Source organism: Mycobacterium saskatchewanense, assembly GCF_010729105.1.
Classification (GTDB): domain Bacteria; phylum Actinomycetota; class Actinomycetes; order Mycobacteriales; family Mycobacteriaceae; genus Mycobacterium; species Mycobacterium saskatchewanense.
In genome coordinates this window covers 225,668-341,010 of record NZ_AP022573.1, presented here as the reverse complement: position 1 = coordinate 341,010, position 115,343 = coordinate 225,668, and the positions used below count along the sequence as shown (strand labels likewise).

Annotated in this window: 95 protein-coding genes, 4 pseudogenes and 1 riboswitch (2 of these 100 running past the window's edge); of the genes and pseudogenes, 35 read left to right on the top strand and 64 right to left on the bottom strand. The window is 67.5% G+C overall.

The annotated features are described in order from the left end of the window. The 3 genes from G6N56_RS01605 to G6N56_RS01595 all read right to left on the bottom strand — a co-directional run. Positions 1-489, bottom strand: partial view of a lysophospholipid acyltransferase gene (locus tag G6N56_RS01605; RefSeq protein WP_085253719.1) — the start only. 1,404 nt of this gene lie to the left of the window's left edge; the window shows 489 of its 1,893 coding nt (coding positions 1-489); the start codon lies at positions 487-489; the stop codon falls past the left edge of the window. Then, positions 486-2,312 carry a fatty acid--CoA ligase FadD11 gene (fadD11, locus tag G6N56_RS01600; RefSeq protein WP_085253718.1) on the bottom strand — a complete coding sequence of 609 codons (1,827 nt, stop codon included), beginning with the start codon at positions 2,310-2,312 and terminating at the stop codon, positions 486-488. The genes G6N56_RS01605 and fadD11 overlap by 4 nt, the downstream gene beginning before the upstream one ends. Positions 2,313-2,387: 75 nt before the next feature. Then, positions 2,388-2,771, bottom strand: a complete 384-nt coding sequence (locus G6N56_RS01595; protein ID WP_085253717.1) for a MerR family transcriptional regulator — start codon at positions 2,769-2,771, stop codon at positions 2,388-2,390. A 60-nt stretch (positions 2,772-2,831) separates the two neighbouring features. On the opposite strand from G6N56_RS01595, the gene G6N56_RS01590 reads away from it, so the two are divergent. Together G6N56_RS01590 and G6N56_RS01585 are read left to right on the top strand one after the other, a co-directional pair. Continuing rightward, positions 2,832-3,275: a PPOX class F420-dependent oxidoreductase gene (locus G6N56_RS01590; protein ID WP_085253716.1), complete on the top strand. Its 444-nt coding sequence runs from the start codon at positions 2,832-2,834 to the stop codon at positions 3,273-3,275. After that, positions 3,275-4,258, top strand: coding sequence for an MBL fold metallo-hydrolase (locus G6N56_RS01585; RefSeq protein WP_085253715.1), 984 nt, complete (start codon positions 3,275-3,277; stop codon positions 4,256-4,258). The genes G6N56_RS01590 and G6N56_RS01585 overlap by 1 nt, the downstream gene beginning before the upstream one ends. On the opposite strand, the gene G6N56_RS01580 is transcribed toward G6N56_RS01585, so the two are convergent. Next, entirely contained in the window at positions 4,222-4,830 is a 609-nt protein-coding gene (locus tag G6N56_RS01580; protein ID WP_332103329.1) for an MAP_0585 family protein, read from the bottom strand. The genes G6N56_RS01585 and G6N56_RS01580 overlap by 37 nt on opposite strands. A gap of 134 nt (positions 4,831-4,964) precedes the next feature. Here G6N56_RS01580 and G6N56_RS01575 point away from each other — a divergent pair, with 134 nt between their 5' ends. Next, the gene (locus tag G6N56_RS01575; protein ID WP_163645075.1) at positions 4,965-5,228 is read left to right on the top strand and encodes a hypothetical protein; all 264 of its coding nucleotides are present in this window, start codon (positions 4,965-4,967) and stop codon (positions 5,226-5,228) included. Between the two features lie 209 nt (positions 5,229-5,437). Here G6N56_RS01575 and G6N56_RS01570 read toward each other — a convergent pair whose 3' ends face one another. The 3 genes from G6N56_RS01570 to dnaE all read right to left on the bottom strand — a co-directional run bounded on the left by G6N56_RS01570 (position 5,438) and on the right by dnaE (position 10,229). Beyond that, on the bottom strand, positions 5,438-5,899 hold the full coding sequence (locus tag G6N56_RS01570; RefSeq protein ID WP_085253713.1) for a lipoprotein LpqH: 462 nt from the start codon (positions 5,897-5,899) through the stop codon (positions 5,438-5,440). 58 nt (positions 5,900-5,957) lie between these two features. After that, positions 5,958-6,407 (bottom strand): hypothetical protein, encoded by a 450-nt coding sequence (locus tag G6N56_RS01565; protein ID WP_142280399.1) that lies wholly within the window; start codon positions 6,405-6,407, stop codon positions 5,958-5,960. Between the two features lie 288 nt (positions 6,408-6,695). After that, the gene (dnaE, locus tag G6N56_RS01560; RefSeq protein WP_085253711.1) at positions 6,696-10,229 is read right to left on the bottom strand and encodes a DNA polymerase III subunit alpha; all 3,534 of its coding nucleotides are present in this window, start codon (positions 10,227-10,229) and stop codon (positions 6,696-6,698) included. 101 nt (positions 10,230-10,330) lie between these two features. Between dnaE and G6N56_RS01555 the strand changes: the two genes are divergently transcribed. The 3 genes from G6N56_RS01555 to G6N56_RS01545 all read left to right on the top strand — a co-directional run bounded on the left by G6N56_RS01555 (position 10,331) and on the right by G6N56_RS01545 (position 14,545). Continuing rightward, on the top strand, positions 10,331-10,927 hold the full coding sequence (locus G6N56_RS01555) for a TetR/AcrR family transcriptional regulator (RefSeq protein WP_085253814.1): 597 nt from the start codon (positions 10,331-10,333) through the stop codon (positions 10,925-10,927). A gap of 274 nt (positions 10,928-11,201) precedes the next feature. Then, positions 11,202-11,648, top strand: coding sequence for an MmpS family protein (locus tag G6N56_RS01550; RefSeq protein ID WP_264020565.1), 447 nt, complete (start codon positions 11,202-11,204; stop codon positions 11,646-11,648). Then, the gene (locus G6N56_RS01545) at positions 11,645-14,545 is read left to right on the top strand and encodes an MMPL/RND family transporter (protein WP_085253709.1); all 2,901 of its coding nucleotides are present in this window, start codon (positions 11,645-11,647) and stop codon (positions 14,543-14,545) included. The genes G6N56_RS01550 and G6N56_RS01545 overlap by 4 nt, the downstream gene beginning before the upstream one ends. A gap of 5 nt (positions 14,546-14,550) precedes the next feature. Here the strand turns inward: G6N56_RS01545 and G6N56_RS01540 are convergent, their stop codons facing one another. The 3 genes from G6N56_RS01540 to G6N56_RS01530 all read right to left on the bottom strand — a co-directional run bounded on the left by G6N56_RS01540 (position 14,551) and on the right by G6N56_RS01530 (position 17,012). Continuing rightward, entirely contained in the window at positions 14,551-14,982 is a 432-nt protein-coding gene (locus G6N56_RS01540) for a type II toxin-antitoxin system Rv0910 family toxin (protein ID WP_085253708.1), read from the bottom strand. A gap of 151 nt (positions 14,983-15,133) precedes the next feature. Continuing rightward, entirely contained in the window at positions 15,134-15,937 is an 804-nt protein-coding gene (locus G6N56_RS01535) for an SDR family NAD(P)-dependent oxidoreductase (protein ID WP_085253707.1), read from the bottom strand. 22 nt (positions 15,938-15,959) lie between these two features. Further along, positions 15,960-17,012, bottom strand: a complete 1,053-nt coding sequence (locus G6N56_RS01530; protein ID WP_085253706.1) for an SDR family NAD(P)-dependent oxidoreductase — start codon at positions 17,010-17,012, stop codon at positions 15,960-15,962. A 281-nt stretch (positions 17,013-17,293) separates the two neighbouring features. Between G6N56_RS01530 and G6N56_RS01525 the strand changes: the two genes are divergently transcribed. The 3 genes from G6N56_RS01525 to G6N56_RS01515 all read left to right on the top strand — a co-directional run bounded on the left by G6N56_RS01525 (position 17,294) and on the right by G6N56_RS01515 (position 19,339). Beyond that, positions 17,294-17,698 carry a group I truncated hemoglobin gene (locus tag G6N56_RS01525; RefSeq protein ID WP_085253705.1) on the top strand — a complete coding sequence of 135 codons (405 nt, stop codon included), beginning with the start codon at positions 17,294-17,296 and terminating at the stop codon, positions 17,696-17,698. Positions 17,699-17,942: 244 nt separating this feature from the next. Continuing rightward, positions 17,943-18,584, top strand: coding sequence for an MliC family protein (locus G6N56_RS01520; protein ID WP_085253704.1), 642 nt, complete (start codon positions 17,943-17,945; stop codon positions 18,582-18,584). Continuing rightward, entirely contained in the window at positions 18,581-19,339 is a 759-nt protein-coding gene (locus G6N56_RS01515; RefSeq protein ID WP_085253703.1) for a class I SAM-dependent methyltransferase, read from the top strand. The genes G6N56_RS01520 and G6N56_RS01515 overlap by 4 nt, the downstream gene beginning before the upstream one ends. Here the strand turns inward: G6N56_RS01515 and G6N56_RS01510 are convergent, their stop codons facing one another. Both G6N56_RS01510 and lspA read right to left on the bottom strand, forming a co-directional pair. Continuing rightward, a complete protein-coding gene (locus tag G6N56_RS01510; protein WP_085253702.1) occupies positions 19,340-20,266 on the bottom strand; it encodes an RluA family pseudouridine synthase in 927 nt (308 codons plus the stop codon). Beyond that, positions 20,263-20,850, bottom strand: a complete 588-nt coding sequence (gene lspA / locus G6N56_RS01505) for a signal peptidase II (protein ID WP_085253701.1) — start codon at positions 20,848-20,850, stop codon at positions 20,263-20,265. Before lspA ends, G6N56_RS01510 begins: the two co-directional genes overlap by 4 nt. Positions 20,851-20,921: 71 nt before the next feature. Between lspA and G6N56_RS01500 the strand changes: the two genes are divergently transcribed. Next, positions 20,922-21,860: an asparaginase gene (locus tag G6N56_RS01500; RefSeq protein WP_085253700.1), complete on the top strand. Its 939-nt coding sequence runs from the start codon at positions 20,922-20,924 to the stop codon at positions 21,858-21,860. Here the strand turns inward: G6N56_RS01500 and G6N56_RS01495 are convergent. Further along, positions 21,825-23,225 carry a DNA polymerase IV gene (locus tag G6N56_RS01495; RefSeq protein WP_085253699.1) on the bottom strand — a complete coding sequence of 467 codons (1,401 nt, stop codon included), beginning with the start codon at positions 23,223-23,225 and terminating at the stop codon, positions 21,825-21,827. The two genes, G6N56_RS01500 and G6N56_RS01495, sit on opposite strands and share 36 nt — an antisense overlap. 160 nt (positions 23,226-23,385) lie before the next feature. On the opposite strand from G6N56_RS01495, the gene G6N56_RS01490 reads away from it, so the two are divergent. Then, a complete protein-coding gene (locus G6N56_RS01490; RefSeq protein ID WP_085253698.1) occupies positions 23,386-24,213 on the top strand; it encodes a class I SAM-dependent methyltransferase in 828 nt (275 codons plus the stop codon). Between the two features lie 7 nt (positions 24,214-24,220). On the opposite strand, the gene ileS is transcribed toward G6N56_RS01490, so the two are convergent. The 5 genes from ileS to G6N56_RS01465 form a co-directional block, all read right to left on the bottom strand. Beyond that, positions 24,221-27,358, bottom strand: coding sequence for an isoleucine--tRNA ligase (ileS, locus tag G6N56_RS01485; RefSeq protein ID WP_085253813.1), 3,138 nt, complete (start codon positions 27,356-27,358; stop codon positions 24,221-24,223). A gap of 328 nt (positions 27,359-27,686) precedes the next feature. Further along, positions 27,687-27,917, bottom strand: coding sequence for an Rv1535 family protein (locus tag G6N56_RS01480; protein WP_085253697.1), 231 nt, complete (start codon positions 27,915-27,917; stop codon positions 27,687-27,689). Positions 27,918-28,192: 275 nt separating this feature from the next. Next, positions 28,193-28,362, bottom strand: a riboswitch (M-box (ykoK) riboswitch). Positions 28,363-28,706: 344 nt separating this feature from the next. Beyond that, the gene (locus tag G6N56_RS01475) at positions 28,707-29,351 is read right to left on the bottom strand and encodes a TetR/AcrR family transcriptional regulator (RefSeq protein ID WP_085253696.1); all 645 of its coding nucleotides are present in this window, start codon (positions 29,349-29,351) and stop codon (positions 28,707-28,709) included. Then, entirely contained in the window at positions 29,348-30,472 is a 1,125-nt protein-coding gene (locus G6N56_RS01470; RefSeq protein WP_085253695.1) for an NAD(P)H-dependent flavin oxidoreductase, read from the bottom strand. The genes G6N56_RS01475 and G6N56_RS01470 overlap by 4 nt, the downstream gene beginning before the upstream one ends. 114 nt (positions 30,473-30,586) lie before the next feature. Continuing rightward, a complete protein-coding gene (locus G6N56_RS01465) occupies positions 30,587-31,159 on the bottom strand; it encodes a carboxymuconolactone decarboxylase family protein (protein WP_085253694.1) in 573 nt (190 codons plus the stop codon). A 905-nt stretch (positions 31,160-32,064) separates the two neighbouring features. On the opposite strand from G6N56_RS01465, the gene pks2 reads away from it, so the two are divergent. The 4 genes from pks2 to G6N56_RS01445 all read left to right on the top strand — a co-directional run bounded on the left by pks2 (position 32,065) and on the right by G6N56_RS01445 (position 44,795). Further along, positions 32,065-38,337, top strand: a complete 6,273-nt coding sequence (gene pks2 / locus G6N56_RS01460; RefSeq protein ID WP_085253693.1) for a sulfolipid-1 biosynthesis phthioceranic/hydroxyphthioceranic acid synthase — start codon at positions 32,065-32,067, stop codon at positions 38,335-38,337. A gap of 58 nt (positions 38,338-38,395) precedes the next feature. Continuing rightward, complete coding sequence (locus G6N56_RS01455; RefSeq protein WP_085253692.1) at positions 38,396-39,838, top strand: condensation domain-containing protein; 1,443 nt, start codon at positions 38,396-38,398, stop codon at positions 39,836-39,838. A 55-nt stretch (positions 39,839-39,893) separates the two neighbouring features. After that, entirely contained in the window at positions 39,894-41,168 is a 1,275-nt protein-coding gene (locus G6N56_RS01450; protein WP_085253812.1) for a glycosyltransferase, read from the top strand. Positions 41,169-41,288: 120 nt separating this feature from the next. Then, positions 41,289-44,795, top strand: coding sequence for an MMPL/RND family transporter (locus G6N56_RS01445; RefSeq protein ID WP_085253691.1), 3,507 nt, complete (start codon positions 41,289-41,291; stop codon positions 44,793-44,795). A 103-nt stretch (positions 44,796-44,898) separates the two neighbouring features. On the opposite strand, the gene G6N56_RS01440 is transcribed toward G6N56_RS01445, so the two are convergent. Continuing rightward, positions 44,899-46,200 (bottom strand): AMP-binding protein, encoded by a 1,302-nt coding sequence (locus G6N56_RS01440; protein WP_264020568.1) that lies wholly within the window; start codon positions 46,198-46,200, stop codon positions 44,899-44,901. A gap of 380 nt (positions 46,201-46,580) precedes the next feature. Here G6N56_RS01440 and G6N56_RS01435 point away from each other — a divergent pair, with 380 nt between their 5' ends. The 3 genes from G6N56_RS01435 to G6N56_RS01425 are packed head-to-tail and all read left to right on the top strand — an operon-like array spanning position 46,581 to position 49,053. Next, entirely contained in the window at positions 46,581-47,525 is a 945-nt protein-coding gene (locus tag G6N56_RS01435; protein WP_085253689.1) for an ATP-binding cassette domain-containing protein, read from the top strand. Then, positions 47,522-48,265: an ABC transporter permease gene (locus G6N56_RS01430; RefSeq protein WP_085253688.1), complete on the top strand. Its 744-nt coding sequence runs from the start codon at positions 47,522-47,524 to the stop codon at positions 48,263-48,265. The genes G6N56_RS01435 and G6N56_RS01430 overlap by 4 nt, the downstream gene beginning before the upstream one ends. Next, complete coding sequence (locus G6N56_RS01425; RefSeq protein WP_085253687.1) at positions 48,262-49,053, top strand: ABC transporter permease; 792 nt, start codon at positions 48,262-48,264, stop codon at positions 49,051-49,053. The genes G6N56_RS01430 and G6N56_RS01425 overlap by 4 nt, the downstream gene beginning before the upstream one ends. Before the next feature lie 16 nt (positions 49,054-49,069). Here G6N56_RS01425 and G6N56_RS01420 read toward each other — a convergent pair whose 3' ends face one another. The 5 genes from G6N56_RS01420 to G6N56_RS01400 form a co-directional block, all read right to left on the bottom strand. After that, positions 49,070-49,873: a glycosyltransferase family protein gene (locus tag G6N56_RS01420; RefSeq protein ID WP_324616535.1), complete on the bottom strand. Its 804-nt coding sequence runs from the start codon at positions 49,871-49,873 to the stop codon at positions 49,070-49,072. A gap of 45 nt (positions 49,874-49,918) precedes the next feature. After that, positions 49,919-50,905 (bottom strand): rhamnan synthesis F family protein, encoded by a 987-nt coding sequence (locus G6N56_RS01415; RefSeq protein ID WP_085253686.1) that lies wholly within the window; start codon positions 50,903-50,905, stop codon positions 49,919-49,921. A gap of 26 nt (positions 50,906-50,931) precedes the next feature. After that, positions 50,932-51,723 (bottom strand): methyltransferase domain-containing protein, encoded by a 792-nt coding sequence (locus tag G6N56_RS01410; RefSeq protein ID WP_158090657.1) that lies wholly within the window; start codon positions 51,721-51,723, stop codon positions 50,932-50,934. A 648-nt stretch (positions 51,724-52,371) separates the two neighbouring features. Beyond that, positions 52,372-52,776 carry a hypothetical protein gene (locus G6N56_RS01405; RefSeq protein WP_085253684.1) on the bottom strand — a complete coding sequence of 135 codons (405 nt, stop codon included), beginning with the start codon at positions 52,774-52,776 and terminating at the stop codon, positions 52,372-52,374. Positions 52,777-52,859: 83 nt separating this feature from the next. Further along, positions 52,860-53,714 (bottom strand): class I SAM-dependent methyltransferase, encoded by an 855-nt coding sequence (locus G6N56_RS01400; RefSeq protein ID WP_232069186.1) that lies wholly within the window; start codon positions 53,712-53,714, stop codon positions 52,860-52,862. A 773-nt stretch (positions 53,715-54,487) separates the two neighbouring features. Here G6N56_RS01400 and G6N56_RS01395 point away from each other — a divergent pair. From G6N56_RS01395 to G6N56_RS28690, 3 genes and pseudogenes are all read left to right on the top strand, one after another. Then, positions 54,488-55,414 (top strand): annotated as a pseudogene (locus G6N56_RS01395) (glycosyltransferase family 2 protein); the annotation flags it as partial. Between the two features lie 198 nt (positions 55,415-55,612). Then, positions 55,613-57,280, top strand: coding sequence for a hypothetical protein (locus G6N56_RS01390; protein WP_232069185.1), 1,668 nt, complete (start codon positions 55,613-55,615; stop codon positions 57,278-57,280). Next, positions 57,249-57,521: a hypothetical protein gene (locus G6N56_RS28690; RefSeq protein WP_232069184.1), complete on the top strand. Its 273-nt coding sequence runs from the start codon at positions 57,249-57,251 to the stop codon at positions 57,519-57,521. Before G6N56_RS01390 ends, G6N56_RS28690 begins: the two co-directional genes overlap by 32 nt. 28 nt (positions 57,522-57,549) lie before the next feature. On the opposite strand, the gene G6N56_RS01385 is transcribed toward G6N56_RS28690, so the two are convergent. The 5 genes from G6N56_RS01385 to G6N56_RS01365 form a co-directional block, all read right to left on the bottom strand. Continuing rightward, positions 57,550-59,175, bottom strand: a complete 1,626-nt coding sequence (locus G6N56_RS01385) for a hypothetical protein (protein WP_211287369.1) — start codon at positions 59,173-59,175, stop codon at positions 57,550-57,552. A gap of 197 nt (positions 59,176-59,372) precedes the next feature. Next, entirely contained in the window at positions 59,373-60,851 is a 1,479-nt protein-coding gene (locus G6N56_RS01380; RefSeq protein WP_085253681.1) for a glycosyltransferase, read from the bottom strand. Between the two features lie 29 nt (positions 60,852-60,880). Continuing rightward, positions 60,881-61,900 carry an NAD-dependent epimerase/dehydratase family protein gene (locus tag G6N56_RS01375; RefSeq protein WP_085253680.1) on the bottom strand — a complete coding sequence of 340 codons (1,020 nt, stop codon included), beginning with the start codon at positions 61,898-61,900 and terminating at the stop codon, positions 60,881-60,883. Continuing rightward, on the bottom strand, positions 61,897-63,156 hold the full coding sequence (locus G6N56_RS01370; RefSeq protein ID WP_085253679.1) for a nucleotide sugar dehydrogenase: 1,260 nt from the start codon (positions 63,154-63,156) through the stop codon (positions 61,897-61,899). The genes G6N56_RS01375 and G6N56_RS01370 overlap by 4 nt, the downstream gene beginning before the upstream one ends. A 175-nt stretch (positions 63,157-63,331) precedes the next feature. Next, positions 63,332-64,018: a class I SAM-dependent methyltransferase gene (locus tag G6N56_RS01365; RefSeq protein WP_085253678.1), complete on the bottom strand. Its 687-nt coding sequence runs from the start codon at positions 64,016-64,018 to the stop codon at positions 63,332-63,334. 527 nt (positions 64,019-64,545) lie between these two features. On the opposite strand from G6N56_RS01365, the gene G6N56_RS01360 reads away from it, so the two are divergent. Further along, the gene (locus G6N56_RS01360; RefSeq protein WP_085258169.1) at positions 64,546-65,040 is read left to right on the top strand and encodes a GtrA domain-containing protein; all 495 of its coding nucleotides are present in this window, start codon (positions 64,546-64,548) and stop codon (positions 65,038-65,040) included. Between the two features lie 9 nt (positions 65,041-65,049). Here G6N56_RS01360 and G6N56_RS01355 read toward each other — a convergent pair whose 3' ends face one another. Further along, on the bottom strand, positions 65,050-65,445 hold the full coding sequence (locus tag G6N56_RS01355) for a hypothetical protein (protein ID WP_085258168.1): 396 nt from the start codon (positions 65,443-65,445) through the stop codon (positions 65,050-65,052). 201 nt (positions 65,446-65,646) lie between these two features. On the opposite strand from G6N56_RS01355, the pseudogene G6N56_RS01350 reads away from it, so the two are divergent. Together G6N56_RS01350 and G6N56_RS01345 are read left to right on the top strand one after the other, a co-directional pair. Further along, positions 65,647-66,931, top strand: a pseudogene (locus G6N56_RS01350) (IS3 family transposase). Positions 66,932-68,301: 1,370 nt separating this feature from the next. Beyond that, on the top strand, positions 68,302-69,288 hold the full coding sequence (locus tag G6N56_RS01345) for a sulfotransferase family protein (protein WP_142280711.1): 987 nt from the start codon (positions 68,302-68,304) through the stop codon (positions 69,286-69,288). Here the strand turns inward: G6N56_RS01345 and lipL are convergent. From lipL to mutA, 4 genes are all read right to left on the bottom strand, one after another. Further along, positions 69,285-70,571, bottom strand: coding sequence for an esterase/beta-lactamase LipL (gene lipL, locus G6N56_RS01340; protein WP_085256933.1), 1,287 nt, complete (start codon positions 70,569-70,571; stop codon positions 69,285-69,287). The two genes, G6N56_RS01345 and lipL, sit on opposite strands and share 4 nt — an antisense overlap. A gap of 63 nt (positions 70,572-70,634) precedes the next feature. Next, positions 70,635-71,624, bottom strand: coding sequence for a methylmalonyl Co-A mutase-associated GTPase MeaB (gene meaB, locus G6N56_RS01335; protein WP_085256934.1), 990 nt, complete (start codon positions 71,622-71,624; stop codon positions 70,635-70,637). 74 nt (positions 71,625-71,698) lie between these two features. Next, positions 71,699-73,951, bottom strand: a complete 2,253-nt coding sequence (scpA, locus tag G6N56_RS01330) for a methylmalonyl-CoA mutase (protein ID WP_085256948.1) — start codon at positions 73,949-73,951, stop codon at positions 71,699-71,701. 5 nt (positions 73,952-73,956) lie between these two features. Further along, entirely contained in the window at positions 73,957-75,780 is a 1,824-nt protein-coding gene (gene mutA / locus G6N56_RS01325; RefSeq protein WP_085256935.1) for a methylmalonyl-CoA mutase small subunit, read from the bottom strand. A gap of 180 nt (positions 75,781-75,960) precedes the next feature. Here mutA and G6N56_RS01320 point away from each other — a divergent pair, with 180 nt between their 5' ends. The 3 genes from G6N56_RS01320 (at position 75,961) to G6N56_RS01310 (ending at position 77,613) form a co-directional block, all read left to right on the top strand. Beyond that, positions 75,961-76,734, top strand: a complete 774-nt coding sequence (locus tag G6N56_RS01320; protein WP_085256936.1) for a TVP38/TMEM64 family protein — start codon at positions 75,961-75,963, stop codon at positions 76,732-76,734. 219 nt (positions 76,735-76,953) lie between these two features. After that, positions 76,954-77,331: a hypothetical protein gene (locus G6N56_RS01315; RefSeq protein WP_180150457.1), complete on the top strand. Its 378-nt coding sequence runs from the start codon at positions 76,954-76,956 to the stop codon at positions 77,329-77,331. Positions 77,332-77,358: 27 nt separating this feature from the next. After that, on the top strand, positions 77,359-77,613 hold the full coding sequence (locus tag G6N56_RS01310; RefSeq protein WP_085256937.1) for a hypothetical protein: 255 nt from the start codon (positions 77,359-77,361) through the stop codon (positions 77,611-77,613). Here the strand turns inward: G6N56_RS01310 and G6N56_RS01305 are convergent. Then, positions 77,610-79,091 (bottom strand): sensor histidine kinase, encoded by a 1,482-nt coding sequence (locus G6N56_RS01305; protein WP_085256938.1) that lies wholly within the window; start codon positions 79,089-79,091, stop codon positions 77,610-77,612. The genes G6N56_RS01310 and G6N56_RS01305 overlap by 4 nt on opposite strands. Further along, entirely contained in the window at positions 79,088-79,777 is a 690-nt protein-coding gene (locus G6N56_RS01300; RefSeq protein ID WP_085256939.1) for a response regulator transcription factor, read from the bottom strand. The genes G6N56_RS01305 and G6N56_RS01300 overlap by 4 nt, the downstream gene beginning before the upstream one ends. Positions 79,778-79,897: 120 nt before the next feature. Between G6N56_RS01300 and G6N56_RS01295 the strand changes: the two genes are divergently transcribed. Further along, on the top strand, positions 79,898-80,152 hold the full coding sequence (locus G6N56_RS01295; RefSeq protein ID WP_085256940.1) for a hypothetical protein: 255 nt from the start codon (positions 79,898-79,900) through the stop codon (positions 80,150-80,152). 42 nt (positions 80,153-80,194) lie between these two features. Here G6N56_RS01295 and G6N56_RS01290 read toward each other — a convergent pair whose 3' ends face one another. The 13 genes and pseudogenes from G6N56_RS01290 to G6N56_RS01230 form a co-directional block, all read right to left on the bottom strand. After that, positions 80,195-81,559 carry an MFS transporter gene (locus G6N56_RS01290; RefSeq protein ID WP_085256941.1) on the bottom strand — a complete coding sequence of 455 codons (1,365 nt, stop codon included), beginning with the start codon at positions 81,557-81,559 and terminating at the stop codon, positions 80,195-80,197. Positions 81,560-82,058: 499 nt separating this feature from the next. Further along, on the bottom strand, positions 82,059-82,661 hold the full coding sequence (locus G6N56_RS01285) for an HAD family hydrolase (RefSeq protein WP_232069183.1): 603 nt from the start codon (positions 82,659-82,661) through the stop codon (positions 82,059-82,061). 20 nt (positions 82,662-82,681) lie between these two features. Further along, positions 82,682-83,194: a CinA family protein gene (locus G6N56_RS01280; protein ID WP_085256943.1), complete on the bottom strand. Its 513-nt coding sequence runs from the start codon at positions 83,192-83,194 to the stop codon at positions 82,682-82,684. Then, the gene (locus G6N56_RS01275; RefSeq protein WP_085256944.1) at positions 83,191-83,961 is read right to left on the bottom strand and encodes a beta/alpha barrel domain-containing protein; all 771 of its coding nucleotides are present in this window, start codon (positions 83,959-83,961) and stop codon (positions 83,191-83,193) included. Before G6N56_RS01275 ends, G6N56_RS01280 begins: the two co-directional genes overlap by 4 nt. 105 nt (positions 83,962-84,066) lie before the next feature. Continuing rightward, the gene (locus G6N56_RS01270) at positions 84,067-85,554 is read right to left on the bottom strand and encodes a nicotinate phosphoribosyltransferase (RefSeq protein WP_085256945.1); all 1,488 of its coding nucleotides are present in this window, start codon (positions 85,552-85,554) and stop codon (positions 84,067-84,069) included. A gap of 1,077 nt (positions 85,555-86,631) precedes the next feature. Beyond that, complete coding sequence (locus G6N56_RS01265) at positions 86,632-87,144, bottom strand: CinA family protein (protein WP_085256946.1); 513 nt, start codon at positions 87,142-87,144, stop codon at positions 86,632-86,634. Then, positions 87,141-87,911 carry an orotidine 5'-phosphate decarboxylase / HUMPS family protein gene (locus G6N56_RS01260; protein ID WP_085256950.1) on the bottom strand — a complete coding sequence of 257 codons (771 nt, stop codon included), beginning with the start codon at positions 87,909-87,911 and terminating at the stop codon, positions 87,141-87,143. The genes G6N56_RS01265 and G6N56_RS01260 overlap by 4 nt, the downstream gene beginning before the upstream one ends. A gap of 8 nt (positions 87,912-87,919) precedes the next feature. Continuing rightward, positions 87,920-88,459, bottom strand: coding sequence for a nicotinamide phosphoribosyltransferase domain-containing protein (locus G6N56_RS01255; RefSeq protein ID WP_142280713.1), 540 nt, complete (start codon positions 88,457-88,459; stop codon positions 87,920-87,922). A gap of 216 nt (positions 88,460-88,675) precedes the next feature. After that, a complete protein-coding gene (locus G6N56_RS29690; protein ID WP_264020924.1) occupies positions 88,676-89,053 on the bottom strand; it encodes a GntR family transcriptional regulator in 378 nt (125 codons plus the stop codon). 88 nt (positions 89,054-89,141) lie between these two features. Next, positions 89,142-90,204, bottom strand: a pseudogene (locus G6N56_RS01245) (IS110 family RNA-guided transposase). A gap of 845 nt (positions 90,205-91,049) precedes the next feature. Further along, positions 91,050-91,406: a DoxX family protein gene (locus tag G6N56_RS01240; RefSeq protein WP_085257090.1), complete on the bottom strand. Its 357-nt coding sequence runs from the start codon at positions 91,404-91,406 to the stop codon at positions 91,050-91,052. 18 nt (positions 91,407-91,424) lie between these two features. Further along, positions 91,425-92,567, bottom strand: coding sequence for an SPFH domain-containing protein (locus G6N56_RS01235; protein WP_085257089.1), 1,143 nt, complete (start codon positions 92,565-92,567; stop codon positions 91,425-91,427). 36 nt (positions 92,568-92,603) lie between these two features. Beyond that, positions 92,604-93,041 (bottom strand): NfeD family protein, encoded by a 438-nt coding sequence (locus G6N56_RS01230; protein ID WP_085257088.1) that lies wholly within the window; start codon positions 93,039-93,041, stop codon positions 92,604-92,606. 59 nt (positions 93,042-93,100) lie between these two features. On the opposite strand from G6N56_RS01230, the gene G6N56_RS01225 reads away from it, so the two are divergent. After that, positions 93,101-94,012, top strand: a complete 912-nt coding sequence (locus G6N56_RS01225) for an Rv1486c family protein (RefSeq protein WP_085257087.1) — start codon at positions 93,101-93,103, stop codon at positions 94,010-94,012. Positions 94,013-94,015: 3 nt separating this feature from the next. Here the strand turns inward: G6N56_RS01225 and G6N56_RS01220 are convergent, their stop codons facing one another. Genes G6N56_RS01220 through fabG1 form a run of 3 tightly spaced genes read right to left on the bottom strand, consistent with a single transcriptional unit; the run spans position 94,016 to position 96,683 of the window. Further along, positions 94,016-95,035, bottom strand: coding sequence for a ferrochelatase (locus tag G6N56_RS01220; RefSeq protein ID WP_085257086.1), 1,020 nt, complete (start codon positions 95,033-95,035; stop codon positions 94,016-94,018). Between the two features lie 7 nt (positions 95,036-95,042). Further along, positions 95,043-95,852 carry an NADH-dependent enoyl-ACP reductase InhA gene (gene inhA / locus G6N56_RS01215; RefSeq protein ID WP_085257085.1) on the bottom strand — a complete coding sequence of 270 codons (810 nt, stop codon included), beginning with the start codon at positions 95,850-95,852 and terminating at the stop codon, positions 95,043-95,045. A 51-nt stretch (positions 95,853-95,903) separates the two neighbouring features. Continuing rightward, positions 95,904-96,683, bottom strand: coding sequence for a 3-oxoacyl-ACP reductase FabG1 (gene fabG1, locus G6N56_RS01210; RefSeq protein ID WP_085257084.1), 780 nt, complete (start codon positions 96,681-96,683; stop codon positions 95,904-95,906). A 147-nt stretch (positions 96,684-96,830) separates the two neighbouring features. Here fabG1 and G6N56_RS01205 point away from each other — a divergent pair, with 147 nt between their 5' ends. Next, entirely contained in the window at positions 96,831-97,673 is an 843-nt protein-coding gene (locus G6N56_RS01205; protein WP_085257083.1) for a type IV toxin-antitoxin system AbiEi family antitoxin, read from the top strand. 72 nt (positions 97,674-97,745) lie between these two features. Here the strand turns inward: G6N56_RS01205 and G6N56_RS01200 are convergent, their stop codons facing one another. The 6 genes from G6N56_RS01200 to G6N56_RS01175 all read right to left on the bottom strand — a co-directional run bounded on the left by G6N56_RS01200 (position 97,746) and on the right by G6N56_RS01175 (position 103,993). Continuing rightward, positions 97,746-98,753 carry a VWA domain-containing protein gene (locus tag G6N56_RS01200; RefSeq protein WP_085257082.1) on the bottom strand — a complete coding sequence of 336 codons (1,008 nt, stop codon included), beginning with the start codon at positions 98,751-98,753 and terminating at the stop codon, positions 97,746-97,748. Further along, entirely contained in the window at positions 98,750-99,661 is a 912-nt protein-coding gene (locus tag G6N56_RS01195) for a DUF58 domain-containing protein (protein ID WP_408632723.1), read from the bottom strand. Before G6N56_RS01195 ends, G6N56_RS01200 begins: the two co-directional genes overlap by 4 nt. 35 nt (positions 99,662-99,696) lie before the next feature. Beyond that, positions 99,697-100,830, bottom strand: coding sequence for a chaperone MoxR1 (gene moxR1, locus G6N56_RS01190; RefSeq protein ID WP_085257080.1), 1,134 nt, complete (start codon positions 100,828-100,830; stop codon positions 99,697-99,699). A gap of 166 nt (positions 100,831-100,996) precedes the next feature. Then, positions 100,997-101,731, bottom strand: a complete 735-nt coding sequence (gene ripB, locus G6N56_RS01185) for an NlpC/P60 family peptidoglycan endopeptidase RipB (RefSeq protein WP_085257079.1) — start codon at positions 101,729-101,731, stop codon at positions 100,997-100,999. A 25-nt stretch (positions 101,732-101,756) separates the two neighbouring features. Beyond that, a complete protein-coding gene (gene ripA, locus G6N56_RS01180; protein ID WP_085257078.1) occupies positions 101,757-103,205 on the bottom strand; it encodes an NlpC/P60 family peptidoglycan endopeptidase RipA in 1,449 nt (482 codons plus the stop codon). A 239-nt stretch (positions 103,206-103,444) separates the two neighbouring features. Beyond that, positions 103,445-103,993: an Rv1476 family membrane protein gene (locus G6N56_RS01175; RefSeq protein WP_085257077.1), complete on the bottom strand. Its 549-nt coding sequence runs from the start codon at positions 103,991-103,993 to the stop codon at positions 103,445-103,447. Between the two features lie 366 nt (positions 103,994-104,359). Here G6N56_RS01175 and G6N56_RS01170 point away from each other — a divergent pair, with 366 nt between their 5' ends. Further along, a complete protein-coding gene (locus G6N56_RS01170; protein ID WP_142280726.1) occupies positions 104,360-107,185 on the top strand; it encodes an aconitate hydratase in 2,826 nt (941 codons plus the stop codon). Positions 107,186-107,195: 10 nt separating this feature from the next. After that, complete coding sequence (locus tag G6N56_RS01165; RefSeq protein ID WP_085257076.1) at positions 107,196-107,801, top strand: TetR/AcrR family transcriptional regulator; 606 nt, start codon at positions 107,196-107,198, stop codon at positions 107,799-107,801. 29 nt (positions 107,802-107,830) lie between these two features. Here the strand turns inward: G6N56_RS01165 and G6N56_RS01160 are convergent, their stop codons facing one another. The 4 genes and pseudogenes from G6N56_RS01160 to trxA all read right to left on the bottom strand — a co-directional run bounded on the left by G6N56_RS01160 (position 107,831) and on the right by trxA (position 110,958). Next, entirely contained in the window at positions 107,831-108,022 is a 192-nt protein-coding gene (locus tag G6N56_RS01160) for a helix-turn-helix domain-containing protein (RefSeq protein WP_085257075.1), read from the bottom strand. A 91-nt stretch (positions 108,023-108,113) separates the two neighbouring features. After that, complete coding sequence (locus G6N56_RS01155; RefSeq protein ID WP_085257074.1) at positions 108,114-109,742, bottom strand: ABC-F family ATP-binding cassette domain-containing protein; 1,629 nt, start codon at positions 109,740-109,742, stop codon at positions 108,114-108,116. 19 nt (positions 109,743-109,761) lie between these two features. Next, positions 109,762-110,589 (bottom strand): annotated as a pseudogene (locus G6N56_RS01150) (enoyl-CoA hydratase); the annotation flags it as partial. A 9-nt stretch (positions 110,590-110,598) separates the two neighbouring features. Beyond that, entirely contained in the window at positions 110,599-110,958 is a 360-nt protein-coding gene (trxA, locus tag G6N56_RS01145; protein WP_085257072.1) for a thioredoxin, read from the bottom strand. 444 nt (positions 110,959-111,402) lie between these two features. On the opposite strand from trxA, the gene G6N56_RS01140 reads away from it, so the two are divergent. The 3 genes from G6N56_RS01140 to G6N56_RS01130 all read left to right on the top strand — a co-directional run bounded on the left by G6N56_RS01140 (position 111,403) and on the right by G6N56_RS01130 (position 114,773). Continuing rightward, positions 111,403-113,232 (top strand): acyl-CoA dehydrogenase, encoded by a 1,830-nt coding sequence (locus G6N56_RS01140; protein WP_085257071.1) that lies wholly within the window; start codon positions 111,403-111,405, stop codon positions 113,230-113,232. 69 nt (positions 113,233-113,301) lie between these two features. Beyond that, entirely contained in the window at positions 113,302-114,060 is a 759-nt protein-coding gene (locus G6N56_RS01135; protein WP_180150455.1) for a DUF5666 domain-containing protein, read from the top strand. Further along, the gene (locus tag G6N56_RS01130) at positions 114,036-114,773 is read left to right on the top strand and encodes a hypothetical protein (protein ID WP_085257069.1); all 738 of its coding nucleotides are present in this window, start codon (positions 114,036-114,038) and stop codon (positions 114,771-114,773) included. Before G6N56_RS01135 ends, G6N56_RS01130 begins: the two co-directional genes overlap by 25 nt. An 11-nt stretch (positions 114,774-114,784) precedes the next feature. Here the strand turns inward: G6N56_RS01130 and G6N56_RS01125 are convergent, their stop codons facing one another. Together G6N56_RS01125 and sufU are read right to left on the bottom strand one after the other, a co-directional pair. After that, entirely contained in the window at positions 114,785-115,132 is a 348-nt protein-coding gene (locus G6N56_RS01125; protein ID WP_085257068.1) for a metal-sulfur cluster assembly factor, read from the bottom strand. Beyond that, positions 115,107-115,343, bottom strand: the final stretch of a protein-coding gene (gene sufU / locus G6N56_RS01120) for a Fe-S cluster assembly sulfur transfer protein SufU (protein WP_085257067.1). The gene runs 282 nt beyond the window's last position; the window shows 237 of its 519 coding nt (coding positions 283-519); its start codon lies off the right edge, out of view; the stop codon is at positions 115,107-115,109. Before sufU ends, G6N56_RS01125 begins: the two co-directional genes overlap by 26 nt.

Genomic DNA, 115,343 nt, shown 5'->3' with positions numbered 1-115,343 from the left:
CATGGGGAAGAAGTTCAGGTTCGCGCCGCCGAACGTCAGCGCCGGCGAGAGCCGGTTGGCCGCGATCACCTCGGGCAGCAGCATGCCGTCCAGGTACGACCGGTGCGAAAACGCAAAGGCCAGCGTGGCTTTGCGGTCCAACCTGCGGAGCTGCGCGATCTGGTCCTCGTCGACCAGCACGTCGTAGGCCCGCATCAGCCAGCGACTGAAACCGCGCCAGGCCTCCACCGCCCGCTCGTCCAGCGACGTCGCCATCTCCCGCAGGTACCCGGCCGCCTCGGCCCGGACGCCGTCCAGGTCCCGCCCGAGGTCGTCAGCCAGCTTGCGCAACCGCTCCACGTACCACGGCGTGGTCAGCAATTCGACGACCTCGGGCGGGTCCGTCGACAACGGTGCGACCGACTCACCGATGATCCCGGTGCGCTGCAGCACCTTTCGTACGCCGACGCGCCCCATCTCGCGGGCGGTGGCCGCCGCTCCGCCGCTCATGCCGGTTGCACCGTCGCGGCGTCGGACGGTTCGTGTACGTGCGGATGCGGGTCGGCCGAATACAATTCCTCGATCTCTGGCGCGTATTTGGCGTGGATCGGCTTGCGCTTGAGTTTCATCGTCAGCGTGATCTCGTCACCGCCGGGCTCCCACAACGTCGACAAGACGCGGAACCGCTTGATCTGTTCGACCCGCGAGAGTTTGGCGTTGCCCTCGGCGACCCCCGCGGCGATCTTGGCAATCACCTCGGGGTGGGAGGCCAGCGCCGCGGGCGACGCGTCGGGCAGGCCGTGCTGGGCGGCATAGGGCCCGACGGAGTCGGCGTCGAAGACCATGAGCGCGGTGTTGTAGGGCCGCCCGTCGCCGATGGTGATCATGACGCCGACCATCGGGCACGCGGCCACGATGGTGTTCTCGATGTTGGCCGGCGACATGTTCTTTCCGGCGGCATTGATGATCAGCTCCTTCTTGCGGTCGACCACCCGCAGGTAGCCCTCCGGGTCGACCTCGAAGATGTCGCCGGTGTGCAGCCACCCGTCGGCGTCGATCGCCTCCGCGGTCTTGGCGGGGTCCTTGCGGTAGCCCTTCATCACCAGCGGGCCGCGGACCAGGAACTCGCCGTCCTCGGCGATCCTGCCCTCCAGCCCCGGAAGCAGCTTGCCGACGGTGCCCAGCCGGGCGTCGCGGGGGTGGCTCACGGTGGCGACGCAGCTCAGCTCCGACATCCCCCAGACCTCGGCGATGGGGATGCCGATTCCCGCGAAGAAGGCCAGCGTCTCCCTGGGGATCGGGGCCGCACCCGACATGGCCCACCGGAGTTCGGCGAAGCCGAGCCGCTCCCGCAGCCTGGACAACACCAATTCGTCGGCCCGGGCCCATTCCGCCGCGACCTCGTCGGGCATCGGTTCGCCGGAGAGCAGCGCCCCGGCCCGCTTCGCGGCAACCCCGAGCGCCCACTGCAACGCCTGCCGCTTCACGTCGTCGGGCTCGTGACCGGCCATGAATTCGATTCCGGCTTTGAGCTTTTCCCACACCCGCGGCACGGCCCCCCAAATGGTGGGCCGCACGTCGGGCAGCGCGGCGACGATCGCGCGACCGTCGGACACGACGGTGACCTGCGTGCCGAACAGCTCCTGCGAGTACAGGCCGGTCATGCGGTCGGCAATGTGCGCGGACGGCAGGAACGATGTGACGCGGTCGCCGAACTCGATGCCGAGCACCGACTCCAGCGCGTAGCCCTCGAACAGCAGGTTCGCGTGGGTCATCTCCACGCCCTTGGGGTTTCCGGTCGTCCCGGACGTGTAGATGAGGGTGACGATGTCGTCGGATTGCACCGCGCGCCAAGCGGACTCGAAGTCAAAGTCGGCGGGTGCGGCGGCGTAGAGCTCGTCGACCGACAGGGTGCCGTCCGGCGATCCGTCGATGCAGACGATGTGCTCGATGGCTGCGCCGCTGGCGCGGATGCGCTCGACGTATTGTTCCTCGCAGATCACCACCTTGGTCCCGGCATTGTCGAACAGGTAGGTCAGCTGCTCGGCGGGCAGCGTGTTGTAGACCGAAAACGATGTGGCCCCAACGTGTTGGGCCCCGACTTCCAATGGGTAGAACTCGATCCGGTTGGCCATCATCAGCGACACGGTGTCGCCCCGCCGAACTCCCAGGCCCGCGAGGCCGGCGGCGACCTTGCGGACCTGCGCCGCATACTCCCGCCACGTCAACGTCTGGGTGGCGCCCGGCGTCCGCAGCGCCACGGCGTCGGGATCGATCGACGCGGTCCGCTGAAAAGCCTCACACATCGTGGCCGGACGCTCGGTTGTGGTCATCTATGCTCTCCTTCGCGTTCGCCGTACAACGGAGTGAGCGTACGTCCGCGACGAGTGGCGGGGAACACATTCTCCCTAGGTGGCCGGCACCCCGGTGTGAATGCCACAGGTGCATGCGTCGATTGACGGACAGGTGCAGCGCATTCCCCATTCGATGACGGCCCGGGCTCGGGCCAGCGACTCCATTCGGGCATCGATCTCGGCGAGCTTGTCCTCGGCCAGCTTGCGGCTGACGGGCCGCCCCGGCGCGTCGTCGGCGAACAGCAGCTGGACCTCGTCCAACGTGAATCCTGCCGACTTGCACAGCCCGATCACCTCGAGCCGGGCGAGCACCGAATCGTCGTAGCGGCGCTGCCCGCCCTGCCGGGAGGGGGCCGGCACCAGCCCGATCTGCTCGTAGTAGCGCAGTGTGGTGGGTGCGACGCCGGACGCGCGCGCCACCGCCCCGATCGTCAGCACCGTGGGCCTCTCCTCGTTCGAGCTTGACTTCGAGTTAACTCGAAGCCTTTGACTGTACCCATGGACGAAAAAGCACTGGCCGAGCTGGGCCGCGGCCGCTACTCCCTGCTCCGGACTTTCCGCCGAGACGGCACACCCGTCGACACGCCGGTCTGGTTCGGGCTGGACGGCGATGCGTTGCTGTTCCGGACCAAGGTCGGCCCGAAGACCAAGCGGCTCAACGCCACCCGAAGAGTCGAACTCACCGCCTGCGACTACCGGGGTCGCGTCTTTCCCGGCGCGACCACCGTGGCCGGCCACGCGACGGTCCTGTCCGGCGCCGAGGCCGAGCGGGCCAACCGCCTGCTCCGCGAGCGCTACGGCTGGCAGTGGAACATCGTGCCACTGGTGAAGGTGCCGGGCGTACCCAACGTGCACCAAGACCTGTGCGTCCGCGAAAAGCTCCGACGCGTGCGTCAGCGCGGGGTATGGCCCGACAGCGTCATCGTCCGGGTGAAGCTCTGATGGCACGGCCGGCCAAGGACCCGGTCCGCTCCCCCTCCGCCCTGCAATGCTGCGCCGCCGCAGTGGGACTCCTGCGGGGCATGGTGCGGCCGAGGCGGCTCGACCAGCGGTTCATCCGCAGCATCGTCGACGCCGGATTGCCGCAACCCCGCCGCACCGTCACGGTGACCGCGCTGCCCCAGCTGCCGCGCCCGGTGCCGACGGCCGCGATCGTCGAGGGCGTGTTCAGGCCTGCGCGCGTGGAGAACTCGCTGACGTCATTCGTCGTCAGGCATCCTGAAGCCACGTTCATCGTCGATCCCGCCGTGTGCACCGATGTCGGGCAACGAGTGATCGCCCAGCTGCCCGCGGTGCTACGCGTCGCGGTCCTCCCGCCCGCCGCCACGGTGCCGACGATCACGGCGTTGAACCGGCTGCCCACAACGCCCCGGCTTGACTTCGCGGTGCCGACCCACGCGCACTGGGATCACGTGTCGGGCCTGCTGGACCTGCCGGGCCTTCCGGCGCACCTGCACCGGCCGGAACGGGAGTGGATCAGTGCGGGGGCCGTAGCCCCCGTGGGCGGCGTCCGCGCTTCGCTGCGCGGCCGGCCCGTCGTCGAATACGACCTGGACGGCCCGCCGGTGTCGACCTTCGCCCGGAGCCGTGACCTGTTCGGTGACGGCTCGGTGATCCTGGTTGACCTGGCCGGGCATACCCCGGGCAGCGTCGGGGTGCTCGTCCACGCCGGCCGGGGGTGGACGCTGATCGCCGGTGACGCCGCGTGGCACACGCTTCAGGTCGAGAAGGTACGCCAAAAATCAAGCTACCCGGGCGCTTTGGTGGACGAGGATCGCGACGAAGCCTTCAGGACGCTGCATCGACTGCACCTGGCGCGGCACCGGGTGGCGATCATCCCGACCCACGACCACCGGGCGGTCGCTGACGGGTTAGGGCCCGAGGCCCCTCAGTACAGCGGGATCCAAAGCCCCTCGAACCAATAACCCCAACCGCCGTACTGCCAGTTGAAAACCGGCAGGGCGGTGTAGGTGTTGTAGGTGAACGGTGCGAAATAGCGCTGGCCGTAGCTCGCGTCGACCGGCGGTCCGGTCCAGGGGCGGTTCCAACCACCGGGAGGGGGCGGCCCGTTCCAGCCGCCGGTAGGCGGTGGGCCCTCCCAGTTCGGCGGGGGCGAGCCGGGAGGCGGGCCGTCGTTCCAGCCATAGCCGCTTGGCCGGGGCGGGGGCGGTGCACCCTGGCCCGGGAGGTAGTACCCGTTCTGCAGGTCGACGGGGCCGCCGTACTGGGGAGTGCCACGCAGGATCGGGCCGCGCGGCGGATAGTACGGCGGGTGTTCGGGCTGCCGCTCCGGCGCGTGCAGAACCGGGGACGGGTAGGCGCCGCCCTGGCCCGGCGTCGGCTGAGGCGCACCACCCCACTGCCCACTCGGCGGCGGCTGCGAACCCCCACCCCACTGCCCACTCGGCGGCGGCTGCGAACCCCCACCCCACTGCCCACTCGGCGGCGGCTGCGAACCCCACCCCACTGCCCACTCGGCGGCGGCTGCGAACCCCACCCCACTGCCCACTCGGCGGCGGCTGCGAACCCCCACCCCACTGCCCACTCGGCGGCGGCTGCGAACCGCCACCCCACTGCCCACTCGGCGGCGGCTGCGAACCGCCGTAACCGGGGCCGGGGTTGGGAGCGGGAGTGCACGTCTTGTACCAGCTGGGGCACTCCACCGGGAACGAGGTTGTCGGCGTCGGACCACTCCACTGCGAGGTCGTCGGCCCCGGCGTGCTCCGCGGCATCGTCGTCGTCGGCGTCGGACCGCTCCACTGCGAGGTCGTCGGTGGCGGGGTGCTCCGCGGCGCCGAGGTCGTCTGCTTGGGCGGGACGCTTGTCGTCGGCGGCGGGGTGCTGGGCTTGGGAACAGTCGATCCCGGGGGAGGCAGGGTCCCGGTGCCCCCGTAACCGGGGCCGGGATTGGTGGTCGTGCCGCCGCCGTTGCAGGCCTTGTCCCAGTTCGGGCAGGGGTCCGAGCTGGCCAAACCCCCGCTGAAGACCGTTGCGGACATGCCCAGGCCCGTCGCAACTGCCGCCGCCGCGGCGAGATGTTTGATTGACATTCGTTGCGTCCCTTCTCGGGCCTCGGCCCCGACGATCGACCGGCGCTCGTCTTTTTAAGGGCAGGTAACGTCCAACTCGAAAGACTTGGTTACCTGCTTCGGCTCCTGCGGATTGCTCATGTCGGGACCGACCGCGGTGCCCCTGATCTGCAAAGAGTTGCCGCTGGCCGCGGCTCCGGCGTTTCCGGCCTGGCCTGGTGCGGCGTCCGCGTAACCGAGCGTGATGCCATCAACATTGCCCAACCCGACCGCGTGAACGATTGGCGGGTTGTCCTTGCTGACCACCGCACCGACGCCGTTGGCGGGGTCGCCGATGCCGATGGTGACGTTGTTGCCGGCCGGGGTACAGGTGACCGGACCGCTGACGTTCAGGTTCTTGCCGTCCACGATCACCTGCGGTGGGGCCGGCGCCGGCGTGTTCGACGCTCCCGTGTTCGACTTATTGCTGGAGCAGCCGGCGCACCCCGCGACGAGGAGTGCCACGCCGGCCACGCCGACGACGATCCCATGCTTCATCGCTGCTCTCCTTCGTCAGTCATCGCTGTGCCCGCCGACGTTCCGACCGCTCGCGGGCCTACTGCGCGGGGCCGGGGATCTGGTAAGCGCACCTGCCGGTCGTGTGTTCGGTGAGCGGGACGGGGTGGCCGTCCACCTCAATGGCGCAGTCGTGGGGACCGCCGTTTTTGTCGGTGTAGTTCAACGCCAGGTAAGGACTCCCGCTCACCTGGACGGTCTGCGACCACGGCACCGAAACCCAGGTCGTGGTGCTCGCCGGGTACACCGGCGTACCGGGGTCGGGAATGACGGAAAACACGTCGCCGCCGCCGAGGATCCGATACACGACGGTGTGTTGCCCCGGACTCGCCTGGGCGGGGGGCAGCATAGCCGGCGGCGCTCCGCTCACGGCGATGGCAACGGCCGCGAACAGACCGATCGCGACGCTCGGCGGCGGGACCGCGGCCACTGCGCGCCACGGGCTCGAGCCTGCACGCACGAGCTGACCCGCAGGCGGATTCGTTGACATGGCGTTCCTTTCGAGACGCGACTGCATGCAGCCGTGCCGTATGTCTCTTCGTCGTCGAATGACTGTTTGTCGACGGCAATTGCCGCCCGTGCGGTGCTTTCAGCCAACGCCCGGCACCCTCACCAATCAATTAGGGATTTCCCTACAGTTTTCGACGGCGGGGCTTCATAGCCCCGCGAGCGTGCGTGTCGGCACACACGCCGGTTGCCGCGTACTTTCGCGCACGCTCGCGACGGTGGCGAAGCCGCAAAAGGCGGCAGGAGGCCCAGCAGGCCGTGAGGGGCGGCGCTAGCCGCCCAGGCAGCCCGGGCCGAGCAATGCCTTGAGATCGCCCATCAGCGCCGGTGACGGGGTCACCCGCAGCGACGCGTCCAGCTCCAGCGTGGTGATGCGCTCGCCACTGATCAGCCGCAGGTGCACCTGCGACGTGCCCGGATGGCGGGCCAGGACCTGTTTGAGCGCGGTCACCTTGTCGATGGTGCACTGCCGGGTGGGCAGGCTGACCGCGATCGGGCGATCAGCCTGGGCGGACGAGAAGTCCGGCACCACAAGCTCGTTGGCGATCAGCGCGATCCGGTCGTCGCGGATCGCCACCTTGGCGCTGACCAGCACGACGGCGTCGTCGGCGATGTCTGCCCCGAAGGCGGAGTACGCCTGCGGGAAGAAGAGCACCTCGATGCCGCCGGTGAGATCCTCCAATTGGGCCGACGCCCAAGGCATCCCGTTTTTGTTCACCCGCCGGTTCACCGACGCCAGGATGCCGCCGACCCGCACCTGTGTCTCGTTGGGCACATCGCCGTCGAGGATGGCCGGGATCTGGGTGTCGACCTGGGCGGCCAACAGGTGCGCCACCTTGTTCAGCGGATGCCCGGACACGTACAGGCCCAGCATCTCCCGCTCCAGGGCCAGCTTGTGCTTGTCCTCCCACTCGTCGTCGGGGACCTTGATGGTGAACACCGCCTCGGTGCAGCCGTCATCCCCGCCGAACAGGTCGAATTGCCCCATCGCCTCGGCCTTCTTGGTGCCGAGCACCGAGTCGACGGCGTCGGTGTGCACCAGGAACAGGCCCTTGCGGGCATGGTTCAGCGAGTCGAACGCGCCCGCCTTGATCAGCGACTCGGTGACCTTCTTATTGCAGGCCGAGATGTCGATCTTGTTCAGGTAGTCCGAGAAGTCGGTGAATTTCCCCTTCTCGTTGCGGGTCTTGATCAACGACCCGACGACGTTGGCTCCGACGTTGCGCACCGCGCCCAGCCCGAACCGGATGTCCTTGCCGACCGACGCGAAGTTCACCAGCGACTCGTTGACGTCGGGCGGCAGCACGGTGATGCCGAGCTTGCGGCAGTCGGCCAGGTACACCGCGGCCTTGTCCTTGTCGTCGCCCACCGAGGTCAACAGACCCGCCATGTATTCGGCCGGGTAGTTCGCCTTCAGGTACGCGGTCCAATAGGACACCAGGCCGTAGCCGGCGGCGTGCGACTTGTTGAACGCATAACCGGCAAAGGGAAGGATGGTGTCCCACAAGGCCTTCACCGCTTTTTCGGAGAATCCGTTGGCGGTCATGCCCTCGTAGAAGCCCTTGTACTCGGCCTCGAGCACCTCGAGCTTCTTCTTGCCCATGGCCTTGCGTAGCGCGTCGGCCTTGCCCATCGTGTAGGAGGCGACCTTCTGGGCGATGAACATGATCTGCTCTTGGTAGACGATCAGGCCGTAGGTCTCGGACAAGATCTCGCGCAGCGGCTCCTCGAGCTCCGGGTGGATCGGCTTGATCGCCTGCCGGTTGTTCTTGCGGTCGGCGTAGTCGTTGTGGGCGTTCATGCCCATCGGGCCGGGACGGTAGAGCGCCAGCACGGCGACGATGTCGTTGAACTCGGTGGGCTGCATGCGGCGCAGCAGGTCGCGCATCGGGCCGCCGTCGAGCTGGAACACGCCCAGGGTGTCGCCCCGACCGAGCAGCTCGTAGGTGGGCTTGTCGTCCAGCGGCACCGACTCGAGGTCGAGGTCGATGCCCCGGTTGGCTTTGATGTTCTCCAGCGCGTCGCCGATGATCGTCAGGTTGCGCAGGCCCAGGAAGTCCATCTTCAGCAGGCCGATGGCCTCGCACGACGGATAGTCCCAGCCGGTGATGATCGCGCCGTCCTGCGGACGCTTCCACAGCGGGATGGCCTCGGTGAGCGGCTCGCTACTCATGATCACCGCGCAGGCGTGCACGCCCGCGTTACGGATCAGGCCCTCCAGGCCGCGCGCCGTCTGGTAGATGGTGCGGACGTCGGGGTCGGTCTCGATGAGGCCCCGGACCTCGGCGGCCTCCTTGTAGCGTTCGTGGCCCGGATCGGTGATACCCGAGAGCGGGATGTCCTTGGCCATGATCGGCGGCGGCAGCGCCTTGGTGATCCGGTCGGCGATGGCGAAGCCGGGCTGGCCGTAGTGGATGCGGGCCGAATCCTTCAGCGCCGCCTTGGTTTTGATCGTGCCGAAGGTGATGACCTGGGCAACCCGGTCCTGACCCCACTTGTCGGCGGCGTAGCGCACCATCTCGCCGCGACGGCGATCGTCGAAGTCGATATCGATGTCGGGGGCCGACGGCCGTTCGGGATTGAGGAAGCGCTCGAACAGCAGCCCGTGCGGGATCGGGTCGATGTTGGTGATGCCCAGCGCGTAGGCCACCAGCGAGCCCGCCGCCGAGCCGCGCCCCGGACCCACGCGGATGTCGACGGATCGCGCGTAGTTGATCAGGTCGGCGACGATCAGGAAGTACGCGGGAAAGCCCTTGTCGCAAATGACCTTGATCTCGTACTCGGCCCGGTCGATGTAGTCCTGGCCGACACCGGACGGGAAGCGCCGCCGCAGCCCGGCCATCACCTCGTGGTGCAGCCAGCTCGCCTGGTCGTGCCCCTCGGGCACCGGGAAGACGGGCATGCGGTCCCGCGGGGCCCACACCTCGTCGTACGGCTGCACCCGCTCGGCGATGAGCAACGTCGAGTCACAGGCGCCGGGCACCGCGTCGTCCCAGATCGCGCGCATGTCGGCGGCGGACTTCAGGTAGTAGCCGTCACCGTCGAACTTGAACCGGTTGGGATCCGACAGCGTCTTGCCGGTCTGCACACACAGCAGCGCCTCGTGGTTGTGCGCGGCGTCGCGGGTGACGTAATGGCAGTCATTGGTCGCCAGCGGCGGGATGCCGAGCTTGCGGCCGATCTCGAGCAGGCCTTGGCGGACCCGCTGCTCGATGGACAGCCCGTGGTCCATCAGCTCCAAGAAGTAGTTGTCGGCGCCGAAGATCTCGCGCCACTTGGCGGCCGACTCCAGCGCCTCGCGGTCGTGCCCCAGGCGGAGACGGGTCTGCACCTCACCCGAGGGGCAGCCGGTGGTGGCGATGATGCCTTCGGCGTGTTCGGCGATGAGCTCGGCGTCCATCCGCGACCACTTGCCCAGCTGCCCCTCGAAGGAGGCCAGCGACGACAGCTTGAACAGGTTGCGCAGTCCGGTGGCGTTCTCCGCCACCATCGTCAGGTGCGTGTAGGAGCCGCTGCCCGAGACGTCGTCAGACTTCTGGCCGGGGTCACCCCACAGGATGCGCCGGGTATCGAAGCGGGAAGCGGGAGCGATGTACGCCTCGACCCCGATGATCGGCTTGATCCCGGCCTTGCTCGCCGCGTTGTAGAACTCGCTGGCCCCGAACATGTTTCCGTGGTCGGTCATCCCGACCGCGGGCATCCCCAGTCGCTCCACCTCGGCGAGCATCGGCGTGATCTTCGCGGCACCGTCCAGCATCGAGTACTCGGTGTGGTTATGCAGGTGCACGAAGGACGACTGACTCATAGGGACGTCAGTCTATGACCGACCTCCGACACGTTTCGGGCGTGTCGCCAAGTGTGTCTGAAAACTCGGCCCGCCGACGTGCCGGATCTATTGTGGGCGTCATGACGCAGACCGCCGACCGTGCCGCGGAGTCGTCCCCGTGGTCGCCGCGGGAGTCGGAGCTGCTTGCGGCGACGCTGCGACTGCTGCAGGAGCACGGCTACGAGCGGTTGACGGTGGACGCGGTTGCCGGCGCCGCCCACGCGAGCAAGGCCACGGTGTACCGGCGCTGGCCGTCGAAGGCCGAGCTGGTGCTGGCCGCCTTCACCGAGGGCATCCGCCAGGTCGCGGTCGCCCCCCAGACCGGCACCCTGCGGGGTGACCTGCTGCAGATCGGCGAGACCTGCGCCGAGCAGGGCCGCCAGCACGCCAGCACCATCCGTGCGGTGCTCGTCGAGGTGTCGCGCCACCCCGCCCTCAATGAGGCCATGCAGCGCGAGTTCCTGGTTCAGCGCAAGGCCCTGCTCGACCATGTGCTGCGCCAAGCCGTCGAGCGCGGCGAGATCGCCGAGGCCGTCATCACCGACGAGCTCTGGGACCTGCTGCCCGGCTATCTGATCTTCCGCTGCATCATCCCCGGCCGGCCGCCCACCCGGCGCACCGTGCAGGCCCTCGTCGACGACTTCATCCTCCCCGGCCTGATCCGGCCCGTCGGGTAGGCCCAGTGTCGAGTTGTTGCGGCCGAACCCGCGATTCCGGCACAACAACTCCACGTTGGACGCACGCGGCCGTCGCGGCCGTCGCGGCCGTCACGGCCGTCGCGGCCGTCGCGGCCGTCACGGCCGTCGCGGCCGTCGCGGCCGTCGCGGCCGTCGCGGCCATCATCGCAACGAGTGTACGGTCACGTCTCTTGTGGAGTACGGTTCAGTACCGTACCGTGTATCCAACGACGGCGAGAGTTGCCGCGTCGCCCGAGCATCGAAAGGCCAACGGGTGAAACGGATTCCGGTTGGGCGCTTCGTGAAACGAGGGTGGATGGTGCTCGTCGCCATGCTGGTCGTCAGCCTGACCGGGTTCGCGATTTTTCGGCTGCACGGGATCTTCGGCACGAACGACAACACCTCGGCCAACAGCGGGCTCGCCAACGAGATCGTGCCCTTCAACCCCAAACAGGTGGTCCTCGAGGTCTTCGGCGCGCCCGGGGCCGTGGCGACCATCAACTACCTCGATGTGAACGCCCAGCCACAGGAGGTCAAGAACGCCCCGCTGCCCTGGTCGTTCACGATCACCACGACGGAGCCCGCCGTTCTGGGCAACGTCGTGGCCCAGGGCAACGGCGACACCCTCGGGTGCCGCATCACCGTCAATGGCGAGGTCAAGGACGAGCGCACCGTCAACGAAGCCGACGCCTACACCTTCTGCCTGGACAAGTCGGGATGAACGACGAAGACCAACCGCGGCCCCGCGTGCCCCACACCATCCGGCGGCTCGCGCTGCCGATCCTGCTGTTCTGGGTGGCGCTGGCCGCCCTGACGAACATCGCGGTACCGCAGCTCGAGGACGTCGGCAAGACCCACAACGTCGCGCTGAACTCGCCCGACGCGCCGTCGCTCAAGGCGATCAAGCGGATCGGCCAGGCGTTCAAGGAGTTCGACACCGACAGCTCCGCGATGATCGTCCTCGAGGGCGACAAGCCGCTCGGCGCGGATGCCCACCGGTTCTACGACACGATGATCCACAAGCTCGAGGAGGACAAGAAGCACGTCGAACACGTCCAGGACTTCTGGGGGGACACCCTGACGGCGGCCGGTTCGCAGAGCACCGACGGCAAGGCGGCGTACGTCCAGGTCTTCCTCGCCGGCAATCAGGGCTCGGCGTTGGCCAACGAATCCGTCGGCGCGGTCCGCGACATCGTCGACCGCACGCCGCCGCCGCCGGGCGTCAAGGCCTACGTCACCGGCGCGGCGCCGCTCATCTCCGACCAGTTCGACGTCGGCAGCAAGGGCACCGCAAAGGTCACCGCGATCACTATCGGCGTCATCGCGGTGATGCTGTTCTTCGTCTACCGGTCCGTACTCACGACGCTGCTGGTGCTCATCACGGTGCTCATCGAGATGTCGGCCGCCCGAGGAATCGTCGCGTTCCTCGGCAATGCCGGCATCATCGGGCTCTCGACCTACGCGACGAACCTGCTCACGCTGCTGGTGATCGCCGCCGGAACCGATTACGCGATCTTCGTGGTCGGCCGCTACCAGGAGGCGCGCGGCGCCGGCGAGGACCGAGGACGCGCTTTCTACACCATGTTCCACGGCACGGCGCACATCGTGTTGGGGTCCGGCCTCACCGTTGCCGGCGCGGTGGCGTGTCTGAGCTTCACCCGGTTGCCGTATTTCCAGAGCCTCGGCGTCCCCGCCGCCATCGGCATCGTCGTCGCGCTGATCGCCTCGCTCACCCTGGGCCCGGCCATGCTCACCCTGGGCGCGCTGGTCGGCATCTTCGACCCGAAACGCGCGATGCGCACCCGCGGATGGCGGCGGATCGGCACGGCCATCGTCCGCTGGCCCGCCCCGGTCCTGACCGCGGCCTGCGCGCTGGCGCTCGTCGGCCTGATCGCGTTACCCGGGTACAAGACGAGCTACGACACCCGCCCCTACATGCCCGCCGACGCGCCCGCCAACATCGGCTACACCGCGGCCGAACGGCACTTCTCCCGGGCCCGCCTCGAGCCCGAACTCCTGATGGTCGAGTCGGATCATGACATGCGCAACCCGGCCGACATGCTCATCCTGGACCGGGTGGCCAAGGCGGTCTTCCACGTGCCCGGCATCGCCCAGGTGCAGGCCATCACCCGGCCGCTGGGCACTCCCCTCGACCACAGCTCGCTCGCGTTCGTCGTGAGCAATCAGAGCGCCGCCCAGCAGGAAAACCTGACCTATCAACGGGATCGCGCGGACGACCTGCTCAAGCAGGCCGGCGAACTCTCCAAGACGATCAACATCCTGAAACAGCAGTACGCGCTGCAGCAACAGCTCGCCGCCGCCACCCACAGCGAAACCGAGAGCTTTCACGACACGGTCGCCACGATTCAGGACCTGCGCGACAAGATCGCGAACTTCGACGACTTCTTCCGGCCGATCCGCAGCTACTTCTACTGGGAGAGGCACTGCTACGACATTCCGGCCTGCTGGGCGATCCGGTCGGTCCTGGACGCGCTCGACGGCGTCGACCAGCTGACCGAGAAATTCGAGAACCTCACGGCCACCCTGGACAAGCTCGACGCGCTGCAGCCGAAACTGGTGGCGCTCATCCCGCCCCAGATCGACAGCCAGGAGACCAATCGCGAGCTGGCGCTGGCGAGCCACGCCACCCAGGCCGGCATCAACGCCCAGACGCAGGACGCGATCGACAACGCGACCGCGCTGGGTCGCGCGTTCGACGCCGCGAAGAACGACGACAGCTTCTACCTGCCCCCCGAGGTGTTCAACAACCCCGACTTCAAGCGCGGGCTGAAGCTATTCCTCTCGCCCGACGGCAGGGCGGCCCGCCTGATCGTCACCCATGAGGGCGATCCCGCTACCCCGCAAGGTATTTCGCACATCGACCCGATCGCCCGGGCCGCGCACGAGGCGCTGAAGGGCACGCCGATGGCCGACGCCCAGATCTACATCGGCGGCACCGCGGCGACGTACAAGGACATCCAGGACGGCGCCAAATACGATCTGATGATCGTCGCGCTCGCCGCCCTCGCCCTCATCCTGCTGATCATGATGATCATCACGAGGAGCCTGATCGCCGCGCTGGTCATCGTCGGCACGGTGGCGCTTTCGCTGGGCGCCTCGTTCGGCTTGTCGGTGTTGGTCTGGCAGTACATCTTCGGCATCCAGCTGTACTGGGTGGTGTTGGCGCTGGCCGTCATCCTGCTGCTGGCGGTGGGCTCCGACTACAACCTGCTGCTGATCTCCCGTTTCAAGGAGGAGATCCACGCCGGGCTCAAGACCGGCATCGTCCGGGCGATGGCCGGGTCGGGATCGGTGGTCACCTCCGCCGGCCTGGTCTTCGCGGTCACCATGTGCGCGTTCGTGTTCAGCGGTTTCCAGGTCCTCGGTCAGATCGGGACCACCATCGGGCTCGGCTTGCTGTTCGACACGCTGATCGTGCGCTCGTTCATGACGCCTTCGGTCGCAACGCTTCTCGGGCGCTGGTTCTGGTGGCCGCAACGGGTGCGCCCGCGTCCGGCGAGCTCGATGCTGCGGCCCTACGGGACCCGCGCCGCGGTGCGCCAGCTGCTGCTGTGGGAGGACGGCGACACGGCGGTGATGCCCGCCAAGCCGAGCTGAACCCGTCAGCCGTACAGCTGGACGAATTGCCGCAGCGACTTCTGCACGTCCCCTTTGACGGCCCGGGCCGCCGCCGAACCGACCGGCCCGAACAACGGGCGTCCGCCCAGCTCCAGGCGCACGCCCAGGGTGGACCCGTCGTCGGTGGCGCGCACGGTGAGGCTCACGGCGTACTTAGCCCCGCCCTTGCCGGAGCCCGAGAGCGCGACCTGGTGCGGCGGGTCCCACTCGGTCACCGTCCACGTGACCCGGTTGCGAAAACCCTTGGCGCGCGCGACTCCGACGACCTGGGTGCCGACCGCGAGCTCGTCGGGCAGCTCGCTGCGCCACCCCTCGTGCATGACCAGCCAGTCGCCCAGGTCCGACAGGTCGGACACGCGGTCCCACATGTCCTGCGGGCTCATGGGCACATCGGCGGTCAGATCTACAGCGGCCATCGTTCACCCCGAATCCCCGCGCTGCGTCCGCGAGACATAAACCACCGCGACGATTTCCGGCGTGTCGTCGCAACCAGTGCTGTGTCGCGGCGCCCCTGGTCGGGCTTCGGGACCGCCGCGTCTCCGCCGGAGGCCGCCGCCACGACCGCCATCAGCGGTCGGGCCCGCCGCGAAGTCGCTGCCCGATCCGCAGCGCGGGGAGGAGCAGGCTCCGGGGGGCGTACCTGCCGCCGGCGCTGGCCACCTTCGGCACCATGCCCGGCACCACGCTGCGCCTGCCGGCGAGCATTCCCCCGATCGCCGCCTCGGCGACGTCGCAGGGCGACACCTGGGCGGCGGGGATGCTGAATCGCTCGGCGTTGGCGATCTCGGCCCACTCGGTGGGCACGGGGCCCGGGCACAGCGCGGTCACCGACACCCCGGTTCCGTGCAACTCCTCGTGCACCGCCTCCGAAAACGTCTGCACGAAGGCCTTACTCGCCGAATACACCGCCATGTAGGGAAGCGGTTGGAAGCCCGCGATCGACGCGATGTTCAGCACCGCGCCCGCGCCACGCTCGACCATGCCGGGCAGCGCCGCGTGGGTGAGTTCCATCAACGCGAGCGCGTTGAGGGTGACCTGCTCGCTCTCCCGCTCGACCGGCAGCGTGTAGAACAGTCCGCTGGTGCCGAAGCCGGCGCTGTTGCACAGTCCGGCGATCGGCTCGGTGCGCAGCCGGTCCCCCAGCTTCGCGCGGCCTTCACCGTCGCTGAGGTCCAGCGGCAGCACCTCGACCGCGACCGAGTTCTCCTGGCCGACTTCGTTCGCGAGCTCGTCGAGGCGGTCCCGGCGGCGCGCCACCAGCAGCAGCGGGAAGCCGCGGCGAGCCAGGCCGCGGGCCAGTTCGGCACCGATGCCCGAGGAGGCGCCGGTGATGACGACGGTGGTGTGAGTGTCGGGTCTAGGAAGGCTCATGGTGTCGCCAATCTGTCCCGTATCACCAATGTATTCCGCGGGTCGCGCGCACGAATGCTTCACTCCTTTTGTCGAATTCCTTGGCCTCGGAAGACGTTTCGCCGCCCTTGGCGGCATCCGAGTCCTCGAACATCGCGAAGGCGCGGTTGCGCACCCGATCCATCACCGCGGGGTTCACGGCGTCGGCCACGGCGGCGAACTGCCCGAACGGCGAGCTGGCCCGTCGGGGTCGGTGCACGATCGCGTCGGCGATCACCCCGGCCGCCTGGTCGGGCGTCAGCGCCGGGAACTTGTCGTACAACGTGGTCGGGCTGATCATCGGGGTGCGCACCAACGCCATGTGCACGGTGGTGAATTTGACGTTGTCATTGACGGTTTCGGCCTGCAGCGCGTCACAGAGGCTGTCCAGTGCCGCCTTGCTGGCGATGTAGGCGCCGAAGCGGGGCGCGCGGGTCTGCACTCCGACCGAGGAGACGTTGACGATCTGCCCGTAGCCGCGCTCCCGCATCCCGGGGATGAACTTGAGGATGAGCTGCACGGCGCCGAGGTAGTTCAGCTGCATGGTCCGCTGGTAGTCGTGAATCCTGTCGTAGGACAGCGCCAACGAGCGTCTGATGGACCGTCCCGCGTTGTTGACCAGGATGTCGACTCCCCCGAGGTCGGCAAGGACCCGGTCCGCCATCTCGGCGATCGCGTCGGTGTCGGCCAGGTCGCACGGGTACACGTGGGCGGTCCCGCCGCTGCCCCGGATCTCGTCGGCGACCTTCTCCAGGTTTTCCAGGGTCCGGGCGACGAGCACCACCTGTCCCCCCGCCTCCGCGATCTTCTTCGCGGCGGCCTCCCCGATTCCGGACGAGCCCCCGGTGATGAGGGCCGTCCTGCCCTGCACCGCGTCCTCGAGCGTGCGGCCCTGCACCGCGTCCAGCAGGTTCCTCAGGTAGAAAGGCCGATACCGGCCGGCGGAGTTGGGCGTGTTGATGATGTTCGACACCGCCGCGAGCGGCTTTTCCACCAACGCACTGGACACCGCCGCGATCGGCTTTTCCACCAGATTCGTCAAGTCGCCGAGGTTCATCGGTTTTCGCTCCTGAGGCCGGCCCCCCGACCGCGAGCAGCCCGGCCTTCGGCCGGGGCCACCCAGTGGGGCAGTGTGGGTGATGTGACGTCTGTCATAAGGCCAACCTAGGACATCGCCCCCCTGCCGGATGCAGATTGCCGTCATGTAAACGCCGACGATGGTCTCACAGCAGGACGGCCGGGGCGGCCACTTGCGAGCAATGCCGTTGTTACACAGGGTAATCGGCGGGTGATCGCGGACTTACTGGCGGGCAACGCCGAGATGTTCCAATCGCTGTTATGAAAATTCTGGCGCACTTCCGCAAACCCGAGCCAGCGACCATCTACGACCGCATCGGCGGGCACGAGGCCCTCGAGGTGGTGGTCGAGGACTTCTATGCCCGCGTGCTCGCCGACGAACAGCTGTCCGGCTTCTTCACCGGGACCAACATGAACCGCCTCAAAGGCAAGCAGGTCGAGTTCTTCGCCGCGGCCCTCGGCGGCCCCGAGCCCTACACCGGCGCGCCGATGAAGCAGGTTCATCAGGGTCGCGGAATCACCATGCTGCACTTCAATCTGGTGGCCGGGCACCTGGCCGACGCGTTGAGCGCGGCCGGGGTGCCGTCCGCAACCGTGACCGAGATCCTCGGCGCGATAGCACCGCTGGCACCGGAGATCGCCACCAGCGACGCCGCGAAGGTCTGAGCGCCTCCGCCAGCCTTTCGCCGAGATCGCCACGAGGGCTGCGCTCCGGCCCCCAACCACGACCATGGCGGCCACCTCGCCGAGAGACCCGGCCGACCACCACGCCGGCCCTTTCGCCGCCGTGGCGACCAGGGCTGCCATCAAGCGCCCGCCACCACCGCAGCGGCAATTTCGCCGACAAGAAGTGCCCACACCTCTGGCGTGTCGCGCACGCGATGCGCCGTGCAGCCGGTAGTCAGCTCGTATGAGACTGGTCGTCGCGTTCGTCGCGGGGTTGCTGCTGTGCGCCTGCGGCTCGAAAACCCCTCCTCCGCCATCCAATTCCGGCACCCAGGCCACCAGCACACCGGCCACCAGCACACCGGTGGCCGCCGCCGGCACCTTCGACTGCGCCAAGCCCGCGAACCCCGCCCAGCAGGTGGTCTGCAACGATCCGCAACTGACCGGGCTCGACCACCGGGTGCAGACCGCCTACCAGCAGGCGCTGGCGCGTCCCGGCGCCGACGCGGCCGCGCTCAACGCCGCGCAGGCCGCGTGGGCGACAACCCGCGACGGCTGCGGCGGTTCCGCCGACGCGCGGCCCTGCCTCGAGGAGGCCTACCAGACGCGCTTGGTGCAGTTGGCCATCGCCGACCCGGCCACCGCGGCGCCGCCCGTGGTGACGTACAACTGCCCCGCCGGCTCCGGGCCGCTGACCGCGCAGTTCTACAACCAGTTCGACCCGCAGACGGCGGTGCTGAACTGGAAGGGGAGCCAGGAGATCCTGTTCATCAGGCCGGCCGCCAGCGGCGCCCACTACGGCAACCGCGGCGCCGACTTCTGGGAGCACCAGGGCGACGTCAACGTCGAGCTGGGCGGCACCAAGTTCGTCTGCCACACGCAATGAGTCGCACCTTCGACGACCTGGTTGCGGAGGCCGAGGAGGCGCCCGTCGACGGCTGGGATTTCTCCTGGCTGGACGGCCGGGCAACCGAGGAGCGCCCGTCGTGGGGCTACCAGCGGCTGATGAGCGAGCGGCTGGCCGCCGTCTCCGCGGCGCTCGACATCGACACCGGCGGCGGCGAGGTGCTCGCCGGCGCCGCGCGATTCCCGCCCACGATGGCCGCAATCGAGTCGTGGCCGCCCAACGCGGCGTTGGCCACCAAGCTCCTGCATCCCCGCGGCGTGGTGGTGGTCGCCACGGGCGACGAACCCGGGTTGCCGTTCGCCGACGAGGCGTTCGACCTGGTGACCAGCCGGCACCCGATCGACGTGCGGTGGGCCGAAATCGCCCGGGTGCTGCGGCCGGGCGGCCGCTACCTCGCCCAACAGATCGGGCCGGCGACGATGGCCGAGCTGGTCGAATACTTCATCGGGCCGCAGCCGGAGAAATGGGCCGAGTTACATCCCGACACCCAGCGCGCGCGGGCGGAGGCCGCCGGGTTCCGGGTCGTCGACCTCCGCATGGAGCGGATGCGGGCCACGTTCTTCGACGTCGGCGCCGTCATCTACTTCCTGCGCAAGGTGGTCTGGACGGTTCCCGACTTCACGGTGCGGCGCTACCGCGACCGGTTGCTTGAACTCCACCAGCGCATCGAGGCGGGCGGCCCGTTCGTCGCCCACTCCACCCGAGTCCTCGTCGAGGCCTGCAAGCCCGGGTGATCACGCCTCGTAGCGCAGGACGTCCAGCGCGTGCTGCAGGTCGGCCGGGTAGGGGCTGACGAACTCCACCCGCCTGCCGTCGGCCGGATGGGCGAACGCCAGCGATCGCGCGTGCAGCCATTGGCGTTCCAGCCCAAGCCGTTTCGCCAGTTTGGGATCGGCTCCGTAGACCAGGTCACCGCAGCACGGATGATGCAGCGCCGAGAAGTGCACCCGGATCTGGTGCGTGCGGCCGGTCTCGAGGTGCACGTCCAGCAGGCTGGCGGCGACGAACGCCTCGAGGGTGTCGTAGTGGGTGAGGCTGTGGCGGCCGTCGGTGGTCACGGCGAACTTCCACTCCCCGCCGCGGTGGCGGCCGATCGGCGCGTCGATGGTCCCGCTGGACGGGTCGGGGTGCCCCTGCACCAGCGCGTGGTAGCGCTTCTCGACGGTGCGCTGCTTGAATGCCCGCTTGAGCACCGTGTACGCCCGCTCGGACAGCGCCACCACCATGACACCGGAGGTGCCGACGTCGAGCCGGTGCACGATGCCCTGCCGCTCGGGCACGCCCGAGGTGGTGATCCGGTAGCCGGCGGCGGCCAGGCCGCCGAGGACGGTCGGCCCGGTCCAGCCGACCGAGGCGTGCGCGGCCACCGCGGCAGGCTTGTCGACCACGACGATGTCGTCGTCGGAATAGAGGATCGTCATGCCCTCGATGTCGACGGGCGTGTTCTGCGGCGGGGCCGGCGCCTCCGGCAGCCGGACCTGCAGCCATGCCCCGCCGGTGAGGCGATCGGACTTGCCGGCCTGCACACCATCGAGCTCCACGCCACCGTCTTCGGCGATGGCCGCGGCGGCGCTGCGGGACACCCCCAGCAGGCGCGCCAGTCCCGCGTCGACGCGCATGCCCGTCAACCCTTCCGGAACGGGCATCGATCGGTCGGTCAACGTTGGTCGGCCTTGTCTGCGTCGACGACCCTGCGCCTACCCACCGCGTCGAAGTCGTAGCCGAAGACCGACAGCACCACCAGCAGGATCGCGCCGCCGACGACCGCCGGGTCCGCGACGTTGAACACCGGCCACCAGCCGACCGACAGGAAGTCCACGACGTGGCCGCGGAGCGGGCCGGGGGCGCGGAAGAACCGGTCGACCAGGTTGCCCGTGGCGCCCCCGAGGATCATCCCCAGGCCCACCGCCCACCAAGGCGAGACCAACCGCCGGCCCATCCAGAAGATGCCGGCCACCACGCCGGTCGCGATCAGCGTCAGCAGCCAGGTATAGCCGGTCGCCATCGAGAAGGCGGCCCCGGAATTGCGCACCAGCGTCCAGGTGACGGTGTCACCGATGATCGACACGGGCTGGCCGGGCGGCAGCAGCCTGACCGCCAGCACCTTGGTGATGACGTCCAAAGTCAGCACGACGGCCGCTACCGACAGCAGCAGCCGCAGCCGCCTCGGCGGCCGCGGCGCCGGAGCCTCCGACTCCTTCCCAGCCTTCGAGGTCACCGGCTCGGTCGATCGTTCCTCAGGCACCCTCTCATCATCCCCTAATCCGGCCGCGGGCCAGCCGATGTTCGCCAGCGGCGTGCGCGATGATCTCTACTATGGCCCGCCTGACCGTCATCGCCACCGGGGGCACGATATCGACGAGCACCGGTACCGACGGCGTGCGCAGGCCGACTCGCAGCGGGGCGGACCTGACGGCGGCCGTCGATGCGGCGCACGACGTCGACGTCGTCGACTTGTTGGCCGTCGACAGCTCGGAGCTGACGCTCGCCGACTGGGACCGGATCGGGGCCGCGGTCCGATCCGCCGTCGACGGGGGTGCCGACGGCGTCGTCGTCACCCACGGCACCGACACCCTCGAGGAGACCGCGCTGTGGCTCGACCTCACGTATGCCGGGTCGGCGCCGGTGGTCCTGACCGGCGCCATGCGCAGCGCAGACGCTCCCGACGCCGACGGCCCGGCCAACCTGCGCGACGCGCTGGCGCTCGCGGCCAGCCCGGCCGCCCGTGACCTCGGCGTGCTGGTCTGTTTCGCCGGTCGGGTGCTGCAGCCGCTGGGCATGTCCAAGGTCGCGACGCAGGACCTCAGCGGCTTCACCGGCGCCCTGCTCGGCACGGTCGACGGCGTCGCGTCGCTGACCGGCGCGAAGACGCGACCGCTCGTGGGAGAGCTCGGCGCCGCCACGGCGCCGCGGGTCGACATCGTCGCGGCCTACCTGGGCAGTGACGGGGTGGCGCTGGAGGCGTGTGTGGCCGCCGGCGCCCGGGCCGTGGTGTTGGAAGCGCTGGGTTCGGGCAACGCGGGGCCCGCCGTGGTCGACGCGGTGCGCCGGCAGTGCGCCGACGGGGTGATTGTCGCGGTGTCCACGCGGGTCCCGGGCGGGCGGGTCGGCGCCAGCTACGGCCCCGGACACGCCATGGCTACGGCCGGCGCGCTGATGGTGCCGCGACTGCGGCCCCCGCAGGCCCGGGTGCTGCTGATCGCCGCGTTGGCCGCGAAGCTACCGGTCACCGACGTCATCGCCCGGTGGGGTTGATTCGGGGTTCGCCTGCAGGGCGCCCACGTAATCCGGCCAGTCCAGGGAGTCGACGGGGTTGGCCCTGACGAGTTCGCCGGTGCCGGCGGGGAACGTCCGGGCCTGTCCCGGGCCGGAACCGCGGGTCTCGAAGCGCACGGTGACCACGCCGTGGCCCGCGCCCTGCACCCAGCCGTGGCCGAATTCGCGGTGCGTGACGTCGTCACCCACCCGCCACCCCGCATCGGGGGGCGCCGGGGCGAACATCGCCTCGGTCGCGGTCTCGACGGCTGGCCCCTCCGACGGGTCGCCCGCGAGATCCAGATCCGGGAACAGCGACTCCTGCCGCACGTCGCTCAGCCCCGAAAATCCCACGCCGAGGAGGCGAATCGGCCCGATATCGCGCGGGTCGAGCAGCAGGCGGCGGGCGACGGCGGCGAGCGCGCCAGGTTCGGTCGTCGCATACGGCAGCGTCGCCGAACGGGTCAGCGTGCTCATGTCGGACTTCTTCAGTTTCACCGTGACGGTCCGCGCGCCGCGCCCGTCGCGCAGCAGGCGTTGGTGCGCGTGTTCGGCGATGGGACCGATCGCCTCGTGCAGCTGCTCCAGGCTGGTGAGGTCGGCCGCGAAGGTGGACTCGGAGCTGATCTGCTTGGCCTCGGCCCGCTCGGCGACGGGCCGGTCGTCGATGCCGCGGGCCAGGCGGTGCAGCGCCGGACCGATCGTCGCGCCCAGGATATTGGCCGCCTCGGCGTCGGTCAGGGCCGCCAACTGCCCGATCGTTTCGATGCCGAGCCGGTGCAACTTCTCCTCGGCGACCGGGCCGATCCCCCACAGGCGCCGGACGGGCAGCCCGCCCAGCAGCAGCCGTTCCTCGGCACGCCGGACCACGCGGATGCCGTCGGGCTTTGCCAGTCCCGACGCGATCTTGGCGATCTGCTTGCCCGAGCCCGCGCCGACGGATGCGGTCAGGCCCGTCTCCTCGCGAACCCGGCCCCGCAACTTTTCGCAGAACGCCTCGACGTCCTCGGCCGATGCCCCGGCGAGCTGCGGCGGTTCGGCGAAGCCCTCGTCGAACGACAGCTGCTCGACGACGGGAACCATGCCGCGCACCGTCTCGAAGACCCGCCGGCTGGCCAGCCCGTAGACCACACCGCGCGGCGGCAACACCACGGCGCTCACGCCGATCAGCCGGCGGGCCTGGTGCATCGGCATGGCCGACCGCGCCCCGTACACGCGCGCCTCGTAGCTGGCGCCGGCCACGACGCCGCGTCCGCCCAGCCCGCCGACCAGCACCGGCCGCCCCCGCAGGGTCGGTCGGGTCAGTTGCTCGACGGACGCGAAGAACGCATCCATGTCCAGGTGCAGCACCCAGCGGGACTCCACACTGGGGAATGCTAGGCGCGGCCCACCGCCAACCGTGGCGTGCCGCGTCCCGCCCGCCGGGCCATCCGCGGAAATCGTTTGCTGGAAAACGCATTTCGTAATGTGGAGGGTGCGTCCGGCGCATCTTGGCCGGACCAGGCCGTAGGACGGAGTGCAAGCAATGACGACTGAACCCTCTTCTTCGCTGGAGCTGCACCGGCTCCGGGACGTGGCGGAGTCCTTCGGGGTGGACGCCGCGCGGTATGACCGGGCGCGCCCGCGCTACCCCGACGAGCTGATCCAGCGCGTCGTCGCCGCCAGCCCCGGGGTCGAGTTCCTCGACGTCGGCTGCGGCACGGGCATCGGGGCGAGGCAGTACCGCGCCGCCGGTCGCAGGGTGCTGGGCGTCGACGTGGACGCGCGGATGGGGGACTTCGCCCGGAGCACCGGGATCGAGGTGGAGATCGGCAAGTTCGAGGAGTGGGACGCAGCGGGCCGTTCTTTCGACGCCGTCGTCGCCGGGCAGGCCTGGCACTGGGTCGACCCGGTGCGGGGCGCCGAAAAGGCCGCGCAGGTGCTGCGGCCGCGCGGCCTGCTGGCGGTGTACTGGCATGTCTTCGATCCGCCGCGCGAGGTCGCCGACGCCTTCGACGAGGCCCTGCACCGGGTGGCGCCCGACGCGCCCCTGCAGAACCGGCCGACCGACGGCAGCCAGGTGGGTAACCCGGCCTTCGACCTGCAGGAGGGCAATCTCCTGCGCGCCGTCGAGGGCGTCCGGGCGACCGGCGCGTTCGGCGAACCCGAGCAGTGGCGGTTCGAATGGGAGCGGCATTACAGCCGCGACGAGTGGCTGGACCACCTGCCGACCATGGGCACGCTCACCCAGCTCGCCCCGGACAAGGTCGCGACCGTGCTGGGGGCCGTGGGAGCCGCGCTCGACTCGATCGGCGGCGGCTTCACCATGCACTACGTCACGCTGGCCGCCGCCGCGACCCGAAACGGCGGCTGACCACCCGTCACGCCTTGGCGATACTCACCCGCACGCCGTCGCCGATCTCGGCCCCGTCCGCCGGCTCTCCGAACACGAAACCGGTGGCGAGGATCTCCCCCGCGATCAGGTCGCGGTGGGTCTGCGCCCAGCCCAGGCGCCCGGCGGGCACCGACATCACCACGGAGATCCGGTCGGACACGTCCAGCCCGGTCGACTTGCGCAGCTCCTGCAGCTCGCGGATGCGGTCCTTGGCCCAGCCCTCGGCCTCCAGCTCGGGGGTGACGGTGCCGTCGAGCACGACCAGGCCCGCCCCGTCGGCCAGCGCCGCGGTGTACTCGGGGTCGGCGGCCACCAGGCGTGAGCTGTACTCCTCGGGCCGCAGCACCGCCGGGCCCGCGGTCAGGGTGCCGTCGGCGTTGACGACGCCCTCGCCGGCCTTGACCGCCTTGATCGCGGCCTGCACGTCCTTGCCCAGGCGCGGCCCGGCCACGCGGGCGTTGACGGTCAGCTCGAAACGGCCGTAGGTGTCGATGGCATCGGTCAGCTCGACGGACTTGACGTTCAGCTCGTCGGCGATCAAATCCACGAACGGCTCCAACCGCTGCGGATCATCAACCGCCACAGTCAGTTTCGGCAGCGGCAGGCGGACGCGCAGCTTCTTGGCCTTGCGCAGCGACGATGCGGCGGAGCACACCTCGCGGACCTGATCCATCGCGGCGACCAGCTCGGCATCGGCGGGCACGACGCCTTCCCCCGGCCAGTCGGTGAGGTGGACCGAGCGCCCGCCGGTCAGGCCACGCCAGACGATCTCGGTGACCGACGGCAGCAGCGGGGCGGCCAGCCGCGCCGTCACCTCCAACACGGTGTGCAGCGTGTCGATGGCCCCGGCGTCTTCCTCCCAGAAGCGCGAACGCGACCGGCGGACATACCAATTGGTCAGCGCCTCGGTGAACAGGCGCAGGTGTTCGCAGGCCCGGGAGATGTCGCAGGCCTCCATCTCGGCGGTCAGGTCGTCCCGCAGGTCGGCCAGCTTGGCCAGGATGTAGCGGTCCAGCACGTGCGTCGAATCGGTGCGCCAGGCGCCGGCCTTGGGCGCGTAGAGGGCCAGGAAGCTGTACGCGTTCCACAGCGGCAGCTGCACCTGCCGCACGCCCTCGCGGATCCCTTGCTCGGTGACGATGAGGTTGCCGCCGCGCAGGATCGGCGAGGCCATCAGGAACCAGCGCATGGCGTCGGAGCCGTCGCGGTCGAACACCTCGCTGACGTCGGGGTAGTTGCGCAACGACTTACTCATCTTCTGCCCGTCGGAGCCCAGCACGATGCCATGTGCCACACAGGTTTTGAACGCCGGACGGTCGAACAGCGCGGTAGCCAGCACGTGCAGGGTGTAGAACCAGCCTCGGGTCTGGCCGATGTACTCGACGATGAAGTCCCCCGGATAGTGGGTGTCGAACCACTTTTCGTTCTCGAACGGAAAGTGCACCTGGGCGTACGGCATCGAACCAGAGTCGAACCAGACGTCGAGCACGTCGGGGATGCGCCGCATCCTGCTGCGTCCGGTCGGGTCGTCCGGGTTCGGGCGGGTGAGCTCGTCGATGTAGGGCCGGTGCAGATTGGTCGGGCGCACACCGAAGTCGCGCTCGAGTTCGGCCAGGCTGCCGTACACGTCGATGCGCGGGTAGGCCGGGTCGTCGGACTTCCACACCGGAATGGGGGTGCCCCAGTAGCGGTTTCGCGAGATCGACCAGTCGCGGGCGCCCTGCAGCCACTTGCCGAACTGGCCGTCCTTGACGTGGTCGGGATGCCAGGTGATCTGTTGGTTGAGTTCGACCATGCGGTCGCGGAATTCCGTGACGGCAACGAACCACGACGACACCGCCCGGTAGATCAGCGGGTTGCGGCAGCGCCAGCAGTGCGGATAGGGGTGCTCGTAGGTCTCGTGGCGCACCAGGACCGCGCCGTTGGCGGCGGCCGGGCCGCTGCCGTCTTTCAGGTCACGGATGATCTGAGCGTTGGCCGCGAAGACGTGCTGCCCCTGGTAATCCGGGACTTCCGCGTCGAAGCGGCCCCGCGCATCCACCGGCGTGACCGGCGCGATGCCGGCCTTGTCGGTGGTGGCCATGTCGTCCTCGCCGTACGCGGGCGCCATGTGCACGATGCCGGTGCCGTCCTCGGTGGTCACGAAGTCGCCGGGCAGGACCTGGAAAGCGTTGGCGGTGTCCGCGAAATACGGAAACGGCGGCAGGTACCGCGTGCCCAGCAGTTCCGCGCCCCGGTAGCTGCCCAAAACCTCGGGCTCATCGCCGAATTCGCGCGCATAGGCGGCCAGGCGCGGCTGCGCCAGCACGAAGCGACGGTCGCCGGCCCTGATCTCGACGTAGGTGACTTCGGGGTTGACTGCGACCGCCAGGTTCGACGGCAGCGTCCATGGGGTGGTGGTCCACACCAGTAGGTGAGCCCCGTCCAGCTCGCCGCCAATCACCTTGAAGCCCACCGTGATTGCAGGGTCCTGGCGGCTCTGGTAGACGTCGTCGTCCATGCGCAGTTCGTGATTGGACAGCGGGGTCTCGTCGCGCCAGCAGTAGGGCAGCACGCGGTAACCCTCGTAGGCCAGGCCCTGGTCCCACAGCTGCTTGAACGCCCAGATCACCGACTCCATGTAGGGCAGGTCGAGGGTCTTGTAGTCGTTGTCGAAGTCGACCCACCGCGCCTGACGCGTCACGTACGCCTGCCATTCGTCGGTATAGCGCAACACCGAGGCCCGGCAGGCGTCGTTGAATGCGGCAATCCCCATGTCGTCGATCTGCGACTTGTCGGTGATGCCGAGTTGGCGCTCGACCTCGAGTTCGGCGGGCAGGCCGTGGGTGTCCCAGCCGAAGCGGCGATCGACCTTGTAGCCGCGCATGGTGCGGTAGCGCGGGACGATGTCCTTCACGTAACCCGTGAGCAGGTGCCCGTAGTGCGGCAACCCGTTGGCGAACGGCGGCCCATCGTAGAACACGTACTCCGGCGCGCCGTCGCGGCGGGCGATGCTGGCCCGGAAGGTGTCGTCGGACGCCCAGTAGTCGAGCACCTCGAGCTCGAGCGCCGGGAAGTCCGGCGCCCCGCCGGCCAGTTTGGGATAGACCCTGACGGAGTCCCCGAGGTCAACGTTGTCGGTCACCACGATTGCGTCCTTTGCGCCCCAATGCCGTTGGCCGGGGACGACGACGCGCGATGTGCGCGAGCGCCGCGGTACCACCCCGCTTGCCCCGCTTGCGCGGGGCCGCTCGATTCGGGCTGTGACGGGCCCACCCGTCCGGTTCTACTGAGCCGTGCCGGCCGTTCTTCCGAAGGCTCCCCGGTGATGGCCGGATCGACGCCGCTGGACCGATTCTAGTGAACGCCGCAAATCGGTGAACGCTCGCTCCAAGGGGCCGCCTGACCTCAGGCGGCCCTGCGGTCAGGTGGCCCCTTGGAGCCTCGATTGCCCACTGCTCATCGACGCCTCCTCAGGCCTGGACTTCGAGCACACCAACCCGCCACAGGGCCGCGTACAGGTGGCGCAGCGGGATGCTCAGCAGGCGGGTCGCGCCCTCCACCAGCGGGTCGCCGGGAGCCTTGTCGACCCGGCGGGTCGCCTTCTTGGGCGCCTGGGCGGGGATCGTGTCGGTGTCGCGCACCACCGTCAGCACGGGGGCGGGCGCTACGGTTACCACTTCGTCGTACAGAACTGCGGTCATGATGACCTCCTAGACGGATTTCCGTTGGGGACTAACAGGACTGACGCGTCCCGTCCCTTGGCGGTTCCGACCCCGGACCGCTTGGCTCGCAAGCGGATCGACGACTCAGAGCAGATCGTCGTACCGGAGACCGGATCGGGACGAGACGCAGCTCGGACTTCGGTCCGGACTATCGCTGGAACTCATATGTCCCTCACCTCCTCACGGTCACGGCGCATGCGGTTGTCCGCACACGGTGTATACGCAGGAGAACGAAACCCGACGACTGCCGGAGGTCCGCACCCCTCTCGTCAGAGCTTTGGCACTACACGACGTGTCCGGTAATCCGGAAGCCACCTGGGCTCAACCCTTAAGCCGGGAGGAGCTGTCCTGACCCGGGGCGTCTTTCGACGTTCGGGGTCAGTGGCCTGTATTCGTGTAGACGCCTCACCTAACGAGGTGCATACCCGACCGATAATGCACGACGGGTCTGGTGAGGTCAAACTCCTGCCGGGCGTGTTCCACGATCTTTACCTGGCTGTAAGCATGCACACAGGGGGCGGCCAGGTGCGGGCCCTCGGCGCGCGATCCCCGCCCGCGACACATAACTGGCTGCGAAGACACGCCGAAGAACGCCTCAGCGGATTATGTCTCGCGGCGTGCGACGAGCGAGGTCCATCGCCGACGGGCTGGGTTCAAGCGTCCGGCCCTCGGCCACGACCACATAAACCTTCGCGACGACATGCCAGTCGGGCTCGCAGAGGATTATGTCTCGCGGGCTCTGGTCGTCCCACCGGTCACGTGCCTAGCTCACTCGCGGCGCGGGCGCAGGCCGTCGAGAACCAGCGCGACGACGAAGTCGGTGACCTGCGCCGCGGTGACGTCGTCGTCGGTGCTCAGCCGCCGGTGCGCCAGCTGCCCGACGAGCGCGGCCAGCGTGTACGCCACCATCCGGGGCGGCGCGGCCACCACCTCGCCGCGCTCCTGGGCGGTGACGACGAAGGTTTCCAGGTCGTCGATGAACCGCTCGTAGATCCCGCCCAGGTGCCGTTCGAATCGCTCTCCCAGCGCATAGGGGTCGCGGAGCAGGAGCTTCGCGGTGGCCTTGTCGGCCTCGAAGAACTCCAGTGTCGCAAGCACGGAGCGTTCCAGCAGGGCACGCAGCGTGGCCTCGCGCCCGTTGGTTCCGGCGAGTCCGGCCAGCGCCGAGGCGATGTGGTCGCGCAGGGCGGTCTCCTCGACAGCCATCAACGCGTGGAACAACTCGTCCTTCGACTCGAAGTACCAGTAGACCGAGCCGTAGGCCAGGCCCGCCTGCTTGGCAATGTCGGCGATCGTCGTGTCATGAAAACCCTTGCGCGCGAACACATCTTTGGCCGCCGCCATGATCTGGTCGCGCCGCTGCGACTTGTCCTCCTCGCTCACCGCGCGGCGCCGCCGGACGCCGGCGCTCATCTCTCGACCAGGCTGTCGAGCTTCCCGATGGTGTCGATGAACTCCTCGACCATGTCGAGCACGACCGCGCGAGTGGGCCGGACGCGGTCGAGGGACCCGACCACCTGCCCGACGAAGTAGGTGGCCAGGTCGCGGGCCTTGGCCTCCGGGTGGCCGGCGGCCTGGTTGATGCGCACCTGGGGCTCGTTGACCAGGGCGCTTTGCAGCGGCATGCCCAACGGGGCGGGGGTATCGGGCCGCTCCCACTCCTCCGTCCAAGCCGTGCGCAACATCCGCGCGGGCTTCCCCGTCATCGACCGCGACCGCACGGTGTCGGACGAGCTGGCGGCCAGGAACTTCTCCTTGACCACGGGGGTCGTCTCGGCCTCTTCGGTGGTCAGCCAGACCGACCCGCACCACACGCCCTCCGCCCCCAGCGCCAGGGCCGCGGCGACCTGGCGGCCGCGGGCGATTCCGCCCGCGGCAACCACCGGAACGGGCGCGACGGCATCGACCACCTCGGGAACCAGGACCATGGTCGACACCTCGCCGGTGTGGCCGCCGGCCTCGGTCCCCTGCGCGACGATCAGGTCCACCCCGGCCGCCGCGTGCCGCTGGGCGTGACGCGTGGTCCCGGCCAGGGCCGCCACCAGCACGTCACGGTCGTGGGCGCGCTCGACGAGGTCGGCCGGCGGCGGCCCGAGCGCGCTGGCGATCAGCCGGATGTCGTGCGCGAAGGCCACCTCGAGCAGCGGTTCGTACCCCTTGGGTGAGATGTTGAGCCCACCGGACGACGCGCGCCGTTCGTCGGCGGGCGCCGCGACCCCGTACCGGTCCAACAGGTCGTCCACGAAGGCGCGGTGCTCCTCGGGCAGCAGCTCGCGCGCCTGTTTGCCGTCGATCCCGCCCCGTTCGGCGCCAACATACTTGGGTGGCAGCAGCAGGTCGACCCCATAAGGCTTACCGCCCGTCTGCTCCTCGATCCAGGCCAGCTCGCTCTCCAGCCGCTTGGGGCTGTGGGCGACGGCGCCGAGGATTCCGAAGCCGCCCGCGTTGGTCACGGCGGCGACGACGTCGCGGCAGTGGCTGAAGGCGCAGATCGGGAACTCGACACCAAGCATTTCGGCGACTCGGGTACGCATTCGCACGACGCTAGGAGTTACTGATTGATAAGTCAATCACCGCTGCGGGCGCCATCGGCACGCGCGGCGCACCCGGCCGCGCCGCGGATGCTTTCGCGACCCATCCACGCTCCGTCAGTCCACGTTCGGCGCGCGGCCGTCCGGCGGCCAACTCGACACCCCCTCCTCCAGGGGGACCCGAAGGCTACGCAACAGCGAGGCCACCATGCGCCACGCCCCGATGGCGGTGACGAGCTCGAGGAGAACCGTGCTCTCACCTAGCAATTCACGTTCACAGGCGGCCCAGCTGCGCTCGCTCACCACGCCGTCGAGTACCACGTCGTCGGTGGCCGCCAGCACCGCCCGTTCGGCCGCCCCGAATCCGTCATGGGACGGCCAGTCGCGCACACCCAGCAGATCGTCGGGCGTCACGCCCAACCGCGACGCGACGCGCCAGTGCTGCGTCCACTCGTAGTCGCATCCGGTGAGCCAGCCGATCCGCATGATCGCCAGCTCCCGCAGCCGGGGGTCGAGCGAGCCGTGCCACAGCATGGTGGCGAGCAGGTCGTTGATGGCACGCGCCAGCGGCGGATGGTTCAGCAGCACCTGGAAGATGCTGAGCTCGGCCATATAGTCGGGTACGGCGGCCTCGTCAGCGGCGGCCTTGGCCTCGTCGAGCGGCAACGGTGGTACTCGCGGTGTTGTCATGCCTCGAGCATTCCGCGTACCAACGCCCTCGGGAAGCCACAACTGTCGGGCGGTGCACGCCATCACCGGACGCCAGGCCAAACGCCGTGGGCCGCAATGCGAAAGCCCACCCCGAAGGCGGCAGCAGGAATCTGTGGCGCGAAAGCGATTGGCTGCTAGGCGCTTACCCTCGCGACCGACCGACCCGCCGGACTCCCGACGGCCGGGCGCACGCACCACACTCTGACGTCCCGTGCGCCCGTGGGATGCCGCTTAACTTGCGATCGCAAAGATTTCATCGATTCCCGCACGGGGATTCGCACAAAGCTCTAACATGACGTCATTAGGCATCTCTGACGCAGTGTTTACACGCGTGTCTAATTACTGCTGCCTAGCCCTTTTCGGCCCTTCCCGGGCCGTCGGTTAGCAAACCTAGGCACTCGCAGCGCCGTGACGTCGTTTCATGACGGACGGGGGTGTTCTGCGTCACATCGCCGCTCCGCCGATATCCCGCCCGGTACCCTCCGGCGAGCAAAAGTTAACGCGGGACGCTGACAACGCGGACGCCCTTGCGGCACAACGGCTCTAAGCTGCGACTATAACGCGAGTGTAACGCGAAGGTAGCGGTTGGGAGGCGGTGATCAAGCAACCAAATATGGGCTCTGAGCTGCCCGCCGGTCGTCGGCAGCTTGTTAAATTTTTGTACGTCCGCCCGATTTTTCCACACGTGCCGAGCTAAGCCGCTACGCTGCTGATCGCGCCAGCTTCTTACGGTCCGGTTCGATAGGGGGGTCGGTGAGTTTTTCCCGCGACGTCGCGGCACTTCGCAGGTGTGACAAAAAAACTCGGCGATATTTTCCGAAGCCCTGATAAGAGCTGGCAGCAGTGATAGGAACTTGGGGATAGGCAAGGAGAGGTGAAGGAAAGTGGATAGGGCGGGAGTGACTCCGGTAGCTGTCATTGGGATGGCATGCCGGCTGCCGGGGGGCATCAACTCCCCTGACCTCTTTTGGGAAGCGTTGCTGCGTGGGGACGACTTTGTCAAGGAGATCCCCGCAGATCGCTGGGACGTTGATTACTACTACGACCCGGAACCGGGCGTTCCCGGTCGATCGGTATGCAAGTGGGGCGCGTTCCTCGACGCCGTGGGCGACTTCGACCCCGAATTCTTCGGCATCACCGAAAAAGAAGCCACGGCGATGGACCCGCAGCACCGGCTGCTGATGGAGACCGCCTGGGAGGCCATGGAGCACGCCGGCCTCACCAAGGACACGATCGCCGACGCCACCGGCGTCTTCGTCGGATTGAACTACGGCGACTACCAATTCGTGCACGCGGCAACCGATGCCTTCGACGGACCCTATGGAAACCCCGGAACGATCTCCTGCATGGCGTCCGGGCGCGTCGCCTACGCGCTCGGAGTGCACGGTCCGGCGTCCACGGTGGATACCGCGTGCTCTTCGGGCCTCTTCGCGATCCATCAGGCGTGCCGCAGCCTCAACGACGGTGAGAGCGAGCTCGCGTTCGCGGGCGGCGTCAACGTCATGATGGAGCCACGCAGGTCCGTCTCCGCGTCCGCGGGCGGCATGCTGTCGGGCACCGGGCACTGCCACGCGTTCGACGTCAAGGCCGACGGCTTCGTCTCCGGCGAAGGTTGCGTCATGCTGCTGCTCAAGCGCCTGCCCGACGCCCAGCGCGACGGCGACCGGATCCTGGGCGTCATCCGCTCGACCGCGGCCAACCAGGACGGCCACACCCCGAACATCGCCATGCCCTCGGGCGAGGCGCAGGCCGCGGTGTATCGCGCGGCGCTGGCCGCGGCCGGCGTCGACGCCGGCACCGTCGGCATGGTCGAGGCGCACGGGACCGGCACCCCCGTCGGCGACCCGATCGAGTACGCGAGCACCGCCGAGGTGTACGGCAAGGACAACCCCTGCGTCCTGGGCGCCTCCAAGACCAACTTCGGCCACACCCAGGCCGCCGCCGGCGCGCTCGGCACGATGAAGGCCGTCCTGTGCGTCCAGCACGGCGTGGTGCCCAAGAACCTGCACTTCGAGGCCCTGCCCGACGAGATGGCCCGGCTCGAGACCGGACTGTTCGTGCCGCAGGAGACCACGCAGTGGCCCCTTGAGGGTGCTCAGCCGCGGCGGGCCGCCGTGTCGGCGTACGGCATCTCCGGCACCAACGTGCACGCCATCATCGAACAGGCCCCCGAGCCGCTCGTCCGCAACGGCGCGGCCATCCGCCCGAGCAGTGACGCGATGCTCTTCCCGCTGTCGTCCTCGTCCGCCGAGGGGCTGCAGGAGACCGCCGCGAAGCTCGCGGACTGGGTCGAGGCGCAGGCGCGGAGCCTGGCGACGCCGGACCTGGCGTACACCCTCGCCCGCAAGCGCGGGCACCGGTCGGTGCGCACGGCCGTGCTGGCCCGCGACAACGCGGAGCTGCTCGGTGCGCTGCGCGAAGTTGCCAACGGCGATGCGATCTACTCCGAGGTGGTCGGGCAGGAGGAGCGCGGCCCGGTCTGGGTGTTCTCCGGCCAGGGCTCGCAGTGGGCCGCGATGGGCGCGGACCTGCTGGCCAACGAGCCGACGTTCGCGGCGACCATCGCCGAGATCGAGCCGCTGATCGCGGGCGAGTCCGGTTTCTCGGTGACCGAGGCGCTCACCGCGCCCGAGAAGGTCACCGGCATCGACCGCGTGCAGCCGACCATCTTCGCCATGCAGGTCGCCCTGGCGGCCACGATGAAGACCTACGGCGTCCAGCCCGGCGCGGTCATCGGCCACTCGATGGGTGAGTCGGCCGCCGCCGTCGTCGCGGGCGCGCTCTCGCTCGAGGACGGCGTGCGGGTCATCTGCCGCCGGTCGCGCCTGATGACGAAGATCGCCGGCTCCGGCGCGATGGCATCGGTCGAACTGCCCGCTCAGCAGGTGCTCTCGGAGCTGATGGCCCGCGGCGTCAACGACGCCGTGGTGGCGGTTGTCGCCTCCCCGCAGTCCACCGTGATCGGCGGCGCGACCGACACGGTCCGTGAGCTGGTGGCGGCCTGGGAGGCGCGCGAGGTGATGGCCCGCGAGGTCGCCGTCGACGTGGCGTCCCACTCGCCGCAGGTCGACCCGATCCTCGACGAGCTCTACGACGTGCTGGCCGAGATCGAGCCGCAGACCCCCGAGGTGCCGTACTACTCGGCCACGTCGTTCGACCCGCGCGAGGAGCCGTACTGCGACGCCAACTACTGGGTCGACAACCTGCGCCACACGGTTCGGTTTTCCGCGGCGGTGCAGGCGGCGCTGGAAGACGGCTTCCGCGTGTTCGGTGAGCTGTCGCCGCACCCGCTGCTGACCCACGCCGTCGACCAGACCGCCCGCAGCCTTGACATGACGGTGGCGGCCCTGGCCGCCATGCGGCGGGAACAGCCGCTCCCCAACGGCCTGCGGGGCCTGGTGGGCGACCTCTTCGCGACCGGCGCCTCGGTTGACTTCTCGGTGCTCTACCCCAGCGGGCACCTGGTCGACGCCCCCTTGGCGGCTTGGACGCACCGGACGCTGCTGCTGAGCCGTGAGGGCCACAGCTCCCGCGCGCTGCGATCCAGCGTCGCGGTGCACCCGCTGATGGGTCAGCACGTGCGCCTTCCGGAGGAGCCGGAACGCCACGTCTGGCAGGCCGACATCGGGACCGGGACGCTGCCTTGGCTGGGCGACCACCAGGTCCACGGCACCGCCACCCTGCCCGGCGCCGCGTACTGCGAAATGGCGCTGGCGGCGGCCCGCACCGTCTTCGGCGAGGCGTCCGCGGTCCGCGACGTCCGCTTCGAGCAGATGCTGATGCTCGACGAGGAGACCCAGGTCAGCCTCACCGCCACCGCCGAGGTGCCGGGCGCGCTGAACTTCGTGGTGGAGACCAACGAGGACGGGGTGCAGGCACGTCGCGCCTCCGCGGTGCTGCAGTCCGTCGTGGACGAGGAGATCCCCGCCGCGCAGGACATCGAGTCGCTGCTGGCCGCCCACCCGAGCCGCTTGGAGGGCAACGACCTCCGGGACGCGATGGACTTGGCCGGCATTCAGTACGGCCCCGCCTTCGCGGGCCTGGCCGCCGCGCTCACCGCCGAGGGGACCGGAACCACGGTGCTGGCCGAGATCGGCCTGCCCAGCGTGATCCGCACGCAGCAGACGAGCTACGGCGTCCACCCCGCGCTGCTCGACGCGTGCTTCCAGTCGGTGGCCGCTCACCCCAGCGTGGCGAGCGCCAGCCTGGGCGGCCTGCTGCTCCCGCTGGGCGTCCGCGAGCTGCGGACCTACGGTCCGGTGCACGCGGCCCGCTACTGCTACTCGCGGGTGACCGCGGCGACGGGCGGAGCGATCGAGGCCGACCTCGACATCCTGGACAAGCACGGCGCCGTGCTGCTGACCGTCCGCGGCTTGCAGATGGGCACCGGCGTCTCGCCGAGCGGCGAGCGCGCCCGGGTGATGAGCGAGCGGCTGCTGACCGTCGAATGGCAGCAGCGGCAACTGCCCGAGGTGGCGACCGCCGAGCCCGGCTCGTGGCTGCTGGTCAGCACCTCCGACGCCGCGGACCTGGTGGCGGCGGCATACACCGACGCGCTCAAGGTGCACGACGCGGAGTGCGCGACGGTGTCGTGGCCGCAGGACGCCGACCACGCGGTGACGGCCGGCCGGCTTCGCGACCAGATCGCCCGCGGCGGGTTCACCGGTATAGTCCTGCTGACGTCGCCCAAGAACGGCGACCTCGACGAGGACTCGCCCGTTCGGGCCGGTGAGTACGTTCGCCACCTGGTGCGCATCACGCGAGAACTGCCGGAGATCCAGGGTGAGGCGCCGCGGCTGGTCGTCATCACCCGGAACGCCCAGACGGTGCTGCCGGAGGACGTTCCCAACCTCGACCAGGGCGGCCTGCGCGGCCTGCTGCGGGTGATCGGTGCCGAGCACCCGCACCTGCACACCACCCACATCGACGTCGACGAGGTGACCGGCGCCGACCAGGTGGTTCGCCAGCTGCTGCTGGTCGGTCCGGACGAGGACGAGACCGCCTGGCGCAACGACGAGTGGTACACGGCGCGCCTGTGCCCCTCTCCCCTGCGTCCCGAGGAGCGGCAGACCACCATCGCGACCCACGAGAACGACGGCATGCGCATGCAGATCCGGATGCCGGGTGACCTGCAGACGATGGAGTTCGCCGCGTTCGACCGGGTCCCCCCGGGCCCCGGCGAGATCGAGGTCGCGGTGACGGCGTCGAGCATCAACTTCGCCGACGTCCTCAACGCCTTCGGCCGCTACCAGAGCCTCGACGGGATCCTGCCGAAGCTGGGCACCGACTTCGCGGGTGTCGTCTCGGCCGTCGGGCCGGACGTCACCAACCACAAGGTCGGCGACCACGTCGGTGGCATGTCGCCCAACGGCTGCTGGGCCACGTTCGTCACGTGCGACGCGCGGCTGGCCACGAAGCTGCCCGAGGGGTTGACCGACGCGCAGGCCGCGGCGGTGACCACCGCGCACGCCACCGCCTGGTACGGGCTGAACGATCTCGCCCGCATCAAGGCCGGCGACAAGGTCCTGATCCACTCCGGCACTGGTGGTGTCGGGCAGGCGGCGATCGCGATCGCCCGCGCCGCGGGTGCCGAGATCTTCGCCACGGCCGGCAGCGAGGGACGCCGACAGCTGTTGCGGGACATGGGCATCGAACACGTCTACGACTCGCGCAGCATCGAGTTCGCCGACCAGATCCGTCGGGACACCGACGGTTACGGCGTCGACATCGTGTTGAACTCCGTGACGGGTGCCGCACAGCTGGCCGGGCTGAAACTGCTCGCGCTGGGTGGGCGGTTCGTCGAGATCGGCAAGCGGGACATCTACGGGGACACCAAGCTGGGGCTCTTCCCCTTCCGTCGCAACCTCGCGTTCTGGGGTGTCGACCTCGGGTTGATGTCCGTCAGCCACCCGGCGGAGACCAGCGAGATCCTGAGCACGGTGTACCGGCTGACCGCCGAGGGGAAGCTGCCGATGCCGGAGAGCACCCACTACCCGCTGGCCGAGGCGGCCACGGCGATCCGAGTGATGAGCGCGGCCGAGCACACCGGCAAGCTCATCCTCGACATCCCGCAGGCCGGCCGCAGCAGCGTGGTCCTGCCGCCCGAACAGGCCCCGGTGTTCCGCCGCGACGGGTCGTACATCATCACGGGTGGTCTGGGCGGCCTGGGCCTGTTCCTGGCCGAGAAGATGGCCGCCGCGGGAGCCGGACGGATCGTCCTCACCTCGCGGTCGGAGCCCACGCAGAAGGCGCTTGAAACGATCGAGCTCGTCCGAGCGATAGGTTCTGACGTGATCGTTGAATGCGGCGACATCGCCCAGGCCGACGTCGCGCAGCGACTCGTGGCCACGGCGACCGCGACCGGCCTGCCGCTGCGGGGCGTGCTGCACGCCGCCGCGGTGGTCGAGGACGCGACGCTGACCAACATCACCGACGAGTTGGTTGACCGGGACTGGGCACCGAAGGTGTACGGCGCGTGGAACCTGCACGAGGCGACCGCTTCGGCGGACCTGGACTGGTTCTGCTCGTTCTCCTCGGCGGCCGCCCTGCTGGGTTCGCCCGGGCAAGGTGCGTACGCCGCGGCCAACAGCTGGCTGGACGCGTTCACCCACTGGCGGCGCGCCCAGGGCCTGCCGGCCACGGCGATCGCCTGGGGGGCGTGGGGCGAGATCGGCCGGGGTGCCGGCTTCGCCGAGGGCACCGGCGCGGCGATCACCCCCGACGAGGGCGCCTACGCGTTCGAGTCGCTGCTGCGCCACGACCGCGCGTACACGGGCTACACCCCGCTCATCGGGACGCCGTGGATCTCGTCCTTCGCGGAACGCAGCAAGTTCCTCGAAATGTTCAAGTCCGCGGGCGAGAAGCGCTCGGGTTCCGGCAAGCTGCGCGCCGAACTGGCGGAGCTGCCCCTCGACGAGTGGCCGAGCCGCCTGCGGCGTCTACTCGCCGAGCAGATCGGTCTGATCCTGCGCCGCAATATCGATCCCGACCATCCGTTGTCGGAATACGGTCTCGACTCGCTGGGTAACCTCGAATTACGCACACACATCGAGTCCCAGACGGGGGTCCGCATCACTTCGGCCGACATCACCACGGTCCGGGGGCTGGCAGACCACCTGTTCGAGAAGCTGGCACCAAAAGAGGGCGCGCCCGCGTGACGAACTTCGTGACGGCAACGTGGCCTGCACTGCAGCGGCTGGAAAATAGGGAGGAAACGTGTTCATAGGCGGAGGTTCCGAGCACGACAGCCTGCGGGTTGGTAACGCTTACGACTGGGATCCGGGGGCGGGCTCGATCGTGACGTGGCAGCCGACGCCCGGTTGTGTCGCGAAAGCCGAGCAGGCGCCGGTGAGTTCGGTTCCGCCGAGCTCGATGCAGGCCGGCCACCTCCGGGGGTTCGTCGAGTTCCGCGACAAAGGACTCGACTACTCGCGGGCCGTCATGGGTTCCTGGAACGTGCCGGGCAAGTGCGACATTCGCGCGATGACGTACGTCATCAACGCGCACCTGCGGCGCCACGCGACGTACCACAGCTGGTTCGAGTTCGACGGTGACAACATCGTCCGTCACACGATGACAAACCCGCGCGACATCCAGTTCGTCGCAAAGCAGTACGGCGCGATGACGCAGCAGGAGTGGCAGGACCATGTCCTTGCGACCCCCGATCCGCTGCAGTGGGATTGCTTCCGGTTCGGCATCATTCAGTACGCCGACTGCTTCGCGCTGTACGCGGTGGTCGACCATCTGCACTGCGACCCGATGCTGATCGCGGGGCTCTACGTTGAGATCCTGATGAACTACACCTCGATCCTCGAGGGCAAGGCCCCCGTCTCGCTGCCGCCGGCGGCGAGCTACGACGAGTTCTGCCTGCGGGAGCAGCGAACGGTGGCGTCCATGACCCTGGAATCGCCGGAGGTGCGCACGTGGGTCGAGTTCGCCGAGGCCAACGGCGGCACGCTGCCCGATTTCCCTCTGCCGCTTGGGGATCAGTCGATACCGTGCGGCGGTGACGTCCACGTCGAGCAGCTGCTCGGGCCGGACCAGACCGCTCAGTTCGAGGCATTGTGCCAGCGGGCCGGTGCCCGGTTCAGCGGTGGGCTGTTCGCCTGCTCGGCGCTGGCCAACTACGAATTGTCCGGTGCGGAAACGTATTACGGCCTCACCCCGACCGACAAGCGCAAGAGTCCCGCGGACTTCATGACGGTGGGTTGGTTCACCGGCGTGGTGCCGTTCACGGTTCCCGTCGACCCCAACTCCTTCGAGGAGACCGCGCGCGCCGCGCAGGCCTCCTTCGACGCGAACATGCACTGCGCCAACGTGCCGTTCGACCGCGTGCTGGAGCTGGCGCCCTGGCTGAAGAAGTATGGTCCGCAGTTCACCATGATGAGCTACATGGACGCGGGGCTTCCGCCGCTGTCGGCGATCGTCGCGACCGCGCTGGACGGTGTGAGCGCCACGGCCTTCACCGACGGCCGCAGCCCGGCCTACATGTACTCGACGGTGTTCCGCCTGTTCGACGAGGTCTCCATCATGGTGTCCTACCCGAACAACCCGATCGCCCGGGAGTCCGTGATGCGGTTCACGGCGCAGCTGAAGGCAGTGTTCAACCGGGTGGTCGCGGGCAGCTTGGCGGGGGTTCCGGTCCGCGTCGCCAGGTGACGTTCGTCGGATCGCCCCTGATCGCGCACGGAAAGCAACGAGCCCTATGCCGGCAATGAAGGCCGTCTTGGCGGTTCACGGCACCCGCGGCGACATCGAGCCCTGCGCGGCGATCGGCGTGGAACTGCAGCGCCGGGGGCACGAGGTACGGATGGCGGTGCCGCCCAACCTGATTCGTTTCGTCGAATCGGTCGGGCTCACCGCGGTCCCGTATGGTCCCGACTCGCACGCCCAGCTGGACGAGGAGATCTTCCGGAGCTTCTGGCGGGTCCAGAACCCGCTCGGGATCCTGCGCCCGGGCGCCGAGTACCTCACCCGGGGCTGGTCGGACATGAGCACCACCCTGGTGTCGCTGGCGAAGGACGCCGACATCATCGTGTCGGGCCAGACGTACCAGGGCGTCGTCGCCAACATCGCCGAGTACTACGGCCTCCCCATGGTCGCCATGCACCACTTCCCGCACCGGGTGAACGGCCATCTGGTGCCGTACGTGCCCCCGCCGCTGACCCGGTCGGCGATGAGGTTCCTGTACGGGTTCTATTGGTGGATGACCAAGGCCGCCGAGGACGAGCAACGCCGCGCGCTGGGTCTGCCGAGGACCAGGGTGTCGTCCGCCCGGCGGATCATCGAGGCCCGGGCGCTGGAGCTGCAGGCGTACGACGCGGTGTACTTCCCGGGTCTGAAGGACGAGTGGAACGACGACAGGCGACCGTTCATCGGCACGCTCACACTGGAGTTGCCGACGGCCACCGACGCGGAGGTGGCGGCGTGGATCGCCGCGGGCACCCCGCCCATCTACTTCGGCTTCGGCAGCATGCGGGTGCAGTCCCCGGCCGAGACGGTCGCCATGATCAGCGACGTGTGCGCAGAGCTTGGCGAGCGCGCCCTCATTTGCGGCGGCATCAGCGATTTCGACGATGCGCCCCGCCGCGACAACGTCATGGTCGTCCGCGAGGCGAACCACGCGGCCGTCTTCCCCGCCTGCCGGGCGGTGGTGCACCACGGAGGTGCGGGCACCACGGCCGCCGGCATGAAGGCCGGGGTCCCAACCCTGGTCCTCTGGATCAGCGCCGAACAACCGGCCTGGGCGGCCCAGGTCTCGACGCTCAAGGTCGGCAAGTCGCGGCGCTTCGCGGGCGTCACCAAGAAATCGCTGCTCAAGGACCTGCGCAGGATCCTGGCGCCCGAATATGTGACCCGCGCGCGCGAGATGGCCGCGCGCATGACACCCACCAGTGTCAGCGTGGGTACCGCCGCCGACCTGCTGGAGAATGAAGTCTTTCGGCGGTCCCTCGCCGCCTCCGCGGACGGCGCCGGAAAGGCCCCCTGAGCAGGCGCGTTCATCCGGCGGCCGCCCCAGCGCGCGGCAACCACGTCACGCTACGGTCACGATTGAATTCGAATCGTGATTACGCGGCGAGAGCCGGAACCGTTTTGTAGGGTTGGACGGGTGTCAAGCCGTGCTGGTTCGGGCGAGGCGGCGAAACCCGGGGGGATTTACGACCGCATCGGCGATTTCGTCGTGCGCTGGCCGCTTGTCGTCATCGCGGCTTGGATCGCCCTAGCCGCCGCCCTGTTCCTGCTGTTTCCGCCGCTACAGGTCCAGGCCGGCAAGCACCCGCCAAGCCCCTTCCCGGAAGACGCGCCGACCGCCGTCATCGGCAAGGAGATGGCCAAGGCGTGGAGCGTGAACCCGGACGGCAAGAAGGACGAGAAGGCGGAGGCGCCGGCGGCGGCGTCGGCGACCTCCCTCCTCATGGTCCTGCTGACCAATGAGAAGGGCCTGACGCCGAGCGACTACACCGTCTACCAAAAGCTGATCGACAAGCTGAACGACGACAAGCAGGACAAGTTGTCGGTCCAGAACGCCATGAACGACCCGGAGATGAAAAATCTGCTGGTCGCCAAGGACGGCAAGGCCCTCATCCTGCCTCTCAACGTTCCCGGCGACCAGTCCGATCCGGGAACGATCGCGGCGTACAAACGGATCGCCGCCATCGTCAAACAGACGGTCGCGGGGACAACGCTGACCGCCAACCTCAGCGGACCGCTGGCGACCGTCGTCGACCTGACCGACATCGGCCAGGAGGACATCCACTTCATCGAGATCGCCACCGTGGTCAGCGTGTTGATCATCCTGATCATCATCTACCGCAACGTGGTGACGATGTTCGTGCCGCTGGCGACGATCGGTATCTCCGTGGGCACCGCCCAGGGCGTGCTGTCCGGGGCGGCCGAACTGGGGCTGGCGACCAACCTGCAGGTCATCGTGTTCATGACCGCGGTGATGATGGGCGCGGGGACGGACTATGCCGTCTTCCTGATCAGCCGCTACCACGACTACCTGCGGCAGGGCGACGAGTCCGACGTGGCGGTCAAGAAGGCGCTGATGTCGATCGGCAAGGTGATCGCGGCGTCGGCCGCCACCGTGGCGGTCACCTTCCTGGCGATGATCTTCACCAAGCTGGAGGTGTTCTCGGCGGTCGGCCCCGCGATCTCGATCTCGATCGTGATCTCGCTGCTGGCGGCGGTGACCTTCCTGCCCGCCGTCCTGGTGCTCACCGGCCGGCGTGGCTGGATCAATCCGCGGCGCGACCTGACGACGCGGATGTGGCGGCTCTCCGGCATCCGCATCGTGCGCCGGCCCAAGATCCACCTGATCGCGAGCCTGATCGTGCTCATCGCCCTGGCCGCCTGCGTGAGCGTGGTGCGGTTCAACTACGACGACCTCAAGTCGCTGCCGGACGACGTCGACAGCTCCAAGGGATACGACGCGATGACCCGCCATTTCCCACTGAACGGACTGACGCCCATGGTCCTGTTCATCCAGTCGTCCCGCGACCTGCGCACGCCCCAGGCCCTCGCCGACCTGGAGCAGGTCGCGGCTCGCGTGAGTCAGCTGCCGAACATCACCATGGTGCGCGGCCTGACCAGACCCAACGGGGACCCGCTGGAGCAGATGAAGGTGTCCTGGCAGGCCGGCGAGGTCGGCGGCAAGCTCGACGAGGCGTCCAGCCAGATCGCCAACCACGGCGACGACCTGGACAAGCTGGTCAACGGCTCCAACCAGCTGGCCGACGCCCTCGCCCAGCTGCGGGACCAGGTCACCCAGTCGGTGAGCAACCTCAGCGGGGTGGTCTCGGCGCTGACCGCGATGGAGCAACTGCTCGGCGGCGACCGGACCATCGCCGCGCTCGACCAGGGCGCCTCCTTCACGGGGCAGATGAAGTCGCTCGGCCAAAACCTCGGCTCGTCCACGGCGAACGCGCAGAACATCGCCCAGTGGGGCGGCCCGATGCTGACGGCCCTGAACAACAGCCCGGACTGCAACGCCGACCCGAGCTGCGTCAGTTCGCGTGCCAGTCTGGCCGCCATCGTCGGGGCCAACAACGACGGGACCCTCAACTCCCTGAAGATCATGTCCCGCAACCTGCAGGCGGCCGGGCAGGCGGCGACCATCGCCCAGACCCTCGACAAGGTCCAGCAGACGCTGACCCAGGCCTCCGACGCGATGAAGACGATCAAGAACCTGCAGGCCACCATGGCCGCGGCGCAGCAGGGTTCCAACATGCTGGCCGACGGCAGCCGGGCGATCGCCGGCGGCGTGAAGGAGCTGGTGGACCAGACCAGGAGGCTGGGCGCCGGGCTCAACGAGGCGTCGTCGTTCCTGCTGAACATGAAGCACGACGCGAGCCAAGCGAACATGTCGGGCTTCAACCTCCCACCGGAGATCACCACCCGCGACGAGTACAAAAAGGGTGCCCAGATCTTCATCTCGCCCGACGGGCACGCGGCGCGCTACTTCATCCAGAGCGGGCTCAGCCCCTTCACGACCGACGCCATGGACCAGGTCAGCGCGATCGAGCGGGCGGCGCGGTCGGCGACGGCGAACACGGAGCTGACGGACGCCAAGATCGCGGTCGCGGGGGTTCCGACGGGACTTCGGGACACACGTGACTATTACAACAGCGACATCGGCTTCATCATCGTCGCGACGATCGTCATCGTGTTCCTGATCCTGGTGATCCTGTTGCGGGCCATCATCGCGCCGCTGTACCTGATCGCGTCGGTGCTGCTTTCGTACCTGTCGGCGGTGGGCATCGGGGTCCTCGTGTTCCAGTTCCTCATGGGCAAGGAACTGCACTGGAGCCTGCCAGGGCTGTCGTTCATCCTGCTCGTCGCCGTCGGCGCCGATTACAACATGCTGCTCATCTCACGAATACGTGACGAGTCACCGCACGGCGTGCGCGTCGGCGTCATCCGCACGGTGGGCACGACGGGCGGCGTAATTACCTCGGCCGGTTTGATTTTCGCGGCGTCGATGTTCGGCCTGCTGTTCGCCAGCATCAGCACCATGGCCGAGGCCGGCTTCATCATCGGCATCGGGATCGTCGTCGACACCTTCCTGGTTCGCACGATCACGGTGCCGGCCCTGGCGGCCATGATCGGCCAGAAGAACTGGTGGCCGTCGAACCTCGGCAAGAGCCCGTCCCAGGTGTACGCCGCCTACCAGGCGAAGCAGCGTCAGCTGGAGCAGATCTCAGGGCAATTGGTCCGGCTGAAGGTCATCCCGAGTCCCAAGACCCAGGTCCTGCCGGCCGCGGGGCCGGCGGCCGACTCGAAGAAGCCGACGAAGGGCTCCGTCGACCTCAACCGCGACCACCCGCTCCCCCTGTTCGACCTCAGCGGCGTATCACACCTGACGGACCTCAAGGAGGCCCAGGCGCCGACCCGCCCCAACGGCAACACCAGGCATAAGCCCGACCGGTTCCTGGGCCACTCCCTGCCGCTGTTCGGCCACAACGTGCTGGCGAGTCGCCCAATCCTGTTGGTAGCCAACGGGAATGGCCACAAGAACGGCAAGACCAACGGGCATGCCAACGACAACTCGTCGCCAGAGGAGGACGCGAGCCAGCCGCTGCCGGTGTTCGGCGGCGACGAACGCTCTGTCGACTAGAGCTTGCTTGTCGCTTGACGCCGAGATAGCCCCAGCGGTCGCGATCACCCGAGCAAACGCGACCTACCGCAATCGCGGCGGCTGGCGGCCCAGGGCTAACCCCTTAGGCGTCCAAGCGGGTGAACTCGTCCTGCCGATAGAGGTCGACGCACTGCGACCGCCTGATCTTGCCGCTGGTGGTGATGGGGATCGAGCCCGGCGACACCAGCACCAGATCCGAGACGCTGAGCCCGTGTGACTTCGAAATGGCCGACGTGACTTCGCGTTTGACGACCCGCAGCCGGTCGGCCGCCTCCTCTTCGGAGTCGCCCCGCTTCTTGAGCTCGATGATCGCGACGAGCTTCTCGATGCCCTTGTCGGGGACCGCAATCGCCGCGCAGCGGCCCGCGGTGACCTCCTGGATGGTCGCCTCGATGTCGTCGGGAGAGTGGTTGCGCCCGTACACGATCAGGAGGTCCTTGATGCGCCCGATGATGAAGAGCTCGCCGTCGGAGTAGAAGCCCGAGTCCCCCGTCCGCAGCCACGGACCCTCCGGCGTGCCCTCCGACGGCTCGACGATCGTTGCGCCGAACGCTGTTGCGGATTCGTCCGTCTTCTGCCAATAGCCCAGGGCGATATTGTCGCCGTTCACCCAGATCTCGCCGACCGTCCCGTCCGGGCACTCCCGGCACGTGTCGGGATCGACGATGCGGACCAGTTGCAGCTTCGGCGCGCCGTAACTCACCAACGGGGTGCCGGTTCCGGGTTCGCACCGATCCGCTTGGCCCGCAGGCAGTTTGTCGGCGTCGAAGTGTCCGATCTCGGGCGGATCACCGACCTGTCGGGTCGCGATGTAAACCGTCGCTTCGGCCATGCCGTACGACGGCCGCAGCGCCTCGGGTTTGAAGTTGAACGGCGCGAACCGGTCGGCGAACCGCTGCAGCGTCTTGGGCTGCACCCGCTCGCTGCCGTTGAGGATGCTGTGCACGCTCCCGAGGTCGAGCCCGGCCATGTCCGCGTCGGACGTCTTGCGGACCACCACTTCGAAGGCGAAGTTGGGACCCGCCGACAGCGTGGGCTCCTCGCGGGCCAGCAGCTGCATCCAGCGGGCCGGCCGCTGCAGGAATCCCACCGGACTGGTCAGCACGGTTGTTACGCCGGCCAGTATCGGCATGATGATGCCCAGCAGCAGGCCCATGTCGTGATGCAGCACGAAGCTGAGGACGACGTGGTCAAAGGCGTTGTCCTCGAACGGGATTGATTTGCCATCGAACACGCTGAAGTCGATCGGGATGGTGCGCGCGTCGTGCACGTCGATGCCGGTCGCCGTCGCGCCGTGCATCTCCGCCAAGAACTGGCACAGGTGCCCCGTCTCGCACCCCACGTCGAGAACCGTGTCGCCTTGCTTGATGTGGTCGCCCAGCATGGCGGCCTGGCTTTCCAGCCGCTTTCCGAGCACCCGGGGCGACCAGGGTATGAGCGTGGCCTGCGCCCGCCGCCACGCGCGCCGCCAGCCGGCGCGGCGGTCGGCTCGCGCGCGATCGGCGCTGGAAGAGCGTGATACGGCGGTCATCTCGGTCCATTCGATCAGCTGAAAAGCGACGCCAGATTATCAGCAGGCGGGTTGGCCGCAGGCCCGATTTCGGGGAATGCATCCGGGCGGCCCCGGACTGCGTACCGTTGACCAGGCCTGTTGCGCCGCGCCCGCTGGGAGAGTCCTGACGCTTGCCTGTCCGCCCGGCCGAAATCTTGGGCGATTGTCTCAATAATCCAGCAGGCGCCGGGCCTCCATGAAATACTCCGTCCGTGGGCCAATTTGCGGTTGAGGTCGATGGCCTCACGAAGACATTTGGGGGAACGCCCGCGCTGCGTGGGGTGAACTTCTCGGTTCCGGCCGGGACGGTGTGCGCCGTCCTCGGGCACAACGGCGCCGGCAAGACGACGACGATCAACATCCTGTCCACGCTGATCAGGCCCACCGCGGGCCGCGCGTTGGTGGCCGGATACGACGTCGTCCGTCAGCCGGCGCAGGTACGCGCGAGCATAGGGATAACAGGGCAGTTCACCGCGATGGACCCGCTGCTCACGGGCCGGGAGAACCTGGTGCTGTTCGGGCGGATGCGGGGGCTCAGTCGCCACCGGGCGAAGGCCCGCGCCGACGAGCTGATCGGCCAGTTCGACCTGGTCGCGGCCGCCGACCGGCGGGTTTCGACGTATTCCGGCGGCATGTGGCGGCGCGTGGACCTTGCGAGCGCGCTGGTGGTGACACCCAAGGTGCTCTTCCTCGACGAGCCGACGACCGGGCTGGACCCGCGGAGCCGCCGCGACGTGTGGGCCCTGGTCAACTCGCTGCGGGAGCAGCACGTGACAGTGCTGCTCACCACGCAGTACCTCGAAGAGGCCGACGTGCTGAGCGACTCGATCGTCGTCATCGACCACGGCCAGGTGATCGCCAGCGGCACGGCGGCGGAGCTCAAGCGGAAGGCGGGCGCCAGCTACTGCGAGGTGACCCCCGCCGACCCGGCTCATCTGCCGCAGGTCTTGGAGGTGCTCGCCGGGCTCGACGGCATCGACCTCGACGCCGACACCAACTCGATCTCCGTGCTCGCCCAGGACGGGGTGACGACGCTGGGTGAGGTGTTCCGTCGGCTCGACGCGGCCGGCATCGAGCTGGCCGACATCTCGCTGCGAAAGCCCTCGCTCGACGAGGCGTTCCTGCACCTCACGAAGCAACCCGTCGCCCGGTCATGACCGCGCTGGCCGCCCTTACCGAACGATCGCTGCTGTACACGCTGCGCGACGGCGCGATCGTCTTCGAGGTGCTCGTACCCGTGGCGAGCCTGGTCGGGCTGACTGTGGCGACCCATGGCCTCATCGACACCGGCCGGATGACCTACCCGCAATATCTGTTGCCCGCCGTGGTCGTCCAGTCGATGGTCATGGCCGCGGCGCTCACGGCCGACCGCGCGGGCCGCGACCGCATCTACGGCCTGGGCGTGCGCCTGCGGACTTTGCCGATCGCCGCCATAGTGCCGGTCAGCGCCCGGATCACGGCCACCCTGGTCCGGGCCGGCATCGCGCTGGCGGCGGCCATGACGGCCGGGGTCGTGTTCGGCTTCCGGATGACCGGTGGGCTCGGTTACGGGCTGGCTTTCGTCGCTCTCGCGCTGCTGCTGTGCCTCGCGGTGGCGCTCGGCGCCGACGCGCTGGGGTCCAGCAAGGGCAGCCTCGAGGGCACCAGCCAGGTGCTGCTGGTCCCCCAGTTGGTGCTGATCCTGCTGTCGACGGGAGTCGCACCGGAGAAGACTTTTCCTGAGTGGTTGCGCCCGTTCGTGCGCAACCAGCCCGTATCGCAGACCGCCGAGACGCTGCGCGGTCTGTCGACCGGGCAAGTATCGTTCGATCATTTGGCGGCCGGCTTGGGGTGGTGTGTGGGGATGTTGCTTGTGTTCGGCGGGATAACGCTGCGGATGCAGAGGCGCGGCCGATGACCGCGCATCCGGGTATCGAGGGCTCGCTTCTCACGCAGAGCCTGGTTCACGCTGGCCGGATCGTGACCCGGTGGCGCCGGGAACCGGCGGCGCTGATCAGCTCGGTGGCGTTCCCCGTGGTCCTGCTGGTGGTCTACAAGGCCGTGCTGGGTGCGCAGGTCTACAAGGCCACCGGCATCGACAGCATCTACGGCCTGGTCCCCATGTGCGCGGTGCTGGCGGGCATGTTCGGCGCCCTGGGGAGCGCCGTCGGCATCCCGATGGAGCGCGCGTCCGGGCTGCTCAGCCGGATGTGGGTGCTGCCGATCCACCGGGCCAGCGCGATCGCGGGCCGGCTCATCGCCGAGGCCGCCCGCGCGCTAGTGGGCACGATCCTGGTGACCGCCGTCGGAACGACCATGGGCCTGCGCTTCGCGCACGGCTGGATCACGGCCCTGGCCTACATCCTCGTCCCGCCGCTCGTGGTGGTCGGGTTCACCGCGCTGGTCATGACGCTGGCGATCCGCGCCAACGGCCGCGCCATCGTGACCTACCTGGCCGCCGGGGCCACTTCGCTGGTCTTCGTCAGTTCCGGCGCGACCCCGGTGGCCCTCTTCCCGGACTGGGCGCGGCCGTTCGTCCGGCTGCAGCCCATGTCGCCGCCCATCGAGGTGATGCGCGCCCTGGCCCACGACGGCCCGCTGCTGCTGCCGCTGGCGCTGACGTTCCTGTGGGTGGTCGCGCTGATCGCGGTGTTCCTTCCACTCGCCGTGCGCGGGTATCGGGTCGCCGCGCAGTCCTGCGCCTGACCGTCTGGCCTTTGTCTCAGCGGCGAGCGGGGTCGTCCTGCAGCCGGTGCGTGGTGTAGTCGCGCGGAACCTGCTTATGCCACCTGTCTTCGCGGCGCAGGACGCGCTCCATCGCCCACGTCGCGCGCCAACCGTGCAGCTTGATTAGGCCGCGCAGCATGGCGAGCCTGCCGCCCCACGCGTAGCGTGAGCTCCCGAACAGGGTGTTGGCGGTCTTGCCGCCAAAGTGGTTGATGTAGGCCATCTCCGTGATGTACACGCCGAATCCGGCCTTGCGGGCACGCAGGGCCAGGTCGAGGTCGAGCCCCCAGCCGTAGCGTCCGAAGGTCTGCAGGTCCATTCCGCCGACGGCGTCCCAGCATTCGCGCGACATCATCAGGGCCGTGCCCTCGACCGCGGCCACTGTCCGGTACAGGGGTCGAGGCAAGTAGTCTGCGGCGTCGGGCTTTTCGTCGGTGACCGCGCAGGCGAAACCCTCGTCGGTCAACGGGCCCACGATGCCGGCGTCGGCGGGCAGGCGGGGGTCGAGCAGGCCGGTGACGAAGCCCTTGGACAGGCGGGTGTCGTTGTTGAGCGTCATCGCGTGGGAGTGGCCCTCCGAGAACGCGGTCCGAAGCCCGAGCTCGCTTCCGCCCGCCCAGCCGAGGTTCTTGCCGGGTGTGGTGACACGCTCGTTGCCGATCCGCGGATAGTCGCCCCGGTTGTCGACGATCAGGTACTCGGCGCCCTCGCGCTCCAGATCACGGACGAGCGCGTGGGTGTATTCGTGCTGGCCGTACACCGGCACGGCGATCAATAACGACACGAGCCAACGGTACATTGGCCGTCCGGGCCCCGAATGCCATTCGGACAAGCCGGATCCAGGTCACTGGGTGTTTTCGGTGGCCGGCTTGGTCCATGACGATGGCCCGCAGCCGAGCCGGCCCACGTTCGATTCGATGAGTGCGTACGGGTAGTCGGTGTGCCGCTCGATGAAGTCCCGCAAGTGCGGCATGGAATCGTGCCAGGGCTCGTTGGAGCGCGGCAGGATCGTCTTGAGGAAGGGGAACCTCAGGTGCTCGATCAGGCCGTCCCAGAAGTAGAGCGTGTTGTTGGCCGGCGGCCCGGAGAACCTGCTCACCCACTGGTGCTCCGGCGATCGGCCGTATGCCGCCTGGATGGCGGCGGCGGAGACGAACGGCTTGATGGTCAGCCCCGCGCGACGGGCCCGTTCGGACAGGCCCAGTTCGTAGCGCTGGATCAGCTTGTACTTGTCAACGATGTATTGAAAGCGCCGCCAGAAGTCGTTGAGCATAGGCCGAGTGCGCGAATTCAGGTCCCACGCAAGGAAGAAGGACTGAAGGTGCGGCGCCTGCTCCAGGCTTTCGATCGCCCCGTACATGTCCGCACCGCGGAATGAGCTCCACATTTCCTCGATGGGAAAGAGCGGGCCGTACACGCTGTCGTTGGCAACGGCGAAGCGGTCGAACTGGTCAAGCGACCATCCGTGTTGTTGCAGGATGCACCAACCGAGGTGCCAGGAGCCGAAATCGAGCGAGAGCGTGTGGCGGGTATAAATGCCCGCACACAGCGGTCGGATGGGAGCCACCGACTCCGGGGTGAGGGTCGGTGAGCCGGAGACGAAAAGGATTGCCGCCCCGAGGCTGTGGAGCGCCTTCAGGTAGTAGACGACGTACGGGTCGACGATGCCCTGCGGATCGAAATGCGCGAACAGCACGAGAGTGCCAGCGCCGGCCGGTGGCCGGGGCGGAAGCTCCAGATGGGTTTCGGAGATGAAACGAAGGGCGTTGCGGCGCAGACGGTAGCGCAGTGCGGCCAGATGGGAGGGCTGCTGGCCGCGATGGATCCTCATTACTTCAGATGGCTTTCAACGGCCGCTTATCCGGTCCCGGGGCCGACGCTCGAGTTCTTTCTTGCCAGCGCGAAGAAGTCGGATGACGTAGGCGTGACGTTCAGCATGTCGAAACCCACGTAACTCAACGCATCTTTGATCAACTCGACGTCAAACACATGGTGATGGAGTGTTCGGTTCTCGACGTTTCGCAAGCTTCGTTCTCTGAAGTGCTCGAGGTCACCTGCAGGTGGATCTCTTTGCAGGTCATGCAGCGCCAATATCTCATCTAGGTGCGTGAGGTCGTCTTCGCCGATATCGTTGGTGAAGTCTTCCAACAAATGCGCGAACTTCGTCGTCGGGCGTCGATGGTCGAAGTTGCTGACCTTATTAGGCAGCACCAGCACCAGCCCACCGCCCGGCTTGATTACCCGCTTCCATTCCACCAACGCCTTGATGGGGTTCGCGACGTGCTCCAAGCAGTTCGATGACAAAAGAAAATCGTATTGCTCGGTTGCTATTTCTCTCAAGTCGGTCGCCTCCGAGATGTATTGGCGACCCGACTTGCCATCACAGTAGTGGAAATTCTGCCCAGCCGTGATGGTTCCCTCCCACACGGTATCGTTGGAGAAGTTGACCCCGTCGAGGTCTCGGATGTAGCGGTAGAGCGGCAACACCGTCTTGAAAAGCGCGCTCGGCCCACCGACTTCGATCCCGTATTGGTCTGCCACCACCGACCGATACTTGTGGCGATGAAACATCCGCAAGCGAACGTAATTGAATTGGTTGATAGCATCGGCGGCCGACTGCGCGAATAGATCCTTCATCTGCTGACGCATGACCTTCCTAGTCCGTCCAGGGTTCGAGCCGGGCCGCATTCCACGTGCAGCTTGGTGCGGGCACCGGCATGGCTATGGGATCGCGGGCTACTTTACGGACTTCACAGGTGCGACCGCCCCAGGCAGCCTGGTCGGGTCGCCCAGACTTAAGCTATTCCCGGCGCACAGCCTAATCTGCTGCGGGCGTTCGTTGAGAGTTTTCAAAGTTTCAGCTTTCTACCCAGGTTTCCGTGATTATGCTGGCGCGCGACGTAAGCGACGAAGCCCGCCACCGACCGAGGGGCAAGCCGACTGCATCCTGATCGCGGACGCAGAGTTCTCGCCGTCTAACCGCTGACAGTACCGGTGTACAACAACAGCAGAACGATCGACCGTTGCCTGCGAAGCATCTTCGCAGGAAGGCATCGCCTTCGAAATCCTGGTGGTGGATGATGATTCATCGATGTTTTGGAAGCGCCGCCAGAAGTCGTTGAGCACGGGCCCAGGTACGTGAATTCAGGTCCCAGGCAAGGAAGTAGGACTGGAGGTGAGGCGCCTGCCCCAGGCTTTCGGTCGGCCCGTACATGTCCACACCGCGAAATGAGCTCCACATTTCCTCGATGGGAGCTCGCGCTCAATTTCGACTCCTGGCAACTCGGCTGGTGCGTCCTACGTCAACGCGGATGGTCGCTTGACCAGTTCGACCGCTTCGTCGTCGCCAACGACAGCGTGTATGGCCCGCTCATTCGTATGGCGCGTATAGATGCCCGCGCACAACGGTCGGTTGCGAGCCACCGAATTCGGGGTGAGGGTCGGCGAGCCGGAGACGAAAGGGATTGCCGCCCCGGGGGCTGTGGACGCCTTCAGGTAGTAGACGATGTGCGGGTCGACGGTGCCCTGCGGATCAAAAATGTGCGAACACGCGAGAGTGCCGGCGCCGGCGGGCGGCTGCGGCGGAATCTCTTGGTGGGTTTCGCAGATGAAACGAAGGACGTTGCCGCGCAACCGATAGCGCAGGGCGGCCAGGTAAAGCGCACGTTGATGCTTGTTGGGAAGTATGGTCGTCAGACCCACGGTAGCCTCATCAGGCCAGACTTCGGCTTACTGCCACGTACACATACCCTCGAGGCATTTTCAGGCGCCGCGGACCATACTACTTACCGCGCCGGAACCGGGGGGACTCCAAGATATGGTCGACGGCATGCCTTGCCTCGTCTATCGCGAAACGATGCCGGCAACAAGAGTTGCATTCGTCTCTGCAGAGTCAATGGAAGGGGGTTTTCGATAATCAGTACGCTCGCGCCGGCGATCTCCTGGACCCCGCAATTGAGCTGGTCACCGTGTCCGATCACCCAGTCGGTCAACGCCTCACGTAGCACCTGTGCCGCGTCGGCATTCCATGCGCCATAGAATTTCTGCTCGGACAGACATACCGGTATCAGACCGTCGTTAGCTACGGCTTCCCAGACGGCGGCCGCTACCCCCGGGGTATGCAGGGCGCGGAAGTCGTCCATTACGACCACGCCAGTGTCTTTCAACAACGTACGAGTGTTGGCGATATCCATGCGAACGATGCCATACAGATGGCTGCCGTCGATATGCGCAAAACGCAGAGAGCCAGGGGCGATTCTTCCGACGATATGCTCGGACAATTCAGCGATGACAACGGGCGGCCGATCCACCCATCGCGAGTAAATTTCTTCAAACTTTTCTCGATTGAGCCCCGAGTACGACTCATCATTTTCCGCGACATTGGTGTCTTCGCCCGCGGCCTCATCGAAGACGTCGCAGACGATCACCTGCTCGTCGGGCCGCGCGCGGCACCCAAGCACGATGGCGCTCTTGCCGTAAAGCGCTCCGATCTCGAGCAAATCACCCCCAACACCGTTATCGATCTGCATTGTCAGAACCGCGTCGAACAACAAAAAATCTACATCCCAGAAAGCACCGATTACTTGGCCACGCTGGCGCCAGTACTTTCGAAGGGGCTGAGAAACAATCGGATTCCTCATCGTCACAGCACTAACCCGACCGGAATGGCGCCAGCACGCTGGGCATCTTCTGGTTGGTGCCGGATTTGGGTGTGCTGTGATGATGACTGGGTGGGACCACCTCGGCGACGCACCGCCACGAGAGTCGGTCGGTCAGTCCGACGTCTGCCCACATTGATCCGGATCGACCGGAAGTGTGCCGCCCGGACATTGCGATCGCTCACGTGTGACTGCCCCCCACTTCTAACTCGGCTGCATCGGAGCGCTTCCGGCGATGAGCCTAGACGTCAACTAGCTCCGTCAAGGCATTTTGGTGAAGTCCGCCCCTGTGAGCCTCTGGCCCGAGCCCTGACAACAGCTTCGATTCTGCTGGCCCACTACCATCCGCCTGGGCAGCCAATCACGTTGGACGGAAAGAACACGAGGACCGAATCCCGAAAACGCGGGGGTGCGCAATCCCTCCGATGGTTAGGCTAACGGCGAGAAGGTGGGCGCTGACCGTGCCACGGCAACTGCGTAGGCGTAGGGAGGGCACAGCGGGACATGCTGGTAGCAACTCCTGCGCGAGCCGCGATCAATGTTGCGCCCAGCGAAGAGCTATGCGCCACCAGTGATCGCACCGACGACACCCGTGGTGCACTCTTCAGTTTCACCTCGGCTGATACCTTGTGTCCCGCTATCCCTTCCAGAGACCTCTCGCGCCGACGACGTCTGTGGGAAGTCATGCCACCCATGACACACGGAGGTTCGCAAGATGGTCCTTCGGCGTGGGCAATGAGACCCCTCGTGTGCCGATGAGCCGACCGCTTGCCGATTCCAGGAGCGCCCCGACCGTCACGGTGTGCGTCCCGATGTACAACAACGGCGCCACGATCGAGCGTTGCCTGCGCAGCATCCTCGAGCAGGACGGCGTCGACTTCGAGATCGTGGTGGTGGACGACGACTCGTCCGACGACAGCACCGCGATCGCCGCAACCATGCTCAGACCGGGCGACCGATTGCTTCACAACATGCCCCGCCTCGGCCTCAACGGAAACCACAACAGGTGCTTGGAACTCGCGCGTGGAGACTACATCCAGTTCGTCCACGGCGACGACTGGTTACTTCCTGGCGCTTTGAAGACGCTCGCGGGGTGCTTCGTTGATCCAACCGTCGGGCTGGCTTTCGCGCCCCGACGTGTCGACAGCAACGACCCTGAATGGGCACACCGATTCGGTACGCTCCATCGGCACTTCCGGAAACTTCACGAATACAATCACGGATCCTCCCTGGTCACGGAGATGGTCATCCGCGGCAGAGGATTCGACAACTGGGTCGGTGAACCAACCTGCGTCATGTTTCGGTGCCGGCTCGCGGTGGATGCGGGCGGCTTCCGCACCGATGTCTATCAGCTGGTCGACTTGGACCTGTGGTTGCGCTTGATGCTTCGATCGGCGGTGCGTTTCATCCCACAGGAATTGTCGGTGCGCAGCCACTCGGCGGCGTCGGCCACCAGACAGATCGTGTCGACTCGGCGATGGTGGCTTGACCAGCTACGCATTCTCACGTGGATGGTGGTGGATCCGACGGCGCCGGCCATCACTCGCATCGCGGCGGGGCTCTGGTGGCTTCCCACCTGGCTGCAGCTAGGCCAGGAGGTGTGCGTCCACGGCCCAGATCGGTGGGCACGGGCGAAAACCCTGCTTCTGGCGCCCTTCCGTGAGTTCGCCCGCGCCCTCCGGTTTCGTGACGGCACGGCAGCGCAGCTTCTGCGTCAACAAGACGCCACACTCCCCCGTCGACACTGTTTCGCTGGTCGGGGCCGCACGCTCCGTGGAAATACCTGATCCGCGCGGCGACATCGCAGAGGTGACGCAGGAACTCGTCTCCAAAAGTGTCGTAACGAGGGCGCCTCGCTACAGCATTGCTAGCTTATGAGCATGGTGGCCTCGCGATTAGGTGCCCTCCGGAATTGGCTCTCCAAGTCGACGTTTGGCACGGCGCGGTGGCAGCGAACCACTGCCGCGGTCGCGTCCGCGCTGATATTTGCTGCCTTAGCTCCAACCGATGCAGCAGTCGGGCTCGACCCTTCCTGGGAGGCGGCGACAGCCCTCGCCCAGAATCACCATCTGGCCTGGGGAACCGAGATTGTGTTCACATCGGGTCCGCTTGGGTTCCTCGCCAACTCCACCTACTACTACTTCGGCCAGGCGGTAGCCGCCTGCATTTACCAGGTGGTCGTGCTGTCGGCGCTATTTCTGGGCATTGCGGCAGCGCTGCGCCAGCGCGTCGCCACGACGATGTCGCTGGTGGGCGCCTTTGTGGTTACCGGGATCACAAGCCTGCTCTTGGTACCGATGTATCCCGACCTCGCAGTGCTTGCGGCGTTAATTTGGGCGAGTGTCCTGCTGTTCCAGGGCGACGACGCTGAGCGGTCCTCCGCGTTCGCAATGTGTTGCACCCTCGGAGCAGCGGCGGGGTTTCAGTTCTTGGTCAAGATCAACAGCGGCCCAACGATCTTGTTGATCGCGCTTGCCACGTCGGTGTTGCTGAACTGGCGGGCGATCGGGCGTCACCTTGGCACAGTTGTCGCCTTCGGGATCTCGATTGTTGCCTGCTGGACATTAACCGATCAGCCTCTGAACAACTTGCCCACCTGGCTGCGACGGAGCGGCGCGCTCGCGTCGGGGTATGTCGATGCGATGGCCGTTCCCCTCTCCATATACGCAGCTCCCGCCGTTGTCTTGACAGTCGTATGGGTCATCATTCTCTGCGTGACGTTCCTGCGAGACGGCTCCGAAATCTCCCGACGCTTCGTACTTCTCGCCGGCCTTGCCACTCTCATAAGCGCGAAAACCGCATACGGGCGTTTCGATTACGGTCACGTCTACATCTTGCTCAGCTTGATTATCGTCACCGTGGCCATCGCCCCACGGTGGTCGGCACGTCAACAAATGATCGCAATCGCCGTGGTAACGGCCTTCGCCGTTTTCCTTGGCGGGATACCCTTTGTCACGGACCGCGGCTCGGCGGCAGCGCTGGCACCGATGCGTGCGGTAACGCGCCTGCTCACGCTAGCCACACCGGGCCAGACTCAACGACAAATCGAACAGGCTCAGGCGCGCCAACGCGCAAATTACGCTGTCCCGGCACAATTCATCCAAAGCATGGGATCAGGCACTGTCCACATCGACCCGATCGACACCTCGGTAGCGTGGTCCTACAGCATCGGATGGCACCCTGTCCCCGTCTTCCAAACGTACGCAGCTTTCACTCCGGCGCTCGATACGCTGAACAGCGAGTCACTCACCAACGGGCCGCAATTCGTCCTTTCCCGCGTTTCACCGGTAACCCCGGCCAGGGGAATCGACGGGCGGCTCGCGATACAAGAATCCCCTTCCTACGACCGGACCCTGCTGTGCGACTATGCCCTCGACGGTGTGGAGGACCGGTGGGCTCTATTCGCTCGCTCGGCGCCCCGCTGCGGACCTTTGACGGCCCTATCCGAGGTCACTGTTCGTGACCACGACGTCATCACAGTCCCTGCCCCCCCGGAAACCGGACGAGGCGGTGCTGGTGGGAATCGACTTGCATCAAACGGTGTTTGACCGGCTCTTCCAAGGAAAAATTGCTCCGCTGATGGCCTTTTCGCTCAAGTTGGACGGCGCCGACTACCGCCTCGTCGCGGCCAATGCAGCCGTGCCATTCCTGGTGAACACGCCGAAATCGGTCAATGGAACGAACCTCCAGATTGCCGCGCGCACCATCGGAATCGGTCGCAATCCATCCTGGTTGGGACCCGGTGTGTCTGCGCGGCTTCGGTTCTACACGATGGCCGTGCGGCCCTAGCTGGCGAGGCGCGGCGAAACGGTCCCGATCATGACGTTGGTGGCGAATCGAGGCGACCGACTGCGGTCTTGAGCAGGCTCCCTCGTGTTCCCGCCGCAAAGAACAGGCTCAGCCCTAGCCCCAATAATGCCGGTCCGAGCGAGAATAGGCCGTTGACCGCAGCGGAGGTGGCGCCGTCGAACTTGCCCTTCAACAACATTCGGCTTCGTGCCGCACGATTATCGGCATCGGCGGGTCGGAGTGCATGAGGCAAGATCGCCCTCACATCGGAATCTCCGAGCAGTGCGGCGAGCCGCTGCGGATCCGGGTAGGCGAGGTCAAACTTGCCGTTTCCTCCGCCTCTGCCCCTGAGGTGGTCCGCGTCCTTCGTGGCGAGATAGGCCCGCACGTTGACCAATTCCTGGCCCGCCGACCTACTCCATTCCATAGCGCCGAGCAGCGAAGCGTAGTAGCCCAGAAAGCTGACGGCGGCCACAACGGTGAACACCCACATGACGGTGCCAGCTCGCGCGAGCCTGCCGAACCGCGTCATGTCGCTTTCCCGGACGAACTCGAGCACTGCAACGAGTGCTAGCGGGTAAAGGAGCAGGATGATATCCATGTATCGGACCGCGACCACGGCTCCGCGACCGTAGGCGACAAGCGCAAGCTGGATGGCGATCCAAGCAACAATTCCGATGAAGACCCACGCGCGGTCACCAATGGCCGGCCGCCTCGTCAGCGTGTACCGGCAATACCAGAGGGCTGGGATCAACGCGACGATGATGGAGAAGGTCAGCAGCAGCAAGCCCTCGATGAAGGTCACCGGAGTGGAGTTTGGCTTGGCGGTCGCCAAATCGAGAATCGCGACCGCGGCAAATGCCAAGACGACGACGATGGCGGCATATTCGCGGACGCGCCGCTCTCGGGCGCCCGCAATAACCTGGACGCCAAGGAGCATTCCGCCGCCTAGCAGTGTTGCGACGCCTGTTCCGAAAGAGAAGTAACTCAGGACGGCGGCGGTCAATCCGCCAAACCAGCGCAGCGAAAATGGGTGCGCTCGGGCAAACGCCGCCAAGGCGGCGACGCCAAACAACAGCGTGAAGTACACCGGTGACTGGAATCCCCAGAGCGTATTTTCGTAGCCGATCGGAACCGCGAACAGGAGTGCAGTGAAGCAGGCCAGGAGCATACGGAGTCGTGGCGCAACGAGTGGCATGAGCAACGCCGCGAGATAAGTGATCAGGGCGGTATGCACGCCGGCGCCGAGGATCATCTCCAGGCGCGGGTTCCACTCCCCGCCCAACTCCAGGTGCATCAGTGTAAGGAGCCGGCTGCAGAGTATACGGTGCTGGTTGTGCGGCGCGACGAGATCGGCGAGAGAGAGCTCGCCCTTGAGGTAGGGCGCGTAAAGATTCGCGGCCTCGCCGTCCCATTGATCCTTCAAGGGCATCGACGATCCCAGCGCCGAAATGACGACAAGCTTGGCACCGAAGACGGTGCAGGCGACTGCCGCGAGAACGGCGAACATGCCCTGTCGTCGCGGTGGCGTGTCGGGCGATGATTCCGGCGGCACTGCTGCGATCCGGTCGCGACTGCCGTCCGAGGATGTCGGTGGTTGCGGTTTCCGGCGCGCGGCCGCGCCGCGCCATGTCAGTTCAACGTGTTCAGGCATTGCGGTTGTGTCCATCACGTGGGGTCTACTGAGAGCGCACCTGGGCTTTTGAGGCTATGAACGCCGGGATGCTGGAGTCGAGCTGTGCTGCTACAGCTCACAGCCACGGACTATCGCCGCACTTATGGTTTTCCCGTGTCACGTATCAGGCTTGGACATCATCGCCTCCCCCCTAAAGGCCCCCGTTTGAAGTTTCGTTAAGTACGTCGGCTTAGCCGCAGATCGGCGCGACGGCGGTACCGGAGCAACTGGGCCATCCCGAAGGCCACCAATGCACCCCCCGACCAACGCAGCAGGGGCCCCTTCATGACGAGGCCATACCAATGCAAATATGCCGGGAGCCAGCCCACCAAATCGAACCTGCTCTCACCCGCGGTTCGGTCATCCCAGCTGCTTGCAACTTCATCGACCTTGTATCCCTGCAGATGGGCCTTGGTCGTAAGCTCGAGTCCCACTTCGAACCCGCGGACGCTCTGGACGGGGACCTCTTCCAGAAATCGACGACGGTAAGCGCGGAAGTTAGTGGTGGCGTCATGAGTCGGCACTCGGCCGACATAGTGCAGGGTGAGCCCGGCAGTTCGCGACATCAACGCTTTGAGTCGAGGTCCGCCACGCTGAGTGCCACCAGGCATGTAACGCGACCCACTAACCACATCCGCGCCTTCACCGCGAATCTTGGCAGCCATCAACGGTATTACCGACGGCGGGTCGGATAGGTCAGCCATGGTGGTGACGACCACGTCACCGCGCGCTGCTGCGAACCCGGCGATCAACGCGTTGGCGACGCCCTTTCCCAGCGAATTGCGAACCAAACGCACCGTCGGAGGCTTGTCGGGCATGGAATCCAGCGCGGGCAACGTAGTGTCTTCGTCGAAGTCGTAACACACCAGCAGTTCGTGGGGAGTGTCCGCCAATGCGTCGGCGAGCCCCCTGACACAGAGTTGGATGTTCTCGCCCTCGTTGTAGACCGGGATGACCACGCTCACCAACCGCCGATCAGGCGTGTCCGATGAAAGTCCGGGCTTGCGGGCACGAATCACGAACTGCTTCCCGAAGAATGGCCACGCCCTCGGGGAATGTAGATACAGCCGGGCCAAGATCGGCGACTGCGGTAGCGGCGAGGACGACGTGTAAGGCAAGAAGCGGTCGCAACTGTCCACGATCTCGAAGTCACAGGACGCGAGCAACTCGATGAGCGACCGATCGCTGACCCTAACGGTATGGTCCCGTCGATGGCCGTCGATGAAGCGAACGTTCGGGCCCATCGCGATCAAGTAGCCACCTGATTTGAGCACTCGGCGGGCCGCGGCGACGGTGCGCTCGACTTCTTCGTTGCTTTGCAGGTGCTCCAGCAAGTTGCTGATGAAGACGACGTCTACGGAATCGTCATCCAGAAAACCGAGATCGTCCGCACGCCGGTGATGAAAATCGATCCCCGGCTCGAGCGCGCTCTCGCTGTCCGGATCGAGGTCGACTCCGATTCGCCGCGCGGCGCTCACCTGATTCAGAAATTCGCCGGAGCCGCAACCGAGATGGACGACCGTGTCGCTGCGCCTGATCCACGCCTGGAAGAAATCGTGAACTAGGACGGCCCAGATGGCCGAGCGCGATTCCCGGGCATAGCCGAAGCGATTCCGGTCGGGCTGCTGCAGGTCGGGCTCACCCGCGATGCGCATGGCGCCCCCGCGACGGCAGCCAGGGCACGTCAGATGGTTCCGGCTTCGACGGCGTTGACAATCCACGGGATGACCTCGTCCAGCATGGACTCGAGTGTGGTTGTCGCCTCGAAGCCGAGAACCTCGGACGCCTTCTGCACATCCGGGGAACGTAATTGGACGTCATGTTCGAACGGTGGGTCACTCTCGTACCGAAACTCCGCGTCCGGGCGCATCTTCTTCCAGATGACTTCGGCCAACTGCAGCACCGTCGTCGCCTCGGGAGTGGAGAGATTGAAGTCGCCGTTGAGCGCGGCCGGATGCTCCATGCAGATGCGGATGCCGCGGGCCAGGTCGCCACCGTAGGTGTAATGCCGCACCTGGGTTCCATCCCCCAGGATGTGCAGCGGGTCCTGGCCCTTCGCCACCTTCTGGACCAAGTCGGGCACCACGTGGCTCATGGCGAGTTTTACGTTGCCGCTGGGTATCTCGCGCCCCCCGAGCGCCCGCTGCTCACCCGTGCCCACGCAGTTGAACGGCCGAATGATCGTGTAAGGCAGACCATACTGCTCGTACGCACCGTGCGCGAAATATTCGCACGCCAGCTTCTGGAAGCCGTAAGTGCTTGTCGGAGGCGGGCATTCAGTGATGTGCTTCTCGGGCGTCGGAAAAACCGACGCATTCTCGAAGACCATCGAAGAGCTGATCACATTGATTTTCTTGAGCCAACCCTTGCGGTAAGCGTAGATAGCGGCGTCGAAGTGGGCCGCCGCGATGCGCTCATTCTCGGCCAGAAGATCGTAAGCATATTCGTGGAAATACGTGATGCCACCGATGCGTGCCGCACTGGCGATCATCTGATCGCAGCCCTCGACGAGCCGGAACATCAAATCCACGTCTTTGACGTCGCCCTCGACGAAGTGGTAGTTCGGGTGGTCGTCGTAGCTCTTCTTGACCTTGCCGTATTTGGAGTAGTTGTCGATGCCGACGACCTCGTGCCCGGCACGAAGCAACTCCTCGACGACGTAGCCGTTGATGAACCCGGCGCTGCCAGTGACGAGAACCTTCACTGGGCCGCTGCTTTCGTACCGAGCGCCGCCAGCGGGGCATCTTGGACCGGACCCTCGTCAAGCTGCCCGATGTCAAGGCACCCCCAGACATCCTCAACTATCTTGCCCGCGGGGATTTGAAGGCCCCGGTAGATCGAGTGCGGCACGCCAACGACGACAGCGTCGGCATGCGCCAAGACAGCGTCCAAGGGGTAATAGTCGGGACCGTCCAGGAACGGGTCGTGCAGCATCACCTTCTTGGCTTCGAGCAAGAGCAGATGCCGAACTTTGAAGCTGAGTGAGTCTCGCGTGTCATCACAATCGGCCTTGAAGGTCATGCCCAGGATGCCGACAGTCTTGTCTCGCAGATCGATTCGGCGTTTGAGCATGTTGACGATGAATTGAGGCTGGCCCTCGTTGATGAGCATCGCCGCGTGTCCAAGCATGAAGTTGTTGTTACTGAAGGCCGCCAGCTGCATCGTGTCCTTGAGCAGGCAAGGCCCTGCCGCCAATCCGGCTCTGGGCATGCTGTCGACGCGACCGTTCTTGTAGGTGGCCGCATGATGGACGCGGTTGAAGTCCAGCCCGGCCTCTCGGCTGAGTAGGTAGAACTGGTTGGCGACTGCAAATTGGATGTAGCGGTAGGCATTGCAGAACAGTTTGGCGAGTTCGGCCTCCTGAGGCTCCACCTCGATGATCTCACTCGCGATCCGCGAGAACAGCTCGCGAACGATTCGGCGGCCCTCGGCATCGAACCCGCTGATGATTTGCGGGATGATCCTCAGCTCGCGAATGGAGTGTCCTTGGGCGATGCGCTCGGGGCAGAAAGTGACGTGGACCCCGATGCCGCGCTCCTGGAACATGTCGTGGACTCGCTGAGTCAGCCCCGGATAGACGGTGCTTCTGAGGACCAGCGTCTGCCCGTCGCGGAAGTAGGGGCTGATCTCGTCGATGATGCGGAAGAAGGTGTGCGCCTGCGGCGTCAGGTATTCGTCAACAGGCGTCCCCACGACGCAGATCACAATGTCCGAATTCCGCACCGCCCATGAATCGGTGGTGGCAGTGATGCGTCCCGTGGGCAGCAGACGCTTGAGGAGATCGCCTGCCCCTTCCTCTACAAATGGCATGCGGCCCGCCATGATTGACTTAAGGGCCGCGGCGTTCGTATCCAGGATGTCTACGCTGAAGCCTTCATCCGCGAGGACTAGCGCAAGTGGTAGCCCCACGTGCCCTGCGCCGCCGATAATGCAGATTCGCTTATCCGATTGTGTGGCCATGCGAACCGTCGCCTCCCCCAGTTTTGACTCTGCCTCGCCCGGTGTCTTGGCGTGACAACACTGTCCCTTGCATTCACGGGTTGCTGTGTGTAGGAGCGTACGAGATCCGCGCGGCAATACGCAGCGTTTCCGGTAAAACCTCGAAGAACCGCCGGGAACGGTGCAGCAGGCCTCGTCAGTCGACCGGAGTCGCGACCAAGAGCATTTGTTTGCCCAGGAGGAACTGAAAAGGCCTAAACCCTAGGTACAACTTCACGAGGAACGCCCACTGCGGAAGCCGGCTTTTCGTCGTGTACGGCAGGAACCTGGCGCGGCACTCCAGGACCCGGAAGCCTGCAACTTCGAGCGCCTCGGTCATCCCCCGCTCGCTGAGCGGCAGCGTGTGGTCGAAGAAATCCCAGAAGGCACCACCTACCAGCCGCACGTTCGGCTGCATGATGATGATGCGGCCGCCGGGCCGGAGCACGGTACGGACGTTCGCTAACACCTTGAGCAGGGCATCAGGGTTGGGGAGGTGCTCGAACACATTGCTCGCGAACGCCAGATCCACTGTCCCCGGCTCTACGACTTCGGACAGCTGTTCGAGCGGTGACCGCACGACCTCGACGCCAGGCGCGGCGAAGCGTGCAGTGTCCGGGTTCAAGTCCACCGCGATGCGCCGCCGGGCATTGATGTGGTTGGAGAAGTCGCAATAACCAGCGCCGAGATCGACCACGCAGCCGTCCTGGGGCACGTATCGCGAGAAGAAAGTCTCGCAGATGACGCGCCACAGCCGTGTTTTTGAAGCGCGTTCATCCTCCTGGAACCGCACTGCATACAGGCGATCCAGCTCGTCATTCAGCTCGCGGTGCGGCTCCGCCATCCCGTCCTCTTATCGGTAGCGGGACGGTCTTCCGAGCGTCCCTTCCTCACTTGAAGCTACAAACGCTACGACCCTTTTCCGCGGGTCGTGCATGCGGCGGCCGTCTTGGGCGGCCGCAACAATGCGTCCATCGTCCGACGTAACCCCTCCGTCTCCGGTGCGTTTCCAGCCGCCTGCGATGACGATCGACCATCTGCTGCGTGGGTCGATGGCATGCCACCGACCACTGTGCCGATGTCGCCCTCTGTCGTCGCGTTGGCCACGCCCCGCGTCGGTTCGTCCCCGCCGTCCACAGCGTATAACTGGGGGCCCGTTCAAACGGTCACTTTGACGTCTTGAGGGACCAAGCCAGTGCGACTTCACCGACCGTGACGACGGCGCGGTGAGGCCGACCATCCGCGCGAAACCGCCCGCCATGATCAGCGGCGTAGCCGCCAGGAGGTCGCTTGGGCAAGCAGCGTCTGAACAGTTATGAGAAATCACTGGTTTGCGCCCCGGGCGTCAGACCAACGAGTAAGTTGCGGCTCATGGCCCTGTTGTCTTCGGACCTCATCAGGTACATCAGTGCTGAGGAAAGTCGCAAGAAGTTGCGCTACGCCGGCGTGTCGGCGGTCTTCGTCCCAATCGGCCAAGGACTCGTGCAGATCCTGGGACTGTGGCTGAACAATTACACGACCGCCTCGATTTTGGCCGCGGCCCTCGTAACGGTTCCGAACTTCTTCGCCAACAAGCACTTCGTCTGGCGGCTGACGTCCAGCGGGAACTTGCGCAGCCAGGTTCTGGTGTTCTGGGTGGCCGTCATGCTCGGCGTCCTTCTGGCCACACTGTTCACCAACATCGTCGAGAGCACGATGGCTGGTGAATCAAGCGTCGCGCGTGCGGTCGCCGTGTTTGTAGCTCAGATCCTTGGCTTGGGAATTGTCTGGGTCGGCCGGTTCTTGATGCTCGATAAATGGCTCTTCAAGCTGGCGGGCGAATCACCCGAAAGAGCCAATGTGGTCGTCGGCGAGATTCCCGTTTGACGGGACCGCCTATCGGCGCAGCTCCACCCACCGTCCGTCGTCGTAGATACGTTGACGACAGACCGGCCCGCCCCGCTTCACGCACTGGTGTAGACCTGTCAAGTCCGGCCTGTACCGATAGGGTGCGGGGGCGAAGTCGATAAGCATTCCCCCGACACCGAATGCTAACCACAACACCGCGGTCTTGACCCATTTACGGGCGCCGATAACCGCGACGAGCAGCACAATGATGACCGCGACCGGAATGACAAAGTATCGCCCAAATGTTCCGGCTTCAGGCATTGGTCCGAACACCCCGGCTGGCACCGCCAGCAGGAGAAAATGCAGCAACCACAACATGACGGCGGTGCGTCCTAGCGCCGCGACGGTAATGATGACAGCACCGACACACCATGTGAATGCCATCCACAACAGCGGGACCCGTCACGGCGACTCGAACACGGGGGTGTCGCCGAACAGCCAGTTGCCACCGACGCGCCTGACTCACATCTAGGGCAACGACAACAAATTTCCACCCGACTTCCGTCTATCGGAAGCCAACACGGAGACGCCTGGTGAGCCGTCCCGGCGTTTCCGGAGACTCCCGATCTTGGGAGGATCTGGGTTATGGGACGTGTCAGCAAGTACCCCGACGAGCTTCGTGAACGTGCGGTGCGCATGGTCGCTGAGGTGCGCCCGCAGTACCCGTCGCAGTGGGCGGCGATCACGGCGGTCACGGGCATGTTGGGGATCGGCACACCGGAGACGTTGCGGACCTGGATCCGCCGCTCGGAGGTCGATACCGGCCAGCGGCCGGGTGTGACCTCCGCGATGGCCGAGGAGAACAAGGCGCTGCGCAAGGAGATTGCCGAGCTGCGCCGGGCCAACGAGATCTTGAAAGCAGCGGCGATTTTCTTCGGGGCCGAGCTCGACCGGCCCGGGAGACGGTGATCCGGTTCATCGCCGAACACAAGGACCACCAGGTGGCCGGCCCCAACGGCGGGGCCGGGCTGCGCTGGGGTGTCGAGCCCATGTGTGCGGTGCTGTCTGAGCATGGCGTGCCGATCAGCCCGTCGACCTACTACGAGTGGATCAACAAGACCCCGACACGACGGCAGATCCATGACGCCGAGCTGGTCGAGATCATCACCGCGGCGCGGGAAGACAAGAAAAAGGGCAAGTTCGTCCAGACGCTGGGGTCACGCAAGTTGTGGATCTGGCTACGCAGCCAGGGTCACGATGTCGCCCGGTGCACGGTGGAGCGGATCATGCGCGAGAACGGTTGGGAGGGCGCGCGGTACGGATCAAGCACAAGACCACCATCGCCGACGACACTCATCGGCGATACCCGGATCTGGTGGACCGCCGCTTTTATGCCGCGGCGCCAAATCGGTTGTGGGTGGCCGACTTTACGTATGTGTCGACCTGGATGGGATTCGTCTACGTCGCATTCGTCATCGACGCCTACAGCCGCCGGATCCTAGGCTGGCGGGCCGCCAGATCCATGACCACCGATCTGGTCCTCGACGCTATCGAGCATGCGTTCTTCACTCGCGCCCAGGACGGCACCACCAGTCTGCACGGGCTGATTGCGCACAGCGACGCGGGCAGTCAATACACCTCGGTGGCCTTCACCCAGCGGCTCATCGATGAGGGCGTGGATCCCTCCGTCGGCTCGGTTGGCGATGCGCTGGACAATGCGCTGGCCGAGACCACCGTCGGCTCGTTCAAGAACGAACTTATCCGCCGGCAAGGCCCGTGGCGCGACGTCAACCAGGTCGAGCTGGCGACCGCTGAATGGGTGGTCTGGTTCAACACCGAACGCCCCCACGAGTACCTCGACGACTTCACTCCCGAGGCCGTCGAGACGCTCTACTACGATCACAAACGCACCCCACCAAAGGCAGGGTGATTCAACGAATGCAGTCTCCGGACTCACCGGGACGGCTCATGGATCAAACCGATGACAACAGCCGCCCCCACCAGGGCGAGGCTGTGGGCTGAACATGTCCTCAACATCGCCAGCCGAACCACGGCGCAAAGAAAGCATCAGGAGGCCGCTCAAGCCAAACGCCGTCAATGCGACCAGCTCGACCACTTTCCCACTTCTGCTCTCTGGGTCGTTCGACAGCACGAGGAGAAGGAGGGTCACCCCCCGCGATCCAAATCAGATTGGTGATGTTGCCGAGCACTTCCCCCATAGGCAACATCAGACACAACAGCGCGAACAGCGTAACGCGAAGCACGCGCCTGGAATGAGCCACTGAAGTCGTCCCGAAAGGGCCGGGGTCAACATCAGGAGATGAAGCACAATCGCGACTACCGCATACGGCACAGTCGAGGCGGTGACCGGAGCGGGTGATAGCAGAGCCGCGATAAGCCGGGGAATGAACTGCAGATAGCCGGCGTAAGGTTTGACAAAAGCTGAGAGGCCGTAGTTGTGCGCCTGGGCCAGAAACAGTTGCCCATCCTCGGCGAAAAGCGCCGGCTTCCAAAGGCGTAAGCCGTCACGCGCAACCAGCAAACAGGCTCGGAAACTGCGATAGCGATTGCCCAAGCGGCTCTGCGCCTCAGCAGTGCCTGCAGCAATTCCATCTCCCCCCATGCACGGCGGACTGGGCCCTCTCGCGCACATCTACTAACACGGGCCGCAATGTAGCCCCGATTAGACAGCGCTGTTCTGGTTCTCGAACGCCGACTTGTTTCGAAATTGACGGTTCTCGAAATGAGGGTTGTGGAGGGCTTCGCACTCAGCCTTCCGGACGTTCTAAAGACTTGGGATGGGAAGGTCAGCGGCACCGACAACAGCCGTTGCCCCGCGAGCGCGGACTGAGCCCCCAACCGAGAGGCTCACCACTCGCTAGGCCCGACGTACCAGGCGCCTCCGCGAAACGGTCAGCGAACGAACGCCATGGTCCTCACTAATTGAACATCAACGCGCTGAACGGATTTGGATTGCAACACTTGCGCCGCCGGACCGACCAAGCGGCGACCGGCCACAACGGCGGCAGTTCGAGAGGCGCCCGACACAGCTGTCGCGCCTGCGCTCCCACGCCCGACCCACGGAAGTCCTTAGGGCGACGCGCACCCAACTATCGTTAGCGATGCTATAGACTTAGGCCATACTTCCAACAAGCAAATCACGGAAGGTCCTATGCTTCAACTACTTTCGCAACGCCTGCGCCGGTCGGCTTCCGCCGACAATCCGTCGAACCAGCTAACAGGACGGCACGCTGCTGCGCTCGATGCGGGAGTGGACGCGCGGGCCTGTCCGTGACAGTCATGGCCACGGACACCGATAGCGGCCGGCCGTTGTGCCTGTTCGTGATCGGCATGAGCCGATCGGGAACGTCGGCGCTCGCGCGCGTTCTGTCACTGTGCGGGGGTGCGCTCCCGAACGCACTGTTCGGGCCCAGCGAAAGCAATCCGCGCGGCCACTGGGAGCCGCAGGCGGCGCTGCAGATCAACGACACCATCCTGCACCGCCAGGGCAGCAGCTATCACGACCCCACCCTGCAACTCCAGGAGGACGGCGCGTTCGACGCCGACACCAAGGCCGCCTGCATCGCCGAAATCGCGGCCTTTCTCGCCACCCTGCCCCCGGCGCCGTTCGTGATCATCAAGGAGCCGCGGATCACGGCGCTGTCCGCGCTGTGGTTCCAAGCTGCACGGTTGGCCGGCCACGGCGTCGCCTCCGTGGTCGCCGTGCGCCACCCGCAGGAGGTCATCGCATCGCTGGCCACACGCGACCGATGTTCTCCGGAACTCGCGAGCGCGTTGTGGCTCAAATACAACCTGCTGGCCGAACGGCACACGCGCGGCGTGCCCCGCGTGTTCGTGGAGTATGCCAACCTGCTGCGCAACTGGCGGCTGGAGACGGACCGGGTCTCCCGGGCTCTTGCCATCAATCTGCGCGCCCGCGACGACCTGGCGATCGACAGGTTCCTGGACCGGGATTTGCGCCACCAGAACCATCGCGGACCGGCCAGCGAACCATTCGGCACCAACTGGATCTCCGCCGTCGACGAGATGCTGCGCGCCGCCGCCCGCGACGAGCCGTGGAACCAGTGCGCGCTCGATGGAATTTACGAGGCTTACCGCGCGAGCGAGCGCACCTTCCGAACGGCGTTGGACGATTACCGCGACCGCTTCACGGGCACCGACTGGCGGCTTTCCGTCCCGAAAATGATTCGCGCCGCTCTCCCCCGACCTTTCCGGCGTTCCGACCCGGCAACGGACCGTTTCGCGGCGCCGAGTTCGCGCTTCTAGCCCGCGACCGCTCCCGCCTCGGAGTAGGGCGCACCGAACTCCGTCACGGACCGGAAACCGTCCTTCTTGGCCTTGACAGCGGCCTGCCTGAGCAGCGCGCTGATCCCGATGAACCCGGCGTGGTCGGTCAGCACGAACGGCGACAGCAGCCGGTTGTGCACGAACGAGAACGCCAGGCCCGTCGAGGGATCGGCCCAGCCAAGCGAGCCACCCAGGCCCACGTGCCCGAAGCCCGGCATCACGTTGAGGAACGGAACGCTGTGGTAGCCCAGGTTGAAACTCATGGGAATCACCAGGTTGCGGTCTGGCCGCATATCCCGCTGGCCCGTCAGGCGCGCGACCAGGTCGCTCGACAGGAACCGGGTGCCGTCGATCTCGCCGTGGTTGGCGATCGCCCCGTACATCCGCGCCAGCGCGCGGGCCGTCACCACCCCGTTGGCCGCCGGAATCTCCGCGTCCAGCAGCGGGGTGTCGCCCTGGACGGCACCCAGGACGCCCTTGAAGTACATCGAGCGGAACGCGCCGGAGACCTGGTTCGCCGCCTTCTGCGTGACGAAGTTGACCACCGCGTTGCTGCCGATGCTCTGCGGCATGATGATCTCGGCCACCCGGGTGGGCGCCCCGGCGGGAGGGCGGCCCAGGTGGAAGCCGTCGGTGCCCAGCGGCTCGGCCAGTTCCTCGCGGAACAGCGTGCGCATGCCCTTGCCGGTGACGGAGCGGGCCAGCCCGGACATCAGCCAGCCGTAGGTCAACGCGTGATAAGCCGATTTGCCGAACAGCCGCCCGGGGGCCGCGGCGGCTAGCCGCTCCTCCATCCCGAAGTGGTCCAGCAACTGGTCCATGGTGGCGCCGCGCAGCCCCGACAGGCCCGCCTGGTGCCGCATGACCTGCCGGACCGTCATCTCGGCCTTGCCGTTGGCCCCGAACTCCGGCCAGTACTGGGCGACCGGGGCGTCGTAGTCGATCAGGCCCCGATCGGCGAGCCGGTGGATGACCGTGGAGGCCATGCCCTTGGTCGCGGAGAACACCATGGGGGCGGTGTCGGCCGACCACGGCACCCGTCCTGCCCGATCCGACCAACCCGTCCACACATCGACCACGGGCTGACCGTCGAGATACACCGCGAGCGCCCCGCCGCCGAACCGCCGGCCGGGAAACATGCTGGAAAAGGCGCGAATGACGCAACCGAAATGTGAGTCCGCCGCGCCGGACACACGATGGCCTGCGTCAGGACCATCGTGAATGTGGACCGCGCGTCGATCGACTCCTGTGTCCATCGTCACGCTCTCCAATTTACTTGGAGTTCACAGTGTCGGCGGGCAAACATAGATTAATTAACCATTCCGTTAGCCCCCCGCGGCCTTGAGTATTTGCTGGGCGGCGAGGGCGGGGGTCAGCTCCCCCGCCCTCACCTGACGCTCGACGTCGGCGCGGATCTTGCGGACGTCGGGATTGGACAACACCCTGTCCAGCACCGTGTCCCGCACCATCTGCCAGGTCCAGTCGACCTGCTGGGCCCGCCGGCGCGCCTCGAACTCGCCGGCCTCGGTGAGCACTTGGCGATGGCGCTCGACGGTATCCCACAGTTCGTCAAGACCGGTGCCCTCCATCGCACTCATGGTGAGAACCGGTGGCCGCCAGAGTGTTTCGCGTGGGTGTATCAGCCTGATCGCCGCGGACAGCTCCCGCGCCGCCGACCGCGCCTCGGCGAGGTGCTCCCCGTCGGCCTTGTTGACCACCACGATGTCGGCCAGCTCCAGCGCACCCTTCTTGATGCCCTGCAGCTGGTCGCCGCTGCGCGCCAGCGTCAACAGCACGAAGGTGTCGACCATATTGGCCACCGCCACCTCGGACTGGCCCACCCCGACCGTCTCGACCAGAATCACGTCAAACCCGGCCGCCTCCAGCAGGACGATCGTTTCCCGCGTGGCCTTTGCCACCCCGCCCAGGGTGCCCGACGTCGGGGACGGCCGAACGTAGGCATCGGGGTGCACCGCCAGCCGCGCCATCCGGGTCTTGTCGCCCAGGATCGACCCGCCGGTGCGTGTCGACGACGGGTCGACGGCCAACACCGCCACCCGGTGGCCGCGCTCGATCAAGTGCATGCCGAGCGCCTCGATCGTGGTGGACTTGCCCACCCCGGGAATGCCGGTGATGCCCACCCGGTGGGCGTCGCCGGCGTCGGGCGTCAGCGCGAGCAGCAGTTCCTGCGCCTTCTCGTGGTGGTCGGGGCGCGTCGACTCCAGCAGCGTGATCGCTCGCGGCAGCACCGCGCGGTCACCGCCGCGCACGGCTGCCGCCATCTCCTCGACCGTGTCGGCCCTCTGGGAGTTCACGAGCGTGAAGCCACGGTGAGGAAAGGCACGGAATCTCGCCCTGGCTTCACGCTCGCGGGAAGGATTCCCATCGTCTAGTCGAGGTTGTAGCCGAGCCGCTCGGCAAGCTTGTGCAGCAAGCCGATGGCGGCGTCGGCGATCACCGTTCCCGGCGGGAAGATCGCGGCGGCCCCGGCCTCGTACAGCTCGTCGAAGTCGTCGGGCGGGATGACGCCGCCCACCACGATCATGATGTCGGGCCGCCCGACCTCGGCCAGCGCCTCGCGCAGGGCCGGCACCAGCGTCAGGTGCCCGGCGGCCAGCGAGGACACCCCGATGACGTGCACGTCGTTGTCGGCGGCCTGCCGGGCCACCTCCTCGGGCGTGGAGAACAGCGACCCGACGTCGACGTCGAAACCGATGTCGGCGAACGCCGTGGCGATCACCTTCTGCCCCCGGTCGTGACCGTCCTGGCCCATCTTGGCCACCAGGATCCGGGGCCGGCGGCCGTCGGCCTCGGCGAACTTCTCGACCAGTGCGGTGGCGCTTGCGATGTTGGTGGCCTTTCCGGCTTCGTCTCGGTAGACCCCGGCGATGGTACGGATCTCCGCCTGGTGGCGGCCATATACCTTCTCCAGCGCGTCGGAGATCTCCCCGACGGTCGCCTTCGCGCGCGCGGCGTCGATGGCCAGCGCGAGCAGGTTGTTGCCCAACCCGTCTTCCCCGGCACGGCCGTACGCGGCGGCGGCGCGCGACAACTCGGCCAGGGCGGCGTCGACGGCCGCCTGGTCCCGGCTCCCCCGCAGCTCCTTCAGCTTGGCCAGCTGCTCGGCGCGCACCCGGCTGTTCTCGACCTTGAGCACCTCGATCTTCTGGTCCTCGTCGACCTGGTACTTGTTGACCCCGATCACGGGCTGCTGCCCGGAGTCGATGCGCGCCTGGGTGCGCGCGGCCGCCTCCTCAATGCGCAGCTTGGGGATGCCGTCGCCGATGGCCTGCGCCATGCCGCCGTGCTCGGCGATCTCGGTGAGGTGCGCGCGGGCCTTTTGCGCGAGCTGATGGGTCAGCCATTCCACGTAGTAGGAACCGCCCCACGGGTCGATGGGCCGCGTGGTGCCGGACTCCTGCGCCAGCACCAGCTGGGTGTTGCGGGCGATCCGCGCGGAGAAGTCGGTGGGCAGGGCCAGCGCCTCGTCCAGGGCGTTGGTGTGCAGGGACTGGGTGTGGCCCTGGGTCGCGGCCATCGCCTCGATGCAGGTGCGGGCGACGTTGTTGAAGGCGTCCTGCGCGGTCAGCGACCAGCCCGAGGTCTGCGAATGGGTGCGCAGCGACAGCGATTTGGGGTTCTTGGCGCCGAACCCGGCGACGAGTTCGCTCCACAGCAGCCGGCCGGCCCGCAGCTTGGCGACCTCCATGAAGAAGTTCATCCCGATACCCCAGAAGAACGACAGCCGCGGCGCGAACTTGTCGATGTCCAGGTCGGCGGCCAGGCCCGCCTTGATGTAGTCGACGCCGTCGGCCAGCGTGTAGGCGAGTTCCAAATCGGCTGTGGCACCGGCCTCTTGGATGTGATAGCCAGAAATGGAGATGGAGTTGAACTTCGGCATCTTGGCGCTGGTGTAGGCGAAGATGTCGGAGATGATGCGCATCGACGGCTTGGGCGGATAGATGTAGGTGTTGCGCACCATGAACTCTTTGAGGATGTCGTTCTGGATGGTGCCCGCCAGCTTCTCCGGCGGCACCCCCTGCTCCTCGGCGGCCACCACGTACAGCGCGAGGATCGGCAGCACGGCGCCGTTCATCGTCATCGACACGCTCACCGCGGACAAGTCGATGCCGTCGAAGAGCTGGCGCATGTCCAGGATGGAATCGATTGCCACGCCGGCCATTCCGACATCGCCCTGCACGCGGGGGTGGTCGGAGTCGTAACCGCGGTGGGTGGCCAGGTCGAAGGCCACCGACAGGCCCTTCTGGCCGGCGGCCAGGTTGCGGCGGTAGAACGCGTTGGAATCCGCCGCCGTGGAGAACCCGGCGTATTGGCGGATCGTCCAGGGCTGGTTGACGTACATCGTGGGGTACGGGCCACGGACGAACGGCGGCTCGCCCGGGAAGCTGTTCAGCGGATAGCCGTCGGCCTGTGCGGCGGCGCGGTCAGCAGCGATGTAGACCGGCTTGACATCGATGGTCTCCGGTGTGTGCCAATGCAATTGGTCGGGCGTGTAGCCGTGCGCGGACGCGGCGGCCGCCACGTGTTGTTCCACCGCGGCCTCGGTGGGCCGCCTCGGTTCGCGCTCCCCGTGCAGCGGGACGTCGGAGAAACTGCCGACTACGGGTGTCGTGGTCGTCATGGTGGTCACGCCCCCAACCGAGTGAGCAGATTCGACAGTGCTTCGACCGCATTGATTTTCGCGGTCAGGTATTCGTCCGGCCGGTGCGCGGCGTCCCCGACCGCCTTCTCGGGCCCGGCCAGGTACACCCTCGACACGCCCGCGTCGCGGGCCGCCTGGACGACCGCCGCGGACTCGGCCTGATAGCGCTTGTCGGTGCCACAGATGACCGCGACGGGCAGCGATCCCGCGTCGGAGACCGCCCGCGCGACGCCGGCCGCATCAATCGGCCCGGGGTTGACGGCCTCGATGCCGCCCGAGGCGAGCAGGTTGGCCGCGAACGTCGCCCGGATGTTGTGTTCGGCCAGCGGGCCCAGCGGCAGCAGCAACGCCTGCGGCCTCGCGCCGGTGCGGGCCAGATACGCATCCGAGCGGTCCCGCAGGGCCTCGAACGCGGCGGCGTAACGCGCGACGGTGGATGTCGAATCATCCGGCGGTAGAGCGGGTTCGGTGAGATTCGGAAACTCGTTCACCCCGGTCACGGCGGTGCGGCGGTGCGCAATGTCGTCGGCGCGGCGGGCCGCGACCTCGGCGATCTGCTCGGCGACGTGGTCGGCGGCGTCGACGAACCCGCCGCGCGACTCGATGGCCTGGAAGTGCTCCCAGGCCTGCCGGGCCAGCCGCTCGGTGAGGTCCTCGACGTACCAGGATCCGCCGGCCGGGTCCAGGACCCGCCCCACGTGGGACTCCTCCAGCAGCAGCAGCTGGGTGTTGCGGGCGATGCGCCGCGCGAAGCCGGACGACATGCCCGGAAAGCCGCCGGGGATCGCGGCGTCGAACGGATGCACCAGCACGGTGTCGGCGCCGCCCACCCCGGCGCCGAACGCGGCCAGCGTCGTGCGCAGCATGTTCACCCAGGGGTCGCGCTGGGTCATCATCGGCAGCGACGTCTCGGCGTGCACGACGGCCGCGCCGCTTTCGGGGTCGCCCAGCACCTCCGCGACGCGCGCCCACAGCTGCCGGGCGGCGCGCATCTTGGCGATGGTCAGGAACTGGTCATCGTCGGCGGCGAACCGGAAGCTGATGTGGCGCAACGCATCCCCGACCGAGATCCCCGCCCCCGTCAGCGCCCGCAGGTAGGCCACCGCTGCCCCGATGCTGCCGGCGAGCTCCCACGACTCGTTGGCACCCAGGTTGTGGAAGGCGGGCCCGTCGACCGTGATCGCCCGCACCCCGCGGTGGCCGGCGATGCCGGTGGCAACCGCGACGACGTGCTCGATCGGCGGGGCCGCCCGGCCGCTGAGCTTCGCCGTCAACGGGTCGGCGCCCAGGTCGATCGACAAGCGGGAGACTTTGTCCGCGTCCAGCCGCTCGACGAGCGCCAGCAGCGCGCCGCTCGCCTCGGCATAATCGGCGCCCACGTCGAGGATCACGGGGGCCAGGTCCAGGTGCACGCCCGACAGTAGCGCCGCGAGTGCCTCGCCCTTGCCCTCCCGGATCAGCAGCGCGCTGACCCCGTCCGTGAGGGCGGCCAGCACCGCGGCGTTGTCGGCGGCCGGCCCGAACGCCTCGGCGACCTTCCAGCCCGCGGTCACGTCGCGCTGCCCGTCGGCGCCGCGCACATACGGCCATTCGCCGGGCAGCGGCGGTTCCGGCAGCTCGTCGAGCGCCGTGTACAGAGCACGGACGGCGATCCCGTCGTAAGTCGGGGTCTCCAGCAGCCGCTCGGGCTGCTCCCCCAGCTCCCCCGGATCCTTCCCGGTGCTCTTGGCCAGCACACCGGCAACCGCCGTGCGCCAACGCCCGCGAACCTGTTCTAGGTCGGCTAGTTCGGGTACGTCAATGGACACCGATTGCTCCCTTTTCCCAGCAAGTGGCGGGGTTGCCCCCGGGACGCCAGTTGCTAATCAGGCTAAGTGATGCGGCCCGGCGGCGAAAAACCGCGTGGTGCGGCCACCGGGCCGGCCCGGTGATGAAACGCCAGCCTCGGGCAACGAATTATTCACCTCGGCCCCGTAACCTTGACACCCGTGACGGCTTCCGCCACCAGCAAAATCACCGCAACCCTGCGCGATCTCGGCGCCGCGCTGGGTGTTGCTGCGCGCCAGGTGTCGCGGCCCCGGGTGATCGCCACAGTGGTTGGGATCACAGTCCTGATCGTGCTGGCGAGCTGGCTTCCGGTCCCTTCGCCGGTGCAGTTGCGGGACTGGGCGGAATCGATGGGCCCCTGGTTCCCGCTGGCGTTCTTCCTCACTCACGTCGTCGTCACGGTGGTGCCGATCCCGAGGACCGCGTTCACACTGGCGGCCGGCCTGCTGTTCGGGCCGGTGATGGGGATCGCGATCGCCGTGCTTGCCAGCACCGTCAGCGCGATGATCGCGATGCTGCTGGTGCGGGCCGCCGGATGGCGGCTCGACCGGCTCGTCCGGCATCGATCCATCGACACCGTCGACCAGCGGCTGCGGCAACGCGGCTGGCTGGCCATCTTGTCGCTGCGGCTGATCGCCGCCGTGCCGTTCTCGGCGCTCAACTACGCGGCGGGCGCGTCGGCCGTCCGGGTGCTGCCGTACTCGCTCGCAACGCTGGTCGGCCTGCTTCCGGGCACGGCCACCGTCGTGATCCTGGGTGACGCGCTCGCCGGCCACCCCAATTCGCTGCTGTTCGGAGTGTCGGTGTGCACGGGCGCGCTCGGGCTGACCGGGCTGATCGTCGAGATCCGCCACTTCCGCCGGCACCACCGCGCCAGGACGGAACCGGCTTCCCGGGGCGACGAGCACTCGCCCGAGACCGCCGCCGTCGGCTGACCGGCCTCTTCCAGCCCTACGAGCGTTGACCCGCGAGATCGCTCGCGGGTCGTGCTTTCGCAGGCATCGCGACCGCTGCGGAGTCTCGGCGCCGAATCAGCAGAACGGCCCAGTCGCTGAAGCGAACCTGAAGATCTGAGGCTTCCCGCGCGCTCTTCAGGTTGAGTTCAGGCCGCGTTCCTAGCGTCGCCGTCATCGCCACGACGACGAGGAGGCACAGTGACCAGCGAGGAACCCACTCACAGCACGGCTGCATCGCAGGATCAACCTGCGCTGCGCACCGACGCACCGGCCCCGCCCGCGGCGCCCCCGTCCGTGATTCACCGGCACCCCGTCGGCGTCGCGGTCGGCAGCGGGCTGATCGGACTGGTCGTCGGGGCCTTCGGGGCCGCCACCCTGGCCGGCCTGTGCGGCCCGCCGCCACCGCCGCCGGGCTGGGGCCCGCCGCCACCGGGGGCGTGGGGTCCCCCGCCGCCCCCGCCGCCCTTCGCCGTCCACCCGCCACCGGGGGCGTGGGGTCCCCCGCCGGGCCAGCCACAGCAACCTCCCGGGCCACCGCCTGCCCCCGCCACGCCGGCGCCGCCACCGAGCCGATGACCCAACCGAACAACGAGGAGAAAATCGATGAAGTTGAAGCAAGTGATCGCTGGTTCGCTGCTGGCGGGCGCCCTCGGGGTCGCCGCAGCCGGGCTCGGCACCGCGGTGGCCGGCGCCGAGCCGCCACCGCCGCCGCCGGGGCCGGGGCAACCCGGGCCGCCGCCGCCCGGTGGTCCCGGCTTACCCGGCGGTCCGTTCGGGCCGCCGCCTCCCGGACCCGGCGGCCCCGGCGGTCCGTTCGGGCCGCCGCCGCCCGGAATGCCGCCGCCGCCCGGGCCCTAACCGACCCCGGCGAGCGGCAGGCTGAGCCGGAACTGCGCGCCGCCGTTCCGCGGGACACAGACCAGGTCGCCACCGTGGGCCTGCGCCAGCGCCCTGGCGATGGACAGGCCCAGGCCAGCCCCGCCGTGATCGCCGGCCCGGCCGGGATCCAGCCGCACCAACCGCTCGAAGATGCGTTCCCGCTCGCCGTCCGGAACCCCAGGCCCGCTGTCGGTCACGGTGACCTCGGCGGTGTGGTCGCGGGTGCGGAGGTCGATGCTGATCGCGCCGCCGGCCGGGGTGTGCCTGCGGGCGTTATCGAGCAAATTGGACAGTATCTGCGCCAGCCGGCTCGGGTCGGCCGTGACCTCGAGTTCGCTCTCGCCGGTCCGGATCACGGTGAGCCGCGGCGCGAGCATGGCCGTGCGGTCGGCTTCGGCGTCGACGATCGCGGCGAGATCCACGTCGTGCACCTCCAGCGGGAGGCCGGCGTCGACCCGGCTCAGGTCGAGCATGTCGGCCACCAGCCGCCCGGCGCGGCGCGCGTCGGATAGCAAGAGGGTGGCGCGACGGTACTGGCCCCGGGCGGCCGCGTCGTCCTGATGCTGCGCCGCGCTGGTCGCGAGCTGTTCGGCAGCGGCCTGGATACCGGCGATCGGGGTGCGCAGCTCGTGCGCCGCGTCGACCAGAAATCGCCGGGTGGCCGTCTCGGCGCGTCGGGCGGCGTCGGCGGCCTGCCGGGCGCGGCGCTCGGAGGTCTCCAGTGCCCCCAGCATCCCGTCGAAGGCGCCGGCCGCGCGGCCGAGCTCGGTGTCGGTCCGCGTCGGACGCAATCGCCGGCCGCGGTCACCGGTGGTGATGTCGGCCGCCAACGCGGTGAGCCGGCCCAGTGGCCGCAGCGCGACCCGGCTGACGGCCAGTGACAGCAGCGCCGCCACCAGCAGCGTCACCACGCCCGCACCGATCATCAGCTGCCGCAGCTGGCGCGTCACCTGCGTGGTCTGGGTGGTGTCGGCGACCAGGATCACCCGTCCGCCGTCGGGCAGGGGGTGCACCAATTGGGTGGCGGTCGCGTCGGGGGGCCCGGGCGGCTCGTCCGGTGGCGGCGGTGGGTAGCCCGGCGGGGGCGGATAGCCCGGCGGCGGGGGCGGATAGCCAGGTGGCCCGATCGGCGGGACGAACGTGCCGCCCATGCCCCGCGGATCGATCGCGGGGTCGCCGTAGGCCGTGCCGTCGGCGGTGACCACGAGCGCTCGCACGGTGCCGCCGTTGAGCTGGGCGGCGATCTGGTTCGGCGGGGTGCGGGCCACGGCGAGCGCGTCGGCGCGGGACGTCGCCGCGAGTAGCCGGTCGTTGAGGTCGCGGCGGGCCTGGGCGCGCAGACTGAAGTCGATGACCAGGCCCAGCACCAGCAGCAGGACCGCGAGCACCCCGAGCACCAGGACGGTGACCCGGCGCTGCAGCGACGGCGTCGGTGTGGCCGGGTCGTCTGCCGTCACGACCTGGGCGCCTGCAGCCGGTAGCCGATGCCGCGGACCGTGTGCAGGATCCGGGGGCCGTGCGCCTCGAGCTTGCGCCGCAGCCCGCTGACGTGGACCTGCACCAGGTTCGGGTCGTAGGCGTCGTAGCCCCACACCGCGTTGAGGATCTGGGTGGCGCTGACGATCCGGCCGCGCTGCTCGACCAGGAAGTGCAACAGCCGCAGCTCGGTGGCGGTCAGGCCCAACGCGTGGCCGGCGCGAGCGGCGACACCGGATTCAGCGTCGAGCACCAAGTCGCCCACCTGGAGCGCCCGCGGCAGCCGTCCGCGCCGGCGCAACACCGCACCCACCCGCGACACGAGTTCGGCCAGCTCGAACGGCTTGACCACGTAGTCGTCGGCGCCGCCGTCCAGGCCGCGCACCCGGTCGTGCAGCGCGTCGCGGGCCGTGATCATGACGATGCCGATGTCGCACCACTCGCGGATGACGTCGATGAGCGCGAATCCGTCGCGGCCCGGCAACATCACGTCCAGCACAACCAGGTCGGGCCGCAGCCCCTCGAGGGCGTCTTCCAGCGCGGCGCCGTCGCATCGGACGTCGGTGTGGTAGCCGGCGTCGATGAGCGCCTCGCCGACCATTTCCCGGATGGTCTCGGAGTCCTCCACCACCAGCACCCGCGGTGCGCCCCGGCGCCACTCAGCCATGTCTCATTGTTAGCGCCGCGATCCTGAGATCCACCTGAAGACTGTCGTTCACCGACCGTGAAGTTAGCTTCACGTCGCAGCAAATAGGGTTAGCAGCACACGACTACTTCGGGACGTCACATGAGCAACCAGCCACCCCCGCCGGCCACCGCCGACCCCGTCCGTCGCCACTCCACGGCCCTCGTCGTCGCGGCCGCGCTTGCGGGATTCGTCCTCGGCGCGATCGCCGCGTTCGCCCTGACCGGGCTGGTGTTCAGGGTCCGCGTCGAACTTCCGCCGCCGCCGTACCCGTCGGTGCTGTCGACGCCGCCGGCGGCGCCCGCCGCGCCGAGCGCCGTGCCCGCGCCGCCGCTGCCTCCCGGCCCGCCGCGCTGACCCCTCGGGCGCCGAGTGCGGCCGCGTTCGCTCACCGCGCAGCTAGTCCGAGGGCTGTTCCTCCAGCACAGCGCGGGCCGTTTCGGCGCCCGGCAGCGGCCTGCCGGCCACTTCCGGGGTGAAGAACAGCGTGACGGTGCCGATCAGGCCCGCGAACATCAGCATGTACGCCGGCCACATCGGGTTGCCGGTGCCGGCGACCAGCGACTCGGCGATCAGTGGCGTGGTACCGCCGAACGCGGACACCGCGATGTTGAACCCGATCGAGAGGGCCCCGTAGCGCACGCTGGTCGGGAACAGCGCCGGGAGAATCGCCGGCTCGAGGCTGCTCAGGAACAGCATAGCGGAGCCGACGAGCAGCACGCCGCTGAACTTCGTGGGATAGCCGCCGCCGTAGCGCATCAACGAGAACGCGGGTATCGACACCGCGAGAAGCAGACCGCAACCCGTCCACATCAGCGGTTTCACGCCGATGCGATCCGACAGCTTCCCGACGGACACGACCGCGGTCATCAACAGGGCCAGCAGCACGAGAACCATGGCCAGGGCCATGGTGTCCGGCAGCTCGACCGTCTTTTTCAGGTATGTCGGCACGTACCCGCTGATCATGTAGCTGGTGTCGCTGATGGCCAGCTCCAGCCCGATGCACAGCAGCAGCGGCCGCCACTGCTCCACCACCGTGCGCCGGAACTGCCCGTGTTCGGGCTGCGCGAGGGCGTCCTGGTGGGCCCGCTCGTACACGGGCGACTCGTCGATCCGCGACCGCAGGTACAGCGCGATCAGGCCCAGCGGGGCGGCCAGCAGGAAGGGGATGCGCCAGCCCCAGGCCAGCATGGCGTCCTTCGGCAGGGCGGTGTCCAGCACGGTCACCAGGACCGCCCCCGCCACGAACCCACCGAGCGTGCCGAGCGGCAGGAACCCGGCCAGCATCCCGCGCTGGTGATCCGGCGCGTGTTCGTCGATGTAGGTCATTGCGCCGGCGTACTCCCCGCCCGAGGACAGGCCCTGACAGACGCGGATGGTGGTGAGCAGGATGGGGGCGGCGATTCCCAGCGTGTTGTACCCGGGCAGCACGCCGGTCGCGGCCGCGCACACCGCCATCATCGAGATCGTCATGACGAGCACTGGCTTGCGCCCGATGCGGTCACCGAGCGGGCCGAAGATGAAGCCGCCGAGCGGCCGCACGACGAAGCCCGCCGTCATCGTGCCGAACGTGGCGATGAGGTTGCCGGCGCCGGCATTGTTGCCGGGGTAGAACGTCTCGGCGAGCAGCGTGGCGACCAGGCTGAAGAGCGTGAAGTCGTACGCCTCCATGAAGTTGCCGATCGCCGTGCCCTGGATCGACCGGTGTGTCGCGCGATCGTCGACGACGATCGCTTCGTCGGATGCCCCGGGAGATTGACTCATTGAGAATGCTTCATACCCTGAACTGCCTGCACCTATGCGGCGTTTGCAAGGATGTAACGGATGCCGGCAGCCCGCTCGGCCACGATGAGCGCCCGGGCTGTTGGGGTCGAAAGCCGGGGCGGGCGCGCAATTCGGCTCGCGGATCCTGATGCTCGAGCACAGCCTCAGCATCGCGGTCGTCAGGCGCGCCAGGGCGGGGAACCACGTCACCGAAAGCAACCCGACAGCAGCGGCGCCGTTGACGACCGAGAGCGCCGCCACCGCGGCGGGCACCGGCGTCAGGAGGGCGACCCCGCCAATCCCAACGCCGGATGCTCAGCGCCGGCGAAATTCCGCGTCGCCGAGCTGGCGCAGCCCCGGCTGGACAAGTAGGACATGGTCGTGGTCGCCGCCCCTCCGGGCAGGCCACGCTGAAAGTCAGCTACCGGCGAGCCACTTGAAGAGCGCGGCGCACCGGAACTGGACAAACGCGTGCGTTCCCTCCACCGGTATCGGAGGATCATTCGATGAGGCTGCGCGCCAACGCATATGCCTCCCGGAGGTCGTTGCCCCGATACCGAAGGGACGCCAATGCCTCGACAGCCGCGCTGGCGTTCACCGCGACACTGCGAATCCCCGTGCTGAACAGGGGGATATCGGTGTGGGAGTCTCCGTAGGCGACGACCCGGTCTTTATCGAAGCCACCATCGGCCACGACGCGCTCGACGATCTCCACTTTGTGGTAAGCCTCCAAGACCAGCGTCTCGTCAAACACTGAACCTATGGGACTGTCAGTGGCGTACACCCGCGCCGCGCCCCAGCGCGACAACCGTTGAACGAAGAACAAGGGCGACATCGAGATCACGATCGCCGTCTCTCCTCGCGCGGCGATGTCATCCCACACCGCCCGCAGATGACCAATCCACGGGGACTGGGCGAACACCGTGTCGATGACGTCGGCGGTCAATCCCTGCCACAGCGGATGGCTGCGACGATGGAACTCGATATTGGTTAGTTCCCCTGCGCTAGAAAGCTTTTCGAGAATGGCAATCTGTTCGGAGATACCAAGGTAACGGGCGAGCTCCACTGATGCGGTACTTCCCAGCAGCAGAGTGCCGTCCATGTCGAAGACGTGGAGGACACTCATACGTGCACCAGCCCGGACACCAGCTGCTCCAGCAAAGCCAGCGCGGCGGCCACCGCCGACAGTTTCACGGTAAGCCGGTCACCGGTGAAGACGTCGCGCCGACAGACCTCGCGCCCATCGCGGTCGAACCCCGCCAGATCGATCGTGCCAACCGGATCGCGCTCGTTGCCGCCGGTCGGGCCGGCGTAACCGGTGACAACGACACCGACGTCGGCGTCGGTGTTGTTCTCCAGCCCCAGGGCGAGCGCCTCCGTCACGGGCTGGCTCACCACCCCATACTCGGCCGCCACGGCGGGGTCCATCCCGAGCCCCGCCGATTTCGCGTCGTGGCGATAGAGTACGAAACCCCGTTCGAAAACCTTTGACGCGCCGGGTACTTCGGTCAAGGTGGCCGCCAGCAGCCCACCGGTGACGGTCTCGGCGGTCGCGATGGACAAGCTCGCGCCGGCGGCAGCGCGGATCAGCCGAGCCGCGCGGTCCTGGATCGCCGTGGGGAAAAATGACGTCATCGGATCCCCCCACCCGCCGAGACCGCCTCATTGAGCGCCGACACCAGCCGAACCGCAACTCCGGCCGGATCGTCGGCTGCCACCACTTCCTGGCCGACGATCGGGTAGATGCCGGCAACGCGTCCGGCCACGCCGGACAGGACCGCCAGCTCCTGCCCGGACGCGCTGATGCCCGGCACGAACAAGGTCGGGCGAACCCCGAAATCCGCGGCCACGCGGACCACCGGGTCGACGTGGTCACCGGCTGGAACTATGAGGTGAGTTTCATTGTTGCCCAATGCGATCCGCACGATTTGTTCCAGCACGTCGTCGCTGACCCACCCACCTGAGGACTTGGTGTAGTCGGGCACGGGCAACAGACCGCCGACCAGCGGTACGATGCCGGCGGTGCGGATCGCCGACGTGTACTCGACGGTGGCGCGTGGGCCGGCGACCGGAAAGACGACCGCCGCCCTGACCCCGGCAGCGGCCAGTGAATGCGCAAAGTTGCTGGCGTTGCTGGGGATATCCAGCCCGGCCTTTTGATGGTCGTAGATGATGGGAAGATCGGTCAGCCCGGCGACCAGGTCGACCGCGGCGGCCAGACCCAGGTCGAGGACGGTGGCCAGGCCCAGCTTGTAGCCGACAACCCCGGGAACCGAGCTGGTGGCGGCGACGATGTCGCGCACCGCGGCGGTGGTGGGGACGTCCAGGGCTGGGATGATGCCGTGGGTCAGTGCGGGTCTGAAATCGCCCGCCCCGACGGATTGCACTCCAAATGTGCTCATAGCAGGTTTCGCTTTCCTTAGCTGTCAACGTGTTCTGAGATGCATGGCGCGGCAGACCGCGATGGGGTGTCCAAGGCTCCCATCGCGCCCGCTCGCGACGGGGGGTCAGGCGGGGATTCCCTTGACGGACGATATCGACGACCGCGTCGGTTGGTCCGCAGTCGCACTGCCATGCACCGGCGCGTAATACCACCGCGGTACCGGACGTTCGCTGCGTTCGATGAGGTCTTCGAAGTTGTCGTTGACCAGCAGCTTCCCGTTTCGATAGACGGTGCGCAGCAGGTTTTCGCCTTCCCCGGCTTCCTCCTGCCGCACCGTCCGGTACTCGCCGTCGCGTAAGACCAACGCCAGCCGGCCCCGTTTGGACTGCTTGGCGGTGTCGGTCTTGGGCTCCTTGAACACGTCGACCCATTCGCCGTCGATCTTGGCCGCACTGGCCTTCTGGGCGAATGCGAGCGAATCGCGGTTGATGTACTGCAGCAGACCGCCACCCATACCCAGGTAAATATTGTCGGCGGCCAATCCCCTTCGGTCCAGCTCGGCATAGATTCGCTTGAGCGACTCGAGCGTCAACCCATCCCCTTGCGCTGTCCGCACATAATCGGGAAGCACCCGGTAGCCCTTGGAGTTCGTCTGCGACCCGAACTCCTCGATCAGGCCTTCGATGGTGTCGGAGATGACGGTCGGCGGATCGCCCGAATCCGGGCGCACCAAAATGGTGCTCCCGCTGTTGATGATCTGTTCTTTGAGCTCACCGCCGAATATTTTGTGGACCGCGTTGTCGAGATCGTAGGAATCCGACACTGCGACAACGAAAGGCCATCCCTTGTACTGCTCGATCAGGTTGGAGTGAGCCTTGGCTTCGTTTTCCCGCCCCCAAGACGTCACCGTCGTGTGCTCCGAATTGGGCTGCGAAATCGCCGGCCGCAGCGCGTTGTAATACAACGTCGCCGCCAGGGACCCCGAGATGGTGTTCGTCTGGCGGAAATTGATCAGATGCGCCAGCCCGCCCAGCGCGGCCGACTCCTGCGAGCTGACACCCCGCGCACCGTAGTCCTGCAGCACGTCACGAAGGATCTCCGGGTGGTCGGAGGTCTTCTCCAGGGCTTCCCTGATCAGCTGCTTAGCCAGCCAACTGGTCGTCGCGACCGACGTGGGATACCAAATAGCCCGCAGCAACGCCGTCTCGAAAAAACTTGTCGCCCATGGATATTCCGGGTCGGTATTCACTACCTGCACTAGCACGTTCTTGTTCGGCAGCACCGTACCCTCGGGCACGGCTTGGATCTCCACCGGCAGGTAGCCGCCATGGTCGTTGACCACGCCGAGCCAGCCTTTGCGGTTGAACGGGATTTCGTGCTGACGGGTGACGATCTCGGCCTCGTCGATGTCGTCGATCGTCAACGGCCGCAGCAGGTGTTTCTTGACGAACGCCTGCAACCCGACGAATAGGTGCGCCGGAAATGGGCCGCCCCGTGATTCGATATAACTCGAAACATATTCGGTACCCGGCGGGTACAGATTCCAGTGCGAATGCTTGTAAGTGTCGGTGTTCAAAATGAGGTTGTCGAAATTCGACAGTATTCGTGGCATAGTAATACTCCGGTTTATTCAGACAAAACGACAGCGACATCGCTATCGGCGACTTGGAATGTGCTTTTTATGCGCAGCGCAGAACGATCCGGGCCACATTCAAAATGCGGCCAGCCCAAAAAAGGGGAGGAAACGGCGCCGCGCGGCCCACGAAAGTGAGCCGCGCTCTATACAGTGTGAAATCGCCAAGGCCGCGTGGGGATTCATGTAGCACTGGCAGCTACACCGATCCGACCACATGGCACGCAAGAGTACACGGGGAGCGTGGGCCCCACCACGGTTGAAACCACGCCGACTCGAACATTCCGCTGGTCAGCGCAGCGCGGACGCCGTCGGCCACCCACGGAAGGCGCCCGCGCTCGCAGTACGTGCGGGTCAGCCCCGAATCGCCACCGAAATGAACTGTGGCCAAATCGATTTCAGCGGCATCAGTGGGTATTTCGTTGACCCGCCGCCCGCCGGAGCGTCAGTTATGGACAGCTCCGGTCTCGCGAGGTCGAACGCCGCTGATCCCGGCACCTCCCCCGGCGAACCCCGTACAAGCGGATGCCGAGTTCCTCAACAGTGGCTGTATGGGCCGCACGAGTAGTAAGGAAGCCGGTGGTTGCTGCCATGGGCGTCTTGTCTGGTCCGCCAGCCGGCCCCGTCCGCGCAGCCTCGATTCCTGGCCGCACAGGACGGGGTATTCGGTTAGCCGGCAGCGAGGGCGTTGGCGGCTTCGGTGGCCGCGCGCCGGCTGACGGACCGACTAAGGATGCCGCCGCCACCGGGCCGACGACGGCCTGAACGAGTCACTGAACCGACTGAGGGCACAGGAGAGACATGAAGCGGACCTCGCCGCGACAGCGTTCGACGAAGAACAGCGGCGACGGCGGGATCACGACCGCGGCTTCGCCCCGCGCGGTGATGTCACCCCACACCGCCCGCAATGGCCGATCCCGCCCCACGTCGCCTCAGTGAACGCCGCGTCGATAACGGGCCGCGGTCAGCCCCTGCCCAGCGGGTGAGCCGACTATGGAACTCGAACTCGGCGAGTTCCCCCGAGCGTGCCACCCACGTCGAAGGCTTTGAGCACGCTCATGTGTCCACCAATCCCGAAACCAGCTTCTGCAACAGCGCCAGCGCGGCGGCCACCGCCGAGAGTTTCACGGTTAGCCGATCACCGGTGAACACCTCGCGCTGACCGATCGCACGCCCGTCGCGGTCGAAACCCGCCAGATAGATGGTGCCGACCGGATCATTGTCGTTGCCGCCCGTAGGCCCGGCATAACCGGTGACCGCGACACCGACATCGGCGTCGGTATTGTTCGCCAACCCCAGCGCGAGCGCGGACGTTACGGGCTGGCTGACCGCCCCATACTCGGCCGCCAAGGCAGGGTCCACTCCGAGCCCAGTGGTCTTCGCGTCCTGGTGATAGAGCACAAAGCCCCGTTCAAAGACCTTTGACACGCCAGGCACTTCGGTGAGGGTGGCCGCCAGCAGACCACCGGTGACGGTCTCGGCGGTTGCGATGCGCAAGCCGGCATCAGCGGCAGCGCGGACAAGCTGGTCGGCGCTGGCCTGGATCGCGGCAGGGAACAACGAGCTCATCGGATCCCCCCGCCCGCCGAAACCGCGTCATTGAGCGCCGACACCAGCCGCGCCGCAGCAGTCGCGGGGTCGTCGGCCGCCACCACCGCTCGGCCGACGATCGGATACACGCCGGAAATGCGGTCCACCACGTCAGACAGGGCCTCCAGTTCACGGCCGGACGCGCTGATGCCCGGCACGAACAGCCGCGGCCGAATTCCCGTCTCCTCGGCCACGCGAACTATCGAGCCGATGTGGGCGCCCGCCGGGACGACGATATGTTTTTCATTGTGCGCCAACGCGATCCGCGTAACGTGTTCGAGCACGTCGTCACTGACCCAACCCCCCGCCGCCTGTGTGTAATCAGGAATGGGCAACAGACCGCCGACCAACGGAACGATGCCGGCGACACGCATCGCCGAGATGTACTCCACGGTGGCACGCGGCCCCGCGATCGGGAAAACGACCGCCGCGGTGACTCCGGCGGCGCTCAGCGAACGGGCGAAGTTGTCGGCATTGCTGGGAATATCCAGGCCCGCCTTTTGGTGGTCGTAGATGATGGGCAAGTCGGTCAGCGTGGTGACGAGGTCTACGGCGGCGGCCAGTCCCAGTTCGAGGACGGTGGCCAGGCCCAATTTGTAGCCAACCACCCCGGGCACCGAGCTGGTAGCGACGACGATGTCGCGCACCACGGCGGTAGAAGGGACGTCCAGCGCAGGGATGATGCCGTGGGTCGTGCCGGGCACAAGCTCGCCGACCTGTGCGGATTGCACTCTAGGTGTGCTCATGGTGAGTTTCACGTTCCTTTGTTGTCAATGAGTTCTCGACTAATGGCGGCGCGGGCACCGCGGATACGCCAGGCACCCATCGCGTCCGCCCGCGCGTGTTGGTCAGGCCGGGATGCCCTGGACTTCCGATGTGAGGGCGGCTTCGAAAGCACTTGTCGCCCATGGATATTCCACGTCGATTTCCACTGCCCGCACCAGCACACCCGTTTGGGCAGCACCGTACCGTCGGGCACGACCTGGGTCTGCACCGGCAGCCGGCCGCCATGGTGGTTGACCGCACCGAGCCGGCCTTCCGGTTGAACGGGATCTCGTGCTGGCGGGTGACGGGTCCCGGCCTCGTCGATGTCGTCGATCGTCAGCGGCCGCACCAGGTGTTTCTTGACGAACGCCTGCAATCCGACAAACAGGTGCGCCGGAAATAGGTCGCCCCGTGATTCGATATAACTCGACACATATTCGGTACCCGGCGGGTAAATATTCCAGTGCGAGTGGTTGTAAGTGTCGGTGTTCAAAATGAGGTTATCAAAATTCGACAGTATTCGTAGCACGAGTCTCCAAGAATAAGAATAGGCAACGGCAATGCCGCTGTCGGTAACTTGAAAAATGCGAATTTATGCGCAGCGCCCTAAATTCCGGTCACGCTAGAAACATGATCGGCTCAGAAGATGGGGTGAAACGGCGCCGCGCGGCCCGCGAAGCATGGGCCGCGCTTAATACACTGGGAAATCGCCAACGCGGCGTGCGGATTCATGTAGCACTGACAGCTACACCGATCCGTCCACATGGTCTCGTACGATACGCCGGGTCTGGCCTCTGCGCCGAGATTGCAACCGGGGCGACTTTTTCCCGCATGGACCTCGTCCCCGGTACCGCGGCGATTGGGGCGACGCTGCCACGTTGAATTCCGTCCGTTCTGAACCGAGGCAGGACGGGGGGCCTCCAGGATCTCCATCAGCTGCTGCGGCGAGGGGTCGATGACCACGTTGCCGCGTGTGCTCTTGCCGGACGACACCGTCGCGCTCGAACAGCGCCAGCGCCTCGCGTACCGGCGTGCGAGAAACACCGAGGAGTTGGCTCAATCGACCAGGAATCAGCTGCTCGCCAGGAACGAATTGTCTGTCGAGGAACATCCGCCTGAGCACCTCGTATTGGGACGAGTCCCGCTGCTCTTTTCCGATGACGCTCACCGGCACGCTCCCCCGGCAAGTGCATACATGGGTTTCTCCTATGTCAAGCCGCTGCCAGTTGGCAAGGCTTTTGGCGGTTGTTGTGGTCGGTGTGAAGGTGGCGAAAGACGACGCGGGCGAGGCGGCGCTTGAGGCAACGAAGAGCTTCGGGGGCGGAGTCGCCTTGAGCGAGGCGGTGCCGGTAGTAGGTCTGGCCTAGGCCGTCGAGGCGAATCTGGGTGACCGCGATGCGGTGCAGCGCAGCGTTGAGCTGGCGGTTGCCCGAACGCGTCATCCGGACCCGGTGGGTGTTGCCCGACCACACCGGCACCGGCGCCACACCGCTATGGCGGGCGAAAGCTGCCTCACTCTTGAATCGGGTGACGCCAGCGGTCTCGCCGACAAGCTTGGCCGCGGTCAGCTCCCCGCATCCGGGCATCGCCAGCAGCACCGGGGCGACGGCACGCACATGCTCACCGATGCGTTTAGCCAAGGCGTTGATCTGTTCGGTGAGTCGAGTGATGTCGGCCAACTCGTCGCTGGCCAACTCGGCGAGCAGACCGTCGAGGGTGTTCAGCCAGTCACCGAGGATGACCCGGTGTTTGGCCAGGTCCAATGACCGAGCCACCGGGGCGCGCTCGGGATCGAGCTCGTGAATACGCCAGCGCAGCCGGTTGATCATCGCAGTCCGTTGTGCGACAAGGACTTCGCGGCGATCGACCAACAACTTCAACTCACGTGACACCTCGTCGTGAGAGGCGACGGGCAGATCTGGCTCGCGCAGAAATGCCCGCGCGACCGCCAACGCATCGATGGGATCGGACTTGCCGCGCGTGCGCCGAAGCCCGCACCTGAGCCATCATCTTCGGGGGAACCCGCACCACGTTCTGACCAAATCCGAACAGGTCGCGTTCCAGACGCGCCGACAAGTGCCGGCAGTCCTCGATGGCCCAGACGACGTCGTCGCCGAAATGTTCGCGGGCCCACATCACCGCCTCGGCATGCCCAGCGGTGACCGCCGTAACGGTCTTCTCACCAACCTTGCGGCCCACCTCGTCGACGGCGACAAAGGTATGCGTGCGCTTGTGTACATCGGCTCCAACAACAACCATGGTGGTTGCCTCCATTCACTGAGAGGTGACGGTTGGGCCGGTCGGCGGACAAACCTCAGTGGGGGCGGTGCCACGCTCCTATCAAGTCACGCCGGCCGGTCCTTCACACCTGGTGCCGACAAAACGCATGCACGCCAACCCGAAGGCGGCACCGACGCTACGAGCCAAGCACCAGATGATCAGGATCCCACCACCGCGATCAGCGGCACCTCACCCTGACACTGAGTATGACGCTATCGACACCTACCGGGAGGATCTTGATCGCGGCCACCGGCCCCGCGCATACGTCGACCCGCACCCGGTCTACGGTCCAGTTGACGGACGATCCGCGGCTGCTCGTCCTCGGCACTTCGCTGATCCGGGTCGGACTGAGGTGCAATTGTCAATTCACCAACGGCCGTCCGCAATTCGTCACCGAAGGGCAAATCTTCTCTGTGACTTCTCCGGTCAGTCGACCGGGCCGCCGTTCTCCGGGCCGGCGGCGACGAGTCCCGGAAGGCAGCCCGTGCCCTCGGAGTGCACCCGGGCGCGGTCGTGGTCACCTGTGACCGGCTGAACAATGCCTGGTCGTCGCGTCCGTGGTTCAGAGCGGGCTCCGAGACGGTAGTCGGCGAGGACGGCCCTGGTTCTGTGTGGCCACATACGAGTCGAACGTCGAAACGTCTCGGTGTATGGCGGTTCGCTTACCGAGTGGTCCGCCGACCCGCCGCTACCGCTTAACGTCGATTTCCCTTATCGTCGACTTCCCGACTGGGGTCGGTGAGGCACTTACAACGCCTCTACCCACGCTTGGCCGCGCTGGGGAATCTGTCCGGGTTTCGGCCCTCGGCGCACAGGGCGACGGTAGAGCTGCGCCTGCGCTAGCGGCGCTCGGGCCCCGTGACCGTCATCGCGGCGAACAGCGCCAGGAACGACGCGGCCGGAAGCGCCTTGACCGGCTTGTCGCCCGCGCGGATGTGGGCACCGACGGCAAGGGCGAAGTACAGCGTCAGCATCGCCGTCGTCAAGCGCGCCAGGGCCGGGAACCAGGTGACCGAGATCAGCCCGACGGCGGCCGCCCCCTTGACGACCGGCAGCACCGGCCGAATGTTCTCCGGGAGCCCCACGTCGTCCAGGGTCTTCTTGATGGGAGCGAGCGGGATCGCGCAGGCGACCGCGTCGACGGCGTGGAACGCGGCAAGTCCCGCATAGGTTTTCGGGGACGTCAGAGCAGTCATCCGGCAATCCTATGGCGGCTACTGTATGAGTTCCGGAGGAGCCCCGTGCGCGCCGTCCACCGGCTGGCGGGCGATCGCCTCGGCCTTGGCCACCGCCTGTGCGATCGCCGGGTCGGTCTCGGTGGAGAACCAGTCAGCGACGTCGGCGTCGTCGTCGGCGCTGTGTTTGGGCGCATCCTCGACCGGGGAGGGCTGGAACCGGAACACCCCGTCCTCGCCCGGCGCGCCCAGCAGCTTGGTGAACCCCTGCAGCGCCGCGCTGAAATCGCTGGGTACCACCCAGACCTTGTTGGCGTCGCCGCGCGCCATCTCGGGCAGCGTCTGCAGGTACTGGTAAGCCAGCATCTCCGGGGTCGGCCTGCCCGCCTTGATCGCCGCGAAGGTCTTCTCGATCGCCTTCGCCTGCCCCTGCGCCTGGAGGTAGGACGCGGCGCGCTCACCCTGCGCGCGCAGCATCCGGGATTGGCGTTCGGCCTCGGCGGCCAGGATCGCGGCCTGCTTCGCGCCCTCGGCTGCCAGGATCTGCGCCTGCTTGGCGCCCTCGGCCTGCTTGATCGCCGCCTCCCGGGTGCCCTCGGCCGTCAGGATCATCGCCCGCTTCTCCCGGTCGGCCTTCATCTGCTTCTCCATCGACGCCTGAATCGACGGCGGCGGGTCGATGCTGCGCAATTCCACCCGTGCCACCCGCAGGCCCCACCGGCCGGTGGCCTCGTCGAGCACGCCGCGCAGCTGGCCGTTGATCTGGTCGCGCGAGGTCAATGTTTGCTCGAGCGTCATCCCGCCGACCACGTTGCGCAGCGTGGTGGTCGTCAGCTGTTCGACACCGACGATGTAGTTGCTGATCTGGTAGACCGCTGCCTGCGGGTTGGTGACCTGGAAATACACGACGGTGTCGATGTTGAGCGTCAGGTTGTCCTCGGTGATCACCGGCTGCGGCGGAAAGGACACCACCCGTTCGCGCAGGTCCACCCGCGCGCGGACGCGGTCGATGAACGGCACCAACAGCGTCAGCTGCCCGCTCACCGTGCGGCTGTAGCGGCCCAGCCGCTCGATCACGGCCGCCTCGGCCTGAGGGATCAGGGCCACCGATTTGGCCACCACCACGATGGCGAAAATCACTAATACGGCCAGCAACACCAACCCAGCTACCGCACCTTCCACGGCAGTTCCTTTCTCTCGCAGTGCCTCTCGCGGCCGCTAAAGACCGCTCCGGAAGACCACCGCCGTGGCGCCGTCGATGCGCATGACGGTCACCGACTCGCCGGGTTCGAAAACGTCGTCCTCGTTGAGCGGGCGCGCCGTCCACACCTCGCCGTCGAGCTTCACCTGGCCCTCGTCGCGGGCTACGCGGTCGAGCACCCGCGCGTTCCTGCCCTCCAGCGCCTTGACTCCGGTCGGGAGCGCCACGGCGGGCGTCAGTCGCCGCCGCAGGGCGGGACGGACCAGCACTAGCAGCAGGAGGGAGACGATCAGGAACACCCCGCCGTTGGCCCACACCGGCCAATCGGTCAGCCAACTCGTCGCCGAGGCGGCCAACGCGCCGCCGCCGAGCATCACCAAGAACAAATGCCCGGTGAGCGCCTCCGCACCGGCAAGCACCAGCGCGAATATCAGCCAGACGACCGCGGCGGCCATGCGGTCAGAATACGCGCGCCCCCCGCCTTTGCCGGATCAAACAACTACACTGCGAAATCATGTGGTGTCCTAGTGTCTCGCTGTCCCTGTGGGCCAACGCGTGGCTCGCCGGCAAGGCCGCGCCCGACGACGTCTTGGACGCGTTATCGATATGGGCGCCAAAGCAATCGGTCACTGCGTATGATGCCGTCGCCGCGGGTCATACCGGGCTGCCGTGGCCCGACGTGCACGACGTCGGCACGGTGTCGCTGCTGCAGACGCTGCGCGCGGCGGTGGGCCGCCCATCGGACGGCCCCGGGCGGTTACGCGGGTCGATCAACGTGGTCATGCCGGTCCCCGGTGACGTGCGCGGTCTGGCCGCGGGGACGCAGTTCTCGCGGGATGCGCTGGCCTCGGGCGAGGCGGTGATCATCACCAGCCCGGACGACCCCGCGACCGCCGTCGGCCTGGTTCCCGAGTTCTCCTACGACGAGTTCGACGACTCGGACATCCCCGAATCGCTGGCGTGGACGGTGTACTCGCTGCCCGGCGCGCCGGCGTTCGACCACTACGAGCTCGGCGATGCCGAATACAGCCTGCGGTCGGCGGTGCGGTCGGCCGCCGACGCGCTCGGGGAGATCGGGCTGGCGTCCGCCGCCGACGTCGACGATCCGCGGGCGCTCATCGAGCAGCTGCTGGAATCGGCTCGCCAGCACCGCGTTCCCGACCATGCGCCGACGCGCGCGTTGCGGGTGCTGGAGAACGCCGCGCACGTCGACGCGATCATCGCGGTGAGCGCGGGGTTGAATCGACCGGCCGACTCGCCGGACCGCTTCGCGGCCCCCGTCGTGGCGGGGCTCGAACCGCTCGGCACGCAGTCGTCGTCGGAAGCCCGGATCGCCAGCGACGCGCTGCGGCCGCTCAGCGCCGTGGTGCGCTCGGCGCGGATGGCCGCGGTCACCGCGATCCTGCACTCCGCCTGGACGGATTAGCTTTTAGGGTTCACTCTGCGCCGGCAGTGCGGCGCAGTGCGGCGGCAGGCACGGCTCGCCGTTGACGCTGGCGAGGCATCCCGCAACCGGTTCCGGACCCGAAACCCGTTCGGGGGCGTGGCCGGAACGCAGTTCGTCGATCAAACCCGCCGCCAACCGGGCGAATCGGCGGTCGGCGTTGGGGGTGCCGGCCCGGGCCAGCGTGATTCCCGCCGCCTCGGCCTGCGCCCGCAACTCGTTGTCGAGGTCCCACACCACCTCGATGTGGTCGGCGACGAACCCGACGGGGCAGACCACGACGGCCCGGACGCCGTCGGCGGCCAACGCCGCAAGGTGGTCGGCCACGTCCGGCTCGAGCCAGGGCACCTGGGGCGGGCCGGAGCGCGACTGCCAGGCCAGGTCGTAGTCGGCGTAGCCGGCGGCCGCCGCGACAAGGCTTGCGGCGTAGGCGACTTGGCGGCTGTAGAGATTCGGGCCGCAGCGCCTGTCGGCTGCCACCGGGACCGAATGCGCGGTGAATACCAGCCGCGCGCCGGCGGGCACGGTGCTGGCCGCGGCGGCAATCGCCCCGGCGAACATCTCGACGAACAGCGGGTGGTCGAAATATGGCCGCAGCTTCACCAATTCGGGCGCGCGGGGACCGGCGGCGCGCCGCGCCCGGGCGATGTCCTCCACGTACTGCGTGCAGCTGGAGTAGCCACTCCACGCCGACGTCGTGAACACCGCCGCGCGGCGAACACCGTTGTCACGCATGGTCGCGACGGTCTCTTCGACGTAGGGGTCCCAGTTGCGGTTGCCGAAGTACACCGGGAGCCCGAGCTCGGCTTCGAGCTCGGCGACCAGGGCGCGGTTGATTCCGTTGATCGGGGACACGCCGCCGAAATGCAGGTAGTGCTCGGCGACCTCGTCGAGGCGTTCGGGGGGCACGTTGCGGCCCCGGGTCACGTTCTCCAGGAACGGCCGCACCTGCTCGGGGCCTTCCGGCCCGCCGAAGGACAGCAGCAGGACGGCGTCGAATTCCATTGGCCGGCTACAACAACTGGGTACTGGCGCCGCCGTCGGCGAAGATGACGGTTCCGGTGGTGGCCGGCAGCCAGTCGGACAGCAGGGCACACACCGTCTTCGCGACGGGCGTGGCGTCCTTCATGTTCCAGCCGAGCGGGGCCCGCTGGTCCCAGCCCTCCTCGAGCAGGTGGATCTGCGCGCCGGCCTCCTCACCGAGCGCACCGCCGACGATCGCGCTCATCGCCAGCGTCCGGATCGGGCCCGCCGCAACGAGATTGGACCGGACGCCGTACTTGCCGGCCTCACGCGCGACGAACCGGTTGACCGACTCCAGCGCGCTCTTCGCCACCGTCATCCAGTTGTAGGCCGGCATCGCGCGCGTGGGGTCGAAGTCCATGCCGACGATCCCGCCGCCGGAATTCATGATCGGCAGCAGCGCTTTGGCCAGCGAGGCGTACGAGTAGGCGGAGATGTGGATGCCCTTGGACACATCCTCGTAGGGAGCGTCGAAGAACGGGTTGATGCCCATCCCGCTTTGCGGCATGAAGCCGATCGAATGCACCACGCCGTCAAGCTTGTTGCCCGCGCCGATCACCTCGGTCACCCGGTCGGCCAGCGTGTTGAGGTGCTCCTCGTTCTGCACGTCCAGCTCGATCAGCGGCGCCTTGTTCGGCAACCGGTCGGCGATGCGCTGGATCAGCCGCAGCCGGTCGAATCCGGTGAGCACCAGTTCGGCACCCTGCTCTTGGGCCACCCGCGCGATGTGGAACGCGATCGACGAGTCGGTGATGATCCCGGTGACCAGAATCCGTTTGCCTTCGAGCAGTCCTGCCATGTCCGTCCTTAATGTCTTATGTCGTCGTGCGCCCTATGCCGTCGTGAAAGATCAGTGGCCCATGCCCATGCCGCCGTCGACCGGGATGACCGCACCGGAGATATAACTCGCGTCCTCGGACGCCAGGAAGCTGACCACCCCGGCGACCTCGGCGGCCGTGCCGACCCGCTTCGCGGGGATGAATTGCAATGCGCCCTCCTGAATCCGCTCATCCAGCGATCGGGTCATGTCGGTGTCGATGTAGCCGGGCGCCACCACGTTCGCCGTCACGTTGACCTTCGACAGCTCGCGGGCGATCGAGCGGGCCATCCCGATCACCCCGGCCTTCGAGGCTGCGTAATTGGCCTGGTTACCGATGCCCCAGCTGCCGGAGACCGAACCGATGAAGATCATGCGGCCGAACTTCTTTCGCTGCATGCTGCGTGCCGCCCGTTGCGCGACCCGGAACGCCCCGGTGAGGTTGGCGTCGATGACCTTCTCGAACCTCTCCTCGGTCATCCGGATGAGGAAGGCATCCGCGGACAGGCCGGCGTTGGACACCAGCACCTCGACCGGGCCCTGGTGTTCCTCGACCTCCTTGAAGGCCCGGTCGACGGCGTCGTTGTCGGTGACGTCGCACTCGACGCCAAATAGCCCCTCGGGCGCCCCGGATCCGCGGTGGGTGACGGCCACCTTGTGGCCGTCGGCGGCCAGCCGCCGTGCGATCGCCAGGCCGATTCCCCGGTTTCCGCCCGTCACCAGGACCGAACGGGAGACGAACGCGGGCTTGCCGCCGTCGGCGGCGACCTCAGTGGCGTCCTCGGTGGCATTCTCGGTGGCTGCGTCAGTCACCCGGCCAACTTATCGCCTCGAAGCGGCTGGGTTGAAATCTCCCCCCTTCCGGGCCGCGAGCGTAACCGGGTTGCGATTTTCGGGCTCGGATTTCGCGGTGGGGTTACGCTCGCGGGCAATGTCGGTGGTCGTCGGCACACTTCCGCCATGACAGACCCTTTCCTGGGCAGCGAGGCCCTGGCTGTCGGCACATTGACGCCCTACGAACTGCGCAGTCGATATGTCGCGCTGCACAAAGACGTATACGTGCCGAAAGGCGCGGAGCTCACTGCGGTGCTGCGCGCCAAGGCGTGCTGGCTCCGCTCGCGGCGGCGCGGCATCCTGACCGGCTTCTCGGCCTCCGCGCTGCACGGCTCGAAGTGGATCGACCCTTCGCGGTCGGCAGAGATCATCGATACCAACCGCCGCGAGGCTGCGGGCGTGCGTGTCTGGGAGGAGCGCATCGAGGCCGACGAGATCGCCGTCGTCGACGGCATGCGCGTCACGACGCCCGCGCGAACGGCCCTCGATCTGGCCAGGCGCTATGAAAAGGGCACCGCCGTGGCCGCCGTCGACGCCCTGGTTCAGGCGACGGAAGTGAAGATGGCCGATGTCGAGCTCTTGGTCGACCGCTATCGGGGGCGTCGAGGGATGAAGGCAGCCCGGGTCACCCTGGAACTCGTCGACGGCGGGGCGCAGTCGCCCAAGGAGACGTGGCTGCGCCTCCTGCTGGCGCGCGCCGGATTTCCCCGCCCGCAGACACAGATTCCGGTTCTCAACGAATGGGGCTGGGCCGAGGCGTATTTGGACATGGGATGGGAGGACATCAAGGTCGCCGTCGAGTACGACGGCGACCATCATCGAACGAGCCGCTCCCAGTACGTCAAGGACATTCGGCGGCTGGAGACGCTCGGCCAGCGTCACGGGTGGATCGTGGTCCGGGTCGTCGCGGAAGACCACCCGGCCGACATCATCCGCCGGGTGCGGCAGGCACGCGCTTCGCGAGCGTAACGGCACCGCGAGAATCGCGCCGGAAAATCGCAGTGGGGTTACGCTCGCGGGCCAAAGGAGTGCCCGCAGAACTCAGGTCGGGAGTCGGCGGTTGATCAGCAGCGCCGCCAGGGCCGCCAGCGCCAACACCAGTGCGCCCAGCCGCACCCAGCCCACGCTGGCGTCACCCTTGATGGTCTCGTAGCCGATCTGCTGCTGCAGCGTCGCGTAGACGGCCTTCAGCTCGGCCAGGCTCGCCGCGTTGTACCAGGTCCCCCCGGAAAGCTCGGCGACCTTTTTCATCGTGGAGTCGTCGACGGGCACCGGCTGGCGCTGGTCGTTGATCTCGACGAAGCCGTACGGGGTGCCGAACGAGATCGTCGAGATCGGCACCCCCTGATCCTTGGCGGTGCGGGCGGCGGTGAACGCGCCCTTGGGGTTGTCCGGGTTGGTCGGCATCGTCTCCTTGCCGTCGGAGAACAGCACGATGCGCGCCGGCGGCGGCGTGTCACCGCCGCCGATCACCGCGCCGACCGTGGCGATCGCCTGCAGGGCCGTGAAGATGCCCTCCCCGGTCGCGGTGCGGTCGGCGAATTGCAGCTTGTCCAGCGCGGCCTTGGTCGCGTCGCGGTTGGTCGTCGGCTGCACCAGCACGGTCGCGGTGCCCGCGTACTCGATCAGGCCCAGGTTGATGCCGGGGGTCAGCTCGCCGGCGAACTGCTTGGCGGCCTCCTGCGCTGCCGCCATCCTGTTGGGTTGCACGTCGGTGGCGCGCATCGACTGCGACACGTCGATCACCAGCATCACCACCGCGCGGTTGCGGGGGATCCGGACGTCGTTGGTGGGGCCCGCCATCGCGATGGTCAACGACACCAGCGCGAGCACCAGCAGGATCGCGGGCACGTGCCGCCAGCGGGAGGGCCGCTTGGGGGCGACGCTCTCCAGCAGCTCCATGTTCGCGAACCGCAGCATCCGCCGCTCGCGCGCCAGCTGCATCACCACATACAGCGCGGCCAACCCGGCGACGACGACGAAGAAGAGGAAGAACCAGGAATGCGCGAAACCCGACAGCGACATCGCACCGAAGAACGGCAGCGTCACTGCCGCCCCGCCATTGCGCCGCGGCGGCGGGATTCCACGAAGCGGACGATGTCGGCGATCCAGTCCCGGTCGGTGCGCAACGTCAGCACCGGGGCCCCGCAGCTGCGGACCGTGCGGGCGACCTCGGCACGGTGCGCGGCCGCCGCCTTCGCGAAGTCGTCGCGCAGCTGGGCGTCGATCGTGAACTCGCGCGTGACCCCCGATTCGGCGTCCTGCAGCACCACGTCGCCCACGTCCGGCAGCTCGACGTCGCGGGGATCGAGGACCTCGATCGCCAGCACCTCGTGGCGGGCCGCGACCGCGCGCAGCGGGCGCATCCAGTTGATCGGGCCCAGGAAGTCGCTGATGATCACCGCCATCCCGCGGCGGCGTTCGGGTCGGCGCAGCGCGTCGATGGCCAGCGCCAGGTCGCCGCGCATGCCAACCGGCGCCCGGGGCGTGGTGGCGATGGTGCGCAGCAAGGTCTGCTCGTGCTGGCGACCCGACCGCGCGGGTACCCGGGTGATCGTCGCGCCGTTCGCGATGACCGCGCCGAACCGGTTGCCGCCGCCGCTGTTCAGGAAGGTGATCGCCGCGGCGGCGGCCACCGCGAGGTCGCGCTTCTCGCAGCCGACGGTGCCGAAGTCCATGCTGGCCGACATGTCGACGACCATCCAGGTCTCCAGTTCGCGGTCGGCGATCATCTGCCGCACGTGCGGATGCGTGGTGCGCGCGGTGACGGCCCAGTCCATCCGCCGGACGTCGTCGCCGGGCTGGTACTCGCGCGACTCCCCCGGCTCCGAGCCGGGACCCGGGATCAGGCCCAGGTGGTCGCCGTGCAGGACGCCGTCCAGCTTGCGCCGCACGGACAGCTCAAGATTGCGCAGCGCCGCCGACAGCTTCGGGTCGTCGATCTGACCGCGCTGCATCGACGGTGGATGGCGCACCGCCGGGTTGGGGTCGGTCACCGACCGCCGGCCGCTCCGGCGGCCTGCATCACCGGCGGCACCGACTGCCCTTGCTGCGGAACGGCATTCACCTGAGGCAGCGCGACAGTCTGCATCACGCGGTTGATGACGATCTCCGGCGAGATCTCGTCGGCGAGCGCGTCGTAGGTGAGGACCAGCCGGTGCCGAAGCACGTCGGGAATGACGTCGACGACGTCTTGGGGGATCACGTAGTCGCGGCCGCGCACCAGCGCGAGCGACCGGGACGCGGCGATGATGCCCAGCGAGGCGCGCGGGGACGCGCCGAACGAGATCCACGTCTTGACGTCGTTCATGCCGAGCTGCTCGGGGTGCCGGGTGGCCGTCACGATGCGCACCACGTAGTCGACGAGCGCATGGTGGACGAAGTTGTTGGCGGCGATGTCCTGCAGCCGCAGCAGGTCGCCGGTGTCCATGATCTGCTTGGGCTGCGGCGGCTTCACACCCATGCGGTAGATGATCTCCCGCTCCTCTTCGGGCGACGGGTAGCCGACGTTGATCTTGAACAGGAAGCGGTCGCGCTGCGCCTCCGGCAGCGGGTACACGCCCTCGTGCTCGATCGGGTTCTGCGTCGCCATCACCAGGAACGGGTTGGGCAGCGGGAAGGTGCGGCCGCCGATCGACACGTGGCGCTCCTGCATGACCTCCAGCAGCGCCGACTGCACCTTCGCGGGGGCGCGGTTGATCTCGTCGGCGAGCAGGAAGTTGACCACCACGGGGCCGAGCTCGGTGTCGAACTCCTCCTTGCCCTGCCGGTAGATGCGGGTACCGATGATGTCGGTGGGCACCAGGTCGGGCGTGAACTGGATGCGGGCGAACGTGCCGCCCACCACCTTCGCAAACGTCTCCACCGCCAGCGTCTTGGCGACGCCGGGGACGCCCTCGAGCAGCACGTGGCCCTTGGACAGCAGGCCCACGAGCATTCGCTCCACCAGCAGGTCCTGGCCGACGATGATCCGCTTGACCTCGAAGATCGCCCGCTCCAGGGTGTGCACCTCGGCGGCCAGGCCGTCACCGCCGCCCGAAGGGGCCTCGTGGGCCGGCTGGCCGGGATGACCGCCGGGGGCCGAGTAACCGCTGGCGCCCGGGGGCGGCCCACCTGCTGTTGTCATGAACTACTACCTTCCACGGCTTCTTAAGGCTCGATCGGGACACGACTGCTGGCACGACCAATGTCGCGGGGCAGCGGGGTGCCCGCGTCCAACTATTCCAGGCGGGCCGGAATCCGTCGACGCTGGTCGCCGGCCCCCCGGGTTGCGCCGGACGGCCATACCAGGATCAGTACTCGATGATCCTAGTCAGGAACGGCGTCATGCCGGGCTTGCGGACGGGGCTGACGGTGACATGGCCGGCAAGGCTGGACGCCTCCAGCATCTGGCCGTTGCCCAGGTACATCGTCACGTGCTGGCCACCGTTGGGCCCGTAGAAGATGAGGTCGCCGCGGCGGGCCTGGTCCGGGGGGATGTGCCGGCCGGCGTTGTACTGGTCGCCCGAGAACCGCGGGATCAGCACGCCGACGCCGGCAAAGCCGTAGCGCATGAGGCCCGAGCAGTCGAACCCGGTGATGTTGGCGCCGTCGCCGACGCCCTTGCTCGGACCGTCCAGCGAGCCGCCACCCCACGAGTACGGCACGCCCATCTGTGACCCCATCCGCTTGATCACGTACTCGACGGCCTGCCGGCCGTAGACCCGTGGAATCTTGCCGCCGGGGTTCGTCGCGGCGGCGGGGGCGGGGGCGTCGTTCCCGCCGATGTTGATGCCGAGCCCGCCGAGGAACTGCTTGCCCAGATCGAACGTGGTCTGGGTGGCCTGGGCGGTGGCCTGCAACGAGGCGTTGGCGACGGCCAGCGGGTCGCCGGGGGCACCGGCGCTGATCATCGCGGGCAGGGTGGGATCCCACGCGCCGGGGTCGGCCGCGGCCACCGGCGCCGGGCCGGCCACAGCCAGCATCAGCCCGGTCACCAGCGCGGTGATCCAGGCGAAGTTCATCGGGCGAAAGCGCTTGTGACGCATGGCTCCTCGTTCGTTACTCACTCGTTCACCACTCGATGTACCGGACCACGTAGGGAGTCATGCCGCTGGTGCGCACCGGCGCCACGCGGACCTTCAGGCCGATGTCGGGCGCCTCGAGCATCTGGCCGTCGCCGAGATAGATGGTCACGTGCTGGCTGCCGCCCGGGCCGTAGAAGATGACGTCGCCGCGCCGCATCTGGGACGACGGGATCTTGCGGCCCAGGTTGTACTGCGAGCCCGAATAGTGGGGCAACTTGATGCCCACCCCGGCGAACGAGTACAGGACGAGGCCCGAACAGTCGAAGCCGGTGATGCCCGCCCCGGAGTCGATGCCCTTGCTCGGGCCCGCCGCGTTGCCGCCGCCCCAGGAGTAGGGCACGCCGATCTGCGACATGCCGCGTCGGATCACGTACTCGGTGGCCTGGCGCCCGTATACGCGCGGGATGCGCCCCGCGGTGCCGCCGGGCGCCGCGTTGGTGATGCCGGTGTCGTTGGGCTTGAGGATGCCGAGCTGCTGCAGGAAGCCGCGGCCCATGCTGGCGGTCACCTGCGTGGACGTCGCCGAGATGCCGAGCACCTGGTTGATCACCGCGATCGGGTCGCCGGGGACGTTCGCGCTCGGAACCATCGGCAGCGTCGGGTCCCAGCCGTCCCAGCGGCGGGCACCGGCCTGCGGCGCGGGCGCGCCCGGCGATCCGCCGTCCCAGCGGTCACCCGACGCGGGGGCGCCGGCGCCACCCTGCCCCGCCGACCACTGCCGCGAGGCGGCCTCCCGCTTGGCCGCCTCCAGCCTGGCCTCGGCCGCGTCGCGCTGGGCGGCCAGTCGGGTGATCTGCTCGCGCTGGTCGTCGAATTTCCGCTTCGACGTTGTCAGGGCCGCGACCGCGGCGTCCTGGCTGGCCTTGGCGTCGGCCGCAGCCTTGTCCGCCTTCTGCTTGGCGAGGCGCGCCGCGGACTCCTTGTTCACCTGCTCCGTGCGGGCGCGCTGCAGCTTGTCCATCACCGCCTGGGAACTGGAGGTGAGCGTCCGGGAGGCGGTCTCGGTGGCGATCATGTCCTCGGGGCTGCGGGCGGTCAGGTAGCTGCCCGAGGGCCCGTTCATGTAGGTGGCCGCGGCGAACGTGTCGAAGCGCTGTTGCGCCGCGGCGATCGCCGCGTTGGCGTCTTTGACCGCCTGCTGGCTGCCCTCCAGGTCGTGCTGAGCGGTGGCCACGTTGTCCCGCGCGGTTTCGACGTCGACCAGCGCCTTGTTGACGCTCTCCTGCTCGGTCTGGATTTCGCCGCTGAGGTCCTCGAGGCGCTGGTTGGCCTTGGCGACGTCGGCGATCAGCGCGGCCATGCCGTCGACGTTCGGGTCGGCGTCCGCCAGACCGGGCGTGCAGAACAGCAGGGCCACACTCACGATCGCCGGCACGACCGGTCGAACCAGCCTCACGGCCGGTCGCGCGGAAGACCCCCAGCGTGCGCGTCTCATTCGACTCAGGTCTCCCTACGGCTCAACGCGGACGGCGGCGCCAGCCACAGCTCTGCCCAGGGCGCCAAAGACAACATCAGCATCATTTGCACCGTACGTCACAAGGGACGCCATGCAAGCGCTCTAAACAAACTGCGCTCTGGACGTGCGTTTACTGTGACCGAATGGTGACCTGCAGTGTTTGCCACCTGGGCGATCCGGGACGGTCCGGCGTAGCCGGCCGAGCCGAATACGCGTGCTTAGGCAGTACTAGTCGGCGTCACCAGGTCCGCCGCGTCGGAGTCGTCCGGTGTTGCTGACCGCCTGGCGCGCAGCTGCAGCACCCGGGTGCCGACGGCCGCCGCGAGCACCGCGACAAGCAGGAAAATGGTGAGCCCCGTCCAGGGGAATTCGGGACTCTCCAACTCGTTGACGAAGTGCTGTGCCGAGACGACGGGATTGCCCGTCTTGGCGATGTCCTCGCCGGCCTCGAGAGTGACGCGGGGGAACTGGGTGCTGTAGGTGCCGACGTAGCTCGGGCTGAGCGTCAGGACCGTGGCGTCGTGGTAATCCGCGCCGACGACCGTGGAGATGTCGCGCAGCGGGGTGTCGTTCGGGGGGTTGTGGTCGAGGAGCACGATCTTGAGGTTGATGCCGTGGGCGTGGGCTTGATTCACCACGTCGAGCAGACCGGGCATCGCCGCGGCCGGCGCGCTGACGCCCTCGGCGGCGACCTGCGCCTTGATCGCGGCCAGGTCGACGTCCTGCGGGATGTACAGCGGCAGGACGACGGAGTCGTGCCCGGTCATTTCGCCTCCCTGACTAGTGCTACAGGCACCGTACGCGAGTCGGGCCCGAGAGCGTGCACCCCGGCAGGCGGCGCAGGCCCCGCCGCGACCAGCGCGCCCGTCCCCTCGCGACACATCAACCACGCACACGACACGCCGACGCAGGTGTGCGTGGTTGCTGTCTCGAGAGCGTGCACCCCCGACCCGCCCAGGCAAGCGCGCGAGGGAGAGCTCGAGAGAGTCCACCCAAGGGGTTTAAACCGCCGCGGAACGCGACAAGACTGAACGGTACGAGTGCCCCGCCCGAATGCAGGACAAGCGTACTGTTAAAGTGGCACCGCCGCCGACACGGCCCGTCGGCGGGAGAACTTAATTCAGGGAGCTGATGTGACTAGCAAGGATTCGGTGAACTCTTTCGGAGCGCGCGACACCCTCAAGGTCGGCGACAGCAGTTACCAGATCTACCGCCTGGACGCCGTCCCCAATACGGAGAAACTCCCCTACAGCCTCAAGGTCCTCGCCGAGAACCTCCTGCGCAACGAGGACGACGCCAACATCACCAAAGACCACATCGAGGCGATCGCCAACTGGGATCCCAAGGCGGAACCCAGCATTGAGATTCAGTACACGCCGGCCCGCGTCGTGATGCAGGACTTCACCGGGGTGCCGTGCATCGTCGACCTGGCCACCATGCGCGAGGCCATCGGCGACCTCGGCGGCAAGCCGGAAAAGGTGAACCCGCTGGCGCCGGCCGACCTGGTGATCGACCACTCGGTGATAGCCGACCTGTTCGGCACCGCCGATGCCTTCGAGCGCAACGTCGAGATCGAATACCAGCGAAACGGGGAGCGCTACCAGTTCTTGCGCTGGGGCCAGGGCGCTTTCCGCGACTTCAAGGTGGTGCCGCCGGGCACCGGCATCGTGCACCAGGTCAACATCGAGTACCTGGCGAGCGTGGTCATGGAGCGCGAGGGGGTCGCCTACCCGGACACGTGCGTCGGCACCGACTCGCACACCACGATGGTCAACGGGCTGGGCGTGCTGGGCTGGGGCGTCGGCGGCATCGAGGCCGAGGCCGCCATGCTGGGCCAGCCGGTGTCGATGCTGATCCCGCGGGTCGTCGGGTTCAAGCTGACCGGTGAGATCCAGGCCGGCGTCACCGCCACCGACGTGGTGCTGACCGTCACCGAGATGCTGCGCAAGCATGGCGTGGTGGGTAAATTCGTCGAGTTCTACGGCGAGGGCGTCGCCGAGGTGCCGCTGGCCAACCGCGCCACCCTGGGCAACATGAGCCCCGAATTCGGTTCCACCGCAGCGATTTTCCCGATTGACGAGGAGACCATTTCCTACCTGCGGTTCACCGGCCGCTCCGAAGAGCAGCTGGCGCTGGTCGAGGCCTACGCCAGAGAGCAGGGCCTGTGGCACAACCCGGAGCACGAGCCGGCCTTCTCCGAGTACCTCGAGCTAAACCTGTCCGACGTGGTGCCCTCGATCGCCGGCCCCAAGCGGCCGCAGGACCGGATCGCGTTGTCCGACGCGAAAGCCACCTTCCGCGAGCAGATTCCGAGTTACGTCGGCGACGACCCCGATAAGACGGGCTACACGAAGCTCGACGAGGCGGTCGACGAGTCCTTCCCCGCCAGCGACCCGGGCGCACTGGAGAACGGCCACGCCGACGACGCGCCCGCCGGAAGTCCCGTGCACTCCGCGGCCGCGCACGCCGAGGGCCGGGTGAGCAACCCGGTGACGGTGAAGTCCGACGAACGCGGCGAATTCGTCCTCGACCACGGTGCGGTGGTGATCGCCGCGGTCACCTCATGCACCAACACCTCCAACCCCGAAGTGATGCTCGGCGCGGCGCTGCTCGCCCGCAACGCCGTCGAGAAGGGCCTGACGTCCAAGCCCTGGGTGAAGACCACGATGGCCCCCGGCTCACAGGTCGTCAACGACTACTACGAGAAGGCCGGGCTGTGGCCCTACCTGGAGAAGCTGGGCTTCTACCTGGTCGGCTACGGCTGCACCACCTGCATCGGCAACTCGGGCCCGCTGCCCGAGGAAGTCTCGAAGGCCATCAACGACAACGACCTCTCGGTGGCGGCGGTGCTGTCCGGCAACCGGAACTTCGAGGGCCGCATCAACCCGGACGTGAAGATGAACTACCTGGCGTCCCCGCCGCTGGTGGTCGCCTACGCGCTGGCCGGGACGATGGACTTCGACTTCGATGCCCAGCCGCTCGGGCAGGACAAGGACGGCAACGACGTGTTCCTGAAGGACATCTGGCCGTCACAGAAGGACGTCTCGGACACCATCGCCTCGGCGATCAGCCAGGAGATGTTCACCAAGAACTACGCCGACGTGTTCAAGGGCGACGAACGGTGGCGCAACCTGCCCACCCCGAGCGGCAACACCTTTGAGTGGAGCGAGGATTCGACGTACGTGCGCAAGCCCCCGTACTTCGAGGGCATGTCGGCCGAGCCCGAGCCGGTCAAGGACATCAGCGGCGCCCGGGTGCTCGCGCTCCTGGGGGATTCGGTGACCACCGATCACATCTCCCCCGCCAGCAGCATCAAGCCGGGCACGCCGGCCGCGCAGTACCTCGACGAGCACGGCGTGGAACGCAAGGACTACAACTCCTTCGGCTCGCGGCGCGGCAACCACGAGGTGATGATCCGCGGCACGTTCGCCAACATCCGCCTGCGCAACCAGTTGCTCGACGACGTGTCCGGCGGGTACACCCGCGACTTCACCCAGGACGGCGCTCCGCAGGCATTCATCTACGACGCCGCGCAGAACTATGCGGCGCAGAACATTCCGCTGGTGGTGCTGGGCGGCAAGGAGTATGGGTCCGGCTCGTCTCGGGACTGGGCCGCCAAGGGCACCCGGCTGCTGGGCGTGCGCGCGGTGATCGCCGAGTCGTTCGAACGCATCCACCGTTCCAACCTGATCGGCATGGGCGTCATCCCGCTGCAATTCCCCGAAGGCAAGTCCGCCAAGGAATTGGGGCTCGACGGCACCGAGGTGTTTGACATCACCGGCATCGAAGCCCTCAACGACGGCAAGACGCCCAAGACGGTGCACGTCAAGGCCAGCAAGGACGGGAGCGACCCGATCGAGTTCGACGCGGTGGTGCGCATCGACACCCCCGGGGAGGCCGACTACTACCGCAACGGCGGCATCCTGCAGTACGTGCTGCGCAACATGCTCAAGTCTTAGCCGACCCCACGTGCCCAAAGTCAGCCAGGACCATCTGGCGGCCCGCCGTCGCCAGATCCTGGACGGCGCGCGCCGTTGCTTTGCCGAATACGGTTACGACAGGGCAACGGTGCGGCGGCTGGAACAGGCGATCGGGATGTCGCGCGGGGCGATCTTCCACCACTTCCGCGACAAGGACGCGCTGTTCTTCGCGCTGGCGCACGAGGACGCCGAACGGATGGCCGACGTCGCGTCCCGCGAAGGCCTCATCCAGGTGATGCGCGACATGCTCGCCGCGCCCGACCAGTTCGACTGGCTGGCCACCCGCTTGGAGATCGCGCGCAAGCTGCGCAACGACCCGGCGTTCAGCCGCGGCTGGGCGGAACGGTCGGCGGAACTGGCGGCGGCGACCACTGACCGTCTGCGCCGGCAGAAGAAAGCGCAGCGGGTGCGCGACGACGTGCCCGACGACGTGCTGCAGTGCTACCTGGAGCTGGTTCTCGACGGCCTGGTCGCCCGGCTGGCATCCGGGGAAGATCCGCATCGGCTGTCCGCCGTGCTGGATATGGTGGAAAAGTCGGTGCGCCGCAACGACTCCGGCGGCGAGCGTAACGCCACTGCGAACAAGGGGACGTGATTTCGCAGTGACGCTACGCTCGCCCGGAACTACCGACGGCTCGACGTGTGATTGGGACCGCCGCGGCTTCGCATCGTGGTTCCCGATTCCACCAGCATGCTGTGAATCGCGCCGTAGGACCGGCCGGTGGTCGCGGCGAGGGTGCGGATGCTGGCCCCGCCCTCGTAGGCGTTGCGCAACTCGTCCAGCATCTCGTGACGAGTCTTTGTCGACTTCTTCATTCCCCCCGCCCCACACTTGAACACGACGTCAAGCACATAGGGTAAGAAACCGTCGCCGAAAGCGGGCGGAATTGGCCGAATCCGTTGCCGGTTAGGCCAGCTCGATGAGGTCGCGGTACTCGTCGGACCAGTAATCCTCGGTGCCGTCGGGCAGCAGCACGACCCGTTGCGGGTCGAGGGCCTCGGCCGCCCCCGGATCGTGGGTCACCAGCACGACAGCGCCCTGATAGCTGCGCAGCGCGTCGAGTACCTGTTCGCGCGACGCCGGATCGAGGTTGTTGGTCGGCTCGTCGAGCAGCAGCACGTTGGCGGTCGACGCCACCAGGCCGGCCAGCGCGAGCCGGGTCTTCTCGCCGCCCGACAGCGTCCCCGACGGCTGTTCGAGCTGCGGCCCGCTGAACATGAACGCGCCGAGCAGGCCGCGCAGCTCCTGATCGCCGGTGTCGGGCGCCGCGTGCCTGATGTTCTCCCAGACCGTGGCGTCGTTGTCCAGGGTGTCGTGCTCTTGTGCGAAATAGCCGATCCGCAAACCGTGTCCGGGCTCGATGGCGCCCGTATCCGGTTTCTCGACGCCGGCCAGGATGCGCAGCAGCGTGGTCTTGCCGGCGCCGTTGAGCCCGAGCACAACCACGCGCGAGCCGCGGTCGATCGCCAGGTCGACGCCGGCGAAGACCTCGAGCGACCCGTACGCCTTGCTCAGCCCGGAGGCCGTCAGCGGCGTGCGCCCGCACGCGGCCGGGGTGGGGAACCTGATTCGCGCGACCTTGTCGGCCACCCGTTCTTCGTCGAGCGACGCCATCATCCGATCGGCGCGGCGCAGCATGTTCTGCGCGGCAACGGCTTTGGTGGCCTTGGCGCCCAGCTTGGCGGCCTGGGTGCGCAGCGCGGCTGCCTTGCGCTCGGCGTTGGAGCGCTCACGGCGGCGACGCTGCTCGTCGGTGGCCCGGGCGTCCAGGTACTTCTGCCAGTCCATGTTGTACACGTCGACCTCGCCGCGCACCGCGTCCAGGAACCAGACCCGGTTGACCACGTCCGCGAGCAGTTCGACGTTGTGGCTGATGATCACCAGCCCGCCGTTGTGGCCGCGCAGGAAGTCGCGCAGCCAGCCGATCGAGTCCGCGTCGAGGTGGTTGGTGGGCTCGTCGAGCAGCAGCGTGGTGGAGGATCCGGCGCCGGTGTCCGACGCGGCGAACAGGATGCGCGCGAGCTCGACGCGCCGGCGCTGTCCGCCGGACAGCGTCCGCAGCTTCTGCGTCAGCACCCGTTCGGGCAGCCCGAGGCTGGCGCAGATGCGGCTGGCCTCGCTCTCGGCGCCGTAACCGCCCAGCGCGACAAACCGCTCCTCCAGCTGCCCGTAGCGGCGGATCGCCCGGTCCCGCGCGTCATCGTCGGCGACCTCGGCCATCAGCGCCTGCTGCTTCTCCAGGTCGGTGAGCAGGACGTCGAGCCCGCGGGCCGACAACACCCGATCACGGGCCAGCACGTCGAGGTCGCCCTCTTTGGGATCCTGTGGCAGGTAACCGATTTCACCGCTCCGGGTGACCGCTCCGGCGTACGGTTCGCTCTCCCCCGCCAGGATGCGCAGGGTGGTGGTCTTACCGGCGCCGTTGCGGCCGACCAGCCCGATGCGGTCGCCGGGCTGCACGCGCAGGTCCGGGCCGTCCGGCGAGAGGAGGATGCGCGCGCCCGCGCGGACCTCGAGGTCCGTGGCCGTGATCACATCTACTCCCTTGGCAATGTCATTTGTCGTCGGTGAACACCGCAGGTCGGCGCTCTGCGCGCGCGGCGACCGCTTCTTCGAAGTTGGCGGTGAGCAGGCGGACGAAAAGCTGTCCCAAGCCTTCGGCTTGCATGTGCCCTTCCAGGCTACCGGCGTCCAGTCCACTCCACAGTGTGCGTTTGGTCAATTCGGTGCCAGGGCGGGAGAACGCCGCGATGCGGGCGGCGATCGCATAACAGGTGTCCAGCAGCTGGCCCTCGGGCACCTGATTCGACACCAGGCCGACGCGCTCGGCCTCCTCGGCGCCGACATCGCGCCCCGTGAGCATGATCTCGAACGCGCGCGACGCCCCGATGGCCCGTGGCAGCAGGTAGGACAGCCCCAGCTCGCTGGCCGTCAGCCCGTTGTTGATCCCCGCCGCGCGAAAGTATGCGCTGGTCGAGGCCACCCGGATGTCGCAAGCCAGGGCCAGGCAGAGTCCGCCGCCAATGGCCGGGCCGTTGACCGCGGCGATCACCGGCTGGTGCAGCCGCCGCAGGGCCAGGATGACGTCGTCCAGCAGCTCCATGGACCGCAGCGCATAGGTGGGCCGGGTCAGCCCGTCGACGTGGGGCACGCTGCCCGCGGACTTGTGGTCGGCACCCGAGGAGAACCCGCGGCCGGCCCCGGTCAACACGACCACCCGGACGGCGTTGTCGTGCGTAACGTTCTCCAGGGCCTCCTTGAGCGGGATCATGACGTCGAACGCCATGGAGTTCATCCGCTCGGGCCGATTGAGGGTGATCAACGCCACCCCGGGCCGCGGGTGCTCTACCAGTACCAGGCTCACCCGAGAACGGTAGCGTGCACGCGCGCGTCAGGCCTGTTCGGCTTGCCCTTGCTGGGCCGCGTCGACGTCGAACGCCCGGATTTGCTGCACCAGGTCCTCCAGCGCCGCCGGCGGCAGGGCCCCGGCCTGGTTGAACAGCAGCTTGCCCTTCTTGAAAGCCATCAGCGTGGGAATCGAGCGGATCTGAGCGGCGGCCGCGAGCTGTTGCTCGGCCTCCGTGTCGACCTTGGCGTGGACGATGTCGGGGTGTTTCTCCGAGGACGCCTGGAACGTCGGCCCGAACTGGCGGCAGGGCCCGCACCAGGACGCCCAGAAATCGACGAGCACGATGTCGTTGCCCTCGATGGTTTCGTTGAACTTCTCAGCGGTGAGATCAAGAGTTGTCACGCCAGGGTCAACGCCCGGACCTGGCGTGATGTTCCCGGTCGCGGGTCGCCCCCGGCACACCCGCCCCGAACGGGTCTCGCCGAGACGGTCTGGACGCCGTCTCCCACCCAGCGGCCGCGAACGCCCACGCCAAAACCGTTGCCGAGCAGAAGGCTTGGACGTTCGGCCCGATGCGGCTGCGCGGCAAGTCGCCGGCGAGACCGCGGATCGGACGGGTTGTCGCCGAAAGCCACGGGTCGCGCCAGGGATTCGGAGGAATTCGTATGTCTCAGCGACATTCCCGCATTTTTCGAATTCCGTCGGCCGGTTCCGGGCGCGGTCAGCGGGCCTGTGCGGGGCGTGATCGCTCGCCCCGGTGAACCGACCGGCCCGAGGTTACGGTTGCGTACGTTTTCCCGCGTCCGACAGACTGGGCGAGACGATCCACCGACTGAGGGAATCACATTGGGCCACTACATCGCTAACGTCCGCGACCTCGAGTTCAACTTGTTCGAGGTGCTCGAGGTGGGCGCCGTCCTCGGCAGCGGGCCCTACAGCGACCTCGACGAGGACACGGTCCGCACGATATTGGCCGAGGCCGCCCGCCTCGCCGAAGGACCGGTCGCGGAGTCCTTCGCCTTCGCCGACCGCAACCCGCCGGTGTTCGACCCGGCCACCCACACCATCAGCGTGGCGCCGGAATTGGCCAAGACGGTGGAGGCGATCAAGGAAGCCGGCTGGTGGCGACTGATGCTCGACGAGGAGATCGGCGGCATGTCCGCGCCGCCGCCGCTGGCGTGGGGGGTCAATGAAATGATCATCTGCGCCAACCCTTCTGCCAACTTCTTCTGCCTCGGTCCCTTAATGGCCCAGGCGCTGTTCGTCGAGGGCAACGAGGAGCAGCGGCGCTGGGCCGCCGAAGGCGTGGAGCGCGGCTGGGCGGCCACCATGGTGCTGACCGAGCCCGACGCGGGCTCCGACGTGGGCGCGGGCCGCGCCAAGGCCGTCGAACAAGCCGACGGCACCTGGCACATCGAGGGCGTCAAGCGCTTCATCTCCGGCGGAGACGTGGGCGACACCGCCGAGAACATCTTCCACCTGGTGCTGGCCCGCCCCGAGGGCGCCGGGCCCGGCACCAAGGGGCTGAGCCTGTTCTACGTGCCCAACTACCTCTTCGACCCCGAGACGTTCGAACTCGGTTCCCGCAACGGCGTTTTCGTGACCGGCCTGGAACACAAGATGGGCATCAAGTCCTCGCCCACGTGCGAATTGACCTTCGGCGCAACGGATGTCCCCGCGGTCGGGTATCTGGTCGGCGGGGTGCACAACGGAATCGCCCAGATGTTCACCGTGATCGAGCACGCGCGCATGACGATCGGGGTCAAGGCCGCCGGCACGCTGTCCACCGGCTACTTGAACGCGCTGGCCTTCGCCAAGGAGCGGGTGCAGGGCGCGGACATGACCCAGATGTCGGACAAGACCGCGCCGCGCGTCACGATCATGCATCACCCCGACGTGCGCCGCAGCCTGATGACCCAAAAGGCGTACGCCGAGGGCCTGCGCGCGCTGTACATGTATGCCGCCGCGCATCAGGACGACGCTGTGGCGCAACATGTCTCGGGTGCCGACCACGAGATGGCGCACCGCATCGACGACCTGCTGCTGCCCATAGTCAAGGGGGTGAGCTCGGAACGGGCATACGAAGTTCTCACCGAATCGCTGCAGACGCTGGGCGGCTCGGGATTTTTGATGGACTACCCGCTCGAGCAGTACATCCGCGACTCCAAGATCGACTCGCTGTACGAGGGCACCACCGCGATCCAGGCGCTGGACTTCTTCTTTCGCAAGATCGTTCGCGACCGCGGCGCGGCCCTGCAGTTCCTGACGGGCCAGATCAGCCGGACCATCGACACCTGCGACGAGGCGCTCAAACCGCAGGCGCAGGCGGTGCAGACCGCGCTCGACGACGTCACGGCGATGACGGCCGCCCTGACCGGCTACCTGATGTCGGCCGGGCAACAGCCCACCGACATCTACCGGGTGGGGCTGGCGTCGGTGCGTTACCTGCTCGCCGTCGGCGACCTGCTCATCGGGTGGCGGCTGCTGGTGCAGGCCGGGGTCGCGCACGCCGCACTCGGCGACTCGCCGTCGCAGAAGGACGAGCACTTCTACCGGGGCAAGGTCGCGACCGCGACGTTCTTCGCCAAGAACATGCTGCCCCGGCTGGCCGGCCTGCGGGTTGTGCTCGAGTCGATCGACGACGACATCATGCGCGTCTCCGAAGACGCCTTCTGATACACAGTTCAGACACAGCTTCGGCGGGTACATCTTTTCGTGGTCCCAACCATGATTGGAGAAGCCTCGATGTCCGCCACCCCTCGGCTCACCCGGTTCGCCATCCTGACCGTTGCGGGCGCCACCGCGTTGTCTGTCGCCGCCTGCGGCTCGTCGAACAATGCGAGCCAGACCTCCACGTCCACCTCGACCTCGACGGTGACCTCCACCACCACGGCGCCGGCGCCGGCCCAAGGCGAGGCGAAGGTCAGCGGCCTGATCGCGTCGGTGGCCGGCAACTCGATCCAGGTCACCAAGCAGGACAACACCAACGCCACTGTGAACTTCACCTCGACGACCAAGATCACCGAGGTCGCCCCCGCCACGCTGAGCGACGTCACCTCGGGCAGCTGCGTCACCGTGCGGCCCACCAAGGAGCAGGCCCAGGGGCAACCGGTCACCGCCGCGTCGGTCCGGCTCAGCCCGTCGGTCAACGGCACCTGTCCGCAGCCCAAGGCCGGCCCGGGCGCCAGCACCGCGCCGCCGTCGGGCCCGCCGTCGCCGGGGCCCGCGCAGCCCAAGCCGCTGCAGGGCTCGGTGGCCTCGGTGTCGGGTAACACGATCACCGTCGCGGGCGCCGACGGCAGCGGCAACACCACACAGACCGCCGTGACGGTCGACGACAAGACCAAGTACTCCAAGCTGGCCACCGCCACTCCCGACACGATCACGCAGGGCAAGTGCGTGACGGCGCGCGGCACGACGGAGAACGGCGGCGCGCTGCAGGCGACGTCGATCAACGTGCGGGCGGCGGTCGAGGGCAAATGCGGGAAGCCGCAGGGCCACTGAGCCCTCGACTGCTCCGGTTCGCGGGGGCGGCGCTCGTCATCGCGCTGGTAGCCCTGGGACTCACCATGTGCGGGCGCTCGAACGACACGGCGAGCAACACCGGCAAGCCGACGGTGTCCGCAATCCCCCCGGCGCCGAGCGCCGCACCGCCGGGACCACCGCCCCCGCCGACGGCCAAGGACTACGTCGAGGGCATGGTGCAGTCAGTGTCGGGTGACACGATCGCGCTCCGCACGCGAACCGGGTCGGCCACGGTCGACTTCACCCCCACCACACCGGTGTTCCAGGTAACCGCGGCCCAGCGCAGCGACGTGACCGCGGGCAGCTGCGTGAACGTCCGGGCCACCCCGCAGAGCGCACCAGGCGCGGGGATCACCGCGCAGGCGGTGACGATCGCCCCGGCCGTCGGCGGCAAGTGCCCGCCACCGGCCGGCTTCTACGGCACCGTCGCCTCGGTCGCAGGCAACACGTTCGAGGTCAGCGGGATCGGCACGGGCGGTCCCACCAGCGTGACCGTCGCCGACTCGACGTCCTACCAGAAACAGACGGTGTCCAACGCACAGGCGATCGCGAACGGCACGTGCATGGGCGCTCAGGGCACCGACGACGCCGGCGCGCTGCGCGCGGTGACGATCAGCCTGCAGCAGTGCCCTCCGATGGGGGCGCCGCACCACCACCTGCACATCCCCCACCTCCCGCACCTACACCTGTAGGACGGAGCTGGTCAGACCGTGAACCCCAAGGCGCGCAGTTGCTCCCGGCCGTCCTCGGTGATCTTGTCCGGGCCCCACGGCGGGTTCCACACCCAGTTGATCCGCAGGTCGTCGACCAGGCCGCTGCCCACCAGCGCGCTGCGCGACTGGTCCTCGATGACGTCGGTCAGCGGGCAGGCCGCCGACGTCAACGTCATGTCGATCAGGGCGACGGTGCCGTCGTCGCCCTCCTCGAGGTTCATGCCGTAGACCAGCCCCAGGTCGACCACGTTGATGCCCAGCTCGGGGTCGACCACGTCGCGCATCGCCTCCTCGACGTCGGCGAGCAGTTCCTCATCCGGTGCGGCGGTCTCGCTCATCGGTAACCTCCTCGAAAGCCTCGCTGGCCGGCGCCAGCGCGTGTTTTTCCGCGCTGGCCCGGGCCAGCGCATCTTTGAACGCCATCCACCCCAGCAGCGCGCACTTCACCCGCGCCGGGTATTTGGCCACGCCCGAGAACGCGACCCCGTCACCGAGCACGTCCTCGTCGCCCTCGACGGTGCCGCGCGAGGAGACCATCTCGGTGAAGGC

What these genes read in the sequence shown, in the direction of transcription:
- fadD11 (WP_085253718.1), bottom strand. Translation starts at nt 2,312, where the DNA reads ATGACCACAACCGAGCGTCCGGCCACGATGTGTGAGGCTTTTCAGCGG.
- G6N56_RS01590 (WP_085253716.1), top strand. Translation starts at nt 2,832, where the DNA reads ATGGACGAAAAAGCACTGGCCGAGCTGGGCCGCGGCCGCTACTCCCTG.
- G6N56_RS01585 (WP_085253715.1), top strand. Translation starts at nt 3,275, where the DNA reads ATGGCACGGCCGGCCAAGGACCCGGTCCGCTCCCCCTCCGCCCTGCAA.
- G6N56_RS01570 (WP_085253713.1), bottom strand. Translation starts at nt 5,899, where the DNA reads ATGAAGCATGGGATCGTCGTCGGCGTGGCCGGCGTGGCACTCCTCGTC.
- G6N56_RS01565 (WP_142280399.1), bottom strand. Translation starts at nt 6,407, where the DNA reads ATGTCAACGAATCCGCCTGCGGGTCAGCTCGTGCGTGCAGGCTCGAGC.
- dnaE (WP_085253711.1), bottom strand. Translation starts at nt 10,229, where the DNA reads ATGAGTCAGTCGTCCTTCGTGCACCTGCATAACCACACCGAGTACTCG.
- G6N56_RS01555 (WP_085253814.1), top strand. Translation starts at nt 10,331, where the DNA reads ATGACGCAGACCGCCGACCGTGCCGCGGAGTCGTCCCCGTGGTCGCCG.
- G6N56_RS01545 (WP_085253709.1), top strand. Translation starts at nt 11,645, where the DNA reads ATGAACGACGAAGACCAACCGCGGCCCCGCGTGCCCCACACCATCCGG.
- G6N56_RS01540 (WP_085253708.1), bottom strand. Translation starts at nt 14,982, where the DNA reads ATGGCCGCTGTAGATCTGACCGCCGATGTGCCCATGAGCCCGCAGGAC.
- G6N56_RS01535 (WP_085253707.1), bottom strand. Translation starts at nt 15,937, where the DNA reads ATGAGCCTTCCTAGACCCGACACTCACACCACCGTCGTCATCACCGGC.
- G6N56_RS01530 (WP_085253706.1), bottom strand. Translation starts at nt 17,012, where the DNA reads ATGAACCTCGGCGACTTGACGAATCTGGTGGAAAAGCCGATCGCGGCG.
- G6N56_RS01525 (WP_085253705.1), top strand. Translation starts at nt 17,294, where the DNA reads ATGAAAATTCTGGCGCACTTCCGCAAACCCGAGCCAGCGACCATCTAC.
- G6N56_RS01520 (WP_085253704.1), top strand. Translation starts at nt 17,943, where the DNA reads ATGAGACTGGTCGTCGCGTTCGTCGCGGGGTTGCTGCTGTGCGCCTGC.
- G6N56_RS01515 (WP_085253703.1), top strand. Translation starts at nt 18,581, where the DNA reads ATGAGTCGCACCTTCGACGACCTGGTTGCGGAGGCCGAGGAGGCGCCC.
- G6N56_RS01500 (WP_085253700.1), top strand. Translation starts at nt 20,922, where the DNA reads ATGGCCCGCCTGACCGTCATCGCCACCGGGGGCACGATATCGACGAGC.
- G6N56_RS01490 (WP_085253698.1), top strand. Translation starts at nt 23,386, where the DNA reads ATGACGACTGAACCCTCTTCTTCGCTGGAGCTGCACCGGCTCCGGGAC.
- G6N56_RS01480 (WP_085253697.1), bottom strand. Translation starts at nt 27,917, where the DNA reads ATGACCGCAGTTCTGTACGACGAAGTGGTAACCGTAGCGCCCGCCCCC.
- G6N56_RS01475 (WP_085253696.1), bottom strand. Translation starts at nt 29,351, where the DNA reads ATGAGCGCCGGCGTCCGGCGGCGCCGCGCGGTGAGCGAGGAGGACAAG.
- G6N56_RS01470 (WP_085253695.1), bottom strand. Translation starts at nt 30,472, where the DNA reads ATGCGTACCCGAGTCGCCGAAATGCTTGGTGTCGAGTTCCCGATCTGC.
- G6N56_RS01465 (WP_085253694.1), bottom strand. Translation starts at nt 31,159, where the DNA reads ATGACAACACCGCGAGTACCACCGTTGCCGCTCGACGAGGCCAAGGCC.
- G6N56_RS01450 (WP_085253812.1), top strand. Translation starts at nt 39,894, where the DNA reads ATGAAGGCCGTCTTGGCGGTTCACGGCACCCGCGGCGACATCGAGCCC.
- G6N56_RS01440 (WP_264020568.1), bottom strand. Translation starts at nt 46,200, where the DNA reads ATGCTGGGCGACCACATCAAGCAAGGCGACACGGTTCTCGACGTGGGG.
- G6N56_RS01430 (WP_085253688.1), top strand. Translation starts at nt 47,522, where the DNA reads ATGACCGCGCTGGCCGCCCTTACCGAACGATCGCTGCTGTACACGCTG.
- G6N56_RS01425 (WP_085253687.1), top strand. Translation starts at nt 48,262, where the DNA reads ATGACCGCGCATCCGGGTATCGAGGGCTCGCTTCTCACGCAGAGCCTG.
- G6N56_RS01420 (WP_324616535.1), bottom strand. Translation starts at nt 49,873, where the DNA reads ATGTACCGTTGGCTCGTGTCGTTATTGATCGCCGTGCCGGTGTACGGC.
- G6N56_RS01415 (WP_085253686.1), bottom strand. Translation starts at nt 50,905, where the DNA reads ATGAGGATCCATCGCGGCCAGCAGCCCTCCCATCTGGCCGCACTGCGC.
- G6N56_RS01410 (WP_158090657.1), bottom strand. Translation starts at nt 51,723, where the DNA reads ATGCGTCAGCAGATGAAGGATCTATTCGCGCAGTCGGCCGCCGATGCT.
- G6N56_RS01400 (WP_232069186.1), bottom strand. Translation starts at nt 53,714, where the DNA reads ATGAGGAATCCGATTGTTTCTCAGCCCCTTCGAAAGTACTGGCGCCAG.
- G6N56_RS01390 (WP_232069185.1), top strand. Translation starts at nt 55,613, where the DNA reads ATGGTGGCCTCGCGATTAGGTGCCCTCCGGAATTGGCTCTCCAAGTCG.
- G6N56_RS01385 (WP_211287369.1), bottom strand. Translation starts at nt 59,175, where the DNA reads ATGCCTGAACACGTTGAACTGACATGGCGCGGCGCGGCCGCGCGCCGG.
- G6N56_RS01380 (WP_085253681.1), bottom strand. Translation starts at nt 60,851, where the DNA reads ATGCGCATCGCGGGTGAGCCCGACCTGCAGCAGCCCGACCGGAATCGC.
- G6N56_RS01370 (WP_085253679.1), bottom strand. Translation starts at nt 63,156, where the DNA reads ATGGCCACACAATCGGATAAGCGAATCTGCATTATCGGCGGCGCAGGG.
- G6N56_RS01365 (WP_085253678.1), bottom strand. Translation starts at nt 64,018, where the DNA reads ATGGCGGAGCCGCACCGCGAGCTGAATGACGAGCTGGATCGCCTGTAT.
- G6N56_RS01360 (WP_085258169.1), top strand. Translation starts at nt 64,546, where the DNA reads ATGGCCCTGTTGTCTTCGGACCTCATCAGGTACATCAGTGCTGAGGAA.
- G6N56_RS01355 (WP_085258168.1), bottom strand. Translation starts at nt 65,445, where the DNA reads ATGGCATTCACATGGTGTGTCGGTGCTGTCATCATTACCGTCGCGGCG.
- G6N56_RS01345 (WP_142280711.1), top strand. Translation starts at nt 68,302, where the DNA reads ATGGCCACGGACACCGATAGCGGCCGGCCGTTGTGCCTGTTCGTGATC.
- scpA (WP_085256948.1), bottom strand. Translation starts at nt 73,951, where the DNA reads ATGACGACCACGACACCCGTAGTCGGCAGTTTCTCCGACGTCCCGCTG.
- G6N56_RS01310 (WP_085256937.1), top strand. Translation starts at nt 77,359, where the DNA reads ATGAAGTTGAAGCAAGTGATCGCTGGTTCGCTGCTGGCGGGCGCCCTC.
- G6N56_RS01300 (WP_085256939.1), bottom strand. Translation starts at nt 79,777, where the DNA reads ATGGCTGAGTGGCGCCGGGGCGCACCGCGGGTGCTGGTGGTGGAGGAC.
- G6N56_RS01295 (WP_085256940.1), top strand. Translation starts at nt 79,898, where the DNA reads ATGAGCAACCAGCCACCCCCGCCGGCCACCGCCGACCCCGTCCGTCGC.
- G6N56_RS01290 (WP_085256941.1), bottom strand. Translation starts at nt 81,559, where the DNA reads ATGAGTCAATCTCCCGGGGCATCCGACGAAGCGATCGTCGTCGACGAT.
- G6N56_RS01285 (WP_232069183.1), bottom strand. Translation starts at nt 82,661, where the DNA reads ATGGACGGCACTCTGCTGCTGGGAAGTACCGCATCAGTGGAGCTCGCC.
- G6N56_RS01280 (WP_085256943.1), bottom strand. Translation starts at nt 83,194, where the DNA reads ATGACGTCATTTTTCCCCACGGCGATCCAGGACCGCGCGGCTCGGCTG.
- G6N56_RS01275 (WP_085256944.1), bottom strand. Translation starts at nt 83,961, where the DNA reads ATGAGCACATTTGGAGTGCAATCCGTCGGGGCGGGCGATTTCAGACCC.
- G6N56_RS01270 (WP_085256945.1), bottom strand. Translation starts at nt 85,554, where the DNA reads ATGCCACGAATACTGTCGAATTTCGACAACCTCATTTTGAACACCGAC.
- G6N56_RS01265 (WP_085256946.1), bottom strand. Translation starts at nt 87,144, where the DNA reads ATGAGCTCGTTGTTCCCTGCCGCGATCCAGGCCAGCGCCGACCAGCTT.
- G6N56_RS01260 (WP_085256950.1), bottom strand. Translation starts at nt 87,911, where the DNA reads ATGAGCACACCTAGAGTGCAATCCGCACAGGTCGGCGAGCTTGTGCCC.
- G6N56_RS01240 (WP_085257090.1), bottom strand. Translation starts at nt 91,406, where the DNA reads ATGACTGCTCTGACGTCCCCGAAAACCTATGCGGGACTTGCCGCGTTC.
- G6N56_RS01230 (WP_085257088.1), bottom strand. Translation starts at nt 93,041, where the DNA reads ATGGCCGCCGCGGTCGTCTGGCTGATATTCGCGCTGGTGCTTGCCGGT.
- G6N56_RS01225 (WP_085257087.1), top strand. Translation starts at nt 93,101, where the DNA reads ATGTGGTGTCCTAGTGTCTCGCTGTCCCTGTGGGCCAACGCGTGGCTC.
- G6N56_RS01220 (WP_085257086.1), bottom strand. Translation starts at nt 95,035, where the DNA reads ATGGAATTCGACGCCGTCCTGCTGCTGTCCTTCGGCGGGCCGGAAGGC.
- inhA (WP_085257085.1), bottom strand. Translation starts at nt 95,852, where the DNA reads ATGGCAGGACTGCTCGAAGGCAAACGGATTCTGGTCACCGGGATCATC.
- G6N56_RS01205 (WP_085257083.1), top strand. Translation starts at nt 96,831, where the DNA reads ATGACAGACCCTTTCCTGGGCAGCGAGGCCCTGGCTGTCGGCACATTG.
- G6N56_RS01195 (WP_408632723.1), bottom strand. Translation starts at nt 99,661, where the DNA reads ATGCAGCGCGGTCAGATCGACGACCCGAAGCTGTCGGCGGCGCTGCGC.
- moxR1 (WP_085257080.1), bottom strand. Translation starts at nt 100,830, where the DNA reads ATGACAACAGCAGGTGGGCCGCCCCCGGGCGCCAGCGGTTACTCGGCC.
- ripB (WP_085257079.1), bottom strand. Translation starts at nt 101,731, where the DNA reads ATGCGTCACAAGCGCTTTCGCCCGATGAACTTCGCCTGGATCACCGCG.
- ripA (WP_085257078.1), bottom strand. Translation starts at nt 103,205, where the DNA reads ATGAGACGCGCACGCTGGGGGTCTTCCGCGCGACCGGCCGTGAGGCTG.
- G6N56_RS01175 (WP_085257077.1), bottom strand. Translation starts at nt 103,993, where the DNA reads ATGACCGGGCACGACTCCGTCGTCCTGCCGCTGTACATCCCGCAGGAC.
- G6N56_RS01160 (WP_085257075.1), bottom strand. Translation starts at nt 108,022, where the DNA reads ATGAAGAAGTCGACAAAGACTCGTCACGAGATGCTGGACGAGTTGCGC.
- G6N56_RS01135 (WP_180150455.1), top strand. Translation starts at nt 113,302, where the DNA reads ATGTCCGCCACCCCTCGGCTCACCCGGTTCGCCATCCTGACCGTTGCG.
- G6N56_RS01130 (WP_085257069.1), top strand. Translation starts at nt 114,036, where the DNA reads ATGCGGGAAGCCGCAGGGCCACTGAGCCCTCGACTGCTCCGGTTCGCG.
- G6N56_RS01125 (WP_085257068.1), bottom strand. Translation starts at nt 115,132, where the DNA reads ATGAGCGAGACCGCCGCACCGGATGAGGAACTGCTCGCCGACGTCGAG.